The sequence below is a fragment of the Enterobacter sp. RHBSTW-00901 genome (assembly GCF_014103115.1).
Taxonomy (GTDB): domain Bacteria; phylum Pseudomonadota; class Gammaproteobacteria; order Enterobacterales; family Enterobacteriaceae; genus Enterobacter; species Enterobacter cloacae_P.
Genome location: NZ_JABXPB010000001.1, coordinates 1,433,502 through 1,548,844, shown reverse-complemented (window position 1 = coordinate 1,548,844; position 115,343 = coordinate 1,433,502). Strand labels below are relative to the sequence as shown.

Below are 115,343 nucleotides of genomic sequence, written 5' to 3'. Positions count from 1 at the left end.
TACCTCCGTTATCCTCGCCACCACAGAAGACACGTGGGGTCAGCTGTTCGATAAAATGGGGCGAACCTACCAACAGCCGAAGCTGGTGATGTACCGTGGCGCGACCCGTACCGGATGCGGAACCGGGCAGTCGGTGATGGGGCCGTTCTACTGCCCGGCTGACAGCACTGTCTATATCGATCTCTCTTTTTACGATGATATGAAACGCAAACTGGGTGCCGACGGCGATTTTGCCCAGGGGTATGTGATTGCGCATGAAGTCGGACATCACGTGCAAAAATTGCTGGGTATTGAGCCTAAAGTACGTCAGCTGCAGCAAAATGCCTCTCAGGCAGAGGTGAATCGTCTTTCTGTGCGTATGGAGCTACAGGCAGACTGCTTTGCGGGGGTCTGGGGCCATACCATGCAGAAGCAGGGCGTTCTTGAATCAGGTGACCTGGAAGAGGCGTTAAATGCCGCGCAGGCCATTGGGGACGATCGCCTCCAGCAGCAGAGCCAGGGGAGGGTGGTACCGGACAGTTTCACACACGGTACGTCTGAACAACGTTACAGCTGGTTCAAGCGCGGTTTCGACAGCGGCAACCCGGCGCAGTGCAATACCTTTGGCAAAGCCATGTGATGTTGCCGTTTGAACGTCTGATTAACCAGCTCCAGCGCAAAGGGCATCGTCGGCTGGTGGTGCTCAGCGGCGATGCGTCGTGGGCACAGACGCAGGCCGTTGCTCTGCGAGATACCCTGCCTGGCGACTGGCTGTGGCTGGAGGAAAACCACTCACAGGCCATCAGTGGGCTGTTGGGACGCGAGTTTCTGCACGCGGTTTTTGATGCCCGTACCGGGTTTGATGTTTCAGCCTTTGCGGCACTGAGCGGGACGCTGCGTGCCGGGAGCCTGCTGGTGTTGCTGGTTCCTCCTCTCTCTGGCTGGGCGAGGACGCCGGACAGCGATTCCCTTCGCTGGAGCGACACCGCCGAACCGATTGCCACTCCGCATTTTGTGTACCATTTTTGCCGGACGATTATCGCCGATCCTGATGCGATCGTGTGGCAACAAGACCAGCCTTTATCACTTCCTCCATTTTCTGATGAACCTGACTGGCTGCCTGCCAGCGGTGCGCCGCAGCGCGAGCAGGCCGATATTCTGGCGGTACTCCTGGCAATGAAAAACGGCGTGGTGGCCGTCACGGCTGCGCGCGGGCGCGGAAAGTCGGCGCTGGCGGGGATGCTATTAAATTGCATACCGGGCCGGGCCGTTGTCACCGCTCCGACAAAAGGGGCCACGGATGTGATAGCCCGTTTTGCCGGGGAACATTTTTACTTTATGGCTCCGGATGCGCTGCTGGCGTCCACGCTGGAGGCTGACTGGCTTGTTGTTGATGAGGCGGCGGCTATTCCTGGCCCGCTTCTGGAGAAACTGGCCGCGCGTTTTCCTCGTGTACTGCTGACGACGACGGTTCAGGGCTATGAAGGTACGGGGCGAGGATTTTTGCTGAAATTCTGCACCCGCTTCAGCGACTTGCAACGCTATAGCTTATCAACACCGGTTCGCTGGGCTGCCGGGTGTCCACTTGAACGGGTGGTCGCCAGCGCACTGTTGTTTGACGATACGCTCATCGACCAAAAACCGGAAGGTGAAGTATGTTTAACCTCACTGGAGCCACAGGCGTGGGAAAGCAACCCGGCGCTTGTGGCGAGCGTTTATGAACTGCTGTGTGCCGCGCATTACCGCACATCACCGCTGGATTTACGCCGCATGATGGATGCGCCCGGCCAACACTTTGCTGTCGCACAAACCGGCTCTGCCATTGCTGGCGCGCTCTGGCTGGTGGATGAGGGCGGTTTAAGCCCTGAACTGAGCCGCGCGGTGTGGGCGGGTTTTCGTCGGCCTCGTGGGAACCTTGTGGCGCAGTCGCTGGCGGCACATGGCTGCTCTCCTCTGGCGGCGACGCTTAAGGGGCGGCGGATAACCCGCATTGCCGTTCATCCCTGGCGTCAACGGGAAGGTATCGGACAGGCGCTGATCCACAATGCAAGGGGTCAGGATTATCTGTCGGTCAGTTTTGGTTATACCGACGAGCTGTGGCGTTTCTGGCAACGATGTGGTTTTGTGCTGGTGCGAATGGGCAGCCATCGCGAAGCCAGCAGTGGCTGCTACACCGCAATGGCGTTACTGCCACAGAGCGAAGCGGGGCATCGGCTGTGTGAACAGGCGCAACAACGCCTGCGTCGCGATGCGCGGATCCTGTCGTTCTGGAATGACGAAAAGATCCCGGTGGAGGATGGCTGGGAAGCTACCCTTAATAATGACGACTGGCTGGAACTGGCGGGGTTTGCCTTTGCCCACCGGGCGTTTTCTACCTCTGTTGCCGCGTTAACACGCTTGCTGCTCGCCGTGGAGATGCCGCTCCCGGCCCTGCGCGGTAAAATTGAGGGGAAAAAAGACGACGCACAACTCAGTGCTGAACTGGCGCTCTCCGGGCGAAAAGCGCTGCTGGCAAGGCTTCGCAGCGAAGCGATACAGGCGCTTGAATGTCTTGATAATCCGCGCTGTCAGACGCTGAAGAACACGGTTTTACAATGGCAATTTTTTCAATGACTTCTTCAGTAAAGTGGCATGGTCATTCACTCCGGGAGGTGTAGGATCCAGGTCATCAATTAAGGAGACCGCCATGAAACACGACCATTTTGTTGTTCAAAGTCCCGACAAACCGGCTAAACAGTTACTGCTTCTGTTTCATGGTGTTGGCGATAACGCCGTCAATATGGGGCAGATTGGCAGCTGGTTTGCACCTGTTTTTCCCCAGGCGCTGATTGTCAGCATTGGTGGTGTGGAGCCGTGTGGCCCGAACGGGCGACAGTGGTTCTCCGTGCAGGGCGTGACGGAAGAAAATCGTCAGGCGCGGATTGATGCCATCATGCCGACCTTTATCGAAACGGTACGCTACTGGCAGCAGCAAAGCGGCGTAGGCGCGGATGCCACGGCGCTGATTGGCTTCTCGCAAGGGGCCATCATGTCGCTGGAGAGTGTAAAAGCGCAGCCGGGTCTGGTCTCACGTGTTATTGCCTTTAACGGCCGTTTTGCGACGCTACCGCAAAGCGCAACAACGCAGACCACAATCCATTTGATCCACGGTGGTGACGACCGGGTGATTGAGCTTTCGCATGCGGTTGCCGCGCAGGAAGCCCTGATCCGCGAAGGCGGGGATGTCACGCTGGATATCGTTGACGATTTGGGTCACGCGATTGACGATCGCAGCATGCAGTTTGCACTCGACCATCTGCGTTATACCGTACCGAAGCACTACTTTGATGAAGCGCTCAGCGGCGGTAAGCCGGATAACGATGATATTGTAGAGTTTATGTGAGAAAAGGCCCTCTCCCCTTGTGGGGAGAGGGTTAGTGCGAGGGGGATGAACGAATTACTTCTTCTGGTCTTTCTTCGGCCAGTTGTCGTCATCGTCCCACTTGTCGTTAAAATCACGATGTGGCGGAAGGTCAGGCTTGTTGGCGAGGAATTTTTTGTGGTCAACGCGCTTAAGATCTTTAATTACGTTAAGCACCACGCCAACCAGAAACACCAACACCAGAATCCACCAGTACTTTGAAAGCCAATCCATTTGCTATTCCTTCTCAGAACAGTCGTCAGGCGACGAGCTGCTCCATGATGCGTTGATACATACGGGCCAGTAGTTGTAAATCTGCCGCATTTACACATTCATTTATTTTGTGAATGGTTGCGTTCACCGGCCCCAGTTCGACAACCTGAGCGCCCATCCGGGCGATAAAGCGTCCGTCTGAGGTACCGCCCGTCGTCAGCAGTTGTGGCTTAATTTCATTATAGTGTGCGATGGCACTCACTACCGCATCCACCAGTTTCCCGCGCTGCGTCAGGAACGGCTGGCCGGAAAGCCACCACTCCACGGTATAGCGCAGTTGATATTTTTCCAGCAGCGCGATCACGCGCGCTTTGATCATCTCGTCGGTCAGTTCCGTACTGAAGCGGAAGTTAAACTGGACGAAGAAATCACCCGGGATCACGTTGTTGCTGCCGGTACCGGCCTTCACATTGGCAATTTGCATGCTGGTAGGCGGGAAGAACTCATTGCCTTTGTCCCACTCAATGCCTACCAGCTCGTTCAGCATCGGTGCTGCGCGATGCACGGGGTTATCGGCCAGGTGAGGATAAGCTACGTGCCCCTGGACCCCATGAATGGTCAGGTTACAGGTCAGCGATCCGCGACGACCGTTTTTCACCACATCGCCCACCACTTCGGTACTGGACGGTTCGCCGACCAGGCAGTAGTCCAGACGTTCGTTGCGCGCCATCAGCGCCTCTACCACCTTCACGGTGCCGTGATGAGCGCTGGCTTCTTCGTCGGAGGTGATCAGAAACGCGAGGCGGTTTTTATGGTTCGGGTGCTGGGCAACAAAGCGTTCCGCCGCCACGACCATCGCCGCCAGCGAGCCTTTCATATCTGCCGCACCGCGGCCGAATAGCATGCCATCGCGGATGGTGGGTTCAAACGGTGGGTTGATCCAGCGGTCCGCATCACCTGCGGGAACCACATCGGTATGACCAGCAAAGGCCAGCGTTTCACCCTGGCCGCGCCATGCCCAGAAGTTCTGCGTGTCGCCAAAATCCATACGTTCAACGGTAAAACCGATGGCACGCAGGCGCTCAATCATTAATGCCTGACAACCTGCGTCGTCCGGGCTAAGGGAAGGACGGCGAATAAGCTGCTGAGTCAGCTCAATGACCGGGCATGACATAAACTACACCTCAACGAAAAAAGTCAGAATAAAGGGTTTCACTGAAACCCAGCAGCATAGGCTGCCCGGGCGCGCAGAGCAATGGGCGTTTGATAATTGCTGGCATTTCGAGCATCAGACTGGCTGCGCTGTCGGCGTTGTTGATGCTGGCACGCAGTGATTCGTCCAGTTTACGCCAGGTGGTTCCACGGGTATTGAGCAGCGCTTCCCAGTCCAGTTCGCTGATGGCAGTATGCAGAAATTCTGCATCAAGCCCATCGGCGCGGTAGTCGTGGAAGCGATACTGCACATTGTGTGCTTCCAGCCAGCGGCGAGCCTTTTTGATGGTGTCACAATTTTTAATGCCGTACATCACAATCATGGTGAATCCTTTTGTTCTTATGATGATTAAATGTTCAGTAATTTCGAATTTTTATCCTTAAGTGGAATATAACACATTCGGGAATTCTATTAATTTACAATTCTTCTTAATTCAACTCACACCTGTAAGCTGAATATTTTTTCATCATTTAAGCATAGATGTTCATAAGGGTTAAATTTCTAATAAACTCAGTCAGTAATTTAGAATTTACCTGCCTGTAAGGTTATTTCAAAATATTGCTATACGTCACACAAAATTTACGACCCTGCGTTCATATTTATCATAAATCCAGGACGGTAGCGGGGTACAATCGGTGCATCTGGTTAGATTGTCTTCACAATGATGGTACGTTTTCGTAGAATACGCATAATAATAAGAGAGGTTGTTATGATTGAACGTGAACTGGGGAACTGGAAAGATTTTATCGAAGGCATGCTTCGTAAATGACATTCAGGAAGAATTGCAAGAGCACTAAAATAAGTAAAATAACCATAGTGTGAGTTAATCACACAGTAAAAAGGCGGCTATAAGAGCCGCCTTTTTTTATACCCTAAATAATTCATTGGGTTATTCAGGACGTTCCCTGAGAGGGAAGCGGCGACGCACCAGCACAAAGAACAGAGGAACAAAATAAATGGCCAGGATTGTGGCTGAAATCATGCCACCCATGACGCCCGTACCCACCGCGTGCTGGCTACTGGAGCCTGCGCCTGAACTGGTTGCCATAGGCAATACGCCAAAGACAAACGCCAGAGAGGTCATCAGGATCGGGCGTAAGCGCTGACGGCAGGCGTGTAGCGTGGCAGCCATTAGCTCATGCCCTTTGGCATTCATCTCGTTGGCAAATTCGACGATCAGAATGGCGTTTTTTGCCGACAAACCGATAACGGTGAGCAGCCCTACCTGGAAGTAAACGTCGTTTTCCAGACCGCGCATCCAGGTTGCCAGCAGTGCGCCGATCACACCAAGCGGTACCACCAGCATGACCGAGAACGGCACTGACCAGCTCTCATAGAGCGCGGCAAGGCAAAGGAATACCACCAGCAGCGACAGCGCATACAGTGCAGGAGCCTGAGCCCCGGAGAGACGCTCCTGGTAAGACATTGCCGTCCACTCCAGACCAAACCCGGTGGGTAACTGTTGCACCAGTTTTTCCATCGTGTCCATTGCGGTACCGGTACTGACGCCCGGGGAGGCCTCACCGATGATTTCAACAGCAGAATAGCCGTTATAGCGTTCCAGACGTGGTGAACCGCTCTCCCAGTGCGAAGAGGCAAAGGCTGAGAACGGCACCATGCCGCCTGAATTATTACGCACAAACCAGCGGTTGATATCGTCCGGTAACATACGGAACGGTGCGGCAGACTGAACATACACCTTTTTCACGCGGCCGCGATCCATAAAATCATTCACATAGCTGGAGCCCCACGCCGTCTGCAGGGTGTCGTTAATATCGGCGATGGACACCCCCAGTGCCTGCGCTTTGCGCTGATCGATATCAACCTGCAGCTGCGGGCTGTCATCCAGACCGTTATGTCGGACGCGGGTCAGGTCAGGATTTTTTCCCGCCAGCTCTAACAGTTTATCGCGCGCCGCCATCAGTGCCGTGTGGCCAGCGCCCGCGTGATCCTGCAGTTCCATATCAAACCCGGCGGAGCTGCCGAGGCCGCTGATGGCCGGAGGGCTGCTGGCAAAGACGCGCGCTTCCTTGATGTGTGCAAAGGCTTTTGTCGCGCGCTCGATAATGGCAAACGACGTGCCCGTTTTTGTGTCGCGCTCGTTCCAGTCCTTCAGGCGTACAAACATACGGGCGACGTTCTGCCCGTTACCACCCGGGCCTGAGCCGACGGTCGAAAATACCGAAATGATGTTATCTTTCTCTTTGGTGAAGAAGTACTGTTCCACCTTTTCGACCACTTTCAGAGTCTGCTGTTGCGTTGCGCCGCTCGGTAGTTGCACCGAGGTGGTGAACATGCCGCGGTCTTCCATCGGCAGGAATGAGGTGGGGAGGTGCAGGAACAGCCAGACCATTCCGCCCAACAGCACAACGTAAATCATCATCCAGCGCAGGCTGCGGTGCAGCACCTTACCGACGCCCATTTCATAACGTGCGGCATTGCGGTTGAACATACGGTTAAACCAGCCGAAAAAGCCTTTCTGGCCGTGGTGTTCACCTTTATTCAGCGGCTTAAGGAGGGTGGAACAGAGGGCAGGGGTGAGGATCAACGCCACCAGCACGGAAAGCACCATTGCGGAGACGATGGTTATCGAGAACTGACGGTAAATGGCACCGGTTGTGCCGCCAAAGAAGGCCATCGGAATAAAGACCGCCGAGAGCACCATCGCGATGCCGACTAATGCTCCCTGAATTTGCCCCATTGATTTACGCGTCGCCTCGCGCGGCGGAAGCCCCTCTTCGCTCATGATACGCTCGACGTTTTCAACCACCACGATGGCGTCATCCACCAGAAGGCCGATAGCCAGTACCATTGCGAACATGGTCAGGGTGTTGATGCTGTAACCAAACGCGTAAAGCACCGCAAAGGTGCCAAGCAGCACTACTGGCACGGCAATGGTTGGGATCAGCGTGGCGCGGAAGTTTTGCAGGAACAGGTACATCACCAGGAACACCAGCGCGATGGCTTCCAGCAGGGTCTTCACCACATCCTCAATCGAGGCTTTAACGAAGGAGGTGGTTTCATAGGCGACTTTGTACTTCAGACCGTGCGGGAAATACTGCGACAGCTCATCCAGTCGGTCTAACACCAGCTTCGCCGTAGCCATTTCATTTGCACCGGAGGCAAGCTTAATGCCCAGACCGGAGGCCTGATTACCGTTAAAGCGGCTCAGGTAGTCATACTTCTCCGCCCCCATTTCCACCGTGGCGACATCGCCCAGGCGGACTTCAGAACCGTCCTGATTCACGCGCAGGGTAATATCGCGGAACTGATCGGGTGTCTGGAGCAGCGACTGCGAGTTAATGGTGGCATTCAGCGCTTGTTTATCGACGGAAGGTGTTCCCCCCAGTTGCCCTACGGCTATCTGAGCATTCTGGGATTTAATGGCATTCGTGACGTCGGTTGCCGTCATCTGGAAGCTGTTCAGCTTGTTGGGATCAAGCCAGATACGCATGGAGTACTGTGAGCCGTAGGCGTCGATATCGCCGACGCCGTTAATACGGCTGATCGGATCCTGAATATTACTGGCAACGTAGTCCGCAATATCCTGCTTATCCATTGAGCCGTCGGTAGAGACAAAAGCGATGGTCAAAATGTTAGTGTCACCGGTTTTACGCACGGTAACGCCCTGGTTCTGAACCGCCTGAGGCAGCTTGCGCATGGCCGACTGTAACTGGTTTTGCACCTGTTGCACCGCTTCGTCCGGGTTGCTACCCGCCGTGAAGCTCAGGGTGACCGTGGCCTGGCCCGTGGCGCTGCTTTGTGAGGACATGTACATCAGGTTATCCAGACCTGTCATGTTCTGCTCGATAACCTGCGTCACGGTATTTTCCAGCGTCTGCGCCGAAGCACCAGGGTAGTTAGCCGTGATGCGCACGTTTGGCGGAGCCAGATCGGGGTATTGCTCAACAGGAAGTGAAGTAATGGCCAGGACACCTGTCAGACACAACAGAATGGCAAGTACCCAGGCAAAAATGGGGCGATCGATGAAAAAATTCGCCATGAAAGTGTGACCTCGTTTTGCTGCACGTCATTATTGTATATTGCCTGCAACACTGTAACGGCAAGACAAAGGCCAAACGTGGAGAAATAAAGGAGATAGTGTAAATTATCATTCCCTTTTTACCTTCTCCCCCACGCAGGCTCGGGTGAAAATATCACGTATCCGTAAGACGGGCTGTTGATATAGCGCCTTACTTTGCCGTTATTTATCCGCAAGCGGGGAGGGAGAACGGAATGTTACACTCACCTGCGTTCCACCGTTTTGCGGCTGTGAAAAGTGCAGTGCTCCTCCGAGCCGCCCCGCGCGTTCGCGCATAATGTTTAGCCCGTAATGTCCCGGCGGTTCGCTGGCCTCGCCAATGCCGATACCGTTATCGCGAATGTTCACGATGTGAGTGCCATCCGCAGAGGTCACGCAGCTCACGGTGATCTCGCTGGCCTGGGCGTGCTTAATGGCATTCAGCACGGCTTCACGCACGATTTGTAATAAATGCACCTGCTTTTGTGCGTCCAGTGCCAGGGAAGAGAGACGACAGTCAAGGTACAGCTTCGCCTGTGTTTGACTCTGCAACCCGTCCAGCGACTCCTGGAGTGCGGCGGGAAGATTGGCGTGGTTAAGCGTCAGACGGAACGTCGTGAGCAGTTCACGTAGCTGATGCCAGGCGTTGTTTAATTCGCGGGAGAAGTCCGTGATGATGGTTTGCGCCGGGGTGTTCTCCTCCGGTATGGCATGACGGAGGAGCGTAAGCTGGATGCGTAAATACGACAGCACCTGCGCCAGCGAATCATGCAGCTCGCGGGCAATCGTCGCGCGCTCTTCCATCAGCAGCAATTGCTGGTAATGCTTTTGTGCCTGGTTGAAATAAAGCCCGCGCCCCAGCATTGTCGCCACGCTTTGCATCAGCGTTTGGGGCACCGTGCCCGTTTCGCTTTGCCAGCGCAACTCACCATACAGGGTATCCTGCATCAGCACTGGCAGGCTTTGCAGTGGGGCACTCTTCGACGCATTCCCTTCGCATAGCCGCCAGTCGTCGCTGGTTCGTAGCTCCAGGTAATTCATCTGCGTGTATTCGTGCACAATCTGCAAAATATGTCTGAAACTGTGGCTGTCTATCTGGCCGGTATTCAGTGCCTGAGAACATTTGAACAACATTTCGAGCTGTTGATGGGCTTCATTCAGATGCTGCGTCTTTTCCGCAACGGAGTGCTCAAGCGAGCGATAAAGCGTGTGTAGCTCGGCCGACATATGGTTGAACGCGTGGGAAAGTTGACCCAGTTCATTCGGCAAAGCGGTATCCGGTGCGGGGGTATCAAATTGTCCCTGCTCAATGCGTTCACTTGCTGCCACCAGATTGTTCAGCGGCAAAACCACCTGGCGACGGATCCGTCGCAGGGTTAACGCCGTCAGCAGCAGGATGCCAAGACCGCCAGCCAGCGATATCAGGATGACCAGCTGTATTTTATGTTCGGTGTAATGCTGGAGCGTGAGCACAAAGGTATCGATGTGGCCGACAAAATCTTCAATGTGATCCTGATACCACGCGCTATCTCCGCTGGCGATACGCTTATCCATCTCCTGCCAGGCAAGATGCAGTTGCTGATAGCGCTGTTTGACATCGTCCGGTACGTACCAGCGGTTCAATTTCTGCAGGGCAGGCGCGCTCAGGGTTTGTTGCCAGATCTCGCGATGCGCCACCAGCGAGGGGCTGTGTCGCTGCATCTCGTAGCCCAGTCGGTAACTCTGCATGCGCAGTGAACCGGCAATATTGATGGCTTCGGCGTCACGCTGGCTACTGGCGAGCGTCAGCAGGGCGATGGTGCTGGTCAGAACCGACAGCACAATAATCGAAAAGAAAGCCCGGGCCAGGCTTCCGGAAACGGGTCGTTTAACGGTCACAGAACAGCTTCCTGAATAAAATTGATCTGCCACAGGTTCACTGGAAATAGTTTGGCTTCCGGGCATGTGAATATTGCCTGATCGCGCCACCGTGGGTAAATACAGTACTTATATAAAGAATAAGGTTATTGAACCAAAAACAGGTGTTGTTATGAATCGTTTTATTATGGCCAACAGCCAGCACTGTATTGGATGTCGTGCCTGCGAAGTCGCCTGCGTGATGGCGCACAACGGTGAAGAGCACGTCCTGAGCGAGCGCCATTTTCATCCCCGCATTACGGTGCTCAGGTCAGGCGAAAAGAAAACCCCCGTCACCTGCCACCACTGCGAAAATGCGCCCTGTGCACAAAGCTGTCCGAACGGGGCCATCAGCAAACACGACCACAGCGTACAGGTGAATCAACAAAAATGCATTGGTTGCAAAGCCTGTGTGGTCGCCTGCCCATTTGGCACGATGGAGATTATCGTCACGCCGCTCGACAACGGCAGCGTGAAGGCCGAAGCACACAAATGTGACCTCTGCCTGACGCGCCCGCAAGGCCCGGCCTGTATCGAAAATTGCCCGGCGGATGTCCTGACGCTGGCGACACCCGCCGTCCTCGACAATCTGGCAAAATCGCGTCGTCAGCGCACTGCTCGTCTGGAAGCGCAACCCTGGCATGGCGAAGCGGTTGGTCATGACGTGGTGCAAACTAAACTGCAGCAGATGCAAAACACGCCGCAACGCGGTGAGCCGGATAAGCTCAGCCCGCAGGAACGCGCCGGCCATTTTAATGAAATCACCCTGCCGTTTCGGGCAGAACAGGCTCAACGTGAAGCCTCGCGCTGCCTGAAATGCGGGGAACACAGTATTTGCGAATGGACGTGCCCACTGCACAACCACATCCCGCAGTGGATTGAACGTGTCAACGCAGGAGATATCGCCGGTGCCGTGGCGCTCTCTCACCAGACCAACTGTTTACCTGAAATTACCGGCCGCGTCTGTCCGCAGGACAGATTATGTGAAGGGGCCTGCACAGTGCGTGATGAATCAGGTTCAGTGACCATTGGTAACATCGAGCGCTATATCTCTGACCAGGCGCTGGCGCTGGGCTGGAAACCGGATATGAGTAATGTTTCCCCGGTGGGGAAACGGGTGGCCGTTATCGGAGCAGGGCCTGCCGGGCTCGCCTGCGCTGATGTGCTGGTGCGCAGCGGTGTGAGCGTCACCGTCTATGATCGTCACCCGGAAATTGGCGGTCTGCTGACGTTTGGCATTCCGGCCTTCAAGCTGGATAAATCGTTGCTCGCGCGGCGCAGAGAGATATTTACTGCGATGGGGATCCATTTTGAGCTGAACTGTGAAGTGGGCCAGGACGTGTCGATGTCTCAGCTACGAAGCGATTACGATGCCCTGTTTATTGGTGTCGGCACCTACCGTTCCATGAAGGCCGGTATACCGCACGAGGACGCACCGGGCGTGTATGACGCGCTGCCTTTCCTGGTGGCGAACACGCGCCATGTGATGGGGCTGGAATCGACGGTCAAAGAGCCGTTTATCGACACCCGGGGTCTGAACGTGGTGGTGCTCGGTGGGGGAGATACCGCGATGGACTGCGTGCGTACCGCGTTACGTCACGGTGCGACGAAGGTCACCTGCGCCTACCGCCGGGATGAAACCAACATGCCTGGCTCGAAAAAAGAGGTGAAGAACGCAAAAGAAGAGGGCGCTGAATTTGAATTTAACGTCCAGCCCGTTGAGCTGGTGCTTGCCGCTGACGGGCAGGTTAACGGCATTCGGATGCTGCGCACCGAACTGGGTGACGCGGATGCCCAGGGACGCCGTCGGCCTGTTCCGGTGGCGGGCAGTGAGTTTGTTATGCCTGCTGATGCGGTGATCATGGCGTTTGGTTTTAATCCGCACGCGATGCCGTGGCTGCAGGCGCAGGGTGTCGAGACGGATGACTGGGGGCGTATCATTGCCTCCGTAGAGGGGCGCTATCGCTACCAGACCACCAACCCGCAAATTTTTGCCGGGGGTGATGCGGTACGCGGTGCGGATCTGGTGGTGACTGCGATGGCAGAAGGACGTCATGCCGCGCAGGGCATTCTCGACTGGCTTGAAGTAAACGCGCCAAAAATGCACTAAATCCGGCGAGCGACAAAGCGGGGTTCACGGCGTAGTATAAATGCACTTATTATGCCGTGGAGCCCGTATGACCCTGAAAATCGACGTTATCAAAGACAAAATCCTATCTGAAAATTACTTTGTCCTGCGTAACATCACCTATGATTTAACGCGTAATAACGGTGAAGTTATCCGCCATAAACGCGAGGTCTACGACCGTGGCAACGGGGCAACCATTCTGCTCTACAACCGTGAAAAGCAAAGTGTGGTGTTGATCCGCCAGTTTCGGGTGGCGACATGGGTCAATGGCAACCCGGATGGACGGTTGATTGAAACCTGCGCGGGTCTTCTTGACGACGATGAGCCAGAAGTGTGTATCCGCAAAGAGGCCATCGAAGAGACGGGCTTTGAAGTGGGGAACGTTAAAAAAGTCTTCGAGCTGTTTATGTCGCCAGGCGGCGTGACGGAACTCATCCATTTCTTCATTGCGGAATACAGCGATGCCCAGCGAACGCACCGGGGCGGCGGCGTAGACGATGAAGATATTGAAGTGCTGGAACTTCCCTTTTCCCGGGCGCTGGCGATGGTCCATTCAGGGGAGGTTAAAGACGGTAAGGCTGTGATATTGCTGCAGTATTTACAAACATCCGGCTTAATGGGCGATGTTTCGGACAACTCTATCTGATAAATCCGATTGAGCACGCCAGGCTTGAACACGAAGATATTATCCAGATATGCGTTTTTGTTTCCGGGATTGTGCCATTCATGCGCCACTGCGTTTTTGTTCTCTGTTTATTTTGCGTACTCCCCACGCCGTGGGTGTGGGCTGCGCCTTCTCAGCAATCGTTCTCTGACTGGCAGGTCACCTGCAATAACCAGAATTTTTGCGTTGCGCGCAATACCGGTGAACATCGCGGTCTGGTGATGACGCTCAGCCGCAGCGCCGGGGCGAAAACCGATGCCACGCTGCGTATCGATCTTGGCGGCCTTTCTGCCCCCTCCGTAAAAGAACCCGACATTGCGCCACGCCTGCTGCTGGATAATGCCCCGCTTAAATTTGAACCGCTGCACTGGCAGTTAACCCCCTGGCATCTGAAAACGGATGTCGCCGCTACCATCACGGCATTTTTGAAAAGCATTCAGGAAGGGAAGGCGCTGACCCTGCGTGGCGGCAACCAGGTTATCTCGCTGGTCGGTCTGAAAGCTGCCTTGCTGTTTATTGACGCCCAGCAAAAACGCGTTGGCAGCGAAACGGCCTGGATTAAAAAAGGGGGCGAGCCGTCGTTGAGCGTACCGCCTGCACCGGCCTTAAAAGAGGTGGCGGGGGTGAACCCGACACCCACGCCGCTGTCTCACGGTGAACTGAACGACCTGCTGGATTACGGTACCTGGCGGATGAATAACAGCCAGTGCTCGCTTGATCCAAACCGCCGGGAAGTGCGCGTGACTGCGCTAACCGACGACAAAGCGCTGCTGATCATCAGCTGTGAAGCAGGGGCATACAATACCGTCGATTTGGCGTGGCTGGTGTCGCGCAGAAAACCGTTTTCCGCCCGCAGCGTGAGGCTGCGTCTGCCGTTTACCCCTGTAAGCGACAGCAGTGAAATGGAGCTGATGAATGCCCGCTTTGATGAAAAAACGCGTGAACTGACCACGCTCGCGTTAGGGCGTGGTATTGCGGATTGCGGGATCCAGACTCGCTGGCGTTTTGACGGTCAGCACTTCCGTCTGGTGCGTTATGCCGAAGAACCCAGCTGTGATAACTGGAATGGGCCAGATGCCTGGCCCACGTTGTGGATCACGAGGTAGCGTTTTGCCGGGTGGCAACTACGCTTGCACGGGCGAAAGCCCGACCCGTTAGTTTTTGCGGAAAAAGTCGTTATACAGCATGTACAGATGTGCCGCGCTCCAGGAGAAGTTAGGTGCGCCTTGCTGCGCGCCGGTCAGCGGGTTGTAGTTTTCCTGAATTGGGCCATCGGACGTTAACCCCTTCGCATGCTTAAAGAAGGTTTCCGCCAGAGTTTGTGCCTGTTCACGGTAGCCATAGCGTTCCATCCCTTTTAATCCAAACCAGAACTGGTCGACCCAGACGCGGCCACGCCAGTAGATATCCGGGCCAAACGCCGGGTTGGTCAACGCGGCCGTGCCGAGCGGCACGTATGTGTTGAACTCTTGCGGATCCAGCATCACCTTCACCACGGCGTCAGCATGTTCCTGCGTTGCTGCACCATTAAACAACGGCGACCAGCCTTCCGGCCCCTTACCGCGTTCGACGATAGGTTTGCCCGCGCAGCCGTTCTCCAGCGGCTTATCCTCAATGCGAATGTCGTAGTAAAAACCGCTTTTCGCATCGAACATACAGGTATTGATATAGGTCGCGAGCTTATCCGCCAGCTGGCGATAGTGGCTGGCTTCCTGCTCTTTCCCAAGCAGGCTCGCCATTTGCGCCAGATAGTGATTGTCGCTGTACATATAGCTCGCCTGGTCGACGGACTCCTGCAGTAACGAATAGCCCAGCAAGTTGCCCTCTTTGCTGCGGTTTTCCGCGAATTTTACCGTCCAGTCGCTGCGTTTCCCGCCGTTTTCGACGTATTTATCCAGCTGTGCTTTATCAATAAACCCGAACACGGCGGCATCGTCACGTCCGGATTCCCACGAGGCGGCAACCTGCGCCGGGATCTCCAGACTGTCATAATGCCCTTTGTCGATCACCCTGGCGTAGTTGTTCAGACCAGAGAGTGATTCCGCGTTATCGCCTTTCTTAACGGTAAACAGCATTTCACCGTCAGGGGTGTTATGGGCTTTGTCACGTGTCGCACCGTACTCCGGCACGCCGTTGCCGTTATGGTCCCGGTTACGTAGCCACCAGTCATGATAGGCAACCAGTTTTGGATACATCTCTGCCAGCCAGGCCTTATCGTGCGTGGTGTTGTAGACCTCCATCACTGACCAGGCCGCCAGGCTCGGTTTGGTATTGCGCTCGTTCCAGTTGCCACCGTCGCCACCGCGTTCCGGGCTCAGGTTCCAGGCGATAAGATCCGGTACAAAACCGGCATCCTGCGGGCGCAGAGGATCGTCGGCTTTGATTTGCCACGAGAAGACCGCGCGGATGTTCTCTTTGGCGATATCCGGGTTGAAATGCGACATTGCAAACGCCTGTTTCCAGGTATCCCACGGCCAGGTCTGGTTACCGGAGAACCAGCGTCCGGTTACGGATGGTGTTACCGTGTTGTAACGTACCGCGCCGCCAGGCGAGCGCCAGTTACCGTTCAGCGTTTCAATCGCTTTCACCGCCACGCGGGTTTGTTCCGGTGTTGCATTCGGGTTGGTTAGCCCTTTCTGCAGATAGCCCTCCCAGCGTTGTTGTGAGGCGGCAATGTAGGAGGCGGGACGCGCCAGGATATCGCGGATTTGCGGCTGTTCGCGTTTGACCTCATCTGCATTCAGCAAATGTGAATAGGTGGTATACAGCGTGGTGCTGCCTGTAATGTGCGCCCGGCTGGTAAAACGATGCCCGTCGACCGTGGTTTCGACGGGTAATGATTTATGCACCTGATATTCAGAACTGCCGGAGGTCAGCAGATCCCACGTCGAACGCACTTTGCCAAAGGTGACCTTCAGGCCATCGCGGGTGGTGACAATTTTGCGCTGATAATCGGGAAATGCTCCGTCGATGGTTTTATCCGAAAGCGGTTTACCTTCTTTGGCCTCCAGCTTTTCCAGCAGTTCGCCGTCCCACACAAGATCGAGCGGTGTCTTGCTGGTGATACGGGTTTCCAGCAGTGACGTGCGGGAGGAGGCAAAGCGTAACGTCATCTCTATTTGTACATCTTTCGCGCTCAGTTTTTGCACCAGTGCGCCGGGAACACTCCAGGCCTCAAGGGTGAAATCCACTTTTTTGCCGTTCTGGTACACGCTCAGGCGGTCAAAATTGGTCGCCATAAAGTTGATGTACTCTTCGGTAAGTAGCGCTACGCCGGGAAACCCTCCCTGAGTGTGTGGCCCGTCTGGCAGCAGATGACCATGCCAGGCACCCAAATCGAAAAAGGGATTAAAGCGCTGGTGGTCGTCATAGTCGAAATCGTGCATATACTCCGGCGCACCGGTGCGGTTGACGACGTTTTTAAAGTCGTTTGCGGTTGCCGCATGGGCCGAAAAACTCAGCGCCAGAGCACAGGCCAGTGGCGTAAGTGTGGATGTAAATTTCATGGTGGAAGATCCCTTTTTTACCAGTAGAAGTATTGCATCAGGAAGACCTGGTCACTGGGGTCGCCGGAGGCATTTTTCATGTAGAAGCGGCTGTCGGCAGCAGTGGCAAAGCGTCCACCGCCGTACTCGTACCAGATACCAAACTGCATAAACGACGTGGTTTCATCGGTGGCATTGTCCGGACGATGCTTTGCATAGCTGTAGGCGGTGGAGAGATACACGCCTTTTAACGCCTCAATCATGGCGCTGAGCATATAGCCGGTTTCGGTGCCGGAGACATGCTGGCCTCTGGCGCGTCCGGTATGATGCCAGGCGCGTGCGGCCAGGTTTGGTGACAAAACACCGGTTAAAAAGAGCTGGCCGGTACCATCGGTGACTTCAAGGCCGTTCATCCAGGTGACACCTTTCACAATGTCATACTGGATATAGCCATTCGCCATTGCCGGATAAGTGTACTTATCGTCATAGCGATCGTATTTGCCAAAGTGCAGCCATGCCTTGCTCTCGTCATGGTGCCCGGCAGGCGTGGCGGTGATGCTATAGCGCAGGTCGCCGGAGAGATTTTGCACTTTGAGCGCGTACATAATGTCGCGGGTATTGGGGATCACATAACCCAGGTCGGGGGTGAAATCCCCCCACCATTGCAGGTCATCCAGGGAGGAATCCTGCCGCAGACTGAGCATGATCTCGGTACTGTTATCGGTTTTATAACCGCCGTAAAAGCGGTTGAGCCCGCCTTCAAAACCGCCCCAGCTGTGGTCAGGCACCCAGGCGTTACCCTGATGGTCAGCCTGAACGGTCCAGCCTTCACCGTAAATCAGGCCGAACCAGTTCCCCTGTTTCATCTCCAGACCGCCCTCAATATAGGTGCCGTCGCTGTATTTATGTTTATCTTTACCTTCTAAATCCATATATCCGCCGACACCCAGTTCACCATAAAAACGGAATGACGAAGAGGTGATTTCCGGCGTTTTGGTATCGTCGTGTTCGGCAGGTCGTGCCTCCTCTGCGGCAAATGACGGGCAGCAAAAAGAGAGGGCAGCGAGTGCCCCAAATGTTTTTACTTTAATTTTCATGTACTCATCCCAATGAGAAAAAATCCATGCCTTCAGTGTTAGTTAATATTCGAGGCCGGTGATGCTTCAATTTCTTGTTGTTCTTTTGATAATCCTTTTACGTATTTGCTGTATTTCCACCAGGCAAATCCGAGGAATAAAACAATGCCGCCGACGTTATAGAAAATAATCGTCAGAATATTGCCACCGGTCGGGAAGGTTGAGGCCACAAAACCGATGGTAAAAATCACAATCAGCATCGATACCACTACCATGCCCGTGGTGCGTGAGCCCATTTTGAAATCGCGTGGCAGATGATCGAGCTTACGGCGCAGGTTCAGGTACGCCAGCATGATGAACAGCGGCGGCAGCATTGATGCGGCGGCAGTCATGTTGATGACGGTGTTCATCAGCTCCTGCGCGGTATTCGACCCCATTGTCGGGATAATCATTAACGGGATCACAATCAGATACTGGATCCACGCCGCGCGTGCCGGTACGCCGTTTTCGTTCAGCGCCACGGTTTTGGGACCAAAAATGCCGGTCGGGATTTCAGAGAAGAAAATTTTGACCGGGGTTGCCGTCCACATCAGCAGGGAGCCGAACATCGCGGTAAAGGAAACCAGCCCGACAAAGCGGTTCATCAGCACTTCCGGCAGGCCAAACCATACCGCCAGACCGTGGAACACCTGCACCGAGCCGCCGGTAAATTTCAGCTCTTTGCTGCTGATAAAGACGTTAATCAGCACCGAGGAGATGGAGTACAGCACGCCGATGAATATCCCCGCCAGAATGATCACTTTAACGAAGGATTTGGAGCCGCCCTTAACGTCATTGACGTATACCGCAACGGATTCCGCACCACCGGCAGCCATAAATATCCAGGTGGTAATACCGAGGAATGCCCAGTTGAAGTTCGGGATCATCGCATCCACGGTGATAGGGTCGGCAGGCTGAACGCCACCCATCAGAGCCGCGCCCGCCAGCAGAATATAAGAGAGGGTCAGCAATAGCATCAGCGTGGAGGTGACGGAGGTAATCGGCCCCAGCATTTTCGCCCCGTTGGTAGACACCCAGGTGGAGAAGGCGAACAGCACCATACTCAGTACTGTGGTGGCAAACGGCGTAAGAATGTACTCATAACCCAAAAAGGCGTAAGAGGCGTAGGCGATGACGCGCGGTAATAACGAGGTAAAGAAGAACAGGTTAACAAACCAGTAGGTATAGGCGGTAATAAACGCCCAGCGTCCACCCAGCGAACTTTTCACCCAGGCGTAAACCCCGGCTTCGGAGTTTTTATTCAGTGAAACAAACTCTGCAATGATTAAGCAGAACGGAATGAAATAGAACAGGGTGGCTAAAAAGAACATCGGCGCTGAGGCGAGGCCCAGCTCGATATTGTTGTTGATGACGTTATTAAAACTAAACACGGCGGCAAACGTCAGCGACAGCAGGCCGAATTTGCCGATGGTATTACGCTTAGTGACTTCAGACATAACATATCTCCGGGTACGAGGAGGATAGCGGTGCTTCATTGGCACCGCTGGCTTTTTTATTTGTTATGAAAATAACCGTCTTCGATGGTCACATTGAGGACGACTTTTTTTGCAGGCGTATCACTGATGAAGCGATACGCCTCGTGGTTCTCACAAATGACGATTTGCCCCTCGCGCACCTGTTCGGTGTGACCCACACCTTTCAGGTATTCGCGGTCGGTTTCATCGCGATAACACGCCACAAGCTGAAGGGTTTCTTTTGCGGCGAATTCAATTTTTTGCATTCCCTGCAGGTAGTAATGCACCTCGAAGTAGCGGCGATGGCCGACGAACAATGCGTCGGTACTGGCATCACCGGTCACACGGTAGGCCAGCGAGTCGCCAATCGAGTGGGCAACGCCGGGCTGGATATTGTCGATGTTGTTTATGGCCTCTACGCAGCGCTGCCATTTGCGGCTCGTGCGATAAAGCTGCTGGAACTGTTCCAGGCTGTCGAGAACGATCATTTGTCTGCCTCGCTGTGCGAATTCATGGAGAAGAAACCGGTGCCAAACTGATGGTGCGCCAGCGCCTGCGAGGCGGCTTGTCCACCGTCCAGTGGGAGCAGGGTGAACCCGTAGCGGAACGGTCTGAACCAGACGCGCCAGGAGTCGAGCACTTCGCTTCCCCAGGAGTTGGAGCCTAAACCCAGTACCTGATGGTCAAGGTTGAGGGTAATGTCATCGCAACGATGCAGTTCATTGCAGTGCTGTGCCGCGTGGATGTTCTCTGCCGTGTAGTGCCATGCGCTAAAGTGGATTGGTTGCTCAGGCACCACCAGAAGTCCGCTGCCGTGACGGTTGGCAAGCGTTGCCCAGCGCACCTGCTGGCGGTTGCCGTTGTTCTGCGGGAAGGGGTAATTTTCGAACATCTCATCCACCGTGGTGTGCCACAGATCGATGGTGCTGGCCTGCTGGCTGTCGGGGTAGTTTTCCCCTGGCCCGCGTCCGTAGTAGCTCACCTGGTCAAATTCGCCGTTGATGCCGAGCGTAAAGCCGATGCACGGAATGATGTGCGGGTAATCGCCGTAGCGTTCACCGCTCAGCTCAACGTTGATTTGCCCGTCGGCGGTGATGCGCCAGCGATAGGTGCAGCGCATTCCAAAATCAAACACCGGCGGGGCAATCAGCGTGCGGGTGGTAATGACAACCGCGTCGTCATGCTGCTCAACGTCGAAACTACGCAGATGCTCCTGCATGATCTGCAGATGGTTGGGTTGCCACAGCCCTTCATACTCCTGCTTGTGGTTATCAATCATCGGCTTGAAGAAGTTAATCTTCGGTTCGCGGGTAATCTTTTCCTCGCCGTTAACCTGCCAGACACTGAGTTTTCCCGTTACTTTAGAGAAGATCGCGCGGAAGTTATGCCCGGTCACGGTGTAACTCAGGCGGTCTTCTTCCCGTTTCAGCGGCGTGGCGTTGGTGTTGATCAGCGGCGTCGCATGCGCAGTGCGCGCTTTTAACGGGAACTGGTACACCGCAATGTTGTGTCCCGCTTCGCTATAGCGGGTACGGCTATTTTTGCTGACGCGCACGGTCAGGAACGCTTCGCGCTCATCGAGTTCAGGCAAGTCCAGACTCACGCTGCGCGAACTGTCTGGTGCCAGCCCGGTCACAACCAGCGGCTGGCTGTGCAGCGTTTCACCTTCAGCACGCACTTCGGCAAGCTGGGTGTAATCATCCAGCGTGGTGAACCAGAAGCGGTTTTCAATGTTCAGCTCACCGTTCTGCCAGCGCAGTTTGACCGGAGCGATAACCTGTTTGTATTCGCGCAGTCCCGGGCCTGGCGTTTGATCGGAGTAAATGAGTCCGTCGAGACAGAAGTTGTAGTTATTCGGGTAATCGCCAAAGTCGCCGCCGTAGGCGTAATACGTGTTACCGCTGGCATCAGCCGTCTGAATGCCGTGGTCGCACCACTCCCAGACATAGTGACCCTGAATGCAGTCGTGGCGGTCGAATACGTTCTGATACTCGGTTAACCCGCCGGGGCCGTTACCCATTGCATGGGCGTATTCGCAGATAATGCGCGGTTTGGCATGCGGATATTCACCGAATAAATTCATCAGCGGCACGCGGGTATACATGGTGGAGATGATATCCACCACCTCAGCGTCGCGATCTTCTTCGTAGTGCAGCAGGCGCGTGTCATCCAGCGCTTTTGCCGCCCGGGCCATCGCGCGGATATTGCAGCCGTAGCCAGACTCATTTCCGAGCGACCAGATGATGATTGACGGGTGGTTTTTCTGCGCATGAATGTGGCGTTCGATACGCTCAACGTAGACATGCTCCCACGCCGGATCGTCGGTGATGCGGCTCAGGTCACCGACGTTGGCAAAACCGTGAGACTCCACATCCGTTTCCGCCATCACGAACAGGCCGTAGATGTCGCACAGTTCATAAAAGCGTGGGTCGTTCGGGTAGTGGGCGGTACGAACCGAATTAATGTTGTGTTGCTTCATCAGGATCAGATCGCGCTCAACGCGATCCATTCCCACGGCCCGGCCTTTCTGATGATCGTTATCGTGACGGTTAACGCCGTGCAGCTTCAGGTAGTGGTTATTGACGTAAAACAGGCCGTCACGCACCTTGATGTCACGAAAACCGATACGCTGCGGGATCACTTCCAGCGTCTGTCCGTGCTCATCTTTTAATGTTATGACCAGGTGGTAGAGATACGGTGACTCTGCAGACCACTGCTGCGGCTGCCTGACCTCCATGCTAAAGGATGTCTCACCGCTGCGGCCGATGGTCAGGCTGCCGGTCACGCCCTGATGGAGCACCGTCTCACCGTCATAGAGGGTATAGTCCAGCGATACGCTGGCAGGTTGCGGAGCAAGATTTTCCAGCTCAAGCTGGCAGAAGAGAGTGGCGTTCTGGTACGCCTCGTCGAAGGTAGTTTTGACCGTCACATCACGCACGTGGGTCGGTTTTTTACCTACCAGATAGACGTCGCGGAAAATGCCCGCTGTCCACCACATGTCCTGGTCTTCAATATAGGTGGAATCTGCCCACTGCATGACCCGCACGCACAGCAGGTTTTGCCCGCCATGAACCGCGTCACTGATATCAAACTCAGCGGTCAGTCGGCTACCCTTGCTAAAGCCAATGTAGCGGCCATTCACGTAGACTTCGAAGTAGGTTTCGACACCGTCAAATTTGATAATGGTCTGCTTGTCTTGCCAGTTGTCTGACAGGGTGAACCAGCGCTGATATGCCCCGGTTGGGTTATCCGTTGGTACCCACGGTACATCTACCGGGAAGGGGAAGCCTTCATCGGTATACTGCAGCTGGCCGTGCCCTTCCATTTGCCACATACCGGGCACGGTAATATCACCCCAGTCCGCCATGTAGTGTGAGGTGAAGTTTTCGGGCACCAGCAGTGGATGAGTGAAAAAGCGAAAATTCCACTGGCCGCTTAATGACAGAAAGTGGCTACTGGCTTCGCGGGCAAACGTGCGAGCCTGGGCAACGGTATCGTAAGCGAAGAAGTACGCACGCGGCGGGAGCCGGTTCTCGTGCGTGAGTTGAATATTTTCCCAGCGATTCATGTGATCTCCCTGTGGGGTAAAACATCATTGCTGAGTATTTTAGTAAAAATTTTACTAAATAAAATCAGTAAAGCCGATTTGCTTTAACCCGATCACGAAATAAAAAAATGCCGGGCGTGCCCGGCAAACTGTTTGAAGGGAGAGAATTAGCGTGTAGTGCCGCGCAGTTTCAGTACGCTCGGTACGAAAACCTGCAGCGGCAGCGCCCGGCCATCGCGGGATTTTTCCAGCAACAGGTTAACGCCCTGGCTGCCCATCATTTCAGAGTGAATACGCACGGTGGAGAGTGGCGGGAAGGTGAAGCGAGCGGTCGGGATATCGTTCACGCTAATCAGCGAGATATCCTCCGGGATCGCCAGCCCTTTCTCATGGATGGCGCGCAATACGCCGATGGCAATGGAGTCGGAGGCCACAAACAGCGCGGAGGGCCAGGTTTTCTGTGACAGCATCATTGTTGCCAGCCCGTAGCCGGAGGAGCTGGAAAAACCACCGCGCCAGATGTCCTGTTCCGATACGACCCCTTTCAGGCGGCCATATTCCACAAAGGCAACTTCACGGATATCGGCTTTGCCTGGTTCATCTTCACCACCGATAAAACCAATGCGCTTAACACCCTGAGCAATAAAGAAATCGATGATCTGTTTGCTGATGCGTGAGAGGTCGATATCTACGGCATCGTACTCGCTGCCCGGTTCGTGAAAGTCGATAAAGCAGACGTTGTCAGTCAACGCGGTTGCCGCACTCCGGATGGCCGGGGACGGTTTGCCGACAATCAACACGCCGGTGAGCTTTTTAATGTCTGGCAGAGTGGCAAAGGCATAGCAGTTACTTAGCTCAACACCCAGTTTTTCACACTGCGTCTCGATACCGTGGCGGATGGCAAGGTAGTACGGGTCGTTAATTTCCAGCTCTTGCTGGTAGCTGTACAGCGCCAGGATATGTTGCTGACCGGTGGTACCTGCCTGCATTTTTCGGGATGTGCTGCTCTTGTACTCCAGCTTCTCGGCAATCTCCAGAATGCGGTGTTTGGTCTCTTCTTTTACATTCAGTGTTGGGTCGTCATTGAGAACCCGGGACACCGTTGCCAGTGAGACGCCAGCCTCCGTCGCAATGTCTTTGAGCGTTGCCATGTTTTTCCTTATTCCCCACGTTTTATCCCATTGTAAAGGATGCGTTCGGACATGCATCTGTTTTTAGTAAATTTCCCGGCGGTTGCCTTGGGCAAATGGTGTGCTAGTATTTAGTAAAATTTTACTAAGGAGTGATAATGGAAACGATAGCCTACGATGACTTTGCAAAGCTGGAGATCCGTGTAGGGACGATTGTGGACGTCAAACGCCACGCTAATGCCGACAAGCTCTATATCGCGCAGATAGAGGTGGGTGGTAAAACGCTGCAAACCGTCACCAGCCTGGTACCCTATTACCGGGAAGAGGAGTTGATGGGGAAAACCGTGGTGGTGTTATGCAATCTGGCCAAGGCCAAAATGCGCGGCGAAACCTCCGAATGCATGCTGCTCTGTGCTGAAACCGATGATGCCAGTGAAAGCGTATTGTTAACGCCGGAGCGGGTGATGCCGGCTGGTGTGCGGGTGGTATAAAAAAAGCCGGGTGGAGGCTACGCCTTACCCGGCCTGCAAAACGACAGTTCCGGTGTTACATAATGCTCAATGCCTGCTCAACCACGTTCTCAACGGTAAAGCCAAAATACGGGAACAATTTATCGGCAGGAGCCGATTCACCGTAACCCCGCATCCCGACAATCGCGCCTTTCAGCCCGACATATTTATACCAGTAGTCGGCAATACCGGCCTCAACCGCCACGCGAGCCGCGACGTTTGTGGGTAAAACCGATTCACGGTAGGCCTCGTCCTGGGCGTCAAAAATATCGGTTGAAGGCAGGGAAACCACGCGCACGGTGTGACCTTCGGCGGTCAGTTTCTCCGCCGCTTTCACCGTGATTTCCACTTCAGAACCGGTGGCAATCAGAATGACGTCCGGTTTGCCGCCGCTGTCTTTCAGGATGTACCCGCCACGGGCGATGTTTTTGACCTGCTCCGGCGTGCGTTCCATCTGCGTCAGGTTCTGACGCGACAGGATCAGCGCCGTTGGCCCGCTGTGGCGCTCAACCGCCAGTTTCCAGCCCACTGCTGCTTCGACCTGATCGCACGGACGCCAGGTGCTGAAATTAGGCGTCAGACGCAGGCTTGCCAGCTGCTCGACCGCCTGGTGCGTCGGGCCATCTTCGCCCAGACCAATCGAATCGTGGGTGTAGACCATAATTTGCCGCGCTTTCATTAACGCCGCCATACGCGCTGCGTTACGGGCATACTCCACAAACATCAGGAAGGTGGCGGTATAAGGTACAAAACCACCGTGGTGGGCGATACCGTTGGCAATGGCGGTCATCCCAAACTCACGCACGCCGTAATGGATATAATTCCCGGCACTATTTTCCGTCAGGGATTTCGAGCCAGACCAGATAGTCAGGTTGCTGGGAGCCAGATCCGCCGAACCGCCCAGCAGTTCGGGCAGAATTGGTCCGATGGCGTTCAGCGTGTTTTGTGACGCCTTACGGGTGGCAATTTTTGCCGGGCTGGACTGCAGATTTTCAATCAGCGCCTGGGTTTTCGCTGCCCAGTCCTCCGGCAACCCTCCGCTCATGCGGCGGGAAAATTCGGCGGCCAAATCCGGGTGTGCTTTTTTGTAGGCGGCAAATTTCTCGTTCCAGGCGTGCTGAACCTTTTCACCTTCTTCACGGGCATCCCACGCTCTGTAGATCTCTTTTGGGATCTCAAAAGCGGGATATTTCCAGCCCAGTTTCAGCCGGGTCAGCGCCACTTCCTCTTCACCCAGCGCTGCGCCGTGCGCTTCTTCTTTACCCGCCTTGTTCGGTGAGCCGAAACCAATTACCGTGCGGCAGATAATCAGCGACGGTTTGTCCTTCACGCTTTGTGCCTCAAGAATCGCTTTTTTCACCGCGTCAGGATCGTGACCATCAATGTCATGCACCACGTGCCAGTGATACGCCTCAAACCGTTTTGCTGTATCGTCGGTAAACCAGCCTTCGGTTTCCCCGTCGATGGAGATGCCATTGTGATCGTAAAAACCGATCAGCTTGCCCAGCCCCAGCGTGCCCGCAAGAGAACATACCTCGTGCGAAATCCCCTCCATCAGACAGCCGTCGCCCATAAACACGTACGTGTAGTGATCGACAATGTCGTGCCCTGGCTGGTTGAACTGTGCGCCCAGCGTGCGTTCGGCAATCGCCATTCCAACCGCATTCGCTAACCCCTGGCCGAGCGGCCCGGTGGTCGTTTCAACGCCCGGCGTATAGCCGATCTCCGGGTGGCCTGGTGTTTTCGAATGTAGCTGGCGGAAGTTTTTTAGCTCTTCAAGAGGAAGGTCATAACCGGACAGGTGTAGCAGGCTGTAGAGCAGCATTGACGCGTGACCATTGGAGAGAATAAAACGGTCACGGTCGTACCAGGTGGGATCGTTCGGGTTGTGCTTCAGAAAGTCGTTCCACAACACTTCGGCAATATCTGCCATGCCCATCGGTGCGCCAGGATGGCCGGAATTGGCTTTTTGCACGGCATCCATGCTGAGGGCGCGAATGGCATTGGCAAGCTCTTTACGGGACATAGTTCACTCCGTGGCAAGGTTAAAGTTTGGCGGCGAGAAGATCTTCCAGTTTGCGCTGGTCGACGGCGAACAGGCGGATGCCTTCCGCCAGTTTATCCACGGCCATCGCGTCCTGATTGTGCTCCCAGCGGAACTCCGCTTCGGTCATGGCTTTGGGTTTCGGGAGCACGGTTGAGGAGGGCACCAGCTTGCGCACCACCGTCTCTTCTTTTTCCTGCAACTCTTTGAGCAGGTTAGGGGAGATAGTCAGGCGGTCACAGCCTGCCAGCGCCAGGATTTGCTCGGTACGACGGAAGCTGGCTCCCATTACGATGGTGTTATAGCGGTGCAGTTTGAAGTAGTCGTAGATATTGCGAACCGATTTTACGCCGGGGTCTTCATCCACCACATACGGATCCATCGGCTGTTTAGCCTGATACCAGTCGTAGATACGTCCGACAAAAGGTGAGACGAGGAACACGCCCGCTTCCGCGCAGGCGCGAGCCTGAGCAAACGAGAACAGCAGCGTCAGGTTACAGTGGATACCCTCTTTTTCCAGGATTTCTGCAGCGCGAATTCCTTCCCAGGTTGAGGCGAGCTTAATCAGAATGCGCGACTTATCAATACCCTGCTCCTGGTAGAGTTCGACAAGATGACGGGCTTTGCTGATGCTCTTTTCTTTATCAAAGGAGAGGCGAGCATCGACTTCAGTCGACACGCGTCCCGGAATGCTTTTCAGAATTTCGGTACCGAAATTAACGGCCAGTTTGTCGCTGGCCTCGATGACCTTCTGCTCCTGTGTTTTCCCGCGCTGTTTACCGTAGGCAATGGCGTCATCAATCAGATGACTAAAATGAGCACGCCCTGCCGCTTTGAGCAGCAGCGAGGGGTTCGTGGTCGCATCTTCAGGCTGATAGTGACGAATCGACTCAATATCGCCGCTGTCGGCGACCACGGTGGTGAATTGTTTGATGCCATCTAGTTGGTTCATAAGTAATTACTCCATGGAAATAAAAGACTTACCCGAGTGCGTTAGTTCACACTTCTGAAAAATGCATGATGGACTTAACAAAAAAAGCATAGCAGACGGGGGAGGCATTGCGCCCTGAGACGGGTAACATGCCAGTTATAAATTGATAACAATTTTTGTGCTGCAATGGTGAGAGTTTGGCGGCCTTCAAAGTTTGTGAGGCTGCCTGCGGCGATACTATGTGGCACCCCAGGGTGTGGCATCAGGATCGTAAACATCACCCTTTTTGACCGAAACGTGAAAGGAATAACAAGATGGATGAGCAGTTGAAGCAAAGTGCCCTCGATTTTCACGAGTTTCCTGTCCCGGGCAAAATTCAGGTTTCCCCAACTAAACCGCTGGCAACCCAGCGCGATCTGGCGCTGGCCTATTCGCCAGGCGTGGCGGCTCCTTGCCTTGAAATCGAAAAAGATCCGCTGGCAGCCTACAAATACACCGCGCGCGGCAACCTGGTGGCGGTTATTTCTAACGGCACGGCGGTGCTGGGCTTAGGTAACATCGGCGCACTGGCCGGTAAGCCGGTTATGGAAGGGAAGGGCGTTCTGTTCAAAAAATTCGCCGGTATTGACGTGTTTGATATCGAGGTGGATGAGCTCAATCCCGACAAATTCATCGACGTGGTGGCCGCTCTGGAGCCAACGTTTGGTGGTATTAACCTCGAAGACATCAAAGCGCCGGAATGTTTTTACATTGAGCAGAAACTGCGTGAACGTATGAACATTCCCGTGTTCCATGATGACCAGCACGGTACGGCGATTATCAGCACGGCGGCCATTCTGAACGGCCTGCGGGTGGTGGAGAAAAATCTCTCTGACGTGCGCATGGTGGTGTCCGGTGCGGGTGCGGCGGCTATCGCCTGTATGAACCTGCTGGTGGCGCTTGGGATGCAGAAACACAATATTGTGGTCTGTGACTCCAAAGGCGTTATTTATAAAGGCCGCGAGCCGAACATGGCGGAAACCAAAGCGGCCTACGCGGTGGAAGACGACGGCAAGCGTACGCTGGACGACGTGATTGACGGCGCGGACATCTTCCTCGGCTGTTCTGGCCCGAAAGTGTTGACTCAGTCAATGGTGCAGAAAATGGCGCGTACGCCAATGATTCTGGCACTGGCTAACCCTGAACCGGAAATTCTGCCGCCGCTGGCTAAAGCGGTGCGTGAAGATGCCATTATCTGTACTGGTCGTTCGGACTACCCGAACCAGGTGAACAACGTGCTCTGCTTCCCGTTCATCTTCCGTGGTGCGCTGGACGTTGGTGCGACGGCTATCAACGAAGAGATGAAGCTGGCAGCCGTTCGTGCTATTGCTGAACTGGCCCACGCCGAGCAGAGCGAAGTGGTCGCCTCGGCGTATGGCGATCAGGATCTGAGCTTCGGCCCGGATTACATTATTCCAAAACCGTTCGACCCGCGTCTGATCGTAAAAATTGCGCCAGCGGTCGCTAAAGCGGCGATGGATTCCGGCGTGGCAACACGTCCAATTCAGGATTTCGACGCCTACGTCGATAAGCTCACCGAGTTTGTCTACAAAACCAACCTGTTTATGAAGCCGATCTTCTCTCAGGCACGTACCGACGCGAAGCGTGTGGTGCTGGCAGAAGGGGAAGAGGCGCGTGTGCTGCATGCCACTCAGGAGCTGATTACTCTGGGGCTGGCGAAGCCGATCCTGATTGGTCGTCCGAGCGTCATCGAGATGCGTATCCAGAAGCTGGGGCTGCAAATCAAGCCGGGCGTTGATTTTGAGATCGTGAACAACGAATCCGATCCACGCTTCAAAGAGTACTGGAGTGAGTACTACACCATCATGAAACGTCGCGGGATCACCCAGGAGCAGGCTCAGCGGGCTGTGATCAGCAACACTACGGTGATCGGCGCGATCATGGTTCACCGCGGTGAAGCGGATGCCCTGATCTGCGGTACCGTTGGTGACTATCACGAACATTTCAGCGTGGTGCAGGAGATCTTCGGCTATCGCGAAGGTGTGCATACCGCCGGGGCGATGAACGCGCTGCTGCTGCCAAGCGGTAACACCTTTATTGCTGATACCTACGTTAACGACGATCCCTCACCGGAAGAGCTGGCGGAGATCACCGTGATGGCGGCGGAAACTGTGCGTCGCTTTGGTATCGAGCCGAAAGTGGCGTTGCTGTCGCACTCGAACTTTGGTTCATCTAAATCACCGGCGGCCTGCAAAATGCGTCAGACGCTGGAGCTGGTGCGTGAGCGTGCGCCGGAGCTGATGATTGACGGCGAGATGCACGGCGATGCTGCGCTGGTAGAAAGCATTCGTAATGAACGTATGCCGGACAGCCCGCTGCGAGGCTCAGCGAACGTGCTGATTATGCCGAACGTGGAAGCCGCGCGTATCAGCTATAACCTGCTGCGCGTTTCCAGCTCTGAAGGGGTCACCGTTGGGCCGGTACTGATGGGTGTGGCAAAACCGGTTCACGTGTTAACGCCGATTGCTTCCGTGCGCCGTATCGTGAACATGGTGGCACTGGCAGTGGTTGAGGCGCAGACGCAGCCGCTGTAACTTCGTTACCCCTCTCCCCAAAGGGGTGAGGGGTAACGTGTGTTTAAACCCAGTCCCGAACCTTTATAAACTCACTTAAGGCAGCCTCCGGGCTGCCTTCTTTTGGCTCGAAATTATACTCCCAGCGTACCAGCGGCGGCATCGACATCAGAATCGATTCCGTGCGTCCGCCCGTTTGCAGGCCGAATAACGTGCCGCGATCCCACACCAGATTGAACTCGACATAGCGTCCGCGACGGTAGAGCTGGAACTCGCGCTCACGTACGCCGTAGTCGGTGTTTTTACGGCGCTCGACGACAGGCAGATAAGCGTCGGTATACCCCTGACCTACTGCCTGCATAAAGCGGAATGCGGTATCAAAATCCGGCGTATTCAGATCGTCAAAGAACAGCCCGCCAATACCACGTTGCTCGTCACGGTGCTTCAAATAGAAATAATCATCGCACCACTTTTTATATTTTGGGTAAACGTCTTCACCAAACGGCAGACAGAGGTCGCGCGCGGTGGTGTGCCAGTGTACGGCGTCCTCTTCAAAGCCATAGTAGGGTGTTAAGTCAAAACCACCACCAAACCACCACACCGGATCGGCTCCCGGTTTTTCCGCAATGAAAAAGCGCACGTTGGCGTGGCTGGTCGGGACAAACGGGTTATGCGGATGTACGACCAGAGAAACGCCCATCGCTTCGAAACTGCGGCCTGCCAGCTCAGGACGGTGCGCCGTGGCGGAGGCGGGCATGGCATCGCCGTGAACGTGGGAGAAATTGCCCCCTGCCTGCTCAAAGATGCCGCCGTTACGCAGCACGCGGCTACGTCCGCCACCACCCGCTTCACGCTGCCAGTTATCTTCCTGGAATTCAGCGCCGTCTGCGGCGGCCAGTTTCTGGCAAATCTCATCCTGCAACTGCAGCAGGAATGTTTTGACCAGTTGTGCATTGGGTTTCATCAACGTTTCCTGGAGTGCGCTTTCTGGTTATCGAACCAGTTGAAATAACTGATTATCCCGGAGGCGATGGCGTTGGCGATCTTCTGGCGAAATGCCGTGGTACCGAGCAGACGCTCTTCTTCCGGGTTAGTAATAAAAGAAGTTTCGACCAGCACCGACGGAATCGACGGCGATTTCAGTACCACAAACGCGGCCTGTTCGGTGCCTTTACTGTGCAGTCGGTGCACTGGCTTAATCTTCTTCAGAATGTGCGAACCGAGCGTCAGGCTGTTTTTAATGGTGTCCGTCTGAACGAGGTCAAACAGTACCTGTTGTAACAGGTGATCTTTATCAGTGGCTTTTTTCCCGGCCACTTCATCTGCCCGGTTTTCGCGATCGGAGAGATATTTTGCCATCGCGCTACTGGCCCCGCGGTTGGAGAGTGCAAACACCGATGCACCCGCCGCCGATGGGTTGGTAAAGCCGTCTGCGTGAATCGACATAAACAGGTCTGCACCGTGCTGGTGGGCAATTTCCACGCGGTCATACAGCGGAATGAAGGTGTCGCCAGAGCGTGTCAGACGGGCGTCAATGCCGTTGCTGCGTAAAATTGCGCGCACATTTTTTGCAATTGCCAGTACGACATGTTTTTCTTTAGCGCCGTTTTTGCCAATCGCACCGGTATCAATGCCGCCGTGGCCCGGATCGAGCATGACAACGCGTTTCGCACCGGTTTTTTTCGCCTTCGGTTTGCTGTGTCCATTACTGGTTTTAAGCGTGCTCTCTTCTTTTGCCTGAGCCTGCTTTGCGATGCCTGTTAACGTTAAGGCCGCCAGCCCCGCTTTGAGAACCTGACGACGCGATGTGAGTGCTTTTAATGGTTTGAATGTGCTCATGCGGCCTGAATTGAAAAAATTGGGATCCTGGTGTTATATCGTATCTCGATTAACGTTACGACAATCCTTACCTGGGAATTGTTTTACTTTTCATTTCAATACGTGACAAAGTGACATTATGCCAAATTTTGGCGAGATTTTCCCCGATTATTGGATAAACGTGGCGTTCGCGTCATAATCACTGTTTTTAAACCCGAAAAGGCGGTTAATACCATGGAGATACGCGTTTTTCGCCAGGAAGATTTCGAAGAGGTGATCACCCTTTGGGAGCGCTGCGATCTGCTGCGTCCGTGGAACGACCCGGAAATGGACATCGAGCGTAAGGTGAATCACGACGTCAGTCTGTTCCTGGTTGCGGAAGTCAACGGTGAGGTGGTCGGTACCGTGATGGGTGGTTATGACGGTCATCGTGGCTCGGCCTATTATCTGGGTGTCCACCCGGAATACCGGGGGCGCGGTATCGCCAATGCGCTGCTCAATCGTCTGGAAAAGAAACTGATTGCCCGTGGTTGCCCGAAAATTCAGATCATGGTGCGGGAAGATAACGATGTGGTGCTGGGCATGTATGAACGCCTGGGCTATGAGCATTCTGACGTGCTGAGCCTGGGCAAGCGTTTGATCGAAGATGAAGAATACTGATATCCATCCGGCAGACTATGACGCGCAGGGGCGTGTCAGGCTGCCTTTTTTATTCTGGTGCGTGCTGCTGTTGCAGGCACGAACCTGGGTGTTGTTTGTGATGGCGGGGGCGTCGCGCGGGCAGGGTGATACATTACTGACGCTCTTCTATCCCGATCACAATGCGTTCTGGTGGGGGTTATTGCCGGGTGTGCCTGCGGTACTGGCATTTTTGTGCAGCGGGCGACGGCATATGATCCCCCGTCTGTGGGGGGCGCTGCGTGGGTTGCTTATTCTCGCGCAAATTGCGCTGCTGTGCTGGCAGCCCGTGCTCTGGCTGTCCGGCGAACCCCTCACGGGAATGGGTATTGCGCTGGTGGTGGCGGATATTGTGGCGCTGATGTGGCTACTCACTAACCCGCGTCTGCGCGCCTGTTTTACACCAGAGTCAGATTAAGCGGCACTTTTTGTCGATGCCGTACTCCAACAAGCGTTGATTTAACAAGAAAGGACGTTTCAATGAAATCGCTGCGTTTACTTTTATGCGCTCTTCCGCTGGCATTAACCGGCTGTTCAACGCTTTCGTCGATCAACTGGTCGGCGGCTTATCCGTGGAACTGGTTTGGCTCTTCAATGGAAGTGACCGAGCAGGGTGTGGGTAAAATTACCGCCACGACGGCGCTGGATCAGGACGCCATACAGGATGCCCTGAGCAGCGACTACCGTCTGCGAAGCGGCATGAAAACCGAAAATGGCAACATTGTGCGCTATTTCGAAGCGATGAAGGGCGACAAGCTGGCGCTGGTGATTAACGGTGACAAAGGTATGGTAAACCGCATTGCGGTACTGGATGAAAATATCCCGACGGCAGGCGGCGTGAAAGTGGGCACACCGTTTAGCGATCTCTATAAACAGGCCTTCGGCAACTGCACCAGTGCCCCTTCTGACAACAAGGTTGCGGTGGAATGTAAGGCCGAAGGTAGTCAGCATATCAGCTACCTTTTCACCGGAACCTGGAGCGGCCCGGAAGGGTTGATGCCGTCTGACGATACGCTGAAGAACTGGAAAATCAGTAAAATTATCTGGAAGCAGTAATTTGCGCCTGAGCAAGCCGCCTTGTTGAAATCAGGGTATAATGACCGCCATCAATGCCACGTTGTCGTGGCATCTTTATTTCAGGAGGAGCGATGTCTCAGGTTCAGAGTGGCATTTTGCCAGAACATTGCCGCGCGGCGATTTGGATTGAAGCCAATGTCAAAGGGGACGTGGATGCCCTGCGTGCGGCCAGTAAAGTGTTTATTGATAAACTGGCTTCCTTCCAGGCCAAATTCCCTGACGCCCAACTGGGGGCCGTTGTTGCCTTTGGCAATACTGTCTGGCACCAGCTGAGCGGTGGTGAAGGGGCGGAAGAGCTGAAAGATTTTATCCCTTACGGGAAAGGTCTGGCTCCGGCAACCCAGTACGACGTGCTGATCCATATTCTCTCTTTGCGTCATGACGTGAACTTCTCTGTTGCTCAGGCGGCGGTTGCAGCCTTTGGCGACAGCATTGAGGTGCAGGAAGAGGTCCACGGCTTCCGTTGGGTAGAAGAGCGCGATCTGAGCGGTTTCGTCGACGGGACTGAAAACCCGGCAGGTATTGAGACACGCCGTGAAGTGGCGGTTATTAAAGACGGTGTGGATGCGGGCGGCAGCTACGTGTTCGTCCAGCGCTGGGAGCACAACCTCAATCAGCTTAACCGCATGAGCGTTCACGACCAGGAGATGATGATCGGCCGAACCAAAGAAGCCAACGAAGAGATCGACGGCGACGAGCGTCCGGCAACCTCTCACCTGACCCGCGTTGACCTCAAGGAAAACGGCAAAGGGCTGAAGATTGTCCGCCAGAGCCTGCCGTATGGCACGGCAAGCGGTACTCATGGCCTCTATTTCTGCGCCTACTGCGCGCGTCTGTATAACATTGAACAACAGCTGCTGAGCATGTTCGGTGATACCGACGGCAAGCGTGATGCGATGCTGCGCTTCACCAAACCGGTGACCGGTGGTTACTACTTCGCTCCGTCCGTTGAGCGTCTGCTGACGCTGTAATTGCCTTTCTCCCTCTCCCGGTGGGTTGAGGGATCCCCACAAATTACAGGTTGGCACAGAATACCCCCTCTCCCTTGAGGGAGAGGGCTGGGGTGAGGGGGAACATAAAGCAGTAGTGGTTATTCCGTTCACTTTATGTTGATTGCTACTCTGTAACGACGATACAGGTGAACGTGCCAGGGCGGTTCACCGCCACCGCCCTGGCAACCCGGGCTCCCGGCAGGAAAATCGCCGCTGCGCGGTACCCTCAGCTTATTCCTTCAGGCTTCGGGTCGGGCATTAGCCTGCATCCCTGCAGGCAATGCCCTCTCGGCGCATCCCTGCGCCTCGCCCCGGCCTTACGGAAACGCTTCGGCGATTTTCAGCCGGACCATGGAGTCGCTATAAGTCTTATATTTCAATGAAATAGTTTAATTGCTTAAGAAGAACAAAATTACTGGGGAACCCTCTCCCGGTGGGAGAGGGTTGGGGTGCGGGCAACAGGCCGCACCCTTATTCTCTTTTCTGCTTCTAAATCACCAAACGGTATATAAAACCGTTACTCCTTTCGTCCTCGTTATAAATATTATGACTATAAGATAGTCATCACATTTATAAGGGTGCGCAATGGCCGTTACTGTACTGAAAAAAGGATCTCTGGCGCTGGCGGGTTTACTGCTGGTAGCACAGGCGCAGGCAACTGAGCTGCTGAACAGTTCCTATGATGTATCCCGCGAGCTGTTTGCCGCCCTCAACCCGCCGTTTGAACAGCAGTGGGCAAAAGAGAACAATGGCGACACGCTGACCATCAAACAGTCTCACGCCGGGTCGTCTAAGCAAGCGCTTGCAATCCTTCAGGGGCTGAAGGCGGATGTGGTGACCTATAACCAGGTAACCGATGTGCAGATCCTGCACGACAAAGGCAAGCTGCTCCCTGCTGACTGGCAGAGCCGTCTGCCGAACAACAGTTCGCCGTTCTACTCCACGATGGGCTTCCTGGTACGTAAGGGCAACCCGAAAAATATTCACGACTGGAACGACCTCGTGCGTTCTGACGTGAAGCTGATTTTCCCGAACCCGAAAACCTCCGGTAACGCGCGCTATACCTATTTAGCTGCGTGGGGCGCGGCAGACAAAGCTGACGGTAACGACAAAGCGAAAACTGAACAGTTTATGACTCAGTTCCTGAAAAACGTCGAAGTGTTTGATACCGGTGGTCGCGGTGCGACGACGACTTTCGCAGAACGGGGTCTGGGCGATGTGCTGATTAGCTTTGAATCGGAAGTGAATAACATCCGCAAACAGTATGAAGCGCAGGGCTTTGAGGTTGTGATCCCGAAAACCAACATTCTGGCCGAGTTCCCGGTGGCATGGGTAGATAAAAATGTCCAGGCCAACGGTACAGAGAAGGCGGCGAAAGCCTACCTCAACTATCTGTACAGCCCGCAGGCGCAGACCGTGATCACTGATTACTACTACCGCGTGAACAACCCGGACGTCATGAACAAACTGAAAGATAAATTCCCGCAGACCGGGCTGTTTCGCGTGGAAGACCATTTCGGCTCCTGGCCTGATGTGATGAAAACGCATTTTGCCAGCGGCGGCGAGTTAGACAAATTGCTGGCGGCGGGGCGTAAGTAATGTTTGCAGTATCCACACGACGCGTGCTGCCGGGCTTTACCTTAAGCCTCGGAACCAGCCTGCTGTTTGTCTGCCTGATTTTGCTGTTACCGCTCAGTGCGCTGGTGATGCAGCTCGCGCAGATGAGCTGGTCGCAGTACTGGGAAGTCGTTACCAACCCACAGGTGGTAGCGGCCTATAAAGTGACGCTACTGTCGGCGTTTGTGGCCTCGGTTTTCAACGGTGTGTTCGGCCTGCTGATGGCGTGGATCTTAACCCGCTATCGCTTCCCTGGCCGTACGCTGCTCGACGCGTTAATGGATCTGCCGTTTGCTCTGCCCACTGCCGTCGCCGGTTTAACGCTGGCCTCGCTCTTCTCCGTGAACGGGTTTTACGGCGAGTGGCTGGCGAAGTTTGATATCAAAGTGACTTATACCTGGCTCGGTATCGCGGTGGCGATGGCCTTTACCAGCATCCCGTTTGTGGTTCGTACCGTACAACCGGTGCTGGAAGAGTTAGGCCCGGAATATGAAGAAGCCGCGGAAACGCTGGGTGCCACGCGCTGGCAGAGCTTCCGCAAGGTCGTGCTGCCGGAACTGTCTCCGGCACTGCTGGCGGGCGTGGCGCTGTCGTTTACCCGTAGCCTTGGTGAGTTCGGCGCAATTATCTTTATCGCCGGGAATATCGCGTGGAAAACAGAAGTGACCTCGCTGATGATTTTTGTGCGTTTGCAGGAGTTTGATTATCCGGCGGCGAGTGCCATCGCTTCGGTGATCCTCGCTGCATCGCTGCTGCTGTTGTTCTCGATTAACACTCTGCAAAGTCGCTTTGGTCGACGCGTGGTAGGTCACTGATGGCGGAAGTTACTCAATTGAAGCGCTATGACGCTCCCCGCATTAACTGGGGAAAATGGGTTCTGATTGGTACGGGCGTGCTGGTATCCGCCTTCATCCTTGTCGTGCCAATGGTTTACATCTTTGTTCAGGCGTTCAGCAAAGGGCTGATGCCGGCGCTGGAAAATCTCGCCAACCCGGACATGCTGCACGCCATCTGGCTGACGGTACTGATTGCGCTGATTACCGTCCCGGTCAACCTGGTGTTCGGGACGCTGCTGGCCTGGCTGGTGACGCGCTTTAACTTCCCTGGCCGCCAGCTGTTGTTGACCCTGCTGGATATTCCGTTTGCCGTGTCACCGGTGGTTGCCGGTCTGGTTTACCTGCTGTTTTACGGATCCAACGGCCCGTTGGGTGGCTGGCTGGATGAGCACAACCTGCAGATTATGTTCGCCTGGCCGGGGATGGTGCTGGTGACGGTGTTTGTCACCTGTCCGTTTGTGGTGCGCGAACTGGTGCCGGTGATGTTAAGCCAGGGTAGCAACGAAGACGAAGCGGCGGTTCTGCTGGGGGCGTCCGGCTGGCAGATGTTCCGCCGCGTGACGCTGCCGAACATTCGCTGGGCACTGCTCTACGGCGTGGTCTTGACCAACGCCCGTGCGATTGGTGAATTCGGCGCGGTGTCGGTGGTCTCTGGCTCGATTCGCGGCGAGACGTTGTCGCTGCCGTTACAGATTGAATTACTGGAACAGGACTACAACACCGTCGGTTCCTTTACTGCCGCTGCGTTACTGACGCTGATGGCGATTTTGACCCTGTTTTTAAAGAGTGTGGTGCAGTGGCGTTTAGAGAATCAGGAAAAACGTCAGCACCAGGAGGGAAATCATGAGCATTGAGATTGCCAATATTAAGAAGTCTTTTGGTCGCACCCAGGTGCTGAATGATATCTCACTGGATATCCCCTCCGGACAAATGGTGGCGCTACTGGGGCCGTCTGGCTCCGGTAAAACCACGCTGTTGCGTATTATCGCCGGGCTTGAGCATCAGACCAGCGGGCACATCCGTTTTCACGGTACCGACGTCAGTCGTCTTCATGCCCGCGATCGTAAGGTGGGCTTTGTGTTCCAGCATTACGCACTGTTCCGCCATATGACCGTGTTCGATAACATCGCGTTTGGCCTGACCGTGCTGCCGCGCCGTGAGCGCCCGGATACTGCCACTATTAAAGCGAAGGTGACCAAACTGCTGGAGATGGTGCAGCTTGCTCACCTGGCTGACCGCTTCCCGGCGCAGCTTTCCGGCGGGCAGAAGCAGCGCGTTGCGCTGGCGCGTGCCCTGGCCGTTGAGCCGCAAATCCTGCTGCTGGATGAGCCGTTTGGCGCGCTGGATGCGCAGGTGCGTAAAGAGCTGCGCCGCTGGCTGCGTCAGCTCCATGAAGAACTGCAGTTCACCAGCGTTTTCGTAACCCACGATCAGGAAGAGGCAATGGAAGTCGCTGACCGCGTGGTGGTGATGAGCCAGGGAAATATTGAGCAGGTTGATGAGCCAGAACAGCTCTGGCGCGAACCGGCGACCCGCTTTGTACTGGAGTTTATGGGGGAAGTGAACCGTCTGCAGGGCACCATTCGCGGTGGACAATTCCACGTGGGCGCGCACCGCTGGCCGCTGGGCTACACCTCCGCGCACCAGGGGGCTGTCGATCTGTTCCTGCGTCCGTGGGAAGTGGACGTCAGCCGTCGCACCAGCCTGGATTCACCGTTGCCGGTTCAGGTGCTGGAAGCTAGCCCTAAAGGTCACTACACCCAATTGGTGGTACAACCGCTGGGCTGGTATACCGAGCCGCTGACCGTGGTTATGCGCGACGAAGAGGCTCCGTACCGCGGTGAGCGCCTGTTTGTTGGCCTGCAGCACGCCCGTATTTACCACGGCAATGAGCGTATTGAGACGCGTGAGGATATTGCTCTGGCAGAGTCAGCCTGATAGGTTATTGCGTAGTTTATCGCCCGGTGACGCTGCGCTTGCCGGGCCTACAGTTATTACAGTGTCTTGTAGGCCGGGATCGCTGCGCGTCACCCGGCTTTTTTATTGAGTAAAAATCGTGAATACACTCGAACATACCATTGGTAATACCCCTCTGGTCAAACTGCAGCGCATGGGGCCGGACAACGGCAGCGAAATCTGGGTCAAGCTCGAAGGCAATAACCCTGCGGGGTCGGTGAAGGACAGGGCGGCGTTGTCCATGATTGTCCAGGCAGAAAAACGTGGTGAGATTAAGCCCGGCGATGTGCTGATTGAAGCCACCAGTGGCAATACCGGTATTGCGCTGGCAATGATTGCCGCCCTGAAAGGCTACCGTATGAAGCTACTGATGCCGGACAACATGAGCCAGGAGCGTAGGGCCGCAATGCGCGCTTACGGTGCGGAGCTGATTCTGGTGACCAAAGAGCAGGGGATGGAAGGGGCGCGCGACTTAGCGCTGGAGATGGCTGAGCGTGGCGAAGGCAAACTGCTCGATCAATTCAACAACCCGGATAACCCGTATGCGCACTATACCACCACCGGCCCGGAAATCTGGCAGCAGACTGGCGGGCGCATCACCCATTTTGTTTCCAGCATGGGAACCACGGGAACCATTACCGGCGTGTCACGTTTTCTGCGCGAGCAGGAAAAAGTGGTAACCATTGTTGGCCTGCAACCGGAAGAGGGGAGCAGTATCCCCGGTATCCGTCGCTGGCCTGCGGAATATATGCCCGGCATTTTTAATGCCCGGCTTGTGGACCAGGTGCTGGATATTCACCAGCGCGAGGCGGAGAATACCATGCGAGAACTGGCCGTGCGCGAAGGTATCTTCTGCGGCGTCAGTTCAGGTGGCGCGGTGGCGGGGGCTATCCGGGTAGCCCAGGCTCATCCGGGGGCGGTGGTGGTGGCGATTATCTGCGATCGCGGCGATCGTTATCTTTCTACTGGCGTCTTTGGTGAAGAGAGTTATTCGCAGGGGGCGGGGATTTAAGCGTCATGGAGATGATTTTATTCCGGGACAAAACCCGGGCGCAGCAAACCGATATTGTCGCGGTGCAGTCACAGGTGGTGTATGGCAGCGTGGGTAACAGCATTGCTGTGCCCAATATCAGAACGCACCAGCTGAACGTTACGGCGGTACCAACGGTCCTGTTCAGCAATACGCCTCATTACGATACCTTCTACGGTGGTGTGATCCCCGATGAGTGGTTTAGTGGTTATCTGAAGGCGCTGGAAGAGCGCGAGATTTTACGCGAGCTGAAGGCGGTGACCACCGGTTATATGGGCAGCGCCAGCCAGATCCAGCTTCTGGCCCACTGGCTGAAGGCCATCAGGGTGCAGCACCCCGATCTGCTGGTGCTGGTCGACCCGGTCATCGGTGATGTTGACAGCGGGATGTACGTGAAGCCCGGTATTCCGGAAGCTTACTGCGAGCATCTGCTGCCGCTGGCGCAGGGCATTACGCCAAACGTATTTGAACTGGAAGTGCTAAGCGGCAAGCCGTGTTGTTCGCCTGAAAGCGCTATTGCAGCGGCACAGGGGCTTTTGTCTGATACGCTGAAATGGGTGGCTATCACCAGCGCACCGGTTGCCGGTGACCCGGAAAACATTCATGTGGTGCTGGTGACCAAAGAGAGTGTGACCGTGAGTGCGCACCCACGTGTAGAGACGGATCTGAAAGGAACGGGCGATCTGTTCTGTTCGGAGCTGGTCAGTGGGATTGTGCAGGGTAAAACCGTTGCCGATGCTATCCGCAGGGCGGGCGACCGTGTAACTGACGTGATGGTCTTTACGCAGGAAAAAGGCTACGACGAGCTTATCCTCCCCGCATAAACAAAAATGGCACCCGAAGGTGCCATTTTGCTGTGCGGCAAGAATTACTTCTTGATGCGGATAACCGGGGTTTCACCCACGGTGACGCTGCCAGACAGTTTGATCAGTTCTTTGATTTCGTCCATGTTGGAGATAACAACCGGAGTCAGGGTAGACTTGGCTTTTTCTTCCAGCAGTGGCAGATCAAATTCAATCACCGGGTCGCCAACTTTCACACGCTGGCCTTCTTCCGCGATACGTTTGAAGCCTTCGCCTTTCAGTTCAACAGTGTCGATACCGAAGTGAACGAACAGTTCAATACCGCTATCAGATTCGATAGAGAACGCATGGTTGGTTTCAAAAATTTTACCGATGGTGCCGTCAACTGGAGCAACCATTTTGTTGCCAGTTGGTTTGATAGCAATGCCATCACCAACGATTTTCTCAGCAAACACTACATCCGGCACGTCTTCGATGTTGACGATCTCGCCGGAGAGCGGAGCAACAATCTCAATAGTTCCGGAGTCTTTCTTATCATCAGAAACCAGAGATTTCAGTTTATCGAACAAACCCATGATCTTCTCCTAAGCAGTAAATTGGGCCGCATCTCGTGGATTAGCAGATTGTTTTTTCTTCAATGAACTTGTTAACCAGCGTCATTAACTCGTCCGTTGTCGGTTGAGCAAGAGCCTGCTCTGCTAACACCTTCGCATCTTCGAAGTTCGTGTTACGGATAATCTTCTTAATGCGTGGGATGGAAATGGCGCTCATAGAGAATTCGTCCAGACCCATACCCAGCAACAGAAGTGTAGCACGTTCGTCGCCTGCAAGCTCACCACACATGCCAGTCCATTTACCTTCTGCATGAGAAGCATCAATAACTTGCTTAATAAGCGTCAGTACGGACGGTGACATTGGCTGGTAGAGATGTGAAATCATATCATTACCACGGTCAACTGCCAGGGTGTACTGCGTTAAATCATTGGTACCGATACTAAAGAAATCAACTTCTTTGGCTAAATGACGCGCAATGGTCGCCGCAGCTGGTGTTTCCACCATCACGCCTACCTCGATTGCTTCATCAAATGCTTTACCTTCGTCACGCAGTTCCTGCTTGTAGATTTCGATCTCTTTCTTCAGTGCACGCACTTCTTCAACAGAGATGATCATCGGGAACATGATGCGCAGTTTACCGAAAGCGGAAGCACGCAGGATAGCGCGAACCTGGTCACGCAGGATCTCTTTACGATCCATGGCGATACGCACTGCACGCCAGCCCAGGAACGGGTTTTCTTCTTTCGGGAAGTTCATGTACGGCAGCTCTTTGTCGCCACCGATGTCCATAGTACGGACGATAACCGCCTGAGAGCCACAGGCTTCAGCAACAGCCTTGTACGCAGCAAACTGTTCTTCTTCAGTTGGCAGCGCGTCACGGTCCATGAACAGGAATTCAGTACGATACAGACCAACACCTTCCGCACCGTTGCGCTCAGCGCCATCAACGTCACGTACGGTACCGATGTTCGCGCACACTTCTACCTGATGGCCGTCCAGCGTGATCGCCGGCAGGTCTTTCAGTTTAGCGAGTTCCGCTTTCTCGGTAGCAACTTGCTCCTGAACGGCGCGCAGCTGCTCGATCTCTTCGTTAGTGGGGTTGACGTAAACCACGTTGTTTACGGCATCCAGAATCAGATAGTCGTCGTTTTTCACCTGAGCGGTGACGCTACCGGTACCCACGATGGCAGGCAGTTCCAGAGAACGCGCCATGATTGAGGTGTGGGAAGTACGGCCACCTGCATCAGTGATGAAACCCAGCACCTTTTTCAGGTTCAGCTGTGCGGTTTCAGACGGGGTCAGGTCAGCGGCAACCAGGATAACTTCGTCCTGAATCGCGCTCAGGTCGATAATGGCCAGACCCAGGATGTTGCGCAGCAGGCGCTTACCGATGTCACGTACGTCAGCCGCACGTTCTTTCAGGTATTCGTCATCCAGTTCTTCCAGGGCAGTCGCCTGACCTTCGATAACTTCATGAGCCGCCGCATCGGCAGTCATGCCCTTATCTTTAATCAGGGCTATGATTTCCTGCTCCAGCTCCTCATCTTCAAGCAGCATGATGTGCCCTTCGAAGATGGCTTCTTTTTCTTCACCGAAAGTTTCGCCAGCTTTAGTTTTGATCGCTTCCAGTTGCGAAGATGCCTTGGCACGACCGCTCAGAAAACGTTCAACTTCCTGATCAACCTTGTCGGCAGAAATTTTTTTCCGGTCAATGACGATTTCGTCTTCTTTCAGCAGCAGTGCTTTGCCGAAAGCGATACCCGGGGATGCTAAAATGCCTGAAATCATAACCCTACCTTACTTGTGACTGATATTGAAAAGAACCCGGAAACTTACTCGAGCTCAGCCATCAGTTTTACCAGATGCTCAACAGCTTTCTGCTCATCTTCACCTTCAGCAGAGATGGTGACGACGGTGCCCTGAGTCAGACCCAGAGTCTGCAGTTTGAACAGGCTTTTTGCGCTAGCGCTTTTGCCGTTAGAAGTCACAGTGATTTCAGAAGTGAAGCCTTTCGCTTCTTTGACAAACTGAGCAGCAGGGCGGGTGTGCAGACCGTTCGGAGCGGTAATGGTAACTTCTTGCTGGAACATTGTATTTCCCCAACTTATAGGTTTAGTGTTGTGGAACTAAAGTCTAGCCTGGCGACTGAACTTTAGCCTGTATTGTTAGCGCTGACGTTTCGATCGTCATTAAACATTATGCAGTGAAAGCAAGACTTGAACCAAATCATAAAATCGATTCAGCAAGGTCATTTCATTCACCGATTAATTTCACGCATCAAAATAATTGCTGGTTTAAATACCAGACCCAACGGGGTGAATCAATGCCAGGAGGGGTAAAACTTTGAAGCAGGCCACAAAAAAGCACCCGGAAAGGTGCTTTTTTACGCGTTTTTAACATACTGGCATCACTGTTGCAGTTCTTTCTCAGTGAAGAGATCGGCAAACAGTGCAGTGCTTAAGTAACGCTCACCCGAGGATGGCAGGATAACCACAATATTCTTATTGGTAAAGGTTTCATCTTCCAGAAGTTTGATCGCGGCCGCAACGGCAGCGCCGGAAGAGATCCCCGCCAGAATACCTTCTTCGTCCATCAGACGACGCGCAGTGGAGATAGCCTCTTCGTTGGTGATGGTCACCACTTTGTCGATCAGCTTCAGATCCAGGTTGCCCGGGATGAAGCCTGCGCCGATCCCCTGGATTTTGTGCGGGCCAGGTTTTAGCTCTTCGCCTGCCAGGGCCTGAGTGATCACCGGAGAATCCGTGGGTTCTACGGCAACGGTAATCAGATCTTTTTTGCCTTTTGTGCCTTTTATATAGCGAGTCACGCCGGTCAGCGTTCCGCCGGTTCCTACGCCGGAGATAAACACGTCAACCTGACCGTCTGTATCTTCCCAGATTTCCGGGCCAGTGGTTTTTTCGTGGATTTCCGGGTTCGCCGGGTTGCTGAACTGCTGCAGCAGCAGGTATTTAGCCGGGTCGCTGGCCACAATTTCTTCGGCTTTCTGAATGGCACCTTTCATGCCTTTCGCGCCTTCGGTCAGTACCAGGTTTGCACCCAGCGCTTTCAGCAGTTTGCGACGCTCGATGCTCATGGTTTCAGGCATGGTCAGCGTCAGTTTGTAGCCGCGTGCGGCAGCAACATAAGCCAGCGCGATACCGGTGTTACCGCTGGTGGGTTCAACCAGTTCGACGCCAGGCTTCAGAACGCCACGTTTTTCAGCATCCCAAATCATGTTTGCACCGATACGGCATTTTACGCTGAAGCTTGGGTTACGTGACTCGACCTTCGCCAGAATGCGTCCATTACCGATACGGTTCAGTCGAACCAGCGGCGTATGACCGATAGTCAGCGAGTTGTCTTCATAAATCTTACTCATGGCCTGTCCTTAACTGTATGAAATTGGGATACCGACCCAGCATACCTGTTGAATAAGTATGGGGAAGTAAGGAATTCGCATATCTATATGCTGCAAGGAAATAATGGGGATCAGTATGGAATAAGAGATAGCATAAGCTACCCCTGATTTACACATTTTTGCATTACTTCCATAACGCGTGCTTAGCACGGTAGCAGTCCACCCACATTGCTGTCGCGCCGCAAACCGCCACCGGCATGATAAACAGGTTCAGGAAGGGGATCATGGTGAACAGGCTGGTGAGTGCGCCAAACTGCATATTGGCAACCTTCTGCGTACGCAGGGCAGTGCGCATCTCTTTAAACGGTACCTTGTGGTTATCGAACGGGTAGTCGCAATACTGGATCGCCAGCATCCAGGCGCTGAACAGGAACCACAGCACCGGGGCGACCGTCTGACCAACACCCGGAATGAAATAAAGTATAAGCAGCACAATCGCGCGTGGCAGATACCAGGCAAATTTCTGCCACTCGCGTTTCATGATCCGCGGGATATCTTTCATGATCCCCAGTACGCCGGTATCGGGCGGTGTGGCACCGGTAAGACGCGCTTCTAATTGTTCCGCCAGCAGGCCGTTAAACGGCGCGGCTATCCAGTTGGCAATGGTTGAGAAGAAATAGCCAAACACCAGCAGGACGGAGATCACCACAATTGGCCACAGCAGGTAGCTCAGCCACTGCAACCAGTCTGGTACATGACCCATGATGGCAGGCACCCAGCTTTCCAGCTTTGTGAATAACCACCAGAAGGCACCTCCCATCAGGATGATGTTGATAAGCAATGGCAGAATAACGAAACGGCGAATGCCTGGCAGGGAGACCAGTTTCCAGCCCTGAGAAAAATACCAGACGCCGCTGCGTGGGGTAGAAGATGATGTTGAAACCATAACCAGGCTGTACTCCTTTTTACACAACCAGTGGAATTGCCCGCCTATATTATCCAGTTATGGATTAATGACCAGTTCGGAAATGTTCGAAAAAACAGCAAAAAGCACAATTTAGTTCATCTTTATGCTGTGAATGCTCTGCACACACTTGCACTTGACGTAAACGGCAAATACTCTTAGTGAGTAAATGTTTGCCGTGGTGGCAAGGTGTTAGAACAACAGAGAATATAATGATGCAGGATTTGCGTCTGATATTAATCATTGTTGGCGCGATCGCCATAATCGCTTTACTGGTACATGGTTTCTGGACCAGCCGTAAAGAGCGTTCTTCTATGTTTCGCGATCGCCCACTGAAGCGCATGAAGTCCAGTCGTGATGACGATGACGGTGAAAACGACATCGATGAGAACGACGATGACGGCGTGGGCGAAGTTCGTGTTCATCGGGTCAATACTGCGCCCGGCGCAGCTCATGGGGAGCATGAAGCCCCTCGTCAGCCTCCGCAGCACCAGTATCAACCACCGTATGCCTCTGCTCAGCCGCGCCCACAGGCGTCGCAGCCTGCGGAAGAACCGGTGCGTCAGCCGCCGCAACAGCCGGTACATCATCAGCCTGCCGTGCAGCAGCCTGTGCAGCCACAACCTGTACAGCCGCAGCAGCCTGTTCACCAGCCTCAGCTTCAGCCTGTGCAAGTGCAGCCAGCACCACAGCCTGCGCCAGTCGTTGAGCCAGAGCCGGTTGTTGAACCTGAACCGGTGGTTGAAAAACCGCAGCGCAAAGAAGCGGTGATCATCATGAACGTGGCCGCGCATCATGGCAGCCATCTGAATGGTGACGTTCTGCTTAACAGTATTCAGCAGGCCGGCTTCAAGTTTGGCGATATGAATATCTTCCATCGCCATCTGAGCCCGGACGGTAGCGGCCCGGCGCTGTTCAGTCTCGCCAATATGGTGAACCCTGGCACGTTTGATCCGGAAATGACCGGCGATTTCGTGACGCCGGGCGTAACTATCTTTATGCAGGTGCCGTCCTACGGTGACGAACTGCAAAACTTCAAGCTGATGCTGCAGTCCGCTCAGCACATTGCCGACGAAGTGGGTGGTGTGGTGCTGGATGACCAGCGTCGTATGATGACGCCGCAGAAATTGCGTGAGTATCAGGACCGCATCCGCGAAGTTAAGGAAGCCAACGCGTAATCGTCGCGTTTTCTTCAACTCCTCCTCAACCCCCGCATGTCGGGGGTTTTTTCTCATTGATGGTGCGATATGGACTCAATCGAACAACAACTGACTCAACTGCGAACCACGCTTCGCCATCATGAATATCTCTATCATGTTATGGACGCGCCGGAAGTGCCGGATGCGGAGTATGACCGTCTGATGCGTGAACTGCGCGAGCTGGAAATGCTGCACCCGGAGTTCATTACCCCAGACTCCCCGACCCAGCGCGTAGGGGCTGAACCGCTTGGTGCGTTCAGCCAGATCAGCCACGAAGTACCAATGCTGTCGCTGGATAACGTCTTTGATGAAGAGAGTTTTCTGGCGTTTAACAAGCGCGTACAGGATCGCCTGAAAAGCAGCGATACCCTGAGCTGGTGCTGCGAGCTGAAGCTGGACGGTCTGGCGGTCAGTATTCTTTATGAAAACGGTGTGCTGGTCAGTGCGGCTACCCGTGGCGATGGCACCACCGGTGAAGATATCACCAGCAACGTGCGTACTATTCGGGCAATTCCACTGAAGCTGCGTGGTGAAAACATTCCTGCACGTCTGGAAGTGCGTGGTGAAGTGTTCATGCCGCAGGCGGGCTTCGAAAAAATCAACGAAGAAGCGCGTCGCACGGGGGGGAAAGTGTTTGCTAACCCGCGTAATGCGGCAGCGGGCTCACTGCGCCAGCTGGATCCGCGTATTACCGCGAAGCGACCGCTGACGTTCTTTTGCTATGGCGTCGGTATTCTGGAAGGTGGTGAACTGCCGGATACGCACCTGGGGCGCTTGCTGCAGTTCAAAGAGTGGGGCTTACCGGTAAGCAACCGCGTACAGATTTGTAATTCTCCGGAAGCCGTACTGGCGTTCTACCACAAGGTCGAAGAAGACCGTCCGACGCTCGGTTTTGATATCGACGGTGTGGTGATCAAGGTTAACTCACTTGAGTTACAGGAACAGTTAGGTTTTGTGGCTCGTGCACCGCGCTGGGCTGTGGCTTTCAAATTCCCGGCGCAGGAACAGATGACTTTCGTTCGCGACGTGGAGTTCCAGGTGGGGCGTACGGGCGCGATTACCCCGGTTGCGCGTCTGGAACCGGTACAGGTTGCCGGTGTGCTGGTCAGTAACGCCACGCTGCACAACGCCGATGAAATTGAACGTCTCGGCCTTCGTATTGGTGACAAAGTCGTGATTCGTCGTGCGGGCGATGTGATCCCGCAGGTCGTTAACGTCGTTGAGTCAGAACGCCCTGAAGATACCCGGGCCATTGAATTCCCGACGCACTGCCCGGTTTGTGGATCGGACGTTGAACGTGTTGAAGGCGAAGCGGTCGCCCGCTGTACGGGCGGGCTCATCTGCGGGGCACAGCGTAAAGAGTCACTGAAGCACTTTGTGTCCCGTCGGGCGATGGACGTGGACGGCATGGGCGACAAAATTATCGATCAACTGGTGGAGAAGGAGTACGTCCACACGCCTGCCGATCTGTTCAGCCTGACCGCCGGGAAACTGACCGGTCTTGATCGCATGGGGCCTAAATCGGCACAAAATGTGGTTAACGCTCTGGAAGCGGCTAAGCAGACTACCTTTGCCCGGTTCCTCTATGCGCTGGGCATTCGTGAAGTGGGCGAAGCCACGGCGGCGGGACTGGCGGCTCACTTTGGTACGCTGGAAGCCCTGGAGAGCGCGAGTATTGAAGAGCTGCAGAAAGTCCCGGATGTGGGCATTGTGGTCGCGACGCACACCTTTAACTTCTTTGCCGAAGAGAGCAACCGTGAGGTGATTGGTCAACTGCTGGAAGAGGGTATCCACTGGCCTGCACCGGTTGTCGTCAATGCGGAAGAGATCGACAGCCCGTTCGCCGGTAAAACGGTGGTGCTGACCGGTAGTCTGAGCCAGCTTTCACGCGATGACGCCAAAGCGCGTCTGGTCGCGCTGGGGGCAAAAGTGGCAGGCAGCGTGTCGAAGAAAACGGACCTGGTGATCGCCGGGGAAGCCGCCGGTTCGAAGCTTGCCAAAGCGCAGGAGCTGGGCATTGAGGTTATCGATGAAGCGGAAATGCTGCGTCTGTTAGGAGAGTAACGTGGAGAAAGAACAGCTCGTTGAGATAGCCAATACGGAGATGCCATTTGGTAAATATAAAGGCCGCAGGCTGATCGATTTGCCGGAAGAGTATCTGCTGTGGTTCGCCCGTAAGGATGAGTTTCCTGCCGGGCGGCTGGGCGAGCTGATGGCCATCACGTTACTGATCAAAACTGAGGGGCTGACGCAACTGGTTCAGCCCCTGAAACGTCCTTAAGCCTTCGCGGCGTGGGTCTCTTCCTGCGCCCGTTTTTCCGTCTGGCGCTTGTAACGACGCGCCAGCACCGCGCAGACCATCAGCTGGATCTGATGGAAAATCATCAGCGGCAGTACCATCATCCCAATCATTGAGGTCGGGAACAGGATATTGGCCATCGGGATACCGTTGGCCAGGCTCTTTTTCGACCCGCAGAAGACAATCGTGATTTCATCCGCTTTATTGAAACCACACTTGCGCGCGACAAAAACGTTTACCGTAATCACCATCGCCAGCAGGATAATGCTGACCACCACGATAAACAGTAATGAACCTGCACCGACCTTATGCCAGATGCCATTCACCACCGCTTCACTGAAGGCGGAATAGACCACTAACAGAATCGACGTCTGGTCGGTTTTTGAGATCCACTTCTTGTGCTTCGCAACAAAAGCCCCCGTCCACGGACGAGAAAGATGCCCAAGGACAAACGGCAGCAGCAGTTGCAGACAGATTTTACCGACCTGCTCCAGGTTGCCTTCCGCACCGTGCATATTCATCAGCAGGCCAACCAGCAGCGGCGAGATGAAAATCCCTAACAGGCTGGAGGCCGAAGCCGAACAGACTGCCGCAGCAACGTTACCGCCCGCCAGTGACGTAAAGGCAATCGCTGACTGAACGGTGGCGGGCAGAATGCACAGATAAAGGAAACCCGTATAGAGCGCCGGGTCGACATTAACCGGTGCCCACCAGGCGAACAGGACGCCGAGGATCGGGAATAAAATGAACGTGCTGCACATTACCCACAGGTGCAGCCGCCAGTGACCACCCCCTGCAATAATGGCTTCACGGGACAGTTTGGCCCCGTGCATAAAGAACAGTAGCGCGATAGCCGCCGTTGTCAGCCCTTCAACGAAAGGCACATAACTTCCACGGGCCGGGAAAAAGGAGGCCAGTAAAACGGTGATAACCAGAGTAAGCGTGAAAGGATCAAGAATTCGGAACAGTTTCATAGTGACTCCTGAAAGCAGATATCGCTATTGTGCTTTTTTCCATTTGAGAAATAAAATTGATTTATTGCATCCATTTATGAATTAAACAGATGAATTATTCACTACGACAGCTTCGCATTTTCGTGACCGTTGCACATGCCCGCAGTTTCAGCCGGGCAGGAGAGGTAATCGGCCTGAGCCAGTCGGCCGTCAGCCACAGCGTTAAAGAGCTGGAGAGCCAGACAGGTGTGCGGCTACTTGACCGTACCACGCGCGAAGTGGTGCTTACCGAAGCGGGGCAGCAGCTGGCTATGCGTCTGGAGCGGTTACTGGATGAGCTGAACAGCACGCTGCGGGATGTTGGACGCCTGGGGCAACAGCTTTCGGGAACTGTGAGGGTGGCGGCGAGCCAGACGATCTCAGCGCACCTTATCCCGCAGTGTATTGCCGAAAGCAACGATCTTTACCCGGATATCAACTTTGTGCTGCACGACAGGCCACAGCAGTGGGTGCTGGAGAGTATCCGTCAGGGGGATGTGGATTTTGGTATCGTTATCGATCCCGGCGCAGTCAGCGATCTGGAATGTGAAGTTGTGCTCTCAGAGCCATTTTTGTTGCTCTGTCGCGACGACGATCCGCTTGCATCACTCCCGCGCGTGACATGGCAGGCGTTACAGGGCGCGAACCTGGTGTTACAGGATTATGCCTCGGGAAGCCGTCCGTTGATTGATGCCGCTCTGGTCGCGCAAGGCGTCCAGGCGACCATCGTGCAGGAGATAGGCCACCCGGCCACCTTGTTTCCAATGGTAGAGGCAGGAATTGGGATCAGCGTATTACCGGCGCTGGCACTGCCGTTGCCGCAGGGAAGCCGCTTGCGGGTAAAACGCTTTACCCCCAGCATCGAACGCCAGTTAATGCTGGTGCGCCGTAAAAACCGTTCACTTTCGGGAGCGGCGCATGCCTGCTGGGAGGTAGTGCGTATGCAGGCCCAGCGTTTAATGGAGGCCCGCACGCACGATCCACTGTTTAACGATCAGATGTAGATATCAATCTTATGTTCAGAGGAAGGCTTGTTGACGCTTTGCTCTACGGCCTGAGCATTTCCCTGTTCCGGCATGGACTCTTCGGCCTGCTGACGCTGCAATTGCGCCAGCTGTGCCTGCAGCATGGTAATCTGGGATTCGAGTAACTCCTGCTGTTTTTTCTTTTCATCTAGAGGCGCATCACTCAATCCCAATTCCTTGAGTTGCTGAGTGGCTTTTGTTAACTGTTTGGTCAACTGGCTAATCCGGGAGGCAATGTCATTGCCACCAGAACTGTTCCCGCTGCTGCCAATTTCTAACGCTGACAGTGACGCTGCCTGGATAGTGGTCATATTGAGTTCCTTTTCACCATAAAAGAGTGATATCGGCAGGAAAATGGAGAGCTTGAGTGAGGGCAGGGTTATTGATAGTGAACCTGTATCGTTGAGGCGGGAAAAGTGTATTGGTGATAAGCCGTTGGCTCCAGATATAAGAATGAGGTCATGCGATCCGTGATATCGCAAACTGAGTCCTCAAGGAGCTTTTATGACCCTCTCAAATAATCCATGGTACTGCGCCGACATCATCCGTGCCGCGAAACCTGATTTTACGCCTCGCGTTGCCTTTATCCTCGGTTCTGGTCTCGGCGCACTCGCCGACCAGATTGATGACGCTGTGGCTATTTCCTATGAAAAACTGCCCGGATTTCCGGTGAGTACCGTTCACGGCCATGCGGGTGAGCTGGTATTAGGCCACCTCGCAGGGGTTCCGGTCGCCTGTATGAAAGGACGTGGTCATTTCTATGAAGGCCGCGGCATGGCCATCATGACCGATGCTATCCGTACCTTTAAGCTGCTGGGCTGCGAGCTGCTGTTTAGCACTAACGCGGCGGGCTCATTACGTCCTGAGGTGGGGCCGGGAAGCCTGGTTGCCCTGAGTGACCATATCAATACCATGCCGGGTACGCCGACAGTGGGGCTGAATGACGAGCGCTTTGGCGATCGCTTCTTCTCGCTCGCCAATGCCTACGATGCGGATCTCCGTGCCGTTCTGCAAACGGTGGCTGCCAAAGAGGGCTTCCCGCTGCATGAAGGGGTGTTTGTCTCTTATCCCGGCCCTAACTTTGAGACCGCCGCCGAGATCCGAATGATGCAAATCATCGGGGGTGACGTGGTAGGGATGTCCGTCGTACCTGAAGTGATCTCAGCGCGCCACTGTGGCTTAAAAGTGGTGGCTGTTTCAGCGATAACCAATCTCGCTGAAGGTCTGGGCGATGTGAAATTGTCTCATGAGCAGACGCTCGCTGCCGCCGAGCTTTCCCGCCAGAACTTCATCAATCTCATCTGCGGTTTTCTGCGCCATCTTGCCTGATAAAAAATAAAGTGGCCCGCGAGGGTCACACACTGCGATAAGGAAAGCGTTATGAACATCACGACTCGCTTAAAGATGATGTCCTTTATGCAATATTTTATTTGGGGGAGTTGGCTTGTCACCCTCGGTTCTTACATGATTAACACCCTGCATTTTACCGGTTCTGACGTGGGCATGGTCTACAGCTCCAAAGGGCTTGCGGCGATCGTAATGCCCTCGCTGGTGGGGATCATTGCGGATAAATGGCTGCGCGCAGACCGCGCGTACATGATCTGCCATCTTGTCTGTGCCGCTGCGCTTTGTTATGCCGCACAGGTCAATGAGCCCGGGTTAATGTTCTGGGTCATGCTGGTCAATGCGATGGCTTTTATGCCGACCATTGCGTTGTCGAACACGATTTCATACTCCTGTCTTGAACGCGCGGGGCTGGACACGGTGAGCCATTTTCCGCCTGTGCGGGTGTACGGCACCGTAGGCTTTATTGCGGCGATGTGGGCCATTAGCCTGATGGGGGCAGAGTTAAGCAATGTGCAGCTCTACATTGCGGCCGGTGCTTCGCTGGTACTGGCACTCTATTCTCTGACGTTGCCGAAGATCCCGGTCGTGCAGAATAAAACGTCTCAGACGCTGGCCAGTAAGCTCGGCCTGAATGCGTTTGTCTATTTAAACAGCCCCGCATGGCCGTGTTCTTTTTGTTTGCGATGTTGCTTGGCGCGGTCCTGCAGATCACCAATACCTTCGGTAGCCCATTTCTCCACGATTTTGCACGTAACCCGGTGTATGCAGAGAGCTTTATCGTGAAATATCCGTCAATTTTACTCTCTGTCTCGCAGATGTCAGAGGTGTTCTTCATTCTGACGATCCCCTTTTTCCTCCGGCGTTTTGGTATTAAGACCGTCATGTTAATGAGCATGGTCGCCTGGATGCTGCGGTTTGGGCTGTTTGCGTTTGGCGATCCGTCAGCCACGGGCTTTGGGTTGTTGTTGCTGTCGATGGTTGTCTATGGCTGCGCGTTCGACTTCTTCAATATTTCCGGTTCGGTATTTGTCGAGCAGGAGGTGAACTCTGACATCCGCGCCAGCGCGCAAGGGTTATTTATGACCACCGTTAATGGCATCGGCGCGTATGTCGGGTCTGTGTTGAGCGGTATGGCAGTGGACTACTTCTCGGTGGATGGCGTGAAAGACTGGCAAACCATCTGGCTGGTATTCGCGGCCTATGCGCTGGCGCTTGCGGTGGTGTTTTACCTGAGCTTCAACTACCGGCATTCGGGAAAAAACAGCGAGATGCGCACAGTCGCGCATTAAAGGTTTTCCCTTTGATATTCAAAAGACTTTAAGGTGAGGGTTTCCGTGTTATCGCCAGGATATGTTTTGATGGAACGCGTTTACCGAACCGATCTGAAGCTACTGCGCTATTTTCTGGCCGTGGCTGAGGAGCTTCATTTTGGCCGGGCTGCCGCCCGTCTCAATATGTCGCAGCCGCCGTTAAGCCTGCATATTAAAGAGCTGGAAAGCCAGTTGGGTACGTTGCTTTTTACTCGTCACTCGCGAAGCGTGGCGTTGACTCATGCGGGTAAAGTGCTGATGGAAGAGTCCCGCAGGTTGCTCGCCAGCGCAAACCAGGCGCTGGCGCGTGTCGAACAAATTGGCCGGGGTGAGGCAGGGCGTATTGAGCTGGGGATCGTCGGTACCGCCATGTGGAGTGAGGTGCGCACGGTAATGCGCACCTTTTTAAAAGCGCATCCGAATGTTGATGTTATCTTTCGGGAAAAGTCCCCGGTAATGCAGATGGCGCTGCTTGAGCGCCGGGAACTGGATGTCGGGATCTGGCGAATGGCGACTGAACCCACGGCAGGGTTTACCAGTATCCGGCTACGCGACGCCGCATTCCTGGTCGCGATGCCGGAAGATCACCGGTTAGTGGGAGAAACCACCATTACGCTAACCGACCTGCAGAACGAGTATTTTGTCACTATGCCGTCAGCGCATTCAGACTGGTCATTTTTACAGCGCGTATGTCAGCAGGCCGGCTTCTCTCCCTTGATTGTGCGTGAAGCTGTTGAGCCGCAGACGGTACTGGCGATGATCAGTATGGGAATGGGTATTACGCTGGCGGCAGACAGCTACGCGCAGATGCAATGGCCGGGCGTGGTGTTCCGCCCGCTAAAAGAGCGTATACCGGCAGATTTATATGTGGTGTATGACGAGAAACAGGCTACCCCAGCGGTAGATAAGTTGATAGCGACGCTGACGGCAGGGTAGGGTGTCAAAACGCAGATAGCAAAAAAGCGCCTTTAGGGCGCTTTTTTACATTGGTGGGTCGTGCAGGATTCGAACCTGCGACCAATTGATTAAAAGTCAACTGCTCTACCAACTGAGCTAACGACCCGAAATGGTGGGCGATGACGGGCTCGAACCGCCGACCCCCTCCGTGTAAAGGAGATGCTCTACCAACTGAGCTAATCGCCCATTTCGGAACTGCTGCGATAAGGTGAGAATGGTGGGCGATGACGGGCTCGAACCGCCGACCCCCTCCGTGTAAAGGAGATGCTCTACCAACTGAGCTAATCGCCCAATCTCAATTCTTATCTACACTGCGAGTCTACGTGAAGTAGATGGTGGGTGATGACGGGCTCGAACCGCCGACCCCCTCCGTGTAAAGGAGATGCTCTACCAACTGAGCTAATCACCCCCGCTGTGTGGAGTCGCATTATAGGGAGAGTTGAAAATGAGTCAACGCCTTTTCTAAAGTTTTTATTCGTTCGTCGTAAAATTAGACAAAACGATCGCAAAACGGGCTATGGCGCATGATTTCTAAACAAAAATCGTAATCTCCATCACGATACAGGGATCAACATTGAGGAATCGCCCCACAGTGATAGAATATTGCCCATTGTTTTTTCCCCAGGATTTGCCGATTGCCGGCATCTTTATAACGTAAGGCCATTTCATGAAAATCAAAACTCGCTTCGCGCCCAGCCCGACAGGCTATCTGCACGTCGGTGGTGCACGTACTGCTCTCTATTCCTGGCTTTTTGCACGCCACAACAAAGGTGAGTTTGTGCTGCGTATTGAGGACACCGATCTCGAGCGCTCCACGCCGGAAGCAATTGAAGCCATTATGGATGGTATGAACTGGCTGAATCTGGAGTGGGATGAAGGCCCGTATTTCCAGACCAAACGTTTTGACCGCTATAACGCTGTAATCGATGAGATGCTGGTCGCGGGTACTGCTTATAAGTGCTACTGCTCTAAAGAGCGTCTGGACGCGCTGCGTGAAGAGCAGATGGCAAACGGCGAAAAGCCGCGTTATGACGGCCGCTGCCGCCACGATCACAGTGAGCATGCTGCTGATGAGCCTTGTGTAGTGCGTTTTGCTAACCCGCAGGACGGCTCCGTTATCTTTGACGACCAGATCCGTGGCCCGATCGAATTCAGCAACCAGGAGCTGGACGATCTGATCATCCGCCGCACCGACGGTTCCCCAACCTATAACTTCTGCGTTGTAGTCGATGACTGGGACATGGAAATCACCCACGTTGTTCGTGGCGAAGACCATATCAACAACACGCCGCGCCAGATCAACATTCTGAAAGCGCTGAATGCGCCAGTGCCGGTGTATGCGCACGTATCCATGATCAACGGTGATGACGGTAAAAAACTGTCTAAACGTCATGGCGCAGTGAGCGTTATGCAGTACCGCGACGACGGCTATCTGCCGGAAGCGCTGTTGAATTATCTGGTGCGTCTGGGCTGGGCCCATGGTGACCAGGAAATCTTCAGCCGCGAAGAGATGATCGAACTGTTCTCACTGAGCTCGGTTAGTAAGTCTGCCAGTGCGTTCAATACCGAAAAATTGCAGTGGCTGAACCATCACTACATCAATACCATGCCGCCAGAGTATGTTGCGACCTATCTGCAGTGGCACATTGAGCAGGCCAACATTGATACCCGTACCGGCCCTGAGCTGGCAGATCTGGTGAAACTGCTCGGTGAGCGTTGCAAGACTCTGAAAGAGATCGCTGAAAGCTGCCGCTACTTCTATGAAGAGTTCGACGAGTTTGACGCTGACGCGGCGAAGAAACACCTGCGCCCGGTTGCACGTCAGCCGCTGGAAGTGGTACGCGACAAACTGGCTGCCATTACTGAATGGACGGCTGAGAATGTACATCACGCCATTCAGGCAACAGCGGATGAGCTGGAAGTGGGTATGGGTAAAGTCGGTATGCCACTGCGCGTCGCCGTTACCGGTGCAGGCCAGTCTCCGGCTCTGGACGTGACCGTTCATGCGATTGGAAAGTCACGCAGCGTGGCGCGTATCAACAAGGCGCTGGGCTTTATTGCTGAGCGCGAAAGCCAGCAATAACTCAGTCTGACAGATGAAAATGAAAAACGGCAGGGTGACCTGCCGTTTTTTTATGCGTGTAATTCAGCAATGCCGAGACGAGCAAGAAACCCTTGTATACCTTCGCGCTTTAGCAATACGTGAAGACGTTCCTGTTCGGTCTGGGTCATGTTTTCCAGCGAGTCAATTATTTGAGGGAGCAACGTTGATGGTGCTGATTCACCGTACAGAGACGGGGCTTCTGCCAGTTGGTAGATCGCCTGACGGCTACGAATGGCCGGGAGACTGATAATGTGCTCCTTCACTCGTGCATCAATATGAATCAGCCGTGCCCGCCCACCTTTCACGCCATTAATCCCTTCGGTTTTCCACCCTTTCTGGCGTATCCAGCGGTTAACCGTTTGTCTGGCTACACCCAGAGTGTCCGCCAGCTCTTCCGTGGTCATTTTATTGCGTAATTTTTTCATATCAGTTCTGGTCGCGAATCCCTAAACGTTGCAACAATCCGGTAATCCCTTCCCGCAGTAACAGCGATGTCATCTGCTTTTGCTCATCCGGCGTCATTTCATTTGCCAGTGTCAGAAGTAAAGTGTGGAGTGAACCTTCATGGTACGCGTTTTCCGGCATGTCAGGCATTTCGGATACCCGGCGTGCGCTGCGAATAAAATCACGCACTTTTTCATTCACATGCACCAGACGGGCTTTCCCACCCTGTACTCCTGGTTTTGGCGATGTAATCCAACCCTCTTTACGTACCCATTTATTGATGGTCTGGCGGCTATAGCCAGTGAGCAGGGCTAACTCTTCTGGCGTCATTCGTTCCTTGATCATGCAATTTCCTGAGTATTAGTGGGGTTAATTAGTGGTTCATTTTATAGCACCGTTTTACGTGAAAATGTGACAGGTTTAACTCCTGACTGCGAGCAGGCTCGCAAAGTGATTTATTTGCATGATTTTTCAGCGATTGAAAGGCTGTAATGGATTTTGACGTTGACACTCAGCAATGGAATTCATATTATGCCGCCCGTCAACATGACAGCTTTACGATGGGGCTATAGCTCAGCTGGGAGAGCGCTTGCATGGCATGCAAGAGGTCAGCGGTTCGATCCCGCTTAGCTCCACCAAACTCTGAACCCAACAGAGTACGGTATGTAAAGTCACATGTGGGGCTATAGCTCAGCTGGGAGAGCGCTTGCATGGCATGCAAGAGGTCAGCGGTTCGATCCCGCTTAGCTCCACCAAAATTCAGACCCTCGTCGAAAGACGGGGGTTTTTTTATGCCTTTGTAAAATCCCCTTTCACTTTTGTTGCCTGAAAGGGGATGTTTCTATACCTCACCACAATCTACATCAATAAACGGGTCTATAAATGGACTTGAACTTGATTCGCTCAATTAATAATCATATTATCCGCTGGGTCAAATAGTGCTGATGGATAAATAGATTATCTAACTTAATGAATAGAAAAGCTTACAATAATATAAACATATTTATAATTGCCCTGGCGCTATGCCTGGTTGCGGTGCCATTTTCCCGTTATATCTCTCCGCATGCTATTGTTAATGGGCATGATGTATATTTAGCGTGGTTACCGTTAAGTGTCATGCTGGCTGTTATTTTATTGTTTGGTCGTCGGGCAATTATTCCCGTTCTGTTAAGTTTTATCGTTACCAATGTTTATAGTTTTCATTTAACGGTACTGCAGCACGCGGTGTTGTTGTTTTGTCAGACCTTTCCTGCGTTTGCCGTCTGCGGTGTGATTCGCCTGATCCTGGGGAAGCGCTGGCGTTATGGTTTGCCCAATAAGTTCATCGGTATTCGTATTTTCTGGCTTGGTTTTATGTTGCCTGCAGGAATAAAACTGTCGATGTATCTGGCAGGATATTTATTTGATTTTCCACTGACTATCTCGACCTTCTTCGGTGAAGGAACAGCAATTTACAATGTGGTTGATATTCAAAGCCTGATTTGTGCCGTATTGATATTTACCATGATGTTCTATTATCCATTAAGAATGGCACTTAACCCCGGTTATGCCAGAATATTCTGGCGGGGGAGTGTTAAACCCATATTCTTTACTAAACAGCCTGTTTATATCTTTACCTGGTTGATGGTTCTGATCGCTGTGATTGCAATTCTGTGCATGCCTCTGCAATCAGCCATTATTGCCGGTTATCTTATGCCGGTGATTTTTATCCTGTTTACCCTGGGGATCAGTCGTCTGAGCTATGCTCTTATCTCTCTGCTCTGGGCTGCATCTGCATTCCTGTTATTAACCTATAACTTTCTTAATGGTGTCGAATCAGGACACTCGCTCTCCTTTATCCTGTCGGTACTGATCTCTTTTGCTATCTGTTTGCTCTACATGTCGCGGATCTACCGCAGAAGCGAATGGCTGAAGCAGGGCTGGCAGGAGAGGGCGTTAACCGATCCATTGACGGGGTTACCCAATATTCGTGCGCTTGAAGACTACCTGTTCGTTCATCCTGACGCTAAAGTGTGCTGTCTGCGGATGGACAACCTGGAGTTTTTGAGCCGTCACTATGGCATTCTCATGCGGGTCCACTGCAAACGGATGATTACGACATCTCTGCAGCCATTATTGCAGAAAGATGAGAAGCTCTTTCAGCTGCCAGGAAGCGAGCTGGTGCTGGTATTGCTGGGGCCAGAAACTGCTGAACGCCTGCAACATATGGTCGACCAACTGAACAGCCGCAAGATTTTCTGGAACAATACCGGGCTGGATATTGAGTTTGGTGCCTCCTGGGGCAAGGTGGAGAATGGTGAAACGTTGCATCATACGCTGGGGCAACTGAGCTGGCTGGCCGAGCAATCATGCGGTGCGCATAACGTTCTGGCACTGACAAATAGCCTTGAAGCTGCCTCGGGACAAACGACGGAACGGGTTCTGATGTTAGGGCGGGTTAAGCATGCTCTGGAGGCAGGCAAATTTCACTTATATGCACAACCGATCCAAAACGCCGATGGCAACGGGTACTATGAAATTCTGACGCGTATGGAAAGTGAGGGAGAGATTCTGTCACCCGATCGCTTTATCCCGTTGATTGCTCAGTTTAACCTCAGCCACCAGTTCGATCTGAGCGTCGTGGAGAAATTACTGGTGTGGCTTCACGAACACCCTGCGACGCATGCGGGTACCCGTTTTTCTGTCAACCTGATGCCGCTGACGCTGATGCAAAAAGAGGTGGCCAGCGAGATAATCGCGCTCTTTGAACGCTATGCTGTTGCCCCTCAGGCTGTCGTTATTGAGATCACCGAAGAGCAGGCATTTTCCAATTCAGGAAGCAGCATCAAAAATATCCAGCAACTTCGGGATTACGGTTTCCGTATTGCGATTGATGATTTCGGTACCGGGTATGCCAACTACGAGCGCCTCAAGCGTCTGCAGGCAGACATCATTAAGATTGACAGCTGCTTTGTGAACGATATTTGCACCGATAGCATGGATGCCATGATCGTGCAGTCAATTTGCAATCTGGCGAAAACGAAAGCGCTCTGTGTGGTTGCCGAATATGTGGAAACACCAGCGCAGCGGGAGATGTTGCTACGCTTTGGTGTGGACTATCTGCAGGGCTACCTGATAGGCAAGCCCACGCCGCTTAGCAAATTACGGGCATAAAAAAACCAGGAGCATTGGCTCCCGGTTTTTGTCAGTTGTTCTGATTACAGTACCAGTGCTGCAATAGAGGCAGACAGTACGCTCACCAGGGTAGAGCCGTAAACCAGCTTCAGGCCGAAGCGAGAAACAACGTTACCCTGTTCTTCGTTCAGACCTTTAATCGCACCGGCGATAATACCGATGGACGAGAAGTTCGCGAAGGAAACCAGGAATACGGAGATGATGCCTTCCGCGCGTGGAGAGAGCGTGCTGGCAATTTTCTGCAGATCCATCATGGCCACGAATTCGTTAGAAACCAGTTTGGTTGCCATGATACTGCCCACCTGCAGCGCTTCGTGAGCCGGAACACCCATTACCCATGCAACAGGGTAGAAGATATAGCCCAGAATGCCCTGGAAGGAGATACCCAGAACCGCCGCGAACAGGGCGTTCAGGGCAGAAATCAGGGCAATAAAGCCGATCAGCATTGCAGCAACGATAATCGCCACTTTGAAACCAGCCAGAATATACTCACCCAGCATTTCGAAGAAGCTCTGACCTTCGTGCAGATTTGCCATCTGCAGGTTCTCTTCGCCTTCTTCAACACGGTATGGGTTGATCAGAGACAACACAATAAAGGTGCTGAACATGTTCAGAACCAGCGCGGCAACCACGTATTTCGGTTCCAGCATCGTCATGTACGCACCCACGATAGACATGGAAACGGTGGACATTGCTGTTGCTGCCATCGTGTACATACGGTTACGGGACATTTTACCGAGAATGTCTTTATACGCGATGAAGTTCTCAGACTGACCCAGGATCAGTGAGCTTACGGCGTTGAACGATTCCAGTTTACCCATACCGTTGACTTTGGACAGCACGGTACCAATGGCGCGAATAACGACAGGCAGCACGCGGATGTGTTGCAGAATACCGATAAGCGCGGAGATGAAAACGATAGGGCACAGCACTTTCAGGAAGAAGAATGCCAGGCCATCGTCATTCATTTTACCGAAGACAAAGTTAGTCCCTTCGTTGGCGAATCCGAGCAGTTTTTCGAACATTTCGGAGAAGCCTTTCACGAAGCCGAGCCCCACGTTGGAGTTCAGGAAGAACCACGCGAGTAAAACTTCAATAACGAGAAGCTGAACAACAAAGCGGATGCGGATTTTTTTCCGGTCATGACTGACCAGTAACGCAAGCGCAGTAACGACAACAAGTGCCAGTACAAAATGAAGGACGCGGTCCATATTTGCTCCAAATATGAGGCAGGTTTAATTTTCATGCACATTCTATGTAACAAGCGTAAAGAAAACGAGATCAAAGCCACACTATAGTCACATCCTGTGATGAGTCTCAAAAATAGTGATCAACAAGACATTTTTGTTATGTTAGGTAAATGAGTGAAAAGTTAAGTTTGTGTGCTAGTCTTCACCAAAGACTGTGCGATTTCATTTTCTGTACGATCGCTCCAGCGTACCTGCCCCATCTATCGTTCAATACTATCAGAGAAATCACTATAAACTTTCCAAATGATCTTGATAATCATTCTCATTTTGATAGCATTAAACATAGCAAAGGCTATATTTCCAGAGGCAGAAATGACAAACAGTCGCGTAGAGGGTAGCAGTGGCAGAGCAACGCGCAAGTTGCGGTTCGCATTAATGGGACCCGCGTTCATTGCTGCTATTGGTTACATCGATCCGGGTAATTTTGCGACCAACATTCAGGCCGGGGCCAGCTTCGGCTATAAGCTGCTGTGGGTGGTTGTCTGGGCTAACCTGATGGCAATGCTGATTCAGATGCTCTCGGCAAAGCTGGGGATTGCCACGGGGAAAAACCTGGCGGAGCAAATCCGTGACCATTATCCTCGTCCGGCAGTATGGCTGTACTGGATCCAGGCCGAAATCATCGCAATGGCAACTGACCTCGCTGAATTTATTGGGGCGGCTATCGGTTTTAAGCTGATCCTCGGGGTGTCGCTGTTGCAAGGGGCCGTGCTGACCGGGATCGCCACCTTCCTTATTCTGATGCTACAGCGTCGGGGGCAAAAACCGCTGGAAAAAGTTATCGGCGGACTGCTGTTGTTTGTTGCTGCGGCGTATATCGTCGAGCTGATTTTCTCGCAGCCAGACCTGGCGCAGCTCAGTAAAGGGATGGTGATCCCGAGCCTGCCAACCTCTGAAGCTGTGTTCCTGGCCGCCGGGGTGCTGGGGGCGACCATCATGCCGCATGTTATTTACCTTCACTCTTCCCTCACGCAGCATCTGCACGGTGGGACGCGTCAACAACGTTACTCGGCAACTAAATGGGATGTGGCTATTGCCATGACCATTGCCGGTTTTGTAAACCTGGCGATGATGGCAACCGCTGCCGCCGCTTTCCACTTTAACGGACACACGGGTATTGCCGATCTCGATCAGGCCTACCTGACGCTGGAGCCGTTACTGAGCCATGCTGCCGCGACGATATTTGGCCTGAGCCTGGTGGCGGCTGGCCTCTCTTCCACGGTCGTGGGGACGCTGGCAGGGCAGGTTGTCATGCAGGGTTTCGTGCGTTTCCATATTCCACTGTGGATACGTCGCTCCGTCACCATGCTGCCCTCATTCATCGTGATTCTGATGGGACTTGATCCGACCCGGATACTGGTGATGAGCCAGGTGCTGCTGAGTTTTGGTATTGCACTGGCGCTGGTACCGCTGCTGATGTTTACCAGCGACAAATCTCTGATGGGCGATCTGGTTAACACGACACTGGTGAAAAGAGCCGGGTGGGCTATCGTGGTGGTGGTGGTGGCGCTGAACATGTGGTTGTTGGTTGGTACAGCGTTAGGACTCTAAAAAGAAAAAGGAGCCGAAAGGCTCCTTTTTGCTGTTAGTGGTGATGACCGTGTCCGTGACCTCTGCCGCCACCCCAGTCGCCACGACGGTCACTACGATCGTCCCAGCCTTCACGGTAACCACGCTCATACGCGTTGTTTTTATACCAGCCGCGATGGCGACCGTTATCATGTTTCCACCAGCGGTCATCACGCCATTCATAATGACGGTGCCAGTAGTCACGGTCGCGCCAGTAGCCACCGTCCCAGTATCTGCCGTAGTCGTCACGATCGCCAATTTGTAATTTAATTGATGGCAACAGGGTGATTTCGCCGGCATTGGCGACCAGCGGGGCTGAAGCCAGTAACACCGCTGCAAGAATCAGTGACCTGAACATACTTTTCTCCTTCACGATCGGGGCCGCTGTGCGGCCTGTTAACGTAATTTTACGAGTTGGTAAAGCCTCGTTTCATCACCTCAATTCCTAATTCATGAATGAGAGCACCTTTTGCTAAAAGTGGTTTTATTTTGAGCTGTTCAGAATTACTTCAATGGCGGTGAGTTCATCTGCTGAAAAGTGGCGATTTTCCAGCATGCCAACGGCGTCATCAATCTGCGCCGTTTTACTGGCACCAATTAGCACGGAGGTCACGGCGTCATGGCGTAATACCCAGGCCAGCGCCATCTGCGATAGCTTTTGACCGCGGCTTTCAGCCAGCGTGTTCAGCTTACGAACCTTTTCCAGCTTCTCTTCGGTGATCTGTTCAGGATTCAGGAACTTGCTACCGCTGGCTGCACGTGAGTCTGCCGGAATGCCATTCAGATAGCGATTGGTCAACTGACCACCTGCCAGTGGTGAGAAGGGAATACAGCCGACACCTTTTTCCTGTAATACGCTCAGTAAACCGTCTTCTGGCGCACGTTCAAACATGGAATATTTCGGCTGGTGGATAAGACATGGGGTACCGAGATCCTCCAGAATCTCAATGGCCTGCCGGGCCAGATCCGCAGGATAGTTGGACAAACCGACATACAGGGCTTTGCCCTGACGCACCAGATGATCGAGCGCTTTCATTGTCTCCTGCAGCGGCGTTTCCGGGTCGGGACGGTGATGATAGAAGATATCGACATACTCCAGCCCCATGCGCTTCAGGCTCTGATCCAGGCTGGAGATCAAATACTTGCGCGAGCCCCAGTCACCGTAAGGACCATCCCACATGGTATAACCCGCTTTTGTCGACACAATCAGCTCGTCGCGCCAGGGCAGGAAATCTTCCTGTAAAATACGGCCAAAATTACGTTCGGCTGAACCCGGAGGCGGGCCATAGTTGTTGGCGAGATCAAAATGGGTGATGCCAAGATCGAAGGCGCGCTGTAAAAGTTGACGGCTGTTTTCGATGAGCGTGGTGTCGCCGAAATTATGCCAAAGTCCAAGCGAGATGGCGGGTAACGTGAGTCCGCTACGCCCGCAGCGGCGATACTGCATTGTCTGATAACGATTTTTGTCCGGCTGATAACCCATTCTCGTGACCTCTGGCAATGAAAAGAAAAAAGAGTGTATGCGTTTACACTAACGTGAAGAAAAAGAGAATAGCGCAGCCTTTTTTGTAAAGCATTCTTTCCATCCCCTTCTTATTGCCATTTCTGGACAGTCATCACGCTTCTTTAATACTCAAAGTGAGGTCAACATAAGAAGGATACCTGTCATGCGTACCCCATACTGCGTCGCCGATTACCTGCTGGACCGTCTTACAGATTGTGGTGCCGATCATCTGTTTGGCGTGCCGGGCGACTATAACCTGCAGTTTCTCGACCACGTGATAGCCAGCCCGGATATCTGTTGGGTGGGCTGTGCAAATGAGCTGAACGCAGCATACGCTGCCGACGGCTATGCCCGATGTAAAGGCTTTTCCGCGCTGCTGACGACGTTCGGTGTCGGAGAATTAAGTGCCATGAATGGCATCGCAGGCAGCTTTGCCGAATATGTTCCGGTGTTACACATTGTCGGTGCGCCGGGTATGGCGTCACAGCAAAGAGGGGAGTTATTGCACCATACGTTAGGTGATGGTGAGTTCCGCCACTTTTATCATATGAGCGAGCCTATCACTGTCGCGCAGGCGGTTCTTACCGAACAAAATGCCTGTTATGAAATCGACCGGGTGCTCACGACCATGCTGCGGGAACGTCGCCCTGGCTACCTGATGTTACCTGCCGACGTGGCAAAAAAAGCCGCCACACCGCCTGTAAGCGCTCTCACAGTGAAGCCTGTTCATGCCGATAATGCCTGTCTGAAAGCATTTCGCGATGCTGCCGGAAACAAACTGGCTATGAGCAAACGTACTGCGCTGTTAGCCGACTTCCTTGTTCTGCGTTATGGTCTGAAGCATGCGCTGCAGAAATGGGTGAAGGAGGTGCCTATGGCGCATGCGACTATGCTGATGGGGAAAGGGATATTCGACGAGCGGCAGACCGGTTTTTACGGGACATACAGTGGCTCAGCGAGTACGGGGACGGTAAAAGAGGCAATTGAAGGCGCTGACACCGTGCTATGTATCGGTACCCGCTTTACCGATACACTGACGGCCGGTTTTACCCATCAGCTTGCCACGGCGCAAACGATAGAAGTGCAGCCTCATGCTTCGCGCGTCGGTGATGTCTGGTTTACCGGCATCCCCATGCTGCAGGCGATTGAGACGCTGGTGGAGCTCTGCAAACAGCACGTACACAATCACCCTGTACCATCTTCTCACAGCGGTTTTTCCTTCCCGCAGCCGGATGGTTCGCTCACACAGGAAAACTTCTGGAACACGCTGCAAACCTTTATTCGTCCCGGTGACATTATCCTTGCCGACCAGGGAACCTCTGCCTTCGGGGCGTTTGTATTGCGCTTGCCTGCCGATGTGAATTTTATCGTCCAGCCTCTCTGGGGGTCGATTGGTTACACGCTGGCGGCGGCCTTTGGTGCGCAGACGGCGTGTCCGAACCGGCGCGTCATTGTGCTCACCGGAGATGGTGCGGCGCAGCTGACCATTCAGGAGCTTGGCTCAATGCTGCGTGATAAACAGCATCCCATTATTCTGGTGCTTAATAACGAAGGGTACACGGTTGAAAGGGCGATCCACGGGCCAGAGCAACGGTATAACGACATTGCGTTGTGGAACTGGACACAAATTCCACAGGCACTCAGCCTGGATCCTCAGGCCGAGTGCTGGCGGGTCAGTGAAGCGGAACAACTGGCGAACGTCCTCGAAAAAGTGGCGCACCACGAGCGACTCTCGCTGATTGAGGTCATGCTGCCAAAAGCGGATATTCCACCGCTGCTGGGAGCCATTACCAAAGCGCTGGAGGCGCGCAACCGCGCCTGATTATTTGTCGTTTCTCCAGGCCATCATCATCGGTTTGCCCGCCAGCAGGAGCCAGGCGGGCAACATCACGATACAGAGCAGGGGGAACAGCGTGGAATCAGGTACCACTACGGCGGCCATAAACAGACTCAGCCACGCATCGCGAGTGACCACCAGAACCAACCCCAGAATGGAGCATGAAACGGTAATCGCCGCCGGAACAGCCTCCACATGTTCATGCAACATCAAACCCAGCGCCACGCCGACAAAGACCGCCGGGAAAATACGCCCGCCGCGAAAACCACATGCCGCTGCCACCACCAGTGCTGCCAGTTTTATCAGCGCAAACAGCAGATAATCTGACACGTTAAATACCTGGCTGAATGCCAGCTGTTGCATTTCATCGAGGCCCTTAAATAGCGTCACTGTTCCGCCGATAGCCCCTAAAATCCCCAACATCAGACCTCCGGCACCCAGAATCAGTACCGGATGTTTGAGTCTGTGAATCAGCCGGTGCAGGCGTGGAAGGCACCATACCGCGACCATGCCCAGTGCAATGGCGATAGCCACCACAATCGCACCGCTGAAAATATCGGCTATCTGCATCTGGCCGTAATGGGGTAAAGAGAGTGAAAAATGGGGATGGAAAAACAGGCTGGTGGTGAGAGCCCCGGCAGCGGCTGCCATCAGTGGAGCAAAGAGTCTGTCCCAGAGCGGTACGTCGCTATTGCCGCTGAGCGTCTGAGAGAAAATCAGCGCGGCAGCGACGGGCGTTCCGAACAGCGCACCAATGGTGCCGGCTGAGGCCAGGATCGTCCAGTCCAGTGCGCCGACGCGGGGGAAAATGCGTGAACCAAGAAAAACCGCCAGGCCAATGTTGACCGCCATGATCGGATGTTCTGGCCCCAGACTGACGCCGCCCGCCAGACCTAAAATCAGGGCGATAATCAACCCCGGCAGGGCCGAAGGGGTGACCGGAGCACCGATCAGGGGTTCCTGCGCTGGATCTGGCCCGGCGTGTCCCGGGCTAAAACGAATGACCAGACCCACGGCAATACCGGTTAACGTCAGCATCAAAATGATCCATGCCGGAGAATCAAAGCTGATACCGAGTTTTGCGGGGAGTGAAGTCCATAACATCGTTTGCAGCACCGACGCGACTTTCATCACGACGATGAGCACCATACTTGAGGCAACGCCAATAATTAACGCCGGGATTGCCAATAACAGCATGGTTCTGGCTCGCGGGTGGAGCATGATGATTTCCTTGTACAAAACGGTATAACGTTACTTTGCACAATCAGCCCTGGCGCAATAATGCAAAAGGTGCTGAAACGGTAAAGTGATTCTGTGATGAAGATCGATAATCCTGGGGCATTCACCTTCCGGTCGTTGTTGTTATCACGCCTTGAATTTACAGTGTCCCAAAGATTTATTCTGACTTTAGCGGAGCAGTAGAAGAATGACAAAGTATGCTTTGGTAGGTGATGTAGGCGGCACGAACGCGCGCCTTGCATTATGCGATGTACATAGCGGTGAAATTTCCCAGGCGAAAACCTATTCAGGGCTGGACTACCCAAGCCTGGAAGCTGTTGTTCGCGTTTATCTCGATGAGCATAAGACTAGTGTTGAAGATGGCTGCATCGCCATTGCCTGCCCGATTACCGGTGACTGGGTGGCGATGACTAACCATACCTGGGCATTCTCCATTACCGAAATGCAGAAGAACCTCGGCTTTGCGCATCTTGAAATCATCAATGACTTTACCGCAGTTTCAATGGCAATTCCGATGCTGAAGCCAGAGCACCTGATCCAGTTTGGCGGCACTGCACCGGTAGAAGGTAAGCCGATTGCCGTTTACGGAGCGGGTACCGGTCTGGGCGTGTCGCACCTGGTTCACGTTAATCAGCGCTGGGTGAGCCTGCCGGGTGAAGGGGGGCACGTGGATTTTGCACCAAACAGTGAAGAAGAGGGCATCATCCTCGAAGAACTGCGTGCCGAGATCGGCCACGTTTCTGCTGAACGCGTGCTTTCTGGCCCGGGGCTGGTGAACCTGTATCGTGCAATTGTGATATCTGACGGTCGTCTGCCGGAAAATCTGCAGCCGAAAGACGTGACCTCGCGTGCGCTGGCGGACAGCTGCATCGACTGCCGTCGCGCATTGTCGCTGTTCTGCGTCATTATGGGGCGTTTTGGCGGCAACCTGGCGCTGAATCTCGGCACCTTTGGTGGCGTCTATATCGCAGGTGGGATCGTGCCGCGTTTCCTCGATTTCTTTAAAGCCTCAGGTTTCCGCGGCGGTTTCGAAGACAAAGGGCGCTTCAGAAGTTACGTGCAGGACATTCCTGTGTACCTGATTGTGCATGATAACCCTGGCCTGCTTGGCTCGGGCGCACATCTTCGTCAGGTTCTGGGTCAGATCCTCTGACATCTGTTACCCTCTCCTGCGGGAGAGGGCGTTTCCCTTACAGGTGCATCAGCTGGCGGAATTCTTTCACCTTGCTGCGGCTCACCGGCACCTGAAAATCGAGATCCTTCAGACGCAAAATGTAGGTGTTGTTAAACCAGGGCTCGATCTCGCGGATCTTATTTAAATTCACGCAAAACGAACGGTGACAGCGGAAGAAGTGCGCCGTCGGCAGTTTGCTGCAAAACTCGGTGATGTTCATCGCCATCACATACGATTCACGCCGTGTGTAGACAAACGTCATCTTTTCATGCGCTTCGGCATAGTAGATATCGTCGATGGGCGTCACGATGATACGTTCATCCTTGACCAGATTAATGGTGTCATTCTCACGGACCGTCGGGCTGGTGTTTGCAGGTGCGGTCTGCTGCTGCCATGCCGCTTCCAGTTTTTGCAGCATGCTGATAATGCGTGATTCCTGGTAAGGTTTAAGGATGTAGTCAAACGCTTCCAGTTCAAAAGCCTCTACAGCGTGCTCTTTCCAGGCGGTAACAAAGACAATAAACGGTTTATTGGCAAACTGGTTGATGTTTTGCGCCAGCAACACGCCGTCCAGCGACGGAATGTTGATATCGAGAAAAATGGCGTCGACCCGGTTGTGCTGCAAAAACTTCAGCACGTCCAGACCATCTTCAAAGGTGCCGACAATCTCCATCTGGCTATGCGTTTTGATAAGCCAGCTCAGCTCCTGTTGAGCCAGAATCTCATCTTCCACAATGATGACTTTCATGTGTTACTCCGGCCTATGGCAACAGTGATGCCGGTGCATGAACGGGGGAGCGTTCATTCGGAACGTAAAAAGCGATTTCGGTGCCAGGCTCAAGACGGCGAATATGCAGTCCGTCGCCATACAGCAGTTTGACCCGGTGATGCACATTCAGTAACCCAATTTTATTACCCGGCATCTCGTTTGATTCAACGCGTTCAATCACTTTCGGGTCGATACCGTGTCCGGTATCGCGCACCGCAATGCGCACGCGGTTGCCGCTCTCAGTCACGCTGATGGTGACCACGCCTTTCCCTTTACACGGCTGAATACCGTGGACAATCGCGTTTTCAACCAGCGGCTGAATCAGCAGGCTTGGGATCACGCAGTTGACCTCTTCATCAATATCATAAATGACCGTGAGCTTGTCGCCGAAGCGAGCCTGCTCAATCGCAATGTAGTCTTTGATTTGATAAAACTCTTTTTTGATGTCGATCTGCTCGTCATCTTTCAGCTCAATGTTGTAGCGCAGATAGCGCGACAGGTTAAAAATCAGCTGGCGCGCGGTGTCCGGATTGAGGCGAATGGAGGAGGAAATCGCATTCAGCGCGTTGAACAGAAAATGGGGATTTATTTTACTTTGCAGCGCGCGTAACTCTGCCTTATTTGCCATCTCGCGCAGCTGCTCCGCGCGAGACACTTCCAGCTGGGTGGAGATAATCTGTGACAACCCGATGGCCATCTCCTGCAGTGAGGAGGTGATCTGGTGTGCATGGCAGTAGTAAATCTTCAGCGTGCCCGTCACGACCCCTTTCTCCCACAGGGGGATCACCAGCATGGAGTGGATTTCTGGTGTTCTGTAGGCTTCATCATTGTTTTTAATGATGATTTTACCGTAATTGATCGCCTGCTTTGTGGTTGGGCTGATGGTGTCATCGTTATCGTGGTAGTTATGTTCGCCTACACCTACGTAGGCCAGCACGCGGTCGATATTGGTAATGGCGACGGCATCGGCGTGAATATCGCGGCGAATGATATCGCAGACCTGGCGCAAGGATTCAGCGTTAACGTGGCGGAACAGCGGCAGCGTTTTGTTGGCGATATCGAGCGCCAGCTTGGCCTGACGCGCGGCGCTGGCCTCTTTTTCCCCTTCGACGCTTTGCACCAGTAACACAATAAAACCGATGCAGACGCTGCCGAGGATCATCGGAATGCCGATTTTCGAGACAATATCCAGACCCAGAGCCGTGGTGGGTGCCAGGACCACCACTAGGATCATGGTCAGCGTTTCACACGCCATACCTGCGATGATCCCGGCGCGCCAGCGCTGTTTTTTCGGCACTTTGCGGCTAATCCAGCCAGAGAGCACCCCGGCAATAATGCTGGTAATAAAGCACGGAATCGCCGTCACACCGCCGATATCAATCAGGTAACGGTGGGTACCGGCAATAATCCCCGTAATCACCCCCACCCACGGGCCGAATAAAATACCGCCAGACATCACTGCGATAATACGTACGTTGACCAGAGAGCCTTCTACCGGAACCCCAGACCAGGTACTGAACAGGGCAAACAGCGAAAAGATGGCCGTGACGGCCAGAAGCTCTTTTGGCGAGTGTGCAGACTTGTGCAATAGCTCGCGGAACAGGCGAATGCGAATGAGGAAGAACAGGCAAATCAGCATTAATGCCGCACGGTCAAAAACCGCGAGGAGCATATCGAATATTTCGTGCACGAGAGAACCAGCAAAAACGGGAAAGAACCATGATAAAAAACCTGGCGCGTATTGACCAGCTATTCACCTGGTTTATCAAATGGGGAAAAACCATGACTTTCAAAGGGGATAGTTTATGGGAGCCTGAAGACGCCGGATTTTTTATTGGTGGCGAAGGCTGAGGTAACGGGTTTGATATCATCATGTTAAATAACAGGTATTAAAAATACACATTAAGAGGAACAGCTTCCGCATTTAGGCGCAGCAGGGTTCCTGTTTTAACGCGATCTCTTTTTTTTAATTTCCCTCTCGACAGCACGTTTTTTTTCAGGTTATTTTCTAAGCATGCCACATCGGTGGCAGCGTCGCTCGGACGGTCCGGGCGCTAACGTTAATCTGAGGAATCTATGGCTGAATTCAGTCCTGAACGCCGTTTCACGCGTATCGATCGTCTCCCCCCTTATGTTTTCAATATCACTGCTGAACTGAAAATGGCTGCGCGTCGGCGCGGCGAAGACATTATTGATTTCAGCATGGGTAACCCCGACGGCCCTACGCCACCACATATTGTTGAGAAATTATGTACGGTTGCCCAGCGTCCCGATACGCATGGCTACTCAACGTCTCGCGGCATTCCCCGATTACGTCGTGCTATCTCCCGCTGGTACCAGGATCGCTATCAGGTGGATATTGATCCTGAAAGCGAAGCCATTGTTACCATCGGTTCGAAAGAGGGGCTGGCACACCTGATGCTGGCGACGCTGGATCATGGCGATACCGTTCTGGTGCCGAACCCAAGCTATCCAATCCACATCTACGGTGCGGTGATTGCCGGGGCGCAGGTTCGTTCTGTGCCGCTGGTCGAAGGGGTCGATTTCTTTAACGAGCTGGAACGTGCTATCCGTGAAAGTTATCCGAAACCAAAGATGATGATCCTCGGTTTTCCGTCGAACCCAACGGCACAGTGCGTCGAGCTGGATTTCTTCGAGAAGGTCGTCGCGCTGGCTAAACGTTATGACGTGCTGGTGGTTCATGATTTAGCCTATGCCGATATTGTATATGACGGCTGGAAAGCGCCTTCGATTATGCAGGTTCCGGGCGCACGTGATGTGGCGGTGGAGTTCTTCACCCTGTCGAAAAGTTACAATATGGCGGGCTGGCGCATTGGCTTTATGGTGGGTAACAAGACGCTGGTCAATGCACTGGCACGGATTAAGAGTTACCACGACTATGGCACCTTTACACCGCTTCAGGTGGCTGCCATTGCCGCCCTGGAGGGCGATCAGCAGTGTGTCCATGAGATTGCCGCCCAGTATAAACGTCGTCGAGATGTGCTGGTAAAAGGTTTGCATGAAGCTGGCTGGATGGTGGAAATGCCGAAAGCGTCCATGTACGTCTGGGCAAAAATCCCTGAGCCGTATGCAGCAATGGGGTCGCTGGAGTTTGCCAAGAAGCTGCTACAGGATGCGAAGGTGTGCGTCTCTCCGGGTATTGGCTTTGGTGATTATGGCGACACCCATGTGCGATTTGCACTGATTGAAAACAGCGATCGTATTCGTCAGGCGGTGAGGGGCATCAAGAGTATGTTCCGGGCCGACGGGCTTCTCTCATCAAAGAGCGTCGCTGAACATCCCGAGTTGTAACGACATAAAAAAACAGGAGCCAACGGCTCCTGTTCTTTTAACTGCGTTTGCTTTGCTAGATCATCAGGGCAAAGGTTCCGGCCCACACTAAAACAATCACCGAAATGCCCATAAAGAAATATTTCACGTTTCATCGCTCCGCGTATCTTATGGTACGCATTGAAAAACAGAGTCCACCTGATGATAGAGAGCTGGAATTGGGCGCTTACAATGCCGCTAACTCCAGCTCAGAATTCTGCGCTTCCCGCTGCCAGACGGCGCTAATGTACGCCTAAATATGAGGGGTGACAAGAGGGGATTTTTTAAATAATTTCCGTTACTTACGAGTGTCGTGGAACGGCGACAGTTTGATTTCAGCACGCAATAAATAGGTGTTGAGCGACGTAAAGAAAAAACAGTTACTCAGGGTAATTACAGGTGATTGAAAAGGTTAGTTTCCTGGCGAAACTAACCTTCTGAACGGGCTTAAATATAGAGTGAGGATTCGCCAAGCGGACGCGTTTTAAAGCGGCGGTGCATCCACAGATACTGCTCAGGCGCGCGCATAATCTCTTTTTCAATCACTTTGTTGATAAACGCTGCGGCCTCACATTCCTTTTCCGGGTAGTTAGCCATTTCAGGCGAAATGTGCAGACGATAACCTGACTTATCCGCTTTTCTCACCATTGTCACGGTCAACATGGCGGAACCCGACAGACGCGAAATCACAAAGGTACCGTTGGTCGTGGCGACATCTTTAACCGCAAAGAAGGGGGCAAAGCTGCTGCCTTTACGTCCATAATCCTGGTCCGGGGCAAACCAGACGGCTTCGCCTTTCTTCAGGGCTCCGACCATACCGCGCAGGTTATTGCGGCTGATCATTGCCTTGTTGGAACGCATGCGACCGCGCGTTTGCACCCACTCCATCAGCGGGTTGTTGTGCGGGCGATAGGTTGCCATCATCGGCTGACACAGCCCCATCACGCGGCCACCCAGCTCCAGTGACATAAAGTGAACGCCAACAACCATCACGCCACGGTTTTGCATCTGCGCGCGTTTCAGGTTATCCAGGCCTTCCACATCAAACCATTTGCGGACACGCTCATCGGGCCAGAACCAGGCCATCCCGGTTTCAAGCAGCGCCATCCCGATTGATTTGAAGTTTTCAGAAATGAGTTTTTCACGCTCTTCGGCATTGTACTGCGGGAAGCAAAGTTCAATGTTTTTGCGCGCAATAGATTCACGACGTTTGAGGAAATAGCGAGATGCGCTGCCCAGTTTTGAACCCAACAGACGCAGCACAGGGTAGGGCAGTTGCACCAACAACCAAAGAACGCCAAGACCAAACCATGTAAACCAGTAACGCGGGTGTAAAAACGCACGTTCAAATTTGGATTGAGACAAGATAGTGGAACCTATGTAAAGCCTGTAAAGGTAGCGCAGAATTCGCGATACGACGTGCCGATAAGACCGTTGTTCAAGGTGATGGTTGCAGGCTTTACCGAACTTTACGGCGTTACCTGGCCACTGCTGACGTTGGGTGGGCGGCGTAATGTAGCACCGTTATACGATATGTGCTATTACTCTTTTTTGATTAAAAAAGCGGCAGTGTGAAAGGTGATTGATTTGTTTGTTTTTTAATCATGGACAGATACCCGATGGTACCTATCCATGTATTCATGAGGGTGATGAATTACGCGTTAAAGGCCGCGTCTCCGGGTTGTACCTGCTTGTACCACGCCATCAGTTCGGCTGTTCCGGCTTCACCTTCGGCGGGAGCCCAGGCCGCGAAATCCTGTTCAGCAACGGGTTGATAACCACCGTGTTTGACTTCAAAGATAACGCCACCGTGATCCAGTGACAGCACGGCGTGCCAGGTTCCTGCATCCATCTCCAGCGCCATACACTCTTCACCCAGTACGGTGCGGCGGGTGACGATACCGTTGTCGTCAAAATTCAGTACCACAAAGCGCCCGCTGAGGGGAAGCAACAGTTCAAAGGTATGCGGGTGACGATGGGGACGGATATAGGTACCTGGCTCCATCGCAATGGCCAGACGCTGAACGGCGTCGCTCAGTTCCGGGTGAAAATTACGATGAGCACGTAAGCGCGGAGAGTTTACCGCTGCTTCACTTTGTTGCTTCAAATCGCTAAAGGTGATTTGTTTCATTTAAGCCGCCTGAGATGGATACAGAGTCAGTGTGTTCGGGTTGAACGAAAGAGTGTACGGGAAGGGGGAAGAATAGTCATGGTGTCCCCTGCAGGAATCGAACCTGCAACTAGCCCTTAGGAGGGGCTCGTTATATCCATTTAACTAAGGGGACGAAGCGGCACGAGTATAGCGTTATTTGCACTTTGCGTTAAGCGCACAACCACCTGACTGCTTAAAGAGTCACCATTCAGGCCGATTTTTTTGCTGATTTATCATTATTTTCCTCATTTCTGGTTTCTCTCTTCACTTTTTTTGCGCGTGGATTTCCGTCATCGCAGCCCAGGATTAGGGAGACGCTGGTGGTGAAGCGCAGTCAGCTTTGCCTGGCAGCCGTGGGGATGCTCTTAAATTACCGGCGATGGCAACAAAGGCGATACATCTCTTTCAAAGTTATTATAAAATTCCCGGCGAAACGAAACCTTAAAGCCAGGCTATGCTGAGATCAGAGTGACGGTGATTACTGCCCGTAATTGTGTTCGTGGACATCGGTAAACGTGCTGTTACAATCGCTTGCACGTGTACAGACGGAGCGCCAGATGCTCCGTTACGGATGGCAATCAACGATAGCCATACTGAACAGGGAGATATTTATGAAACTTCGGCTGTCGGCGCTTGCGCTGAGCGCAACGGTGCTTGTGGGTTGTGCCAGCACTGGAGAACAAACGGGACGCTCCGATCCTCTCGAAGGATTTAACCGTACCATGTACAGCTTCAACTATAACGTGCTGGATCCATATGTTATCCGTCCGGTAGCGGTTGCATGGCGTGACTACGTTCCCCAGCCTGCACGTAACGGGTTGAGCAATTTCACCAGTAACCTGGAAGAGCCTGCGGTGATGGTGAACTACTTCCTGCAAGGCGACCCGTACCAGGGGATGGTGCATTTTACCCGCTTCTTCCTGAACAGCCTGTTAGGGATGGGTGGCTTTATTGATGTTGCCGGTATGGCTAACCAGAAGCTACAGCGCGAGCAGCCTCACCGCTTCGGCAGTACTCTGGGCAATTATGGCGTTGGTTACGGCCCGTACATGCAGTTACCGTTCTACGGTAGCTTTACGCTCCGTGATGATGGCGGCGATATGGTGGATACGCTGTATCCGGTGCTGTCGTGGCTGACCTGGCCGCTGTCGATTGGTAAATGGACGGTGGAAGGGATTGAAACACGTGCGCAGCTGCTCGACTCTGATGGTCTGCTGCGTCAGTCTTCTGATCCATACATCATGGTGCGTGAAGCCTACTTCCAGAACCATGACTTTATTGCCAATGGCGGCAAGCTGAAGCCGGAAGAGAATCCAAACGCGAAGGCTATCGAAAACGAACTAAAAGATATTGATTCGCAGTAAATAAAAAAGGTGAGCAATGCTCTAATGCCAGTCAGTTAAGCAACTGACTGGCCCTTTTTCGGGGCTGTGGGGTATCTCCAGGGCCTCTCATTTACTACCCTCGGGAAGGCCCTTTCCCTTCTTGTCGGCAACCTGACCATCTGCCCCATACTTTCCAGATCACGCATTAGCTCAGGGATACGACCTGGTGACGCGCCCTGCAGGGTCATCAGCATTCTCATGACCATTCCGCATGATTCTGAGAAGCTCAGCTGATTCGGCCAGTATCCTTTCAGATGTCCCGCCATCTTAATTATCTGATATCTCACCAGATTATACGCCAGTAACACGCCCCACAGTTCCTGTTTACTTCTCAGCGTCAGCCTGCTCAGCTGCATCGTCTGTTTTATTGTAAGCGTAAAGCCAGCACCGTATGTAGCCATTAAGCCAGTGCTGGTAACTTAGACGCCCACCTGTTACAGACGGACATCTAAGTATGGAATCCCAATCCTGGCGAAAAGAACCCCGTAAAAATTATCCCAATGACTTCAAGCTTCGTATGGTCGAACTGGCCTCCCGCCCCGGTGCCTGCGTTGCTCAGATTGCCCGTGAAAACGGCGTCAATGATAACGTCATCTTCAAATGGCTTCGGCTCTGGCAGGATGAAGGCCGCATATCACGTCGCCTCCCGGCAACGGTCGAAGCTTCACCATCACCGATGATGCTGCCTGTCGAAGTGATACCTAACCCAGCGCCAACAGGTGAGACGAACACAGCTCCGGATCAGCTCTCAACGTTGAATGCCACCTCCTGTTGTGTTGAGTTCCGTCACAGCAAAATGACGCTTGAGAACCCGTCACCAGAGTTGCTTGCCGTGCTGCTTCGTGAGCTGACCGGGAGAAGCCAGTGATATCCCTTCCGTCAGGCACCCGTATCTGGCTGGTTGCCGGGGTCACCGATATGCGAAAATCGTTCAATGGTCTGGGCGAGTTAGTACAGCATGCCCTTGAGGAAAACCCCTTCTCCGGTCACCTGTTTATCTTCCGTGGCCGCAAAGGCGATACCGTGAAGATCCTCTGGGCTGATGCTGACGGCCTGTGCCTGTTTACCAAACGGCTGGAAGAAGGCCAGTTCATCTGGCCTGCTGTACGCGATGGCAAAATCGCCATCACCCGCTCACAACTCGCCATGCTCCTCGATAAGCTGGACTGGCGTCAGCCAAAAACAGCCCGCCTTAACTCACTGACAATGTTGTAAAAAGAGCATGACCGCATTATAAATGGGGTCATGAGTCAGGACTATCTCGCCCGTATCGCCGCGCTGGAAGACGCGCTTCGCCAGAAAGACAGTCAGCTCAGCCTCGTTGCAGAGACTGAGTCGTTCCTGCGTTCGGCGCTGGCGCGCGCCGAAGAGAAAATCGAGAACGAAGAACGCGAAATAGAGCATCTGCGCGCACAGATAGAAAAACTGCGGCGGATGCTGTTCGGTACCCGCTCCGAAAAACTTCGCCGACAGGTTGAAGATGCAGAAGCCCTGCTGAAACAGCAGGAACAGCAAAGCGATCTCTACAACGGACGGGAAGACGATCCGCAGGTTCCGCGTCAGCTTCGCCAGTCTCGTCACCGCCGACCTCTCCCTGAACATCTTCCTCGCGAGATCCATCGTCTGGAGCCAGCAGAAACCTGCTGTCCGGGTTGCGGTAGTGATATGGCCTGGCTCAGTGAAGTCAGCGCGGAACAGCTGGAGCTGGTATCCAGCGCCCTGAAAGTGATCCGCACGGTCAGGGTGAAAAAGGCCTGCACCCGATGCGACTGTATCGTTGAAGCCTCAGCACCATCACGCCCCATCGATCGGGGTATCGCCGGGCCGGGTCTGCTGGCCCGCGTGTTAACGGCCAAATACTGCGAACACCTGCCGCTCTATCGCCAGTGCGAAATCTTTGCCCGCCAGGGCGTGGATCTGAGCCGGGCTCTGCTCTCCAACTGGGTGGATACGTGTTGCCGGTTGATGGCACCGCTGGATGAAGCCCTTTATCGCTACGTGATGGACTGCCGCAAACTGCATACGGATGACACCCCGGTGCCGGTGCTGGCACCGGGCAGAAAGAAGACGAAAACCGGGCGCATCTGGACGTATGTGCGTGATGATCGGAACGCTGGATCGTCAGACCCGCCAGCGGCGTGGTTCGCCTTCTCCCCGGACCGACAGGGGAAACATCCTCAGCAACATCTTCGCCATTATCATGGTGTGCTGCAGGCGGATGCCTTCGCAGGCTACGATCGGTTGTTCAGCGCAGAGCGTGATGGTGGTCCGTTAACAGAAGCCGCATGTTGGGCCCACGCGCGCCGCAAAATCCACGACGTCTATATAAGTACTCAGACGGCCACAGCAGAAGAAGCCCTGAAACGTATCGGCGAGCTGTACGCGGTGGAAGAGGAAATACGCGGCCTCCCGACAGCAAAGCGACTGGCAGCCAGGCAATCCCAAAGCAAGCCACTGCTGGCATCCCTGCATGACTGGTTGGTGGAAAAAAGCGCAACGCTGTCGAAAAAATCCCGGCTGGGTGAGGCGTTCGCATATGCCCTGAACCAGTGGGATGCGCTGTGCTACTACTGTGATGATGGCCTGGCAGAAGCTGATAACAACGCCGCTGAGCGGGCATTACGTGCAGTATGTCTGGGAAAGAAAAACTATATCTTCTTCGGCAGCGATCATGGCGGCGAGCGCGGAGCCCTGCTGTATGGTCTCATCGGAACATGCAGGCTCAATGGTATCGATCCGGAAGCCTACCTTCGTCATATCCTGAGCGTACTGCCGGAGTGGCCCAGCAACAAAGTGGCGGAACTGCTGCCATGGAACGTAGATCTCACCAATAAATAATCGTCAATACGGCGCTCACTTAACGCTTACGTTTTATTTCCCTGTATCCCAGTTCGATCTCCCAGCGATGACTGTACAGGTCTGCCATTTCTCCGACGGGGGAAGGCGATATCGTTTTCTGGCGTGTCCGGTGTGCGCCAGAACACACCATCAATAGCCAGCAGGGTCAGGCCGCACCAGTGCGGATGTGGGGTGGCGTTATGCCAGAGCTGTGCTGTCTGCGCGAACACGCGGCGGACGGCCTCGCTTCCCAGCCGCTGACGGGCCTGGATCACGGCACTGGGCGCGACGAAGGGACGACTGCCCGGCAGCATGATGTCCAGCCGGTTCACGATCTGATGGAGGGGTTCTTTACGTTCAAGGGCCATGCCAACAATACACCAGACCATCATTTCCAGCGGCAGGCGACGCTTGAGCAGGGTGACGGTACCGGCTTCGGCCAGGCAGCGGGAAATGAGCTCCGGGTCCAGATAATCACCCAGAGAAGTCAGCGGGTTACGCAGAGGATCGTAACGGGATACCAGATCAAGAGCCTGTCCAATGTGCATAAAAAAATCCGGAAACGGGTGAGCATTTCCGGATTCTTACACAGCCACTGGATCGGTCAACCGATCCTTAACTGATCGGCATTAGAGCAATGCTCACCTTTTTTGATCCCTGCGCGATTAGAACGCGTAGTTGAAGTTAGTACCGAACAGCCAGGCTTTACCTTCAGAACGGAACTCGTACGGGCCTTCTTTGATGTTCACGCTCTGACCGTGCATGTAGGAGGCACCGACGTCAACAGAAGCATCTTTATTGAACGCATAAGTGGCACCCGCGCTCAGCCAGAAACGGTCCTGATCCGGGATAGAGATGGAACGGGTCTGAGCCGGAACCGGGCTATCATCAAAGGCGATACCGGTACGGAAGGTCCAGTTAGTATCGTAGTAGTAGGTTGTACCCAGCGCGATACGGTAAGAGTCTTTAAAGCTCTCATCTTTATAGAACAGTGTCTGACCATTTGAGCCAGTTGCTTTCAGCTCCTGGAACTGACTCCAGCTGGTATAAGCCATGCTGTAGTGAATTGCCCATTGCGGTGCAACGCGGTTGTAACCGGAAACTTCCCACATCTCTGGCAGGTTGAGCGTCAGAGAGCCCGGAACGGTCCTGCCACCGGTTGGGTACGGGAAGCCCGGGATAGCGGTGTTCATATTACTGTTGTAATCGCCGTCGAAGTCGATTTTAACTTCAGAACGGTAGGTTAAACCCCAACGGTTGTTTTTATCCAGCTCATACAGAATACCGGCGTTCCAGCCATAGCCCCACTCGCTGCCTTTCAGGCGTGCAATCTGGGTATCGGCCGGGATGGCGGCCAGCTGTTTCGCTTTTGCGATAGCGGCTGGACGTGCTGCTGCAGGCAGGTTTGGTACCTGAGCCAGAATCTGACCGGCAGCCAGCATACCGGCATCACCCGCATTGCGCTCGATTTTTGCATCGGCGTAGACGGCATCAAAACCAAGACCAAAACTCCAGTTTTCGGTCAGACGATAAGCGCCACTCAGGTTCAGGTTGACGGTTTTCAGGTCAGTTTTACCGCCCATCGTGCCCGCAGCATAGTTATCGCCATACTCGGTCGCCAGACCAAAGTTAGAAGTAACAGATGCTCCCCAACCAAACTGATCGTTAATAGGTGCAACAAAATGTACTATAAGGGCTTCCCCGGCATGTCAACGCCGGTGTTTACGGTTTCTGTCTGCACTATAGTAAAAAAATAAAGGGGAGAGACTGCGGTACTATAAACGGTCATGATGAATCGTCATCGATTCGGACCCTGATGAAAGACGCTCGTGAGGCTCTAGTTCGTTAGTCGGGTACACTTGCCCTGTACAATAAGCAGATATACCTCACGGGGTCTAACCCTTTATCATCAACGAGTTGCAGAACAGATGGTCATACAGCTTTGTACTTTAGCTGGCTGAGTACAACCTGAAATCATCACCGTAATGCAATGATGCCCAGCACAGTCTTGCATTTTTGGCAGCGATGGCAACAACAGCGCGCCAGTATCCTCTGCGTTCGACCAGTGAGCAGACCCAACGACTGAATAAATCAGTCCTTTTCTCCGCCCCGATCAGTACCGAGCGGGCACCCTGAACCAGAAGTGTTCTCAGATACGAATCGCCAGCTTTCGTTATCCTGCCAAGCTTCGACTTTCCGCCGCTGCTGTACTGCGATGGTGTCAGTCCCAGCCAGGCTGCCAGCTGGCGCCCATTCTTAAAATCATGTGCATTACCGATACTGGCGACCAGCGCACAGGCCGTTGTGGGGCCAACGCCCTTCAATTCCATCAGCCGCTGACTGCGATGATCTGTTTTGGCCATGCGGGACAAAATTCGGTCATATTCAGCGATGTTATCTTCAATGCGAGCAACGTGCTCCAGCAAATCATCAACACATTGCTGAACCTGAAGTGGTAAAGAATTCTTCTGCTCAAAAACTATGTGGCGCAGGGCATCTGTACTTTGTGGGGCGATAACGCCGAATTCAGATATCAACCCCCGGAGACGATTATATGTTGCTGTTTTCTCTTCGATAAAACCCTGTCGGGTACGATGCAGACACTGCATTGCCTGCTGGCTCTCATCCTTAACCGGCACAAACCGCATATGTGGGCGACGAACCGCCTCGCAGATAGCCTGAGCATCAGCTGCATCATTTTTCCCTGATTTACCAGCCATGCGGTAAGGCGATACAAATTTAGCGGCCATCAGACGCGGCTCATGACCATACTGCCGAAACAGTCTTGCCCAGTAATGAGCCCCGGAGCACGCCTCCATCCCGATAACACAGGGCGGCAAACCAGCAATCAGCCCGGGAAGAGCTGCGCGGGTTACTCTGGATTTAACCAGAACGGTTTTGCCATTCTGGTCAACGCAATGAACAGCGAACACATTTTTAGCAAGATCGATACCGACAGTAGTAATGGTCATAACGAATCCCTCCGGGGTTGTGTTTACCCCATGATTGCACAAGAGTTAATCAGGCGCATAATCAGGGGAAGTCCCTTCCATTCGTTAGGAACCCAGGCGTTTGGGGCGATATTGTCCGCATTCAGGCTCTTACCGGACGGTGATTTACCGGAGATATTGACATCCGGGTCAATATAGACCGCACCGGCAGAGAACGTCGGGCGGTCAAACATCATAATCAGTGCTGGGTTACGACTTGCGTTACCTGCATCATCAGCGATAGCGCCTTCCCCGGAATACGCACGGCCCAGGCCAGAGGAAGAAAATTCGTTTAACTGAAATCCCGCTGACCAGGCGGAAGTAGAGACGATTGCCACTGCGACTGCCAGCGCAGTCTTGTTGAACAGGGTTTTCTGGCTCATGACCATAACCTCATCGAGTTATTTTTATTCAATAATTGTTACATACCGTAACAGGAGCGCGAAGTGTAGGGTCTGAGGTATAACAGACAAATCAGACCAGTGGCGTGAGTATAGGTCTGACCAGCTAGAATGTTGCAAGTTTGTTTATTAATATTTTCAAACATGTTTCCTGAAACGAGATCTGGTTGGCAAAAATGTGACCATCGCGACTCACTCAAAAGGGTGATTTTTGTTTTAGATCATTTTTTAGTGTGATATTGGTCACTTATCCACTTTTACGCCATTAACGGCTGGAGAGCGTCAGCATCGGGGCGTAAAATATCAGTATCGTGTTTATCTCGCGCCTGGCGCGAATACAGAGGAAATTGAGCTATGAGTAAATGCAGTGCTGATGAAACCCCGGTTTGCTGCTGTATGGATGTTGGTACCATCATGGACAACTCCGATTGCACCGCCTCCTACAGCCGCGTGTTCGCTAACCGTGCTGAAGCGGAAGAAACCCTGACCGCACTGAGCAAGCGCGCGCGCGATGTGGAATCCGAGCCGTGCGAAATCAAGTCCACTTTCACGGAAGTGGAAGGTGGCGTGAAGCTGGATATCGATTTTGTATTCGCCTGCGAAGCCGAAACGCTGATTTTCCAGCTGGGTCTGCGTTAACCTCTGCGGCCTGATACTCTCACTCCCGACCATTTCCCAGGGGTGAGGGTGCAACCACTAAAAAACGGTAACCTTCGGGTTGCCGTTTTGCTTTTACCTCCGTGACGTTTTCTTTTTCTTCTCTGTGTTTTAGCTCGCACTTTTTCGTTTCCCTGATTGGCTGAATGTAAAAAAATGGTTAAGACTATTATCAGGTCAGACCACTTTGTGTTTGCGCAAAAAATTTTACAGGGGAGTGTTATGAGTCAGGCATTACCGCTTATTACCCGTCAGGGCGATCGCATTGCCATTGTCAGTGGATTGCGTACACCGTTCGTGCGTCAGGCTACGGCGTTTCATGGCATACCCGCTGTCGATTTGGGGAAAATGGTGGTGGGGGAGATGCTGGCTCGCAGCGAAATACCGCCTGAGGTGATCGAACAACTGGTTTTTGGCCAGGTGGTTCAAATGCCGGAAGCGCCAAATATTGCGCGTGAAATTGTCCTGGGCACGGGGATGAATGTACATACCGATGCCTACAGCGTCAGCCGCGCCTGTGCGACCAGTTTCCAGGCCGTCGCTAACGTGGCGGAAAGCCTGATGGCAGGGACTATCCGTGCCGGGATTGCCGGCGGGGCAGACTCCTCCTCGGTGCTGCCGATCGGCGTGAGTAAAAAACTGGCGCGCGTTCTGGTTGACGTTAACAAAGCCCGCACTGTCGGGCAGAAGCTCAAACTCTTCTCGCGTTTACGCTTACGCGATCTGATGCCTGTCCCGCCCGCTGTGGCTGAATACTCCACCGGCCTGCGCATGGGCGACACCGCCGAACAGATGGCGAAAACCTACGGTATTACGCGTGAACAGCAGGACGCGCTGGCGTATCGTTCGCATCAGCTTGCGACAAAAGCCTGGGCGAAAGGCAAACTGGCCGATGAAGTGATGACCGCCTATATTCCGCCTTACCGCGAACCCCTCGTGGAAGATAACAATATTCGCGGTTCGTCGACGCTGGCCGATTACGCAAAACTGCGTCCGGCATTTGATCGCAAACATGGCACCGTCACAGCGGCTAACAGTACACCGCTGACGGATGGCGCAGCTGCAGTGATCCTGATGACGGAGTCCCGCGCCAGAGAGCTGGGTATCAAACCGCTGGGTTATCTGCGCAGCTACGCGTTCACGGCCATTGATGTCTGGCAGGACATGCTGTTAGGGCCAGCCTGGTCCACGCCGCTGGCGCTGGATCGTGCGGGGCTGACTCTTGCTGATTTAACCCTGATTGATATGCACGAAGCCTTTGCCGCGCAAACTCTGGCAAACGTACATCTTCTGGCGAGCGAGCGTTTTGCCCGTGATGTTCTTGGTCGCACCCATGCCACGGGTGAAGTGGATGAAAGTAAATTCAATGTGCTGGGGGGCTCCATTGCCTACGGTCATCCGTTTGCGGCGACAGGGGCAAGGATGATCACTCAGACATTGCATGAGTTACGCCGTCGTGGTGGCGGTTTTGGTCTTGTCACCGCCTGCGCGGCAGGTGGCCTGGGCGCAGCAATGGTTCTGGAGGCGGAATAATGGACATGGTATCTGCATTTAATCTGACCGTTCGCCCCGATAACGTGGCTGTTATCACCATTGATGTACCTGATGAAAAAATGAATACCCTGAAGGCCGAGTTTGGCGTTCAGGTCCGTGAGATGTTAAAGCAGATCCGCGAAATCAAGATGATTCGCGGTCTGGTATTTATTTCGGCAAAGCCGGACAACTTTATTGCCGGGGCCGATATCAACATGATCGCCCGCGCACAAAGCGCTCAGGAAGCCGAAGCGCTGGCACGCCAGGGGCAGCAGGTCATGGCGGAAATCCATGCTCTGCCGATCCCGGTGATCGCTGCGATCCACGGTGCGTGCCTGGGCGGTGGTCTGGAGCTGGCGCTGGCCTGCCATAGCCGTATTTGTACTGACGATGCGAAAACCGTATTGGGGCTGCCAGAAGTGCAGTTAGGGCTGTTGCCAGGCTCTGGTGGAACGCAGCGCCTGCCGCGCCTGATTGGCGTCAGTACGGCGCTGGAGATGATTTTAACCGGTAAGCAGTTACGCGCCCGCCAGGCGCTGAAAGCTGGCCTGGTTGACGAAGTGGTACCGCATTCTATTTTGCTGGATGCCGCCGTTGAGCTGGCACTGAGGGGACGTCAGGCAAAACGCCATCTCCCGGTGCGTGAACGCGTCCTTGCCGGGCCGCTGGGGCGTGCGCTGTTGTTTAGCATGGTGGGCAAGAAAACCGAACAAAAAACCAAAGGTAATTATCCGGCGACGAAGCGGATCCTGGAGGTTATTGAAACCGGGTTGTCGCAGGGCTGCAGCAGCGGCTATGCCGCAGAAGCAAAAGCCTTCGGCGAGCTGGCGATGACGCCACAGTCGCAGGCGCTGCGCAGCATCTTCTTTGCCAGTACCGACGTCAAAAAAGACCCGGGCAGTGAGGCCGAACCTGCTCCGCTGCGCTCGGTTGGCGTACTGGGCGGTGGGCTGATGGGCGGCGGTATTGCGTTTGTCACCGCAAGCAAAGGCAAATTATCCGTCCGTATTAAGGACATTAACGCGAAGGGGATCAACCACGCGCTACAGTACAGCTGGCAGAACCTTGATCAGAAGGTCAAGCGCCGCCATATCAAGGCAAATGAGCGTGATAAAACCCTGGCGTACATCACTGGTACGACGGATTACAGCGGTTTTGCGCATCGAGACCTGGTCATTGAAGCGGTATTTGAAGACCTGGCACTTAAGCAACAGATGGTGGCTGACGTCGAGCAACACTGTGCGCCGTACACCATTTTTGCCTCAAATACGTCGTCATTACCGATTGGCGATATTGCGTCGAAAGCCGCACGGCCGGAGCAGGTCATTGGTCTGCATTTCTTTAGTCCGGTTGAAAAAATGCCGCTGGTAGAGGTTATTCCCCATGCCACGACCAGCCCGCAAACCGTTGCCACTGTGGTGAAGCTTGCGAAAAAACAGGGCAAAACCCCCATCGTGGTAGCAGACAAAGCGGGCTTCTACGTTAACCGTATTCTGGCTCCCTATATCAATGAAGCCATGCGGTTACTGACGGAAGGGGAGAAGATCGAACATGTGGATGAGGCGCTGGTAAAGTGTGGTTTCCCTGTCGGCCCAATCCAACTTTTGGATGAGGTAGGAATAGATACCGGCACTAAAATTATACCTGTACTGGAAGCAGCTTATGGCGATCGTTTTAGCCCACCTGCAAACATTGTTTCTGCAATTTTGAAGGATGATCGCAAAGGCAGAAAAAATGAACGCGGTTTCTATCTTTACGGTGCAAAAGGGCGTACAAGCAAGAAACAGGTCGACCCTTCAGTTTATGGGCTTATTCCGACGACCGGGCAGGGAAAATTATCGTCAGCCCAGTGTGCTGAACGCTGTGTGATGATGATGCTTAACGAAGCCGCTCGCTGTTTTGGCGAGCAGGTTATCAAAAACGCGCGCGATGGCGACATCGGTGCTGTGTTTGGTATTGGTTTCCCGCCGTTCCTCGGCGGCCCGTTCCGGTATATGGATACCCTCGGTGCGGGTGACGTGGTTGCGACCCTGCAACGTCTTGCCTCTCAGTATGGCTCGCGGTTTACACCGTGTGATGAATTATTGCAGATGGCGGAACGGGGCCAGACATTTTGGTCTTCAAGGGAAACTGCTCTCGTAAGTTGAGGTCAAAGAAGGGTAAATCCTGAAGTGAGTAAACCTGTTCTGGCGAATTTGTAAACAGATATTGACTATACTTACGCCATTGAGGTAAAAAACAGCGTTTCATTCACCGAATGGATCAGGCACAATGCCCGACCACCAGGTTTTCTACCTCTCCGACGTTATCGCAGGTAGTCAACGCTGGTGATTCTGGTTAACAAAAGCGGTGCAATATGCAAGTTTTTATCATGCGTCACGGCGACGCGGCACTCGATGCCGCCAGTGACTCAGTACGTCCTTTGACCGTCTGTGGCTGCGACGAATCCCGTCTGATGGCTAACTGGCTTCAGGGGCAAAAAGTGGACATCGAACGTGTGCTGGTGAGTCCATTCCTGCGCGCAGAACAGACGCTGGATGTGGTAGGGGAGTGTATGAACCTGCCGGCCGGTGTCGATGTTCTTCCTGAACTTACCCCGTGTGGCGATGTTGGCCTTGTGAGTGCCTATCTTCAGGCGCTGTGCAATGAAGGTGTCGCGTCTGCGCTGGTCATTTCCCATCTGCCACTGGTTGGCTATCTGGTATCTGAGCTGTGCCCGGGTGAGACGCCGCCGATGTTCTCGACGTCCGCTATTGCCAATGTTTCCCTTGATGAAACGGGCAAAGGGGTCTTCAACTGGCAAATGAGTCCGTGCAATCTGAAGATGGCTAAAGCTATCTGACGTGACGTGCGACAGGGCGGGGTGCAGGCTGTGCCTCCCGCCATCCTGTCAGGGCAGCTCGGGCGGCTGCCACTCTTCAACCTCAATCAACACCAGCAATGCGGCATCACCGCCGTACTCTTTTGGTGCCTGATGAAAAGCCATTACGTGTGGATGCTGAGCCAGCCATAGCGGCGTCTGTTGCTTCAGGATATGTTTACCGTGCCCGTGCATCACGCAGGTGCAAAAAACATGCTCACGGCGGCAGGCGGCAATCAGCGCCCCCAGCTCCTGTTTCGCCTGCATCTGTGTTAACCCGTGCAGATCGAGAAACAGCTCCGGCGAATAATCCCCCCGACGTAATTTTTTCAGCTCAAAGTGGCTGACGTCTTCACGGACGTACTTCACGGCTCCCTGCGTATTAAGCAGCGGCTGAAATTCATCTGAAAAATAGTGGCTGTTATCGGCCTGTTCCTGCAGAAGACGCTTGACCGGTACTTCGGTGATTTTTTTGCGCTGCGGGCGGTGGACAATGGTGTCCTGCCTGATTTGACGCGTCCCGGTCATAAGCTGTCGGAAGAGCGTCTGATCCTCCTCGCTGAGCGATGTTTTCTTTTTCATTTGTCTGTCTCATCTCTGAATTCCCGTAGTGTACCTGACTAAACGCATTTTTTAACCTCAAGCGGTACGCGTCATTGCTGATTTATCGCCGTCTTCATGGCAAACTAGCCGCCGAAAATTATGCGAGCATGCCCTGGAGGAAAGAGTGGATAAAATTTTTGTCGATGAAGCAGTAAACGAGCTGCATACCATACAGGACATGTTGCGCTGGTCGGTTAGCCGCTTCAGCGCCGCCAATATCTGGTACGGACACGGTACCGATAACCCGTGGGATGAGGCCGTTCAGCTGGTGCTGCCGTCCCTCTATCTGCCGCTGGATATTCCGGAAGACATGCGCTCCGCGCGCCTGACGTCCAGCGAAAAACACCGCATTGTTGAGCGTGTGATCCGCCGCGTTAACGAGCGCATTCCGGTTGCCTATCTGACCAACAAAGCCTGGTTCTGCGGTCACGAGTTTTACGTGGATGAGCGTGTTCTGGTGCCGCGTTCGCCGATTGGTGAGCTTATCAACAACCACTTTGATGGTCTGATTAACCATCAGCCGCAGCACATTCTGGATATGTGTACCGGTAGCGGTTGTATCGCTATTGCCTGTGCGTATGCCTTCCCGGAAGCGGAAGTGGACGCAGTGGATATCTCCACCGATGCGCTGGCCGTAACCGAGCACAACATCGAAGAACATGGCCTGATCCATCACGTCACGCCAATCCGTTCTGACCTGTTCCGTGACCTGCCAACGCTGCAGTACGATTTGATTGTCACCAACCCACCGTACGTTGATGCGGAAGACATGTCGGATCTGCCAAATGAATATCGCCATGAGCCGGAACTGGGTCTGGCATCAGGCTCTGATGGCCTGAAACTGACGCGCCGTATCCTGGCCTGTGCGCCGGATTATCTGACCGATGACGGCGTTCTGATTTGTGAAGTGGGCAACAGCATGGTACATCTGATAGAGCAGTATCCGGATGTGCCGTTCACCTGGCTTGAGTTCGACAACGGCGGTGATGGCGTCTTTATGCTGACCAAGGCGCAGCTTCTCGATGCGCGCGAACACTTCAGCATTTACAAAGATTAATCCAGCGGGCTTCGGCCCGTTTCACAACGCTCACACACAAATAACGACATCGGAGCCGTGATGGCAGGAAACAGTATTGGACAGTTATTCCGCGTGACCACCTTTGGTGAGTCGCACGGGTTGGCACTGGGCTGTATCGTTGATGGCGTACCGCCAGGCATCGAACTGACCGAAGCAGATTTACAGCACGACCTCGACCGTCGTCGTCCGGGCACCTCTCGCTACACCACGCAGCGTCGCGAGCCGGACCAGGTCAAAATTCTTTCAGGCGTTTTTGAAGGCCGCACCACCGGCACCAGCATTGGTCTGCTGATTGAAAATACCGATCAGCGTTCCCAGGACTACGGTGCCATCAAAGACGTATTCCGCCCGGGCCATGCTGACTACACCTATGAGCAAAAATACGGTTTTCGCGACTATCGCGGCGGTGGTCGTTCTTCCGCACGCGAAACCGCCATGCGCGTGGCCGCAGGAGCGATTGCCAAAAAATACCTGGCGCAGAAATTTGGTATTGTGATCCGTGGTTGTCTGACCCAGATGGGCGATATTCCACTGGCCATTAAAGACTGGGATCAGGTTGAGCAAAACCCGTTCTTCTGTGCCGATGCCGACAAACTGGACGCACTGGACGAACTGATGCGTGGCCTGAAAAAAGAGGGCGACTCCATCGGTGCGAAAGTGACCGTGGTCGCTGACGGCGTGCCGCCAGGCTGGGGTGAGCCGGTATTTGACCGCCTCGATGCCGACATCGCGCACGCGCTGATGAGCATCAATGCGGTGAAAGGGGTAGAGATTGGCGACGGTTTTGACGTGGTTCAGCTTCGTGGCAGCCAGAACCGCGACGAAATCACCAAAGCGGGTTTCCAGAGTAATCATGCGGGCGGTATTCTCGGTGGTATTAGCAGTGGACAGCAGATTGTTGCCAATATTGCGCTGAAGCCGACATCCAGCATTACCGTGCCGGGTCACACGATTAATCGCTCTGGCGAAGAAGTTGAGATGATCACCAAAGGACGTCACGATCCGTGTGTGGGGATCCGCGCGGTGCCGATCGCAGAAGCGATGCTGGCGATCGTGCTGATGGATCACTTCCTGCGCCAGCGTGCGCAGAATGCGGATGTGACGACCACCATTCCACGCTGGTAAACATGAAAAAAACCGCAATTGCTCTGCTGGCGCTGTTTGCCAGCGGAGTCAGTCTGGCCGCGACGCCGTGGCAAAAAATCACCCACCCGGTGTCGGGGAGTGCGCAGTCTATTGGTGCATTTTCGAACGGCTGTATCGTTGGTGCGCAGGAACTTCCTCTGCAGTCCAGTTCTTACCAGGTAATGCGTACCGATCAGCGTCGTTACTTCGGCCACCCGGATCTGGTGCTGTTTATTCAGCGTCTGGGGAGTCAGGTGCATAACCGGGGTCTGGGAACGATGCTGATTGGCGATATCGGAATGCCTGCCGGTGGTCGCTTCAACGGTGGGCATGCCAGTCACCAGACCGGACTGGATGTCGATATCTTCCTGCAACTGCCGAAAGGTCGCTGGAGTTCAGCACAGCTGCTGAAACCACAGGCGCTGGATCTGGTGGCGAGTGACGGCAAAAGCGTTGTGCCGTCGCTCTGGACACAAGATATTTCCAGCATGATCAAGCTGGCGGCAAAAGATAATGACGTCACGCGGATTTTTGTTAACCCGGCTATCAAGCAGCAGCTTTGTCTGGATGCAGGAACCGACCGTGACTGGCTGCGCAAAGTGCGCCCGTGGTTCCAGCATCGTGCGCATATGCACGTTCGTCTGCGCTGCCCGGCGAACAGTCTGGAATGTGAAGACCAGCCGTTACCACCGTCAGGCGATGGCTGTGGCGCGGAACTGCAAAGCTGGTTTGAACCGGCAAAACCTGGAACCTCTAAGCCTGAGAAGAAGACACCGCCTCCGTTGCCGCCTTCCTGCCAGGCGCTACTGGATGAGCATGTACTTTAATGGATAATTTCGTCGATCTGTTTATGGTGTCACCACTGCTGCTGGTGGTGCTCTTTTTTGTGGCAATGCTGGCCGGGTTCATTGATGCCCTGGCGGGCGGCGGTGGTTTACTGACCGTTCCGGCGCTGCTGGCGGCGGGCATGAACCCGGCTCAGGCGCTTGCCACCAACAAGCTTCAGGCCTGCGGTGGGTCGCTCTCTGCGTCACTCTATTTTATCCGCCGTAAGGTCGTAAACCTGGCCGACCAGAAGCTCAATATCCTGATGACTTTCATCGGTTCAACCACCGGTGCGCTGCTGGTTCAGCACGTGCAGTCTGACATTTTGCGCCAGATCCTGCCGGTTCTGGTTATCTGTATCGGCCTGTACTTTTTGCTGATGCCAAAGCTCGGTGAAGAGGACCGGCATCGTCGTCTGCATGGCCTGCCGTTTGCGCTGATTGCCGGGGGCTGCGTCGGCTTTTACGACGGCTTCTTTGGCCCCGGCGCGGGGTCGTTTTACGCGTTAGCGTTCGTGACGCTGGCCGGATTTAACCTCGCTAAATCGACCGCTCATGCCAAAGTACTCAATGCGACTTCGAACGTAGGCGGCCTGCTGTTGTTCATTATTGGTGGCAAAGTCATCTGGGCGACCGGCTTTGTGATGATGGTGGGGCAATTCCTGGGGGCGCGTGCAGGTTCACGTCTGGTGTTAAGCAAAGGACAAAAGCTGATCCGCCCAATGATTGTTGTGGTGTCGGCGGTGATGAGTGCCAAACTTCTTTATGACAGCCACGGACAGGAGATCCTCCACTGGTTGGGGATGAACTAATGAACAGTACGCATAAATACGAACAGCTGATTGAGGTCTTCGACGGCTGTTTTGCCGGTGATTTTAATACCCGTCTGATTAAAGGCGACGACGAACCGATTTATCTTCCAGCTGATGACGAGGTTCCGTATAACCGTATCGTCTTTGCACATGGCTTCTATGCCAGCGGCTTGCATGAGATTTCTCACTGGTGCATTGCGGGGAAAGCGCGTCGTGAACTGGTGGATTTCGGTTACTGGTATTGCCCGGACGGCCGCGATGCCGCGACGCAAGGGCAGTTTGAAGACGTGGAAGTGAAACCGCAGGCTCTGGAATGGTTGTTGTGCGTAGCGGCAGGTTTCCCGTTCAATGTCAGCTGCGACAACCTCGACGGTGACTTCGAGCCAGACCGTATTGTGTTCCAGCGCCGCGTTCATGCGCAGGTGATGGAATATCTTGATAAAGGTATCCCGGCGCGTCCTGCGACGCTTATCAGGGCCTTACAGAATTATTACCATACGCCGGAGATCACGGCGGAATGCTTCCCGTGGCCGGAAGATCTTTAACAGAGGAAAGAAGATGATCGCAGAATTTGAATCACGCATTCTGGCGTTAATTGATGACATGGTGGAACACGCCAGTGATGATGAGCTGTTCGCCAGCGGTTATCTGCGTGGTCACCTGACGCTGGCGGTAGCCGAGCTTGAAACAGGGGACGATCACTCTGCCGACGCTGTGCATGTTGAAGTCACCCGCAGCCTGGAGAAAGCCATCCAGGCCGGTGAGCTCTCTCCGCGCGACCAGTCCTTAGTGCTGGGCATGTGGGAAAACCTGTTCCAACAGGCCAACGTTAAGTAATGGTTTTTCCGCCCTCTCCCTGTGGGAGAGGGCATCATACCGCACTCTACTTAACCATTTTTCCCTTCAGCAATTTCCGTACCCACAACCGGTTTGGGTTGAGTCCCGCGAGCGTGGTACTGTCCAGTGGGATCGGCTCATCGCTCATCTGTGCGGCCAATACTTCAGCCAGCAGCGGTGCCGAGCACAATCCGCGCGACCCCAGACCACCCAGCATAAACAGCTCCGGATATACCGGTGCGCTCACCGCGGCATCCTTGTTTTCAGCGAGGTCCTGATAGGCTGCGAGCGTGGCTTCATAGTCAGGCACGCTACCTGCCATCGGCAGATGATCGCGTGTTGCGCAGCGTACGCCACAGCGTGCTTCACCTGTGTTGACATCAACGTCTTTCGCCCAGCCAGCCTGTGGGAAGCAATCGATCAGGCGCTGGCGGTTTTGCTGCTGATCCGCGTCGCTGTAGTGCATGTCAGTCTGGCCGCGATGGTAGCTGGCACCAATACAGTGGTGGCCGTTGGATGGGTTTTGTGGTGTCAGATACCCGTCGTAACACAGCACCTGCCGCAATTTCCCCAGCTCCGGCGTCGTCGGTATATGGCTCACCTGGCCGCCAACAGGGTAAAGCGGTAACTTTTCCGTCTGGATAAACTGGTTGATGTGATGACCATTCGCCAGCACTACGCTTGCATGCTGTGCCTTTTTGCCATTGGCAAAAAGCAGATTCCAGTGCTCTGTCCGGCTAAGTGATTCAACCTTGTGGGAATAATGCACTGCCAGTCCGCGTGACTGCGCGAGGGCTATTGCCGCTGTTGTCAGTTCAGCCGGGCACAACCAGCCGCCGAGCGGGTACTGAATACCATCGCACCCGGTATCAATGCCCGCGGTTTCAGTGACCTGCTGTGTTGTCACCGCATGTGCTATCTCTTCTGGCAACCCCAGTGACAACATTTGTGCGATTTTTTGCTGACTCTTCTCGTCCCAGCCGAGCTGCGTAACGCCGCACCACGCGTGGTCAAACGCGACCGGTAGCCTGTCATACAGGCGACGGGCGAAGGTAAATGCCGCCGGGAAGAACTGACTCAGTGCCGGATCGTGGGCACTGAGCAGGGGATAGAGTGCCCCCTGGCGGTTACCTGAGGCACCTTGTGCCGGGGCATCGTCAGCACAGTAGAGCGTGACCTGCCAGCCCCGGTGTAAAAGTGCAAGTGAGAGCAGGGCGCTGGCAATGCCTCCGCCAATGATCGCGACTTCACGGGCGGTGCTATGGCTGCGGGCAAACCAGGGAGCCTGTGCGGGGATCGTCAGCTCTTGTTCCATTACCCCGACCAGCATCTCGCGCTTACGGCCAAAGCCTTTGGTTTTTTGCATGGTAAAGCCCACTTCCTGCAACCCACGGCGAACAAAACCTGCCGAGGTAAAAGTGGCGAGCGTTGCACCAGGACGCGCCAGCCGCGCCATCGCAGCAAAGAGATGTGGGCTCCACATGTCCGGGTTTTTGGCAGGGGCAAAGCCGTCCAGGAACCAGGCGTCCACGCTTTGATTCATTGAATCATCAAGCTTATCGGTCAGGTCGTTGATATCACCCAGCCATAAGTCCAGGGTGACGCGCCCGCCGTCCAGCAGCAGACGATGACAGCCGCCGACGGCGGGAGGCCACTGTGCCTGAAGTTGTTCTGCCCACGGCGCAAGTTCCGGCCAGTGCTGATGAGCCAGCGTCAAATCGTGCGCAGTGAGCGGGAATTTTTCAAAACTGATGAAATGTAACCTTTGGAGCGTAGTCTCAGGGTGAGCCGCGTGAAACTGGTCAAACGCTTGCCAGAGGGTCAGGAAATTCAGTCCGGTACCGAACCCGCTTTCTGCCACCACAAACAGGCTGCGTGGGTGTAAGGGGAAGCGGGCGCTGAGCCGGTTTCCCTCAAGGAAAACATAACGGGTTTCTTCCAGTCCGTTATCATTAGAGAAATAGACGTCATCAAAATCTCGGGAAACAGGTGTACCCTCAGCGTTGAATTCGAGGTTGGCGGGTTGTATAGCGTTTTGTTTCACGTAAGTTACTCGTCTGACAGGCAGTGGCGCGATCTTAACGATGTGAGCTCATCGGTGCAAATTTCCGCAGAAATTGGCTGATCGGACTTGTTCGGCGTACAAGTGTACGCTATTGTGCGACTCGAAACTTACTTTAGTGTGACTTACAGAGGTATTGAATGAAACGTGCAGTGATTACTGGCCTGGGCATCGTTTCCAGCATCGGTAATAACCAGCAGGAAGTCCTGGCATCTCTGCGTGAAGGACGCTCCGGGATCACTTTCTCTGAAGAGTTTAAAGATTCAGGTATGCGTAGCCACGTATGGGGTAATGTCAAACTGGACACCACCGGTTTGATTGACCGTAAAGTGGTTCGTTTCATGAACGATGCCTCTATTTATGCTTATCTCTCCATGCGTGAAGCCATCGCGGATTCAGGTCTGAAAGAAGAAGATTATCAGAACAACCCGCGTGTAGGTCTGATTGCTGGTTCCGGCGGCTCTTCAAAAGCGCAGGTATTTGGTGCTGACGCTATGCGTAGCCCGCGTGGTCTGAAAGCGGTTGGCCCTTACGTGGTGACCAAAGCAATGGGCTCAGCGGTTTCTGCGTGCCTTGCAACACCATTCAAAATCCACGGTGTGAACTACTCCATCAGCTCAGCCTGTGCGACTTCTGCACACTGCATCGGTAATGCGGTAGAGCAGATCCAACTGGGTAAACAGGACATCGTATTTGCTGGCGGCGGCGAAGAGCTGGGCTGGGAAATGGCCTGTGAGTTCGATGCGATGGGCGCACTGTCCACCAAGTACAACGAAACCCCGGAAAAAGCATCCCGTACTTATGATGCACACCGTGATGGTTTCATCATCGCAGGCGGCGGCGGTATGGTTGTGGTTGAAGAGCTGGAACACGCTCTGGCACGTGGTGCTCACATCTATGCTGAGATCGTTGGCTACGGCGCAACTTCCGATGGTGCTGACATGGTTGCGCCATCCGGTGAAGGCGCGGTGCGCTGCATGAAGATGGCGATGCAGGGTGTTGATACGCCAATCGACTACCTGAACTCTCACGGTACCTCTACACCAGTGGGCGACGTGAAAGAGCTGGGTGCGATCCGTGAAGTGTTTGGCGACAACAGCCCGGCAATCTCTGCAACGAAGGCAATGACCGGTCACTCTCTGGGTGCTGCGGGCGTGCAGGAAGCTATCTACTCTCTGCTGATGCTGGAAAACGGCTTTATCGCCCCAAGTATCAACATTGAAGAGATGGACGAGCAGGCTGCTGGCCTGAACATCGTGACCAAACCAACAGAAGCGACGCTGACAACCGTTATGTCCAACAGCTTCGGTTTCGGCGGTACGAATGCCACGCTGGTGATGCGTAAGCTGAAATAAGTTTTATGTTTGATTCGGAAGGGGAGCCAACAGGCTCCCTTTTTTTTATGCATTGACAACCTGCTGATCTCACAGGCAAACTCCAGAGTTCAACATTATCATCACGATAATGCGTAAGCGTTTAACGTCAACCAACGCACCTTAATCCTGATAATCAGGCAGAGGGGGCGTGGCATTTCCCCGCCTTACTCTTCATTTCGGAGTAAAGCATGACTGTAGTCACTCAAACAGAAACACCCTCTTCAGCGAATATCTCGCTGTTTCGTATCGCCTTTGCGGTATTCCTGACCTACATGACTGTGGGCTTGCCGCTGCCGGTGATCCCGCTGTTCGTTCACCAGGAACTGGGCTATGGCAACACTCTGGTCGGCGTTGCTGTCGGTATTCAGTTTTTAGCCACGGTTTTAACCCGGGGATACGCCGGACGTCTGGCGGATCAGCATGGTGCAAAACGCTCAGCCCTGCAGGGTATGTTCGCCTGCGGTCTGGCGGGTGGGGCATGGCTGCTGGCTGCACTTTTGCCGGTAGATACTGCTTATAAATTTGCGCTGCTGGTGGTGGGGCGTTTAATCCTCGGCTTCGGCGAAAGCCAACTGCTGACCGGCACCCTGACCTGGGGAATGGGGCTGGTTGGCCCCACGCGTTCAGGTAAGGTGATGTCCTGGAACGGAATGGCCATCTATGGCGCACTGGCGGCAGGTGCGCCGCTGGGTTTGTTGATCCACAGCCAGTTTGGTTTTGCGGCGCTGGCAGGTACCACGATGGTACTGCCGCTGCTGGCCTGGGCGTTTAATGGTTCGGTACGTAAAGTGCCCGCGCATAAAGGTGAGCGACCTTCTCTGTGGCGCGTGGTTGGTCAAATCTGGCAGCCGGGTCTGGGCTTGGCGCTCCAGGGCGTAGGCTTTGCGGTGATTGGTACCTTCGTCTCTTTGTATTTTATGAGCCGTGGCTGGGCAATGGCAGGTTTTACGCTCACCGCGTTTGGTGGTGCGTTTGTGCTGATGCGTGTGCTGTTCGGCTGGATGCCGGATCGTTTTGGCGGTGTGAAGGTGGCAGTGGCTTCGCTGGTGATTGAGACGATCGGCCTGGTACTGCTGTGGCAGGCCCCCGTCGCGTCGGTTGCGCTGCTCGGTGCGGCATTGACCGGCTGTGGTTGTTCGTTAATCTTCCCGGCGCTTGGTGTTGAAGTAGTGAAGCGCGTGGCCCCGCAGGTACGTGGTACCGCGCTTGGCGGCTATGCAGCGTTTCAGGATATCTCATACGGGGTAACCGGACCGCTGGCAGGACTGTTAGCCACGTCGTTTGGCTACCCGTCAGTCTTCCTCGCGGGGGCGGTCTCTGCGGTTGTCGGGATTGTGGTAACGCTGGTCGCGTTTCGTAGCGTTTAGTTTTTCTGCCCGGTGGCGCTGTGCTCACCGGGCCTACAAAAGCATGAACCGTAGGTGCTTTACGCAACCAGCCAGAAAATAACCAGCGCAATCATCAACGCAATAAACATCAGCCCCGGACGAGCAGACAGTGTCCTGAAGGTTTCCACAACCGGCGCAAACAGTGGGCTGTAGATTGGCTGAATGTTCCGCACTTCCGGCACACCGCCTTCGCGCTCGGTGCGGCGGACAAAGATCTGATTCAGTAAATCCTGCACCTGCGCGGTGGTCAGCACCGTTTGCGGCGTGGCCTGCCAGGTTTGCTGAGCGTAATCCCGTATCGTTTCAAACTCGTGTGGCTCCAGCGGCTGTTTCAGCGCGGCCTGTACCGTATGCAGGGTAGGGGTATTCTGGGTGCTGAGCGTCTGGCGTGCCTGGAGCCAGGTGACCAGATGCGCAAACTGTTTTGCCGGGATCATCTCGCCCTCTTTCACACCCGAAAGCTCCAGCATGGATTGCCAGATGAGCTTCGTCGGCTCGCCGGTGGCGGCGGCCAGTTTGGTCACCATCTGCTTGAGCGTGTTGTGCTCGGCAGGCAGCAGCGGACGTTCAGTTGCCGGGCGTTGCTGCGGCTGCGGAATAGAAAGTTGATTGCTTTGTAGCAGCGTCAGCACGGTTTTCAACTGTTCCGGCGTAAGCTGGCTCAGCGCAGTATGGCCGTACTGTTGACGAATAAAATCACTCACTGCCTGGCGGTTATTGCCCTGGCCTAACAGCTCGGTCAGCTGCGAGACAATCTGGCGGGTGGTGTGATTTTGCTGCGCGGTGTTAATACGCTGGTTCAGGTTTTGCTCGGCAGCGGGGAAATGACGCGACTGTAGCGGTGCATCGTTCCTCACGCCCAGATCGTGCTTCACGCCGGCCCACACTTCCGCATTTTGCTGCGAAGTCAGCGCAATCAGACGCGTGATCAACCGCTCCAGCACGGTGCGCTGTTGCGTGGAAAGTGGCTGTTCGCCTGCGATGTTGGGCGTTACGGGGCCATCGCCTGGGGGGCGCGGTGGCGTACCTGAAATGGGCTGCATCGTCAAAAATCCTTAAAGTCAAAACTCTGCGTAAACCCGGCATAGTTATATGCCTGGCGGCGAGATTATGGCACACTTGATGGGTTTTCTTCCTCTCAAACAGGTACTCAGACGTGAAAATCCTCGTTGATGAAAATATGCCTTACGCGCGCGAGTTGTTTAGCCGCCTCGGTAACGTTAAGGCTGTCCCTGGTCGCCCGATCCCGGTAAGCGAACTGGATGACGCAGATGCACTGATGGTGCGCTCGGTGACTAAAGTAAATGAGGCGTTGCTCTCCGGCAAAGCGATTAAGTTCGTCGGGACGGCAACGGCAGGGACGGATCATGTGGATGACACATGGCTTAAGCAGGCGGGGATTGGTTTTTCAGCTGCACCTGGCTGTAACGCCATTGCCGTTGTGGAATATGTTTTCTCCTCCCTGTTGATGCTGGCCGAGCGTGATGGTTTTGCGCTGAAAGACCGCACTGTCGGTATTGTCGGTGTGGGTAACGTGGGCGGACGCCTGCAAAAGCGCCTTGATGCATTAGGTATTCGCACGTTGCTGTGCGACCCGCCGCGTAAAGATAACGGCGATGACGGTGACTTCCGTTCGCTGGACGAGCTGGTTGAGCAGTGCGATGTGATCACTTTCCACACGCCGCTGTTCAAAGAGGGGCCGTACAAGTCTCTGCACCTCGCCGACGAAACCCTGATCCGTTGTCTGAAGCCTGGCACTATTCTGATAAATGCCTGCCGTGGCCCGGTGGTTGATAACGCCGCGCTGCTGAAATGTCTGGAAGAAGGGCAGGATCTCAGCGTGGTACTGGACGTCTGGGAGCCGGAGCCGGATCTCAACGTTGCGCTGCTTAACAAGGTGGACGTCGGTACCGCGCATATTGCGGGTTATACCCTCGAAGGTAAAGCGCGTGGCACCACCCAGGTCTTTGAGGCCTACAGCGCCTTTATCGGCCATCCGCAACAGGTGGCGCTGGATACACTATTACCCGCGCCTGAATTTGGCCGTATTACCCTTCATGGTCCCCTCGACGAGGCAACGCTGAAAAGGCTGGTGCATTTGGTGTATGATGTGCGCCGCGATGATGCGCTGCTGCGTAAATCAGCGGGTATTCCGGGCGAATTTGACAAGCTGCGCAAGAATTATCTTGAACGTCGCGAATGGTCTTCCCTGTATGTTATTTGTGATGATGCCCAGGCTGCGTCATTGCTGCATAAACTGGGTTTTAACGCCGTTCATCACCCGGTACGTTAATGTCTTCTTAATGCTCCCTGTCGGATACTCCGGCAGGGACGCTTTTTTATTTCTGGAGTAACCACCATGTCTGAAGGCTGGAACATTGCCATATTGGGGGCCACGGGTGCCGTGGGTGAAGCCCTGCTCGAAACCCTTGCTGAGCGTCAGTTCCCGGTGGGTGAAATTTTTGCACTGGCGCGCACTGACAGCGCCGGTGAACATCTGCGTTTTGGCGGTAAATCCGTCATGGTTCAGGATGCGGCTGAATTTGACTGGACGCAGGTGCAGCTGGCGTTCTTTGCTGCGGGCGTTGAGGCCACGGCTTCTTACTGCGAAGAAGCGACCAACGCGGGCTGTCTGGTGATTGATTTAAGCGGCCTGTTCTCAATGGAGCCGGATGTTCCTCTGGTTGTGCCGGATGTGAATCCATTCGTTCTGACTGACTACCGTAACCGCAACATCATTGCGGTACCGGACAGCCTGACCAGCCAACTGCTTACCGCGCTGAAACCGTTGATCGATGACGGTGGCCTGTCGCGTATTACCGTGACCAGCCTGCTGTCAGCTTCCGCGCACGGTAAAAAAGCTGTCGATGCGCTGGCAGGGCAGAGCGCAAAGCTGCTGAATGGTATCCCGATTGATGAAGACGATTTCTTTGGTCGTCAGCTGGCATTCAACATGCTGCCGTTGCTGCCGGACAACCAGGGTTCTGTACGTGAAGAGCGCCGTATCGTCGATGAAGCCCGCAAAATTCTGCAGGATGATGGTCTGATGATCTCCGCGAGCGTTGTGCAGTCACCCGTCTTTTACGGTCATGCGCAGATGGTGAGCTTTGAAGCGCTGCGTCCTCTGGCGGCAGAAGAGGCGCGTGATGCGTTTGCCCGTGGCGAAGACATCGTGCTGTCTGAAGAGAGCGAGTTCCCAACCCAGGTTGGCGATGCGACCGGTAGTGCGCATCTTTCCGTCGGCTGTGTACGCAACGATTACGGTATGCCGGAGCAGGTTCAGTTCTGGTCGGTTGCCGACAACGTTCGCTTTGGTGGTGCGCTGATGGCGGTCAAAATTGCGGAAAAACTGGTGCAGGAGTACCTGTACTGATGTCCGACGTGGAACAAAAGCTTGTCCATAAAATTGCCCTCGGTATTGAGTACGATGGCAGTAAATATTATGGCTGGCAGCGTCAGAATGAGGTGCGCAGTGTTCAGGAAAAACTGGAAAAAGCGCTCTCTCAGGTGGCGAATGAGCCGATAAGCGTTCTCTGCGCCGGGCGCACGGACGCCGGCGTGCACGGTACCGGCCAGGTGGTTCACTTTGAAACCACCGCAATGCGCAAAGACGCTGCGTGGACGCTGGGTGTTAATGCGAATTTACCTGGAGACATCGCGGTACGTTGGGTTAAAGATGTCCCCGATGATTTTCATGCGCGTTTCAGCGCCACCGCGCGCCGTTACCGCTACGTTATCTACAATCAGCGCCTGCGTCCGGCGGTGTTAAGCCAGGGCGTGACGCATTTTTATGAACCGCTTGATGCAGAACGTATGCATCGTGCGGCGCAGTGTCTGATTGGTGAAAATGACTTTACGTCGTTTCGTGCGGTGCAGTGTCAGTCCCGCACGCCGTGGCGTAACGTCATGCACATAAACGTCAACCGTTTTGGCGCGTATGTGGTGGTGGATATCAAAGCCAATGCCTTTGTACATCATATGGTTCGGAATATTGTGGGCAGCCTGATGGAAGTGGGTGCCGGACACCAGCCGGAGAGCTGGATTGCAGAACTGCTGGCGGCGAAGGACAGAACGCTTGCAGCAGCTACGGCGAAAGCGGAAGGGTTGTATCTGGTCTCGGTGGATTATCCGGAACGGTTCGAACTTCCAAAACCGCCAATGGGCCCGCTTTTCCTGGCGGACTAAACACGGTGCAATTAAGGTTTAAACAATATGGATTTAATACGTTTTCTTATTGATTTTATTCTGCATATTGATGTTCACCTGGCCGAACTGGTCGCACAGTATGGCGTCTGGGTTTATGCCATCCTGTTCCTCATTCTGTTCTGTGAGACCGGGCTGGTTGTTACCCCGTTCCTGCCAGGAGATTCGCTGCTGTTCGTGGCCGGTGCGTTGTCTGCACTGCCAACTAATGATCTGAATGTGCATATGATGGTGGTGCTGATGGTCATTGCTGCGATTGTCGGTGATGCGGTCAACTACACGATTGGGCGGGTGTTTGGCGATCGGCTATTCAGTAATCCGAACTCGAAAATTTTCCGTCGTAGCTACTTAGATAAAACCCACGCATTTTATGAGCGCCACGGCGGCAAGACCATTATCCTTGCGCGATTTGTGCCTATTGTGCGTACATTTGCCCCGTTTGTGGCGGGAATGGGACATATGTCCTATCGTCACTTTGCGGCATTCAACGTTGTCGGCGCATTGCTGTGGGTGCTGCTGTTTACCTATGCAGGCTACCTGTTTGGCGATCTCCCTGTGGTTCAGGAAAACCTTAAGTTACTGATTGTAGCTATTATTGTGCTTTCCATTTTGCCCGGCGTCATCGAGATTATTCGTCACAAACGTGCGGCAGCCAAACAAGCGAAATAAGTGCGTACTGGCGGTTCGACCACTTTTTTATCCAAAGTTTCGGGCTGTTATGTTTTAATGTGCAACATTCATGGTCTGTTGGAGGCAAAAATGGCATTATTCGCCTCTTATAGCAAAACTGGCATACGACCAGGTTCAGGCAGAAAGGTTATCAATGAGCTGGATTGAACGAATTAAAAGCAACATAACCCCGACGCGTAAAGCGAGTATTCCTGAAGGGGTGTGGACGAAGTGTGATAGCTGCGGCCAGGTTCTGTACCGCGCGGAACTGGAACGCAATCTTGAGGTGTGTCCGAAATGTGACCACCACATGCGCATGTCGGCGCGTAATCGCCTGCATAGCCTGCTGGACGAAGGTTCTCTGGTAGAACTGGGCAGCGAACTTGAGCCGAAAGACGTGCTGAAGTTCCGTGATTCCAAGAAATACAAAGATCGTCTGGCCTCTGCGCAGAAAGAGACCAGCGAGAAAGACGCCCTGATTGTGATGAAAGGCACCCTGCACGAGATGCCGGTGGTGGCCGCCGCGTTTGAGTTCTCCTTTATGGGTGGCTCAATGGGCTCTGTCGTTGGTGCTCGCTTTGTGCGTGCCGTTGAGCAAGCACTGGAAGACAACTGTCCGCTGATCTGCTTCTCCGCCTCTGGTGGTGCGCGTATGCAGGAAGCGCTGATGTCCCTGATGCAGATGGCGAAAACCTCTGCAGCGCTGGCGAAAATGCAGGAGCGCGGTCTGCCGTACATCTCCGTACTGACCGACCCGACAATGGGTGGCGTCTCTGCAAGCTTCGCGATGCTGGGCGATCTGAACATCGCCGAACCAAAAGCGCTGATCGGCTTTGCTGGTCCTCGCGTAATCGAACAAACCGTACGTGAAAAACTGCCGCCGGGCTTCCAGCGCAGCGAGTTCCTCATTGAGAAAGGCGCTATCGATATGATCGTTCGCCGCCCGGAAATGCGCCTGAAACTGGCAAGTATCCTGGCGAAGCTGATGAATCTGCCCGCGCCGAACCCGGATGAGCCGCGCGAAGGCGTAGTCGTACCGGATCAGGAACCCGAGGCCTGATAACTGAAAAGGGCAGGGCCGGATGGCGCTGCCCTTTTGCTTTCTAAACTGTTAATGACAACCGGGCATCATGGAAAATAAACGCATTCCCCAAGCCACGTCGCCCCTGGCCGCGTGGCTTTCTTATCTGGAAAACCTGCACAGTAAAACCATTGATATGGGGCTTGAGCGCGTAAGCCAGGTCGCCGCGCGTCTTGATGTGCTGAAACCCGCGCCTTTCGTGTTTACCGTTGCGGGTACTAACGGTAAAGGCACGACCTGCCGCACGCTGGAAGCTATCCTGATGGCCGCAGGGTATAAGGTCGGTGTGTACAGCTCTCCGCATCTGGTGCGTTATACCGAGCGTGTTCGCGTGCAAAATACTGAGCTGCCGGAGTCTGCACATACGGCGTCATTCGCAGAAATTGAAGCGGCGCGCGGTGAGATTTCATTAACCTATTTTGAATACGGTACGCTTTCAGCGCTGTTGCTGTTTAAACAGGCGCAGCTGGATGTGGTGATTCTGGAAGTGGGTCTCGGCGGGCGTCTTGATGCGACCAACATGGTGGATGCGGATGTCTCCGTTGTATCCAGTATCGCGCTGGATCATACCGACTGGCTGGGGCCAGACCGTGAAAGCATTGGCCGTGAGAAAGCCGGTATTTTCCGCACCGGTAAACCCGCCGTGGTCGGTGAGCCGGATATGCCACACACAATTGCTGAGGTGGCAAAAGAGAAGGGCGCGTTGCTGCTGCGCCGCAATGTTGACTGGCAATATGATGTTAACGCCAACGGCTGGCGCTTTACCGATGCCCAGGGTGTGCTGGACAACCTGCCGTTGCCGCAGGTGCCACTGCCTAACGCGGCGACCGCTCTGGCGGCGCTACGTGCAAGTTCGCTTGCGGTGAGCGAACAGGCAATCCGCGACGGCATTCAGAGCGCGGTTCTGCCGGGACGCTTCCAGATTGTCAGCGAGTCACCACGTCTTATCCTGGATGTGGCGCATAACCCGCATGCGGCGGCATATCTCGCAGGGCGTCTCAAATCGTTACCAAAAACCGGGCGTGTACTGGCGGTTATCGGTATGCTTCATGATAAAGATATCGGCGGCACGCTGGCCTGCATGGAGAGTGTGGTCGATAGCTGGTATTGTGCTCCTCTGGAGGGGCCACGCGGCGCGACGGCTGAAGAGCTGATGGAACATCTCAGCAAAGGCGAAATCTACAATAGCGTGGCTCAGGCCTGGCATGCTGCAATGGCAGATGCTAAACCAGAAGATACCGTGCTGGTGTGTGGGTCGTTCCACACGGTGGCACATGTCATGGAAGCGATGGACGCGGGGAGAACCGGTGGCAAGTAAGTTTCAGAACCGTCTGACAGGAACGATTGTGCTGGTTGCGCTGGGGGTGATTATTCTCCCGGGTCTGCTCGACGGGCAGAAAAAGCATTACCAGGATGAATTTGCGGCAATCCCGCTGGTACCAAAACCGGGCGATCGCGACGAGCCAGATATGCTCCCGGCGGCGACACAGGCGCTTCCTGCTCAGCCGCCGGAAGGCGCAGCGGAAGAAGTGCGTGCGGGCGATGCCGCTGCACCGTCGCTCGATCCGTCTCGTCTGGCGGCAGGTAACAACAACGATATCGATCCTGTGCCCGCTCCGGTTGAGCAGCCTAAACCTGTTGAAAAACCGAAACCGGTCGACAAACCGCAGCCGAAAGCGCAGCGTGATAAAACCACCGAGCAGCTGGCTGCCGCAGCAGAGACGCCACCTCCGGCAAAACCGGCCCAGCAGGAGGCAGCACCCGCAGGTAAAGCCTACGTTGTGCAGCTTGGTGCGCTGAAAAATGCTGATAAAGTCAACGAGGTCGTGGGTAAGCTGCGTGGCGCGGGGTATCGTGTTTACACTTCACCTTCCACACCGGTGCAGGGTAAAATTACCCGTATCCTCGTGGGGCCGGAAGCCTCTAAAGATAAGCTGAAAGGTTCGCTTGGCGAGCTGAAGCAGATCTCCGGTCTGAGCGGTGTGGTGATGAACTACAGCGTGAACTGAGGTTAAGGCAGGCGTCCACAGAGACGCAAAAAGCCAGTGGCGTTGAGTATTTTTTCAGCGCCTTTTTTATTTACGCGCGGGAAGGAAATCCCTACGCAAACGTTTTCTTTTTCTGTTAGAATTCGCCCCGAACTGGATGACAGGGCGTTAAATCGTGGGACACATATGGTCTGGATTGATTACGCCATCATTGCGGTGATTGGTTTTTCCTGTCTGGTTAGCCTGATCCGTGGCTTTGTTCGTGAAGCGTTATCGCTGGTGACATGGGGTTGTGCTTTCTTTGTTGCCAGTCATTACTACACTTACCTGTCTGTCTGGTTCACGGGCTTTGAAGATGAACTGGTCCGAAATGGAATCGCCATCGCGGTGCTGTTTATCGCGACGCTGATTGTTGGCGCTATCGTGAATTACGTGATAAGTCAGCTGGTCGAGAAAACCGGTCTGTCAGGAACGGACAGGGTGCTCGGGATCTGTTTCGGGGCGTTGCGAGGCGTGCTGATTGTGGCCGCGATACTGTTCTTCCTGGATACCTTCACCGGTTTTGCAAAAAGTGAAGACTGGCAGAAATCGCAGCTCATTCCAGAGTTCAGCTTCATCATCAGATTGTTCTTTGACTATCTGCAAAGCTCGTCGAGTTTCTTGCCCAGAGCCTAGTGTGCTCTGAGATGTGGCTTAACGAGGAAAAGACGAATGTGCGGTATTGTCGGTATCGCCGGTTTCATGCCGGTAAACCAGTCTATTTATGACGCGTTAACGGTGCTTCAGCACCGTGGGCAGGATGCTGCGGGTATCATCACCATTGATGCAAACAACTGCTTCCGTTTACGTAAGGCGAATGGCCTGGTAAACGATGTGTTTGAAGCCCGCCATATGCAGCGTCTGCAAGGTAATATGGGGATTGGTCACGTTCGTTACCCTACTGCTGGCAGTTCCAGCGCCTCTGAGGCTCAGCCTTTCTACGTTAACTCTCCGTATGGCATCACGCTTGCCCACAATGGCAACCTGACTAACGCTCACGAGCTGCGCAGAAAGCTGTTTGAAGAGAAACGTCGCCACATTAACACCACGTCTGATTCTGAAATCCTGCTCAATATCTTTGCCAGTGAGCTGGATAACTTCCGTCACTATCCGCTGGAAGCAGACAACATTTTTGCTGCCGTTGCTGCGACTAACCGTCAGATCCGTGGTGCCTACGCCTGCGTGGCGATGATTATCGGTCACGGCATGGTAGCTTTCCGCGATCCAAACGGTATTCGTCCTCTGGTGCTCGGTAAGCGCGACCTCGGTGACGGCCGTACTGAATATATGGTTGCCTCTGAAAGCGTGGCACTGGATACCCTGGGCTTTGAATTCCTGCGTGACGTCGCGCCAGGCGAAGCGGTCTACATCACTGAGAAGGGCCAGCTGTTTACCCGCCAGTGTGCCGATAACCCGGTCAGCAACCCATGCCTGTTCGAATATGTCTACTTCGCTCGTCCGGACTCGTTTATCGACAAGATCTCCGTCTATAGCGCGCGTGTAAACATGGGCACCAAACTGGGCGAGAAGATTGCCCGCGAATGGGACGATCTGGATATCGACGTGGTTATTCCTATCCCGGAAACCTCCTGCGATATCGCGCTGGAAATCGCCCGTATTCTGGATAAGCCATACCGTCAGGGCTTCGTGAAAAACCGCTACGTTGGCCGTACCTTTATCATGCCGGGCCAGCAGCTACGCCGTAAGTCCGTGCGTCGTAAACTGAACGCCAACCGTGCAGAATTCCGCGACAAGAACGTGCTGCTGGTGGACGACTCCATCGTGCGCGGCACGACTTCTGAGCAGATTATCGAGATGGCACGTGAAGCCGGTGCGAAGAAAGTGTACCTGGCCTCCGCAGCGCCGGAAATTCGTTTCCCGAACGTGTATGGCATTGATATGCCAACGGCTAACGAGCTGATTGCGCATGGCCGTGAAGTGGATGAAATTCGCCAGATCATCGGTGCAGATGGCCTGATTTTCCAGGATCTGAACGATCTGATCGACGCGGTGCGTGCCGAGAACCCGGATATTCAGCAGTTCGAATGCTCCGTGTTTAACGGTATTTACGTGACCAAAGACGTTGACCAGCAGTATCTCGACTATCTGGATTCGCTGCGTAACGACGATGCAAAAGCCGTTCAGCTGCAAAACGATCTTGAAAGCTTAGAGATGCACAACGAAGGCTAATGCCTTTGCAAGTGAGGGCTAATGCCCTCACTTGCAACTCCCCGGAAAATCCTGCACAGTCAGCCCTGAAATCAGCAAGGGCAAAAATCATGAAACGACTCATTGTAGGGATCAGCGGTGCCAGCGGCGCGATTTACGGCGTACGTCTGTTGCAGGTACTGCGTGACGTAGCAGAAGTGGAAACGCATCTGGTGATGAGCCAGGCGGCGCGTCAGACGCTCTCCCTCGAAACCGATTTTTCCCTGCGCGATGTTCAGTCTCTGGCCGATGTGGTACACGATGCCCGTGATATCGCCGCCAGCATCTCCTCTGGCTCGTTTAAAACGGCCGGCATGGTGATCCTGCCCTGTTCCATCAAAACGCTCTCCGGCATTGTCAACAGCTATACCGACACGCTGGTAACACGCGCGGCAGATGTGGTGCTGAAAGAGCGTCGCCCGCTGGTGTTGTGCGTGCGGGAAACGCCGCTGCACCTGGGACACCTGCGCTTAATGACTCAGGCCGCCGAGCTGGGCGCGGTGATCATGCCGCCGGTACCGGCGTTCTATCACCGTCCGCAAACGCTGGATGAGGTGATTAACCAGACCGTTAACCGCGTGCTGGATCAGTTTGATATCGACCTGCCGGAAGACCTCTTTACCCGCTGGCAGGGAGCCTGATTTTGTGCACAATGTGAGTGCATGAAAAAACAAGTTGCCCTGTTTCAGGGCAAAACTGCAACCGCGATCATATCCTCGACATTTAATTCGCTTTTTCCCTTTTTCTCTTTCCGGTTCGTTCGGTAGACCTGCTATCTTTCACCATTAAGGCAATATCGCAACGTTTTATTAACATATTTAACGTCGATTTTTTGACCAGACGGCAATGTGGCATAAGACCTGCAAGAGAAGCCTGCAACACAACACACAACACAATACATAATAAAATCACGGTACTTGAGGGTAAATGTATGAAGAAGACGGTTCTGGCTCTGTCTTTGCTCGTGGGGTTAAGTGCAGCAGCAGGTAGCTATGCAGCACTTCCACAGACAGTTCGTATCGGTACAGACGCAACTTATGCGCCATTCTCTTCCAAAGATGCAAAAGGCGATTTCGTTGGGTTTGATATCGATCTGGGAAATGAGATGTGCAAACGCATTGCGGTAAAATGCACATGGGTGGGCAGTGACTTTGACGCATTAATCCCGTCGTTGAAAGCCAAAAAAATCGACGCCATTATCTCTTCTCTCTCCATCACCGAAAAACGTCAGCAGGAGATTGCCTTCTCTGACAAACTCTACGCGGCAGATTCTCGTCTGATTGCTGTAAAAGGCTCTCCGATTAAGCCAACCATCGACTCGCTGAAAGGCAAGCATGTGGGCGTTCTCCAGGGGTCTACCCAGGAAGGTTATGCCAACGCAAACTGGCGTGAGAAGGGTGTAGATGTGGTGGCTTACCAGAACCAGGATCTGATTTACTCTGACCTGGCCGCAGGCCGTCTGGATGCCGCGTTCCAGGATGAAGTTGCCGCGAGCGAAGGCTTCCTGAAACAGCCAGCAGGCAAAGACTATGCCTTTGCTGGCCCGTCCGTGAAAGACAAAAAATACTTTGGTGACGGCACCGGTATTGGCCTGCGTAAAGACGATACCGAGTTGAAAGCCGCCTTTGACAAAGCCTTTACTGAGCTGCGCAAAGACGGTACCTACAACAAACTGGCGAAGAAATACTTCGACTTCAACGTATACGGTGACTAATCGTTACTGACGGGAATGCACCATGATGGCTGTCTGTCATGGTGCATTGCGGGTGCAGGTGAGCCATTATGGTGCGTGGTTGGCTATTAATTGTTCTTTAAGTGCATAGTTAAGCATTTATAGTGCAAAAACTCCCAATGATTGGGCATTATCTTTTGCCTTAATAAGGGGATTAATGGCACATTAACGGCACCCCGTCGTAGTAAAAAATCCCGTAAGAATCCAGTCTGTTGAGGATGTATATGAAAAAACTGATGTTGTCTCTTTCGCTGGTGTTGGCTGTTTCCAGCATGACGGCGGCGTTTGCCGCTATTCCGCAGAAAATTCGTATTGGTACTGATCCTACCTATGCCCCGTTCGAATCGAAAAATGCGAAGGGTGAACTGGTTGGTTTTGACATTGATCTGGCCAATGAACTGTGCAAACGCATCAAAGCACAATGTACCTACGTTGAGAACCCACTGGATGCGCTGATCCCGTCGCTGAAAGCCAAAAAAATCGACGTGATTATGTCCTCTCTTTCCATCACCGAAAAACGCCAGCAAGAGATTGCCTTTACCGACAAACTCTACGCAGCGGATTCTCGTCTGGTCGTGGCTAACGCATCCAACATTCAGCCAACAATTGAATCGCTGAAAGGTAAGCGCGTGGGCGTGCTGCAGGGTACGACGCAGGAAACATACGGCAACGAACACTGGGCACCGAAGGGCATTGAAATCGTCTCTTATCAGGGCCAGGAAAACATCTACTCTGACCTGACGGCAGGCCGTATCGATGCCGCATTCCAGGATGAAGTTGCAGCAAGCGAAGGTTTCCTGAAACAGCCTGTGGGTAAAGATTACAAGTTCGGTGGGCCGTCCATTAAGGACGTGAAACTGTTTGGTGTAGGCACCGGTATGGGTCTGCGCAAAGAGGACAACGAACTGCGTGAAGCGCTGAACAAGGCGTTTGCAGAAATGCGCGCTGACGGCACTTACGACAAGCTGGCAAAAAAATATTTCGATTTTAATGTTTACGGCGGCTAATCACCCCGTCAAATAACGTGCGGCCCCTCCCGTTTTGGGAGGGGAAAAGACACGGTTCCACCACTCACGATACGACAGGGCACGCGGTATGCTGTACGGATTTTCTGGCGTTATTTTACAGGGCGCGCTTGTCACCCTTGAGCTGGCTATCAGCTCCGTGGTACTGGCGGTGCTGATAGGCCTGGCGGGCGCGGGGGCGAAGTTGTCGGCAAATAAACCGCTGGCGCTCATTTTTGAAGGCTATACCACGCTGATTCGCGGTGTTCCTGACCTGGTGCTGATGTTGCTAATCTTTTACGGTTTGCAGATTGCGCTTAATGGTATCACTGACGCTATTGGCATGGAGCAAATTGATATCGACCCGATGGTGGCCGGTATTATTACCCTCGGTTTTATCTACGGTGCGTACTTCACGGAAACTTTCCGCGGTGCTTACATGGCCGTGCCGAAAGGGCACATTGAAGCAGCGACTGCGTTTGGTTTCACCTCCTCACAGACGTTTCGCCGGATTATGTTCCCGGCCATGATGCGCTATGCGTTGCCGGGTATCGGCAATAACTGGCAGGTTATCCTCAAGGCGACGGCGCTGGTTTCCCTGCTCGGCCTGGAAGATGTCGTAAAAGCGACCCAGCTTGCAGGCAAGAGTACCTGGGAACCGTTCTACTTTGCGGTGGTATGTGGCGCTATCTATCTGGTCTTTACGACCGTCTCCAATGGTGTGCTGCTTCTGCTCGAACGTCGCTACTCCGTGGGTGTGAAGAGGGCTGACCTGTGATTGAGATTATTCAGGAATACTGGAAATCCCTGCTGTGGACAGATGGCTATCGCTTTACCGGCGTGGCCATTACGCTGTGGCTGCTGATTTCTTCCGTGGCGATGGGCGGCATTCTGGCAGTGTTTCTTGCCATTGGCCGGGTGTCGAACAATAAATTTATCCGCTTCCCGATCTGGCTGTTCACCTATGTGTTTCGCGGTACACCGCTGTACGTGCAACTGCTGGTGTTCTATTCGGGGATGTACACGCTGGAGATTGTGAAAGGCACTGAGATGCTGAACGCGTTCTTCCGCAGTGGCCTGAACTGTACGGTACTGGCGTTAACGCTCAATACCTGCGCCTACACCACCGAGATTTTCGCCGGGGCCATTCGTTCTGTACCTTATGGTGAAATTGAAGCGGCACGCGCGTATGGCTTCTCGTCGGTGAAACTTTACCGTTGCATCATTCTGCCGTCGGCGCTGCGCATTGCGCTGCCTGCCTACAGTAACGAAGTGATTCTGATGCTGCACTCCACCGCGCTGGCCTTTACCGCGACGGTGCCGGATCTGCTCAAAATCGCCCGTGACATTAACTCCGCAACCTATCAGCCATTTACCGCGTTTGGCATTGCGGCAGTGCTTTATTTGATTATTTCATATGTCCTCATTAGCCTGTTCCGTAAGGCTGAAAAACGCTGGTTGCAGCATATAAAACCTTCTTCGACGCACTGAGAAAGATGATGGCTGAGAACAAATTAAACGTTATTGATTTGCACAAACGCTACGGCGAACATGAAGTGCTGAAAGGGGTGTCGCTGCAGGCTAATGCGGGCGATGTAATCAGTATTATCGGCTCATCGGGTTCCGGTAAAAGTACGTTCCTGCGCTGCATTAACTTCCTCGAGAAACCGAGTGAAGGCTCCATTGTGGTGAGCGGGCAGAACATCAACCTGGTACGTGATAAAGACGGCCAGTTGAAGGTGGCAGATAAGAATCAGCTGCGCCTGCTGCGCACTCGCCTGACGATGGTGTTCCAGCACTTCAACCTCTGGAGCCACATGACGGTGCTGGAGAACGTGATGGAAGCACCGGTTCAGGTGCTGGGCTTAAGCAAGCAGGAAGCCCGCGAACGTGCGGTGAAATACCTGGCGAAGGTGGGCATTGACGAACGCCAGCAGATAAAATACCCGGTGCATCTCTCCGGCGGTCAGCAGCAGCGTGTTTCTATCGCTCGTGCGCTGGCGATGGAGCCAGAAGTGTTGCTGTTTGATGAGCCGACTTCCGCGCTTGACCCTGAGCTCGTTGGCGAAGTGCTGCGTATCATGCAAAAACTGGCCGAAGAGGGAAAAACGATGGTGGTGGTGACACACGAAATGGGCTTTGCCCGTAACGTCTCAAACCACGTCATCTTCCTGCATCAGGGCAAAATCGAAGAGCAGGGGCATCCGGATGAGGTGTTAGCCAACCCGCAAAGCCCTCGCTTGCAGCAGTTCCTGAAAGGGTCGTTGAAGTAGGTTTTGCCCTTCTTCCCTCTCCCTGTGGGAGAGGGGTGGTCGCCCGGTGGTTTTCTCCCTCTCCCTGTGGGAGAGGGCTGGGGTGAGGGCATCAAACCGCACCACACTCCAGCCGATACACCCAGTCGTCATACCGCACGCCATCAATCTCATATGCTTTTTCCAGTACCTGCGTGCGCACAAAACCCGCTTTCTCCAGCACCCGTACCGACCCGCGGTTATCTGCCAGCACATACGCGTTAACCGCTTTAACACCCGCCTGGTTAAAGGCGTAGTCACACACCGCGCGCAGTGCCTCGCTGGCGATCCCTTTTCCCTGTGCGGCAGGTACAACGGTGTAACCAATATCCGCTTCCTCACGGTTCTCTGTGCTGATTTGCAGGCCAATATCGCCAAGCGGGGTTCCAGCATTGCGAAAACGGATCACAAAAATATGCGGGGCAGCCAGACGCGCAGCGAACAGGCGTCGGGTCTCTTTTTCCGGGGCGATGGCAGCCATATAGCGCATGATGGCACGGTCTTCGCGCAGCGAACGGAAGAACGCCCAGTCAGAAGGTTCGAACGGGGTGAGATGAAGCCGGGATGTGGTGATGGTTGCCATCATTACGCTGCCTTGCGAGAGAGTGTGGCGTATCACTGTAGCATACCCAAAGGTGGGCTTTAACCCACCGCATCCTCCAGCGCTTCTTCTAAGTCATACCAGCGAAACGCAAACCCGGCCGCTTCCAGCCGTTTTGGCAGCGCGCGCTGTCCACCCAGCACCAGCACCGAGGCTTCGCCCATCATCAGGCGGATCACCGTGGCAGGTACGCGCAAAATCGCCGGGCGATGCAGGGCATGCCCCAGTGAGTGAGCAAACTGTTCATTACGCACCGGGTACGGCGACACCATATTAAAAGGCCCGCTCAGATCGTTATCCAGTAGCCAGAGAATGCCGTTTACCATATCGTCGATATGGATCCAGGCGAGATACTGGCGACCATTGCCGATTGGCCCGCCGAGGCCGAGTTTAAAGAGGGGAAGCATCTTTGTCAGAATGCCACCTTTCGGGGAAAGGACGACGCCAGTACGTAGCAGGCAGACGCGGGTTTTGTCGCTTTGTGCAGCGCAGGCGATGCGTTCCCACTGGGCGCAGAGTTTATGGGTAAATTCGTTGTGGGGTGGCTCATCTTCGGTTACCACCACTTCACCGAGATCGCCGTAGTATCCCGCAGCCGAGCCAGAAATGAGCACCGACGGCGGAGTGTGGCTGTTACGGATAAGCTCAACCAGCCTTTCCGTGATATTCCAGCGGCTGCTGCACAACAGCTGTTTTTGCTCTTCCGTCCAGCGTTTGTCGGCGATGGGCTCGCCTGCGAGGTTGATGACGGCGTCAAAGCCGTCCAGATTCTGCAGTTCTGCCAGACTTTTCCAGATGTCGATACCCACACCCAGCAACTGACGTGCTTTTTCCGGGCTGCGCGTGACCACGGTAATGTCGTGGTGCAATGCTTGCAGGCGTGGAATGAGATGGCAACCAATCAGGCCGGTACCGCCAGTCAGCAGAATCTTCATACAACCTCCAGGTTTACGCCTGGCGTTGCCAGCTTAACGTCATGGAGACGGAGTCAGCGTAACGCAGGGCGTGAAGTTTATCGATCTCTACTTCAGCATAAGTGACCCAGTGATGTTCACGTGCGATATCGAGCACATCCT

Annotated in this window: 103 protein-coding genes, 7 tRNA genes and 5 pseudogenes (2 of these 115 cut by a window edge); 66 read left to right on the top strand and 49 right to left on the bottom strand. The window is 53.9% G+C overall.

What is annotated here, in order from left to right:
• The 3 genes from ypfJ to ypfH form a co-directional block, all read left to right on the top strand.
• On the top strand, positions 1-619 hold the 3' portion of the coding sequence (gene ypfJ, locus HV318_RS07450) for a KPN_02809 family neutral zinc metallopeptidase (RefSeq protein ID WP_182272236.1). Its footprint begins 251 nt before the window's first position; only the last 619 of its 870 coding nucleotides appear in the window; its start codon lies off the left edge, out of view; the stop codon is at positions 617-619.
• Positions 619-2,592: a tRNA(Met) cytidine acetyltransferase TmcA gene (locus HV318_RS07445; RefSeq protein ID WP_182274553.1), complete on the top strand. Its 1,974-nt coding sequence runs from the start codon at positions 619-621 to the stop codon at positions 2,590-2,592. The genes ypfJ and HV318_RS07445 overlap by 1 nt, the downstream gene beginning before the upstream one ends.
• A gap of 73 nt (positions 2,593-2,665) precedes the next feature.
• Positions 2,666-3,361, top strand: a complete 696-nt coding sequence (gene ypfH, locus HV318_RS07440) for an esterase (RefSeq protein ID WP_182272235.1) — start codon at positions 2,666-2,668, stop codon at positions 3,359-3,361.
• Between the two features lie 54 nt (positions 3,362-3,415).
• Here the strand turns inward: ypfH and HV318_RS07435 are convergent, their stop codons facing one another.
• The 3 genes from HV318_RS07435 to HV318_RS07425 are packed head-to-tail and all read right to left on the bottom strand — an operon-like array spanning position 3,416 to position 5,127.
• Entirely contained in the window at positions 3,416-3,613 is a 198-nt protein-coding gene (locus tag HV318_RS07435) for a YpfN family protein (protein WP_182272234.1), read from the bottom strand.
• Positions 3,614-3,638: 25 nt separating this feature from the next.
• On the bottom strand, positions 3,639-4,766 hold the full coding sequence (dapE, locus tag HV318_RS07430; RefSeq protein ID WP_182272233.1) for a succinyl-diaminopimelate desuccinylase: 1,128 nt from the start codon (positions 4,764-4,766) through the stop codon (positions 3,639-3,641).
• Positions 4,767-4,776: 10 nt separating this feature from the next.
• Positions 4,777-5,127, bottom strand: coding sequence for an ArsC family reductase (locus HV318_RS07425; RefSeq protein ID WP_182272232.1), 351 nt, complete (start codon positions 5,125-5,127; stop codon positions 4,777-4,779).
• 387 nt (positions 5,128-5,514) lie between these two features.
• On the opposite strand from HV318_RS07425, the gene ypfM reads away from it, so the two are divergent.
• On the top strand, positions 5,515-5,574 hold the full coding sequence (gene ypfM, locus HV318_RS07420; RefSeq protein WP_015572204.1) for a protein YpfM: 60 nt from the start codon (positions 5,515-5,517) through the stop codon (positions 5,572-5,574).
• A 120-nt stretch (positions 5,575-5,694) separates the two neighbouring features.
• On the opposite strand, the gene acrD is transcribed toward ypfM, so the two are convergent.
• Both acrD and narQ read right to left on the bottom strand, forming a co-directional pair.
• Positions 5,695-8,808, bottom strand: coding sequence for a multidrug efflux RND transporter permease AcrD (acrD, locus tag HV318_RS07415; RefSeq protein WP_182272231.1), 3,114 nt, complete (start codon positions 8,806-8,808; stop codon positions 5,695-5,697).
• A gap of 201 nt (positions 8,809-9,009) precedes the next feature.
• Complete coding sequence (gene narQ, locus HV318_RS07410; protein ID WP_182272230.1) at positions 9,010-10,704, bottom strand: nitrate/nitrite two-component system sensor histidine kinase NarQ; 1,695 nt, start codon at positions 10,702-10,704, stop codon at positions 9,010-9,012.
• A gap of 151 nt (positions 10,705-10,855) precedes the next feature.
• Between narQ and aegA the strand changes: the two genes are divergently transcribed.
• The 3 genes from aegA to HV318_RS07395 all read left to right on the top strand — a co-directional run bounded on the left by aegA (position 10,856) and on the right by HV318_RS07395 (position 14,620).
• The gene (gene aegA / locus HV318_RS07405) at positions 10,856-12,832 is read left to right on the top strand and encodes a formate-dependent uric acid utilization protein AegA (protein WP_182272229.1); all 1,977 of its coding nucleotides are present in this window, start codon (positions 10,856-10,858) and stop codon (positions 12,830-12,832) included.
• A gap of 67 nt (positions 12,833-12,899) precedes the next feature.
• Entirely contained in the window at positions 12,900-13,496 is a 597-nt protein-coding gene (gene nudK, locus HV318_RS07400; RefSeq protein WP_182272228.1) for a GDP-mannose pyrophosphatase NudK, read from the top strand.
• 80 nt (positions 13,497-13,576) lie between these two features.
• Complete coding sequence (locus HV318_RS07395) at positions 13,577-14,620, top strand: DUF1176 domain-containing protein (protein WP_182272227.1); 1,044 nt, start codon at positions 13,577-13,579, stop codon at positions 14,618-14,620.
• Between the two features lie 48 nt (positions 14,621-14,668).
• Here the strand turns inward: HV318_RS07395 and ygjK are convergent, their stop codons facing one another.
• From ygjK to ebgR, 6 genes are all read right to left on the bottom strand, one after another.
• A complete protein-coding gene (ygjK, locus tag HV318_RS07390; protein WP_182272226.1) occupies positions 14,669-17,020 on the bottom strand; it encodes an alpha-glucosidase in 2,352 nt (783 codons plus the stop codon).
• Between the two features lie 17 nt (positions 17,021-17,037).
• A complete protein-coding gene (gene ygjJ, locus HV318_RS07385; RefSeq protein WP_182272225.1) occupies positions 17,038-18,096 on the bottom strand; it encodes a protein YgjJ in 1,059 nt (352 codons plus the stop codon).
• Positions 18,097-18,134: 38 nt separating this feature from the next.
• A complete protein-coding gene (locus tag HV318_RS07380) occupies positions 18,135-19,571 on the bottom strand; it encodes an amino acid permease (protein ID WP_182272224.1) in 1,437 nt (478 codons plus the stop codon).
• Positions 19,572-19,627: 56 nt separating this feature from the next.
• Positions 19,628-20,077 (bottom strand): beta-galactosidase subunit beta, encoded by a 450-nt coding sequence (locus tag HV318_RS07375; protein ID WP_182272223.1) that lies wholly within the window; start codon positions 20,075-20,077, stop codon positions 19,628-19,630.
• Positions 20,074-23,157, bottom strand: coding sequence for a beta-galactosidase subunit alpha (gene ebgA, locus HV318_RS07370; protein WP_182272222.1), 3,084 nt, complete (start codon positions 23,155-23,157; stop codon positions 20,074-20,076). Before ebgA ends, HV318_RS07375 begins: the two co-directional genes overlap by 4 nt.
• A gap of 146 nt (positions 23,158-23,303) precedes the next feature.
• Positions 23,304-24,287 (bottom strand): transcriptional regulator EbgR, encoded by a 984-nt coding sequence (ebgR, locus tag HV318_RS07365; protein WP_182272221.1) that lies wholly within the window; start codon positions 24,285-24,287, stop codon positions 23,304-23,306.
• A 137-nt stretch (positions 24,288-24,424) separates the two neighbouring features.
• Here ebgR and HV318_RS07360 point away from each other — a divergent pair, with 137 nt between their 5' ends.
• Positions 24,425-24,757 carry a tRNA-binding protein gene (locus HV318_RS07360; RefSeq protein ID WP_182272220.1) on the top strand — a complete coding sequence of 111 codons (333 nt, stop codon included), beginning with the start codon at positions 24,425-24,427 and terminating at the stop codon, positions 24,755-24,757.
• A 55-nt stretch (positions 24,758-24,812) separates the two neighbouring features.
• Here the strand turns inward: HV318_RS07360 and tkt are convergent, their stop codons facing one another.
• Both tkt and tal read right to left on the bottom strand, forming a co-directional pair.
• Complete coding sequence (gene tkt, locus HV318_RS07355) at positions 24,813-26,801, bottom strand: transketolase (RefSeq protein ID WP_182272219.1); 1,989 nt, start codon at positions 26,799-26,801, stop codon at positions 24,813-24,815.
• 19 nt (positions 26,802-26,820) lie between these two features.
• Positions 26,821-27,771 carry a transaldolase gene (tal, locus tag HV318_RS07350; RefSeq protein ID WP_182272218.1) on the bottom strand — a complete coding sequence of 317 codons (951 nt, stop codon included), beginning with the start codon at positions 27,769-27,771 and terminating at the stop codon, positions 26,821-26,823.
• Positions 27,772-28,064: 293 nt separating this feature from the next.
• Here tal and maeB point away from each other — a divergent pair, with 293 nt between their 5' ends.
• Entirely contained in the window at positions 28,065-30,344 is a 2,280-nt protein-coding gene (maeB, locus tag HV318_RS07345) for an NADP-dependent oxaloacetate-decarboxylating malate dehydrogenase (RefSeq protein ID WP_182272217.1), read from the top strand.
• Positions 30,345-30,387: 43 nt separating this feature from the next.
• On the opposite strand, the gene hemF is transcribed toward maeB, so the two are convergent.
• Both hemF and amiA read right to left on the bottom strand, forming a co-directional pair.
• A complete protein-coding gene (gene hemF / locus HV318_RS07340; protein ID WP_182272216.1) occupies positions 30,388-31,287 on the bottom strand; it encodes an oxygen-dependent coproporphyrinogen oxidase in 900 nt (299 codons plus the stop codon).
• A complete protein-coding gene (amiA, locus tag HV318_RS07335; protein ID WP_182272215.1) occupies positions 31,287-32,162 on the bottom strand; it encodes an N-acetylmuramoyl-L-alanine amidase AmiA in 876 nt (291 codons plus the stop codon). The genes hemF and amiA overlap by 1 nt, the downstream gene beginning before the upstream one ends.
• Before the next feature lie 213 nt (positions 32,163-32,375).
• Here amiA and HV318_RS07330 point away from each other — a divergent pair, with 213 nt between their 5' ends.
• The 10 genes from HV318_RS07330 to pdxK all read left to right on the top strand — a co-directional run bounded on the left by HV318_RS07330 (position 32,376) and on the right by pdxK (position 41,151).
• Positions 32,376-32,801 carry a GNAT family acetyltransferase gene (locus tag HV318_RS07330; RefSeq protein WP_023308738.1) on the top strand — a complete coding sequence of 142 codons (426 nt, stop codon included), beginning with the start codon at positions 32,376-32,378 and terminating at the stop codon, positions 32,799-32,801.
• Complete coding sequence (locus HV318_RS07325) at positions 32,788-33,237, top strand: DUF2919 domain-containing protein (RefSeq protein ID WP_182272214.1); 450 nt, start codon at positions 32,788-32,790, stop codon at positions 33,235-33,237. Before HV318_RS07330 ends, HV318_RS07325 begins: the two co-directional genes overlap by 14 nt.
• Before the next feature lie 62 nt (positions 33,238-33,299).
• Positions 33,300-33,875 carry an RpoE-regulated lipoprotein gene (locus HV318_RS07320; RefSeq protein WP_182272213.1) on the top strand — a complete coding sequence of 192 codons (576 nt, stop codon included), beginning with the start codon at positions 33,300-33,302 and terminating at the stop codon, positions 33,873-33,875.
• 92 nt (positions 33,876-33,967) lie between these two features.
• Entirely contained in the window at positions 33,968-34,867 is a 900-nt protein-coding gene (locus HV318_RS07315; protein WP_182272212.1) for a Dyp-type peroxidase, read from the top strand.
• 606 nt (positions 34,868-35,473) lie between these two features.
• Positions 35,474-36,487, top strand: a complete 1,014-nt coding sequence (cysP, locus tag HV318_RS07310) for a sulfate ABC transporter substrate-binding protein (protein WP_182272211.1) — start codon at positions 35,474-35,476, stop codon at positions 36,485-36,487.
• Positions 36,487-37,320, top strand: coding sequence for a sulfate/thiosulfate ABC transporter permease CysT (gene cysT / locus HV318_RS07305; protein WP_182272210.1), 834 nt, complete (start codon positions 36,487-36,489; stop codon positions 37,318-37,320). Before cysP ends, cysT begins: the two co-directional genes overlap by 1 nt.
• Positions 37,320-38,195, top strand: a complete 876-nt coding sequence (gene cysW / locus HV318_RS07300) for a sulfate/thiosulfate ABC transporter permease CysW (protein WP_182272209.1) — start codon at positions 37,320-37,322, stop codon at positions 38,193-38,195. Before cysT ends, cysW begins: the two co-directional genes overlap by 1 nt.
• Positions 38,185-39,279, top strand: coding sequence for a sulfate/thiosulfate ABC transporter ATP-binding protein CysA (gene cysA / locus HV318_RS07295; RefSeq protein WP_182272208.1), 1,095 nt, complete (start codon positions 38,185-38,187; stop codon positions 39,277-39,279). Before cysW ends, cysA begins: the two co-directional genes overlap by 11 nt.
• 118 nt (positions 39,280-39,397) lie before the next feature.
• Positions 39,398-40,309 carry a cysteine synthase CysM gene (gene cysM / locus HV318_RS07290; protein ID WP_182272207.1) on the top strand — a complete coding sequence of 304 codons (912 nt, stop codon included), beginning with the start codon at positions 39,398-39,400 and terminating at the stop codon, positions 40,307-40,309.
• A gap of 5 nt (positions 40,310-40,314) precedes the next feature.
• On the top strand, positions 40,315-41,151 hold the full coding sequence (gene pdxK / locus HV318_RS07285) for a pyridoxine/pyridoxal/pyridoxamine kinase (RefSeq protein WP_182272206.1): 837 nt from the start codon (positions 40,315-40,317) through the stop codon (positions 41,149-41,151).
• 44 nt (positions 41,152-41,195) lie between these two features.
• Here the strand turns inward: pdxK and crr are convergent, their stop codons facing one another.
• The 5 genes from crr to cysZ form a co-directional block, all read right to left on the bottom strand.
• Entirely contained in the window at positions 41,196-41,705 is a 510-nt protein-coding gene (crr, locus tag HV318_RS07280) for a PTS glucose transporter subunit IIA (RefSeq protein ID WP_003861316.1), read from the bottom strand.
• A 40-nt stretch (positions 41,706-41,745) separates the two neighbouring features.
• Positions 41,746-43,473 carry a phosphoenolpyruvate-protein phosphotransferase PtsI gene (gene ptsI / locus HV318_RS07275; protein ID WP_182272205.1) on the bottom strand — a complete coding sequence of 576 codons (1,728 nt, stop codon included), beginning with the start codon at positions 43,471-43,473 and terminating at the stop codon, positions 41,746-41,748.
• A 44-nt stretch (positions 43,474-43,517) separates the two neighbouring features.
• A complete protein-coding gene (gene ptsH / locus HV318_RS07270) occupies positions 43,518-43,775 on the bottom strand; it encodes a phosphocarrier protein Hpr (RefSeq protein ID WP_000487600.1) in 258 nt (85 codons plus the stop codon).
• Positions 43,776-44,092: 317 nt separating this feature from the next.
• Positions 44,093-45,064 (bottom strand): cysteine synthase A, encoded by a 972-nt coding sequence (cysK, locus tag HV318_RS07265; RefSeq protein WP_182272204.1) that lies wholly within the window; start codon positions 45,062-45,064, stop codon positions 44,093-44,095.
• Between the two features lie 163 nt (positions 45,065-45,227).
• A complete protein-coding gene (gene cysZ, locus HV318_RS07260; RefSeq protein ID WP_182272203.1) occupies positions 45,228-45,989 on the bottom strand; it encodes a sulfate transporter CysZ in 762 nt (253 codons plus the stop codon).
• A gap of 230 nt (positions 45,990-46,219) precedes the next feature.
• Between cysZ and zipA the strand changes: the two genes are divergently transcribed.
• From zipA to HV318_RS07245, 3 genes are all read left to right on the top strand, one after another.
• A complete protein-coding gene (zipA, locus tag HV318_RS07255) occupies positions 46,220-47,185 on the top strand; it encodes a cell division protein ZipA (protein WP_182272202.1) in 966 nt (321 codons plus the stop codon).
• A 69-nt stretch (positions 47,186-47,254) separates the two neighbouring features.
• On the top strand, positions 47,255-49,270 hold the full coding sequence (ligA, locus tag HV318_RS07250) for an NAD-dependent DNA ligase LigA (protein ID WP_182272201.1): 2,016 nt from the start codon (positions 47,255-47,257) through the stop codon (positions 49,268-49,270).
• Between the two features lies 1 nt (position 49,271).
• Complete coding sequence (locus tag HV318_RS07245) at positions 49,272-49,487, top strand: DUF3820 family protein (RefSeq protein ID WP_003861328.1); 216 nt, start codon at positions 49,272-49,274, stop codon at positions 49,485-49,487.
• Here the strand turns inward: HV318_RS07245 and HV318_RS07240 are convergent.
• Complete coding sequence (locus HV318_RS07240; protein WP_182272200.1) at positions 49,484-50,479, bottom strand: bile acid:sodium symporter family protein; 996 nt, start codon at positions 50,477-50,479, stop codon at positions 49,484-49,486. The genes HV318_RS07245 and HV318_RS07240 overlap by 4 nt on opposite strands.
• An 89-nt stretch (positions 50,480-50,568) precedes the next feature.
• Between HV318_RS07240 and HV318_RS07235 the strand changes: the two genes are divergently transcribed.
• Positions 50,569-51,501, top strand: a complete 933-nt coding sequence (locus tag HV318_RS07235) for a LysR family transcriptional regulator (protein ID WP_182272199.1) — start codon at positions 50,569-50,571, stop codon at positions 51,499-51,501.
• Here the strand turns inward: HV318_RS07235 and HV318_RS07230 are convergent.
• Positions 51,492-51,833 carry a FlxA-like family protein gene (locus tag HV318_RS07230; protein ID WP_182272198.1) on the bottom strand — a complete coding sequence of 114 codons (342 nt, stop codon included), beginning with the start codon at positions 51,831-51,833 and terminating at the stop codon, positions 51,492-51,494. The two genes, HV318_RS07235 and HV318_RS07230, sit on opposite strands and share 10 nt — an antisense overlap.
• A gap of 193 nt (positions 51,834-52,026) precedes the next feature.
• Between HV318_RS07230 and xapA the strand changes: the two genes are divergently transcribed.
• The 3 genes and pseudogenes from xapA (at position 52,027) to HV318_RS07215 (ending at position 55,115) form a co-directional block, all read left to right on the top strand.
• Positions 52,027-52,851 (top strand): xanthosine phosphorylase, encoded by an 825-nt coding sequence (xapA, locus tag HV318_RS07225; protein ID WP_182272197.1) that lies wholly within the window; start codon positions 52,027-52,029, stop codon positions 52,849-52,851.
• A gap of 51 nt (positions 52,852-52,902) precedes the next feature.
• A pseudogene (locus HV318_RS07220) lies at positions 52,903-54,158 on the top strand (nucleoside permease).
• A 69-nt stretch (positions 54,159-54,227) separates the two neighbouring features.
• Positions 54,228-55,115 (top strand): LysR family transcriptional regulator, encoded by an 888-nt coding sequence (locus tag HV318_RS07215; protein ID WP_182272196.1) that lies wholly within the window; start codon positions 54,228-54,230, stop codon positions 55,113-55,115.
• A 51-nt stretch (positions 55,116-55,166) separates the two neighbouring features.
• On the opposite strand, the gene HV318_RS07210 is transcribed toward HV318_RS07215, so the two are convergent.
• The 4 genes from HV318_RS07210 to HV318_RS07195 form a co-directional block, all read right to left on the bottom strand.
• Positions 55,167-55,242 (bottom strand) — tRNA-Lys (locus HV318_RS07210).
• Positions 55,243-55,246: 4 nt separating this feature from the next.
• Positions 55,247-55,322: transfer RNA gene (locus tag HV318_RS07205), tRNA-Val, on the bottom strand.
• A 29-nt stretch (positions 55,323-55,351) separates the two neighbouring features.
• Positions 55,352-55,427: transfer RNA gene (locus HV318_RS07200), tRNA-Val, on the bottom strand.
• A gap of 42 nt (positions 55,428-55,469) precedes the next feature.
• A tRNA-Val gene (locus tag HV318_RS07195) sits at positions 55,470-55,545 on the bottom strand.
• 258 nt (positions 55,546-55,803) lie between these two features.
• On the opposite strand from HV318_RS07195, the gene gltX reads away from it, so the two are divergent.
• On the top strand, positions 55,804-57,219 hold the full coding sequence (gltX, locus tag HV318_RS07190) for a glutamate--tRNA ligase (protein ID WP_182272195.1): 1,416 nt from the start codon (positions 55,804-55,806) through the stop codon (positions 57,217-57,219).
• 50 nt (positions 57,220-57,269) lie between these two features.
• Here the strand turns inward: gltX and HV318_RS07185 are convergent, their stop codons facing one another.
• Positions 57,270-57,665, bottom strand: a complete 396-nt coding sequence (locus HV318_RS07185) for a YfeC-like transcriptional regulator (protein WP_182272194.1) — start codon at positions 57,663-57,665, stop codon at positions 57,270-57,272.
• A 1-nt stretch (position 57,666) separates the two neighbouring features.
• Positions 57,667-58,029, bottom strand: a complete 363-nt coding sequence (locus HV318_RS07180) for a YfeC-like transcriptional regulator (protein ID WP_182272193.1) — start codon at positions 58,027-58,029, stop codon at positions 57,667-57,669.
• Positions 58,030-58,246: 217 nt separating this feature from the next.
• Between HV318_RS07180 and HV318_RS07175 the strand changes: the two genes are divergently transcribed.
• From HV318_RS07175 to HV318_RS07165, 3 genes are all read left to right on the top strand, one after another.
• A tRNA-Ala gene (locus HV318_RS07175) sits at positions 58,247-58,322 on the top strand.
• 41 nt (positions 58,323-58,363) lie between these two features.
• A tRNA-Ala gene (locus HV318_RS07170) sits at positions 58,364-58,439 on the top strand.
• Between the two features lie 214 nt (positions 58,440-58,653).
• On the top strand, positions 58,654-60,837 hold the full coding sequence (locus HV318_RS07165) for a sensor domain-containing phosphodiesterase (RefSeq protein WP_182272192.1): 2,184 nt from the start codon (positions 58,654-58,656) through the stop codon (positions 60,835-60,837).
• A gap of 44 nt (positions 60,838-60,881) precedes the next feature.
• Here HV318_RS07165 and HV318_RS07160 read toward each other — a convergent pair whose 3' ends face one another.
• Complete coding sequence (locus HV318_RS07160; RefSeq protein ID WP_182272191.1) at positions 60,882-62,069, bottom strand: NupC/NupG family nucleoside CNT transporter; 1,188 nt, start codon at positions 62,067-62,069, stop codon at positions 60,882-60,884.
• Between the two features lie 351 nt (positions 62,070-62,420).
• On the opposite strand from HV318_RS07160, the gene HV318_RS07155 reads away from it, so the two are divergent.
• Positions 62,421-63,659, top strand: coding sequence for an Nramp family divalent metal transporter (locus HV318_RS07155; protein ID WP_182272190.1), 1,239 nt, complete (start codon positions 62,421-62,423; stop codon positions 63,657-63,659).
• A gap of 34 nt (positions 63,660-63,693) precedes the next feature.
• Here HV318_RS07155 and HV318_RS07150 read toward each other — a convergent pair whose 3' ends face one another.
• Together HV318_RS07150 and mgrA are read right to left on the bottom strand one after the other, a co-directional pair.
• Positions 63,694-64,035, bottom strand: a complete 342-nt coding sequence (locus HV318_RS07150; protein WP_182272189.1) for a DUF2502 domain-containing protein — start codon at positions 64,033-64,035, stop codon at positions 63,694-63,696.
• A gap of 126 nt (positions 64,036-64,161) precedes the next feature.
• Positions 64,162-65,160, bottom strand: a complete 999-nt coding sequence (gene mgrA, locus HV318_RS07145; RefSeq protein ID WP_182272188.1) for an L-glyceraldehyde 3-phosphate reductase — start codon at positions 65,158-65,160, stop codon at positions 64,162-64,164.
• A 184-nt stretch (positions 65,161-65,344) separates the two neighbouring features.
• Between mgrA and ipdC the strand changes: the two genes are divergently transcribed.
• Positions 65,345-67,003 (top strand): indolepyruvate decarboxylase, encoded by a 1,659-nt coding sequence (gene ipdC, locus HV318_RS07140; protein ID WP_182272187.1) that lies wholly within the window; start codon positions 65,345-65,347, stop codon positions 67,001-67,003.
• Here the strand turns inward: ipdC and HV318_RS07135 are convergent, their stop codons facing one another.
• Positions 67,004-68,239: an ion channel protein gene (locus HV318_RS07135; RefSeq protein ID WP_182272186.1), complete on the bottom strand. Its 1,236-nt coding sequence runs from the start codon at positions 68,237-68,239 to the stop codon at positions 67,004-67,006.
• Positions 68,240-68,444: 205 nt separating this feature from the next.
• Between HV318_RS07135 and glk the strand changes: the two genes are divergently transcribed.
• Positions 68,445-69,410 (top strand): glucokinase, encoded by a 966-nt coding sequence (glk, locus tag HV318_RS07130; protein ID WP_182272185.1) that lies wholly within the window; start codon positions 68,445-68,447, stop codon positions 69,408-69,410.
• Between the two features lie 37 nt (positions 69,411-69,447).
• Here glk and HV318_RS07125 read toward each other — a convergent pair whose 3' ends face one another.
• Both HV318_RS07125 and HV318_RS07120 read right to left on the bottom strand, forming a co-directional pair.
• The gene (locus tag HV318_RS07125) at positions 69,448-70,179 is read right to left on the bottom strand and encodes a LytR/AlgR family response regulator transcription factor (protein WP_182272184.1); all 732 of its coding nucleotides are present in this window, start codon (positions 70,177-70,179) and stop codon (positions 69,448-69,450) included.
• 13 nt (positions 70,180-70,192) lie between these two features.
• The gene (locus HV318_RS07120) at positions 70,193-71,890 is read right to left on the bottom strand and encodes a sensor histidine kinase (RefSeq protein ID WP_182272183.1); all 1,698 of its coding nucleotides are present in this window, start codon (positions 71,888-71,890) and stop codon (positions 70,193-70,195) included.
• Between the two features lie 29 nt (positions 71,891-71,919).
• Between HV318_RS07120 and HV318_RS24330 the strand changes: the two genes are divergently transcribed.
• On the top strand, positions 71,920-72,051 hold the full coding sequence (locus HV318_RS24330) for a hypothetical protein (protein WP_269062536.1): 132 nt from the start codon (positions 71,920-71,922) through the stop codon (positions 72,049-72,051).
• A 225-nt stretch (positions 72,052-72,276) separates the two neighbouring features.
• Positions 72,277-73,512, top strand: coding sequence for an alanine transaminase (alaC, locus tag HV318_RS07115; protein WP_182272182.1), 1,236 nt, complete (start codon positions 72,277-72,279; stop codon positions 73,510-73,512).
• Between the two features lie 55 nt (positions 73,513-73,567).
• Here the strand turns inward: alaC and ypdK are convergent, their stop codons facing one another.
• The 4 genes from ypdK to HV318_RS07095 form a co-directional block, all read right to left on the bottom strand.
• Positions 73,568-73,639, bottom strand: a complete 72-nt coding sequence (gene ypdK, locus HV318_RS07110; protein WP_099458937.1) for a membrane protein YpdK — start codon at positions 73,637-73,639, stop codon at positions 73,568-73,570.
• Between the two features lie 338 nt (positions 73,640-73,977).
• Entirely contained in the window at positions 73,978-74,898 is a 921-nt protein-coding gene (lpxP, locus tag HV318_RS07105) for a kdo(2)-lipid IV(A) palmitoleoyltransferase (protein ID WP_182274552.1), read from the bottom strand.
• Positions 74,899-75,184: 286 nt separating this feature from the next.
• Positions 75,185-75,661, bottom strand: coding sequence for a WbuC family cupin fold metalloprotein (locus HV318_RS07100; protein ID WP_182272181.1), 477 nt, complete (start codon positions 75,659-75,661; stop codon positions 75,185-75,187).
• Positions 75,662-75,740: 79 nt separating this feature from the next.
• Positions 75,741-75,815: transfer RNA gene (locus HV318_RS07095), tRNA-Arg, on the bottom strand.
• A gap of 478 nt (positions 75,816-76,293) precedes the next feature.
• Here HV318_RS07095 and mlaA point away from each other — a divergent pair.
• Entirely contained in the window at positions 76,294-77,046 is a 753-nt protein-coding gene (gene mlaA / locus HV318_RS07090) for a phospholipid-binding lipoprotein MlaA (RefSeq protein WP_182272180.1), read from the top strand.
• Between the two features lie 35 nt (positions 77,047-77,081).
• Here the strand turns inward: mlaA and HV318_RS07085 are convergent.
• Positions 77,082-77,435, bottom strand: a pseudogene (locus HV318_RS07085) (IS4 family transposase); the annotation flags it as partial.
• Positions 77,436-77,521: 86 nt separating this feature from the next.
• On the opposite strand from HV318_RS07085, the gene tnpA reads away from it, so the two are divergent.
• The 3 genes from tnpA to tnpC are packed head-to-tail and all read left to right on the top strand — an operon-like array spanning position 77,522 to position 79,905.
• Positions 77,522-77,935, top strand: a complete 414-nt coding sequence (tnpA, locus tag HV318_RS07080) for an IS66-like element accessory protein TnpA (protein ID WP_182271313.1) — start codon at positions 77,522-77,524, stop codon at positions 77,933-77,935.
• Positions 77,932-78,282, top strand: coding sequence for an IS66 family insertion sequence element accessory protein TnpB (gene tnpB, locus HV318_RS07075; RefSeq protein ID WP_135699773.1), 351 nt, complete (start codon positions 77,932-77,934; stop codon positions 78,280-78,282). The genes tnpA and tnpB overlap by 4 nt, the downstream gene beginning before the upstream one ends.
• A 30-nt stretch (positions 78,283-78,312) precedes the next feature.
• Entirely contained in the window at positions 78,313-79,905 is a 1,593-nt protein-coding gene (gene tnpC, locus HV318_RS07070; protein WP_182271314.1) for an IS66 family transposase, read from the top strand.
• A gap of 77 nt (positions 79,906-79,982) precedes the next feature.
• Here the strand turns inward: tnpC and HV318_RS07065 are convergent.
• The 4 genes and pseudogenes from HV318_RS07065 to HV318_RS07050 all read right to left on the bottom strand — a co-directional run.
• Positions 79,983-80,453: pseudogene (locus tag HV318_RS07065) on the bottom strand (transposase domain-containing protein); the annotation flags it as partial.
• 117 nt (positions 80,454-80,570) lie between these two features.
• Positions 80,571-81,593 (bottom strand): annotated as a pseudogene (gene fadL, locus HV318_RS07060) (long-chain fatty acid transporter FadL); the annotation flags it as partial.
• A 261-nt stretch (positions 81,594-81,854) separates the two neighbouring features.
• Positions 81,855-82,877, bottom strand: a complete 1,023-nt coding sequence (locus tag HV318_RS07055; protein ID WP_001567660.1) for an IS110 family RNA-guided transposase — start codon at positions 82,875-82,877, stop codon at positions 81,855-81,857.
• An 83-nt stretch (positions 82,878-82,960) separates the two neighbouring features.
• Positions 82,961-83,278 (bottom strand): annotated as a pseudogene (locus HV318_RS07050) (OmpP1/FadL family transporter); the annotation flags it as partial.
• Between the two features lie 372 nt (positions 83,279-83,650).
• On the opposite strand from HV318_RS07050, the gene HV318_RS07045 reads away from it, so the two are divergent.
• From HV318_RS07045 to sixA, 4 genes are all read left to right on the top strand, one after another.
• Positions 83,651-83,935, top strand: a complete 285-nt coding sequence (locus HV318_RS07045) for a YfcZ/YiiS family protein (protein WP_182272179.1) — start codon at positions 83,651-83,653, stop codon at positions 83,933-83,935.
• 240 nt (positions 83,936-84,175) lie between these two features.
• Positions 84,176-85,486: an acetyl-CoA C-acyltransferase FadI gene (fadI, locus tag HV318_RS07040; protein ID WP_182272178.1), complete on the top strand. Its 1,311-nt coding sequence runs from the start codon at positions 84,176-84,178 to the stop codon at positions 85,484-85,486.
• On the top strand, positions 85,486-87,633 hold the full coding sequence (gene fadJ / locus HV318_RS07035) for a fatty acid oxidation complex subunit alpha FadJ (RefSeq protein ID WP_182272177.1): 2,148 nt from the start codon (positions 85,486-85,488) through the stop codon (positions 87,631-87,633). The genes fadI and fadJ overlap by 1 nt, the downstream gene beginning before the upstream one ends.
• A 209-nt stretch (positions 87,634-87,842) precedes the next feature.
• Entirely contained in the window at positions 87,843-88,328 is a 486-nt protein-coding gene (gene sixA / locus HV318_RS07030; protein WP_182272176.1) for a phosphohistidine phosphatase SixA, read from the top strand.
• Between the two features lie 48 nt (positions 88,329-88,376).
• Here the strand turns inward: sixA and smrB are convergent, their stop codons facing one another.
• A complete protein-coding gene (gene smrB, locus HV318_RS07025) occupies positions 88,377-88,928 on the bottom strand; it encodes an endonuclease SmrB (RefSeq protein WP_182272175.1) in 552 nt (183 codons plus the stop codon).
• Between the two features lie 145 nt (positions 88,929-89,073).
• On the opposite strand from smrB, the gene prmB reads away from it, so the two are divergent.
• The 6 genes from prmB to HV318_RS06995 are packed head-to-tail and all read left to right on the top strand — an operon-like array spanning position 89,074 to position 93,625.
• Complete coding sequence (gene prmB, locus HV318_RS07020; RefSeq protein ID WP_182272174.1) at positions 89,074-90,006, top strand: 50S ribosomal protein L3 N(5)-glutamine methyltransferase; 933 nt, start codon at positions 89,074-89,076, stop codon at positions 90,004-90,006.
• A gap of 60 nt (positions 90,007-90,066) precedes the next feature.
• On the top strand, positions 90,067-91,152 hold the full coding sequence (gene aroC, locus HV318_RS07015; protein ID WP_182272173.1) for a chorismate synthase: 1,086 nt from the start codon (positions 90,067-90,069) through the stop codon (positions 91,150-91,152).
• 2 nt (positions 91,153-91,154) lie between these two features.
• Complete coding sequence (gene mepA / locus HV318_RS07010) at positions 91,155-91,979, top strand: penicillin-insensitive murein endopeptidase (RefSeq protein ID WP_182272172.1); 825 nt, start codon at positions 91,155-91,157, stop codon at positions 91,977-91,979.
• Positions 91,979-92,788, top strand: a complete 810-nt coding sequence (locus HV318_RS07005) for a sulfite exporter TauE/SafE family protein (protein ID WP_182272171.1) — start codon at positions 91,979-91,981, stop codon at positions 92,786-92,788. The genes mepA and HV318_RS07005 overlap by 1 nt, the downstream gene beginning before the upstream one ends.
• The gene (locus HV318_RS07000; protein WP_182272170.1) at positions 92,788-93,333 is read left to right on the top strand and encodes an elongation factor P hydroxylase; all 546 of its coding nucleotides are present in this window, start codon (positions 92,788-92,790) and stop codon (positions 93,331-93,333) included. Before HV318_RS07005 ends, HV318_RS07000 begins: the two co-directional genes overlap by 1 nt.
• 13 nt (positions 93,334-93,346) lie before the next feature.
• Positions 93,347-93,625: a YfcL family protein gene (locus HV318_RS06995; protein WP_182272169.1), complete on the top strand. Its 279-nt coding sequence runs from the start codon at positions 93,347-93,349 to the stop codon at positions 93,623-93,625.
• A 46-nt stretch (positions 93,626-93,671) separates the two neighbouring features.
• Here HV318_RS06995 and mnmC read toward each other — a convergent pair whose 3' ends face one another.
• Positions 93,672-95,669, bottom strand: a complete 1,998-nt coding sequence (mnmC, locus tag HV318_RS06990; protein WP_182272168.1) for a bifunctional tRNA (5-methylaminomethyl-2-thiouridine)(34)-methyltransferase MnmC2/FAD-dependent 5-carboxymethylaminomethyl-2-thiouridine(34) oxidoreductase MnmC1 — start codon at positions 95,667-95,669, stop codon at positions 93,672-93,674.
• Positions 95,670-95,827: 158 nt separating this feature from the next.
• On the opposite strand from mnmC, the gene fabB reads away from it, so the two are divergent.
• Positions 95,828-97,042 (top strand): beta-ketoacyl-ACP synthase I, encoded by a 1,215-nt coding sequence (gene fabB, locus HV318_RS06985; RefSeq protein ID WP_182272167.1) that lies wholly within the window; start codon positions 95,828-95,830, stop codon positions 97,040-97,042.
• 209 nt (positions 97,043-97,251) lie between these two features.
• Positions 97,252-98,430 carry an MFS transporter gene (locus tag HV318_RS06980; RefSeq protein WP_182272166.1) on the top strand — a complete coding sequence of 393 codons (1,179 nt, stop codon included), beginning with the start codon at positions 97,252-97,254 and terminating at the stop codon, positions 98,428-98,430.
• Positions 98,431-98,489: 59 nt separating this feature from the next.
• Here the strand turns inward: HV318_RS06980 and flk are convergent, their stop codons facing one another.
• Positions 98,490-99,494, bottom strand: coding sequence for a flagella biosynthesis regulator Flk (gene flk / locus HV318_RS06975; RefSeq protein ID WP_182272165.1), 1,005 nt, complete (start codon positions 99,492-99,494; stop codon positions 98,490-98,492).
• A 113-nt stretch (positions 99,495-99,607) separates the two neighbouring features.
• On the opposite strand from flk, the gene pdxB reads away from it, so the two are divergent.
• The 15 genes from pdxB to hisP all read left to right on the top strand — a co-directional run bounded on the left by pdxB (position 99,608) and on the right by hisP (position 113,648).
• Complete coding sequence (pdxB, locus tag HV318_RS06970; RefSeq protein ID WP_182272164.1) at positions 99,608-100,744, top strand: 4-phosphoerythronate dehydrogenase PdxB; 1,137 nt, start codon at positions 99,608-99,610, stop codon at positions 100,742-100,744.
• Positions 100,745-100,810: 66 nt separating this feature from the next.
• Positions 100,811-101,824, top strand: a complete 1,014-nt coding sequence (locus tag HV318_RS06965) for an aspartate-semialdehyde dehydrogenase (protein ID WP_182272163.1) — start codon at positions 100,811-100,813, stop codon at positions 101,822-101,824.
• Positions 101,824-102,636 carry a tRNA pseudouridine(38-40) synthase TruA gene (gene truA, locus HV318_RS06960; RefSeq protein WP_182272162.1) on the top strand — a complete coding sequence of 271 codons (813 nt, stop codon included), beginning with the start codon at positions 101,824-101,826 and terminating at the stop codon, positions 102,634-102,636. Before HV318_RS06965 ends, truA begins: the two co-directional genes overlap by 1 nt.
• A 27-nt stretch (positions 102,637-102,663) precedes the next feature.
• Positions 102,664-103,323 (top strand): DedA family protein, encoded by a 660-nt coding sequence (locus tag HV318_RS06955; RefSeq protein WP_182272161.1) that lies wholly within the window; start codon positions 102,664-102,666, stop codon positions 103,321-103,323.
• Between the two features lie 154 nt (positions 103,324-103,477).
• Positions 103,478-104,383, top strand: a complete 906-nt coding sequence (gene accD, locus HV318_RS06950) for an acetyl-CoA carboxylase, carboxyltransferase subunit beta (protein WP_114977626.1) — start codon at positions 103,478-103,480, stop codon at positions 104,381-104,383.
• Between the two features lie 70 nt (positions 104,384-104,453).
• Positions 104,454-105,722 carry a bifunctional tetrahydrofolate synthase/dihydrofolate synthase gene (gene folC / locus HV318_RS06945; protein ID WP_182272160.1) on the top strand — a complete coding sequence of 423 codons (1,269 nt, stop codon included), beginning with the start codon at positions 104,454-104,456 and terminating at the stop codon, positions 105,720-105,722.
• Entirely contained in the window at positions 105,712-106,413 is a 702-nt protein-coding gene (dedD, locus tag HV318_RS06940; protein ID WP_182272159.1) for a cell division protein DedD, read from the top strand. Before folC ends, dedD begins: the two co-directional genes overlap by 11 nt.
• 165 nt (positions 106,414-106,578) lie before the next feature.
• Entirely contained in the window at positions 106,579-107,067 is a 489-nt protein-coding gene (gene cvpA, locus HV318_RS06935; RefSeq protein ID WP_182272158.1) for a colicin V production protein, read from the top strand.
• A 36-nt stretch (positions 107,068-107,103) separates the two neighbouring features.
• Positions 107,104-108,621: an amidophosphoribosyltransferase gene (purF, locus tag HV318_RS06930; protein WP_182272157.1), complete on the top strand. Its 1,518-nt coding sequence runs from the start codon at positions 107,104-107,106 to the stop codon at positions 108,619-108,621.
• Positions 108,622-108,710: 89 nt separating this feature from the next.
• The gene (locus HV318_RS06925; RefSeq protein ID WP_182272156.1) at positions 108,711-109,280 is read left to right on the top strand and encodes a UbiX family flavin prenyltransferase; all 570 of its coding nucleotides are present in this window, start codon (positions 108,711-108,713) and stop codon (positions 109,278-109,280) included.
• Between the two features lie 290 nt (positions 109,281-109,570).
• The gene (argT, locus tag HV318_RS06920; protein ID WP_182272155.1) at positions 109,571-110,353 is read left to right on the top strand and encodes a lysine/arginine/ornithine ABC transporter substrate-binding protein ArgT; all 783 of its coding nucleotides are present in this window, start codon (positions 109,571-109,573) and stop codon (positions 110,351-110,353) included.
• Positions 110,354-110,595: 242 nt separating this feature from the next.
• Complete coding sequence (gene hisJ / locus HV318_RS06915; RefSeq protein ID WP_182272154.1) at positions 110,596-111,378, top strand: histidine ABC transporter substrate-binding protein HisJ; 783 nt, start codon at positions 110,596-110,598, stop codon at positions 111,376-111,378.
• 88 nt (positions 111,379-111,466) lie between these two features.
• A complete protein-coding gene (locus tag HV318_RS06910; protein WP_182272153.1) occupies positions 111,467-112,153 on the top strand; it encodes a histidine ABC transporter permease HisQ in 687 nt (228 codons plus the stop codon).
• Positions 112,150-112,866, top strand: coding sequence for an ABC transporter permease (locus tag HV318_RS06905; RefSeq protein WP_182272152.1), 717 nt, complete (start codon positions 112,150-112,152; stop codon positions 112,864-112,866). The genes HV318_RS06910 and HV318_RS06905 overlap by 4 nt, the downstream gene beginning before the upstream one ends.
• 8 nt (positions 112,867-112,874) lie before the next feature.
• Positions 112,875-113,648 (top strand): histidine ABC transporter ATP-binding protein HisP, encoded by a 774-nt coding sequence (gene hisP / locus HV318_RS06900; protein WP_182274551.1) that lies wholly within the window; start codon positions 112,875-112,877, stop codon positions 113,646-113,648.
• Positions 113,649-113,739: 91 nt separating this feature from the next.
• On the opposite strand, the gene HV318_RS06895 is transcribed toward hisP, so the two are convergent.
• The 3 genes in view from HV318_RS06895 to folX are tightly spaced (at most 59 nt apart) and all read right to left on the bottom strand, a layout consistent with a single transcriptional unit that may run on beyond the window.
• On the bottom strand, positions 113,740-114,249 hold the full coding sequence (locus tag HV318_RS06895) for a GNAT family N-acetyltransferase (protein WP_182274550.1): 510 nt from the start codon (positions 114,247-114,249) through the stop codon (positions 113,740-113,742).
• A 59-nt stretch (positions 114,250-114,308) separates the two neighbouring features.
• Positions 114,309-115,202, bottom strand: coding sequence for a TIGR01777 family oxidoreductase (locus tag HV318_RS06890; RefSeq protein ID WP_182272151.1), 894 nt, complete (start codon positions 115,200-115,202; stop codon positions 114,309-114,311).
• Between the two features lie 13 nt (positions 115,203-115,215).
• A protein-coding gene (gene folX, locus HV318_RS06885; protein ID WP_182272150.1) for a dihydroneopterin triphosphate 2'-epimerase crosses the window boundary here: on the bottom strand, positions 115,216-115,343 show its 3' portion. Its footprint extends 241 nt past the window's final position; only the last 128 of its 369 coding nucleotides appear in the window; the start codon falls outside the window, past its right edge; its stop codon occupies positions 115,216-115,218.

Bases quoted from the DNA above. Each gene is read 5' to 3' on its own strand.
- HV318_RS07445 (WP_182274553.1), top strand. From the start codon at position 619: ATGTTGCCGTTTGAACGTCTGATTAACCAGCTCCAGCGCAAAGGGCAT.
- ypfH (WP_182272235.1), top strand. From the start codon at position 2,666: ATGAAACACGACCATTTTGTTGTTCAAAGTCCCGACAAACCGGCTAAA.
- HV318_RS07435 (WP_182272234.1), bottom strand. From the start codon at position 3,613: ATGGATTGGCTTTCAAAGTACTGGTGGATTCTGGTGTTGGTGTTTCTG.
- dapE (WP_182272233.1), bottom strand. From the start codon at position 4,766: ATGTCATGCCCGGTCATTGAGCTGACTCAGCAGCTTATTCGCCGTCCT.
- HV318_RS07425 (WP_182272232.1), bottom strand. From the start codon at position 5,127: ATGATTGTGATGTACGGCATTAAAAATTGTGACACCATCAAAAAGGCT.
- acrD (WP_182272231.1), bottom strand. From the start codon at position 8,808: ATGGCGAATTTTTTCATCGATCGCCCCATTTTTGCCTGGGTACTTGCC.
- aegA (WP_182272229.1), top strand. From the start codon at position 10,856: ATGAATCGTTTTATTATGGCCAACAGCCAGCACTGTATTGGATGTCGT.
- nudK (WP_182272228.1), top strand. From the start codon at position 12,900: ATGACCCTGAAAATCGACGTTATCAAAGACAAAATCCTATCTGAAAAT.
- HV318_RS07395 (WP_182272227.1), top strand. From the start codon at position 13,577: ATGCGCCACTGCGTTTTTGTTCTCTGTTTATTTTGCGTACTCCCCACG.
- ygjK (WP_182272226.1), bottom strand. From the start codon at position 17,020: ATGAAATTTACATCCACACTTACGCCACTGGCCTGTGCTCTGGCGCTG.
- ygjJ (WP_182272225.1), bottom strand. From the start codon at position 18,096: ATGAAAATTAAAGTAAAAACATTTGGGGCACTCGCTGCCCTCTCTTTT.
- HV318_RS07380 (WP_182272224.1), bottom strand. From the start codon at position 19,571: ATGTCTGAAGTCACTAAGCGTAATACCATCGGCAAATTCGGCCTGCTG.
- HV318_RS07375 (WP_182272223.1), bottom strand. From the start codon at position 20,077: ATGATCGTTCTCGACAGCCTGGAACAGTTCCAGCAGCTTTATCGCACG.
- ebgA (WP_182272222.1), bottom strand. From the start codon at position 23,157: ATGAATCGCTGGGAAAATATTCAACTCACGCACGAGAACCGGCTCCCG.
- ebgR (WP_182272221.1), bottom strand. From the start codon at position 24,287: ATGGCAACGCTCAAAGACATTGCGACGGAGGCTGGCGTCTCACTGGCA.
- HV318_RS07360 (WP_182272220.1), top strand. From the start codon at position 24,425: ATGGAAACGATAGCCTACGATGACTTTGCAAAGCTGGAGATCCGTGTA.
- tkt (WP_182272219.1), bottom strand. From the start codon at position 26,801: ATGTCCCGTAAAGAGCTTGCCAATGCCATTCGCGCCCTCAGCATGGAT.
- tal (WP_182272218.1), bottom strand. From the start codon at position 27,771: ATGAACCAACTAGATGGCATCAAACAATTCACCACCGTGGTCGCCGAC.
- maeB (WP_182272217.1), top strand. From the start codon at position 28,065: ATGGATGAGCAGTTGAAGCAAAGTGCCCTCGATTTTCACGAGTTTCCT.
- hemF (WP_182272216.1), bottom strand. From the start codon at position 31,287: ATGAAACCCAATGCACAACTGGTCAAAACATTCCTGCTGCAGTTGCAG.
- amiA (WP_182272215.1), bottom strand. From the start codon at position 32,162: ATGAGCACATTCAAACCATTAAAAGCACTCACATCGCGTCGTCAGGTT.
- HV318_RS07330 (WP_023308738.1), top strand. From the start codon at position 32,376: ATGGAGATACGCGTTTTTCGCCAGGAAGATTTCGAAGAGGTGATCACC.
- HV318_RS07325 (WP_182272214.1), top strand. From the start codon at position 32,788: ATGAAGAATACTGATATCCATCCGGCAGACTATGACGCGCAGGGGCGT.
- HV318_RS07320 (WP_182272213.1), top strand. From the start codon at position 33,300: ATGAAATCGCTGCGTTTACTTTTATGCGCTCTTCCGCTGGCATTAACC.
- HV318_RS07315 (WP_182272212.1), top strand. From the start codon at position 33,968: ATGTCTCAGGTTCAGAGTGGCATTTTGCCAGAACATTGCCGCGCGGCG.
- cysP (WP_182272211.1), top strand. From the start codon at position 35,474: ATGGCCGTTACTGTACTGAAAAAAGGATCTCTGGCGCTGGCGGGTTTA.
- cysT (WP_182272210.1), top strand. From the start codon at position 36,487: ATGTTTGCAGTATCCACACGACGCGTGCTGCCGGGCTTTACCTTAAGC.
- cysW (WP_182272209.1), top strand. From the start codon at position 37,320: ATGGCGGAAGTTACTCAATTGAAGCGCTATGACGCTCCCCGCATTAAC.
- cysA (WP_182272208.1), top strand. From the start codon at position 38,185: ATGAGCATTGAGATTGCCAATATTAAGAAGTCTTTTGGTCGCACCCAG.
- pdxK (WP_182272206.1), top strand. From the start codon at position 40,315: ATGGAGATGATTTTATTCCGGGACAAAACCCGGGCGCAGCAAACCGAT.
- crr (WP_003861316.1), bottom strand. From the start codon at position 41,705: ATGGGTTTGTTCGATAAACTGAAATCTCTGGTTTCTGATGATAAGAAA.
- ptsI (WP_182272205.1), bottom strand. From the start codon at position 43,473: ATGATTTCAGGCATTTTAGCATCCCCGGGTATCGCTTTCGGCAAAGCA.
- ptsH (WP_000487600.1), bottom strand. From the start codon at position 43,775: ATGTTCCAGCAAGAAGTTACCATTACCGCTCCGAACGGTCTGCACACC.
- cysK (WP_182272204.1), bottom strand. From the start codon at position 45,064: ATGAGTAAGATTTATGAAGACAACTCGCTGACTATCGGTCATACGCCG.
- cysZ (WP_182272203.1), bottom strand. From the start codon at position 45,989: ATGGTTTCAACATCATCTTCTACCCCACGCAGCGGCGTCTGGTATTTT.
- zipA (WP_182272202.1), top strand. From the start codon at position 46,220: ATGATGCAGGATTTGCGTCTGATATTAATCATTGTTGGCGCGATCGCC.
- ligA (WP_182272201.1), top strand. From the start codon at position 47,255: ATGGACTCAATCGAACAACAACTGACTCAACTGCGAACCACGCTTCGC.
- HV318_RS07240 (WP_182272200.1), bottom strand. From the start codon at position 50,479: ATGAAACTGTTCCGAATTCTTGATCCTTTCACGCTTACTCTGGTTATC.
- HV318_RS07235 (WP_182272199.1), top strand. From the start codon at position 50,569: ATGAATTATTCACTACGACAGCTTCGCATTTTCGTGACCGTTGCACAT.
- HV318_RS07230 (WP_182272198.1), bottom strand. From the start codon at position 51,833: ATGACCACTATCCAGGCAGCGTCACTGTCAGCGTTAGAAATTGGCAGC.
- xapA (WP_182272197.1), top strand. From the start codon at position 52,027: ATGACCCTCTCAAATAATCCATGGTACTGCGCCGACATCATCCGTGCC.
- HV318_RS07215 (WP_182272196.1), top strand. From the start codon at position 54,228: ATGGAACGCGTTTACCGAACCGATCTGAAGCTACTGCGCTATTTTCTG.
- gltX (WP_182272195.1), top strand. From the start codon at position 55,804: ATGAAAATCAAAACTCGCTTCGCGCCCAGCCCGACAGGCTATCTGCAC.
- HV318_RS07185 (WP_182272194.1), bottom strand. From the start codon at position 57,665: ATGAAAAAATTACGCAATAAAATGACCACGGAAGAGCTGGCGGACACT.
- HV318_RS07180 (WP_182272193.1), bottom strand. From the start codon at position 58,029: ATGATCAAGGAACGAATGACGCCAGAAGAGTTAGCCCTGCTCACTGGC.
- HV318_RS07165 (WP_182272192.1), top strand. From the start codon at position 58,654: ATGAATAGAAAAGCTTACAATAATATAAACATATTTATAATTGCCCTG.
- HV318_RS07160 (WP_182272191.1), bottom strand. From the start codon at position 62,069: ATGGACCGCGTCCTTCATTTTGTACTGGCACTTGTTGTCGTTACTGCG.
- HV318_RS07155 (WP_182272190.1), top strand. From the start codon at position 62,421: ATGACAAACAGTCGCGTAGAGGGTAGCAGTGGCAGAGCAACGCGCAAG.
- HV318_RS07150 (WP_182272189.1), bottom strand. From the start codon at position 64,035: ATGTTCAGGTCACTGATTCTTGCAGCGGTGTTACTGGCTTCAGCCCCG.
- mgrA (WP_182272188.1), bottom strand. From the start codon at position 65,160: ATGGGTTATCAGCCGGACAAAAATCGTTATCAGACAATGCAGTATCGC.
- ipdC (WP_182272187.1), top strand. From the start codon at position 65,345: ATGCGTACCCCATACTGCGTCGCCGATTACCTGCTGGACCGTCTTACA.
- HV318_RS07135 (WP_182272186.1), bottom strand. From the start codon at position 68,239: ATGCTCCACCCGCGAGCCAGAACCATGCTGTTATTGGCAATCCCGGCG.
- glk (WP_182272185.1), top strand. From the start codon at position 68,445: ATGACAAAGTATGCTTTGGTAGGTGATGTAGGCGGCACGAACGCGCGC.
- HV318_RS07125 (WP_182272184.1), bottom strand. From the start codon at position 70,179: ATGAAAGTCATCATTGTGGAAGATGAGATTCTGGCTCAACAGGAGCTG.
- HV318_RS24330 (WP_269062536.1), top strand. From the start codon at position 71,920: ATGATAAAAAACCTGGCGCGTATTGACCAGCTATTCACCTGGTTTATC.
- alaC (WP_182272182.1), top strand. From the start codon at position 72,277: ATGGCTGAATTCAGTCCTGAACGCCGTTTCACGCGTATCGATCGTCTC.
- HV318_RS07100 (WP_182272181.1), bottom strand. From the start codon at position 75,661: ATGAAACAAATCACCTTTAGCGATTTGAAGCAACAAAGTGAAGCAGCG.
- mlaA (WP_182272180.1), top strand. From the start codon at position 76,294: ATGAAACTTCGGCTGTCGGCGCTTGCGCTGAGCGCAACGGTGCTTGTG.
- tnpA (WP_182271313.1), top strand. From the start codon at position 77,522: ATGGAATCCCAATCCTGGCGAAAAGAACCCCGTAAAAATTATCCCAAT.
- tnpC (WP_182271314.1), top strand. From the start codon at position 78,313: ATGAGTCAGGACTATCTCGCCCGTATCGCCGCGCTGGAAGACGCGCTT.
- HV318_RS07055 (WP_001567660.1), bottom strand. From the start codon at position 82,877: ATGACCATTACTACTGTCGGTATCGATCTTGCTAAAAATGTGTTCGCT.
- HV318_RS07045 (WP_182272179.1), top strand. From the start codon at position 83,651: ATGAGTAAATGCAGTGCTGATGAAACCCCGGTTTGCTGCTGTATGGAT.
- fadI (WP_182272178.1), top strand. From the start codon at position 84,176: ATGAGTCAGGCATTACCGCTTATTACCCGTCAGGGCGATCGCATTGCC.
- fadJ (WP_182272177.1), top strand. From the start codon at position 85,486: ATGGACATGGTATCTGCATTTAATCTGACCGTTCGCCCCGATAACGTG.
- sixA (WP_182272176.1), top strand. From the start codon at position 87,843: ATGCAAGTTTTTATCATGCGTCACGGCGACGCGGCACTCGATGCCGCC.
- smrB (WP_182272175.1), bottom strand. From the start codon at position 88,928: ATGAAAAAGAAAACATCGCTCAGCGAGGAGGATCAGACGCTCTTCCGA.
- aroC (WP_182272173.1), top strand. From the start codon at position 90,067: ATGGCAGGAAACAGTATTGGACAGTTATTCCGCGTGACCACCTTTGGT.
- mepA (WP_182272172.1), top strand. From the start codon at position 91,155: ATGAAAAAAACCGCAATTGCTCTGCTGGCGCTGTTTGCCAGCGGAGTC.
- HV318_RS07005 (WP_182272171.1), top strand. From the start codon at position 91,979: ATGGATAATTTCGTCGATCTGTTTATGGTGTCACCACTGCTGCTGGTG.
- HV318_RS07000 (WP_182272170.1), top strand. From the start codon at position 92,788: ATGAACAGTACGCATAAATACGAACAGCTGATTGAGGTCTTCGACGGC.
- HV318_RS06995 (WP_182272169.1), top strand. From the start codon at position 93,347: ATGATCGCAGAATTTGAATCACGCATTCTGGCGTTAATTGATGACATG.
- fabB (WP_182272167.1), top strand. From the start codon at position 95,828: ATGAAACGTGCAGTGATTACTGGCCTGGGCATCGTTTCCAGCATCGGT.
- HV318_RS06980 (WP_182272166.1), top strand. From the start codon at position 97,252: ATGACTGTAGTCACTCAAACAGAAACACCCTCTTCAGCGAATATCTCG.
- flk (WP_182272165.1), bottom strand. From the start codon at position 99,494: ATGCAGCCCATTTCAGGTACGCCACCGCGCCCCCCAGGCGATGGCCCC.
- HV318_RS06965 (WP_182272163.1), top strand. From the start codon at position 100,811: ATGTCTGAAGGCTGGAACATTGCCATATTGGGGGCCACGGGTGCCGTG.
- truA (WP_182272162.1), top strand. From the start codon at position 101,824: ATGTCCGACGTGGAACAAAAGCTTGTCCATAAAATTGCCCTCGGTATT.
- HV318_RS06955 (WP_182272161.1), top strand. From the start codon at position 102,664: ATGGATTTAATACGTTTTCTTATTGATTTTATTCTGCATATTGATGTT.
- accD (WP_114977626.1), top strand. From the start codon at position 103,478: ATGAGCTGGATTGAACGAATTAAAAGCAACATAACCCCGACGCGTAAA.
- folC (WP_182272160.1), top strand. From the start codon at position 104,454: ATGGAAAATAAACGCATTCCCCAAGCCACGTCGCCCCTGGCCGCGTGG.
- cvpA (WP_182272158.1), top strand. From the start codon at position 106,579: ATGGTCTGGATTGATTACGCCATCATTGCGGTGATTGGTTTTTCCTGT.
- purF (WP_182272157.1), top strand. From the start codon at position 107,104: ATGTGCGGTATTGTCGGTATCGCCGGTTTCATGCCGGTAAACCAGTCT.
- HV318_RS06925 (WP_182272156.1), top strand. From the start codon at position 108,711: ATGAAACGACTCATTGTAGGGATCAGCGGTGCCAGCGGCGCGATTTAC.
- argT (WP_182272155.1), top strand. From the start codon at position 109,571: ATGAAGAAGACGGTTCTGGCTCTGTCTTTGCTCGTGGGGTTAAGTGCA.
- hisJ (WP_182272154.1), top strand. From the start codon at position 110,596: ATGAAAAAACTGATGTTGTCTCTTTCGCTGGTGTTGGCTGTTTCCAGC.
- HV318_RS06910 (WP_182272153.1), top strand. From the start codon at position 111,467: ATGCTGTACGGATTTTCTGGCGTTATTTTACAGGGCGCGCTTGTCACC.
- hisP (WP_182274551.1), top strand. From the start codon at position 112,875: ATGGCTGAGAACAAATTAAACGTTATTGATTTGCACAAACGCTACGGC.
- HV318_RS06895 (WP_182274550.1), bottom strand. From the start codon at position 114,249: ATGGCAACCATCACCACATCCCGGCTTCATCTCACCCCGTTCGAACCT.
- HV318_RS06890 (WP_182272151.1), bottom strand. From the start codon at position 115,202: ATGAAGATTCTGCTGACTGGCGGTACCGGCCTGATTGGTTGCCATCTC.